Annotated in this window: 106 protein-coding genes and 1 pseudogene (2 of these 107 only partly in view); 71 read left to right on the forward strand and 36 right to left on the reverse strand. The window is 72.1% G+C overall.

The window, feature by feature from the left end:
- From AB0B02_RS09140 to AB0B02_RS09180, 9 genes are all read left to right on the forward strand, one after another.
- Positions 1–521 carry the 3' portion of a sulfotransferase domain-containing protein gene (locus AB0B02_RS09140; RefSeq protein WP_281934116.1) on the forward strand. Its footprint begins 343 nt before the window's first position, so only the last 521 of its 864 coding nucleotides appear in the window; its start codon lies off the left edge, out of view; it ends in the stop codon at positions 519–521.
- On the forward strand, positions 488–2,107 hold the full coding sequence (locus AB0B02_RS09145) for a polysaccharide biosynthesis C-terminal domain-containing protein (RefSeq protein WP_357298521.1): 1,620 nt from the start codon (positions 488–490) through the stop codon (positions 2,105–2,107). The genes AB0B02_RS09140 and AB0B02_RS09145 overlap by 34 nt, the downstream gene beginning before the upstream one ends.
- 28 nt (positions 2,108–2,135) lie before the next feature.
- On the forward strand, positions 2,136–3,068 hold the full coding sequence (locus AB0B02_RS09150; protein ID WP_281934112.1) for a sulfotransferase: 933 nt from the start codon (positions 2,136–2,138) through the stop codon (positions 3,066–3,068).
- 145 nt (positions 3,069–3,213) lie between these two features.
- Positions 3,214–4,260, forward strand: a complete 1,047-nt coding sequence (locus AB0B02_RS09155; protein ID WP_281934111.1) for a glycosyl hydrolase — start codon at positions 3,214–3,216, stop codon at positions 4,258–4,260.
- Positions 4,261–4,476: 216 nt separating this feature from the next.
- Entirely contained in the window at positions 4,477–7,533 is a 3,057-nt protein-coding gene (locus tag AB0B02_RS09160) for a malectin domain-containing carbohydrate-binding protein (RefSeq protein WP_281934110.1), read from the forward strand.
- Positions 7,534–7,683: 150 nt separating this feature from the next.
- Entirely contained in the window at positions 7,684–8,133 is a 450-nt protein-coding gene (locus AB0B02_RS09165; RefSeq protein ID WP_281934108.1) for an NUDIX domain-containing protein, read from the forward strand.
- 86 nt (positions 8,134–8,219) lie between these two features.
- Entirely contained in the window at positions 8,220–8,951 is a 732-nt protein-coding gene (locus tag AB0B02_RS09170) for a phosphocholine cytidylyltransferase family protein (protein ID WP_281934106.1), read from the forward strand.
- Complete coding sequence (locus AB0B02_RS09175; RefSeq protein WP_281934104.1) at positions 8,939–10,006, forward strand: iron-containing alcohol dehydrogenase family protein; 1,068 nt, start codon at positions 8,939–8,941, stop codon at positions 10,004–10,006. Before AB0B02_RS09170 ends, AB0B02_RS09175 begins: the two co-directional genes overlap by 13 nt.
- Complete coding sequence (locus tag AB0B02_RS09180; protein ID WP_357298532.1) at positions 9,981–10,700, forward strand: CDP-alcohol phosphatidyltransferase family protein; 720 nt, start codon at positions 9,981–9,983, stop codon at positions 10,698–10,700. Before AB0B02_RS09175 ends, AB0B02_RS09180 begins: the two co-directional genes overlap by 26 nt.
- 273 nt (positions 10,701–10,973) lie before the next feature.
- On the opposite strand, the gene AB0B02_RS09185 is transcribed toward AB0B02_RS09180, so the two are convergent.
- Complete coding sequence (locus AB0B02_RS09185) at positions 10,974–11,228, reverse strand: hypothetical protein (RefSeq protein ID WP_357298537.1); 255 nt, start codon at positions 11,226–11,228, stop codon at positions 10,974–10,976.
- Between the two features lie 622 nt (positions 11,229–11,850).
- On the opposite strand from AB0B02_RS09185, the gene AB0B02_RS09190 reads away from it, so the two are divergent.
- Positions 11,851–12,639: a helix-turn-helix domain-containing protein gene (locus AB0B02_RS09190; RefSeq protein WP_357298540.1), complete on the forward strand. Its 789-nt coding sequence runs from the start codon at positions 11,851–11,853 to the stop codon at positions 12,637–12,639.
- A gap of 392 nt (positions 12,640–13,031) precedes the next feature.
- Here the strand turns inward: AB0B02_RS09190 and AB0B02_RS09195 are convergent, their stop codons facing one another.
- Positions 13,032–15,446, reverse strand: a complete 2,415-nt coding sequence (locus tag AB0B02_RS09195; protein ID WP_357298545.1) for a hypothetical protein — start codon at positions 15,444–15,446, stop codon at positions 13,032–13,034.
- 298 nt (positions 15,447–15,744) lie between these two features.
- Between AB0B02_RS09195 and AB0B02_RS09200 the strand changes: the two genes are divergently transcribed.
- Both AB0B02_RS09200 and AB0B02_RS09205 read left to right on the forward strand, forming a co-directional pair.
- Positions 15,745–17,043, forward strand: a complete 1,299-nt coding sequence (locus AB0B02_RS09200; protein WP_357298548.1) for a RelA/SpoT domain-containing protein — start codon at positions 15,745–15,747, stop codon at positions 17,041–17,043.
- Positions 17,044–17,253: 210 nt separating this feature from the next.
- A complete protein-coding gene (locus AB0B02_RS09205; RefSeq protein WP_357298551.1) occupies positions 17,254–17,436 on the forward strand; it encodes a hypothetical protein in 183 nt (60 codons plus the stop codon).
- A gap of 2 nt (positions 17,437–17,438) precedes the next feature.
- Here the strand turns inward: AB0B02_RS09205 and AB0B02_RS09210 are convergent, their stop codons facing one another.
- Both AB0B02_RS09210 and AB0B02_RS09215 read right to left on the reverse strand, forming a co-directional pair.
- A complete protein-coding gene (locus AB0B02_RS09210; protein ID WP_357298555.1) occupies positions 17,439–17,633 on the reverse strand; it encodes a DUF397 domain-containing protein in 195 nt (64 codons plus the stop codon).
- An 8-nt stretch (positions 17,634–17,641) separates the two neighbouring features.
- A complete protein-coding gene (locus AB0B02_RS09215) occupies positions 17,642–18,469 on the reverse strand; it encodes a helix-turn-helix transcriptional regulator (protein WP_357298558.1) in 828 nt (275 codons plus the stop codon).
- A gap of 131 nt (positions 18,470–18,600) precedes the next feature.
- Between AB0B02_RS09215 and AB0B02_RS09220 the strand changes: the two genes are divergently transcribed.
- Both AB0B02_RS09220 and AB0B02_RS09225 read left to right on the forward strand, forming a co-directional pair.
- Positions 18,601–18,765 (forward strand): hypothetical protein, encoded by a 165-nt coding sequence (locus tag AB0B02_RS09220; protein ID WP_357298561.1) that lies wholly within the window; start codon positions 18,601–18,603, stop codon positions 18,763–18,765.
- Positions 18,752–19,939: a helix-turn-helix domain-containing protein gene (locus tag AB0B02_RS09225; RefSeq protein ID WP_357298564.1), complete on the forward strand. Its 1,188-nt coding sequence runs from the start codon at positions 18,752–18,754 to the stop codon at positions 19,937–19,939. Before AB0B02_RS09220 ends, AB0B02_RS09225 begins: the two co-directional genes overlap by 14 nt.
- A 57-nt stretch (positions 19,940–19,996) precedes the next feature.
- On the opposite strand, the gene AB0B02_RS09230 is transcribed toward AB0B02_RS09225, so the two are convergent.
- The 3 genes from AB0B02_RS09230 to AB0B02_RS09240 form a co-directional block, all read right to left on the reverse strand.
- A complete protein-coding gene (locus tag AB0B02_RS09230) occupies positions 19,997–20,824 on the reverse strand; it encodes a TrmH family RNA methyltransferase (protein WP_357298567.1) in 828 nt (275 codons plus the stop codon).
- Position 20,825: 1 nt separating this feature from the next.
- Positions 20,826–21,626, reverse strand: a complete 801-nt coding sequence (locus tag AB0B02_RS09235) for a phytanoyl-CoA dioxygenase family protein (RefSeq protein WP_357298571.1) — start codon at positions 21,624–21,626, stop codon at positions 20,826–20,828.
- Positions 21,627–21,798: 172 nt separating this feature from the next.
- A complete protein-coding gene (locus AB0B02_RS09240) occupies positions 21,799–23,049 on the reverse strand; it encodes a glycosyltransferase family 4 protein (protein ID WP_357298575.1) in 1,251 nt (416 codons plus the stop codon).
- Between the two features lie 24 nt (positions 23,050–23,073).
- On the opposite strand from AB0B02_RS09240, the gene AB0B02_RS09245 reads away from it, so the two are divergent.
- The 5 genes from AB0B02_RS09245 to AB0B02_RS09265 all read left to right on the forward strand — a co-directional run bounded on the left by AB0B02_RS09245 (position 23,074) and on the right by AB0B02_RS09265 (position 29,947).
- Positions 23,074–23,934 carry a DNA-formamidopyrimidine glycosylase family protein gene (locus tag AB0B02_RS09245; protein WP_281934086.1) on the forward strand — a complete coding sequence of 287 codons (861 nt, stop codon included), beginning with the start codon at positions 23,074–23,076 and terminating at the stop codon, positions 23,932–23,934.
- Between the two features lie 280 nt (positions 23,935–24,214).
- Positions 24,215–25,720, forward strand: coding sequence for a sugar transferase (locus AB0B02_RS09250; RefSeq protein WP_281934084.1), 1,506 nt, complete (start codon positions 24,215–24,217; stop codon positions 25,718–25,720).
- 10 nt (positions 25,721–25,730) lie between these two features.
- Positions 25,731–26,954: a histidine kinase gene (locus tag AB0B02_RS09255; protein WP_281934082.1), complete on the forward strand. Its 1,224-nt coding sequence runs from the start codon at positions 25,731–25,733 to the stop codon at positions 26,952–26,954.
- Positions 26,951–27,718, forward strand: coding sequence for a LytTR family DNA-binding domain-containing protein (locus AB0B02_RS09260; protein WP_281934080.1), 768 nt, complete (start codon positions 26,951–26,953; stop codon positions 27,716–27,718). Before AB0B02_RS09255 ends, AB0B02_RS09260 begins: the two co-directional genes overlap by 4 nt.
- A 147-nt stretch (positions 27,719–27,865) precedes the next feature.
- Complete coding sequence (locus AB0B02_RS09265; RefSeq protein WP_357298584.1) at positions 27,866–29,947, forward strand: carboxypeptidase-like regulatory domain-containing protein; 2,082 nt, start codon at positions 27,866–27,868, stop codon at positions 29,945–29,947.
- Between the two features lie 82 nt (positions 29,948–30,029).
- Here the strand turns inward: AB0B02_RS09265 and AB0B02_RS09270 are convergent, their stop codons facing one another.
- Positions 30,030–30,581: a Uma2 family endonuclease gene (locus AB0B02_RS09270; protein WP_357298588.1), complete on the reverse strand. Its 552-nt coding sequence runs from the start codon at positions 30,579–30,581 to the stop codon at positions 30,030–30,032.
- A gap of 170 nt (positions 30,582–30,751) precedes the next feature.
- Here AB0B02_RS09270 and AB0B02_RS09275 point away from each other — a divergent pair, with 170 nt between their 5' ends.
- The 5 genes from AB0B02_RS09275 (at position 30,752) to AB0B02_RS09295 (ending at position 35,839) form a co-directional block, all read left to right on the forward strand.
- On the forward strand, positions 30,752–31,189 hold the full coding sequence (locus AB0B02_RS09275; protein ID WP_357298591.1) for a hypothetical protein: 438 nt from the start codon (positions 30,752–30,754) through the stop codon (positions 31,187–31,189).
- The gene (locus tag AB0B02_RS09280; RefSeq protein WP_357298594.1) at positions 31,189–32,829 is read left to right on the forward strand and encodes a cation acetate symporter; all 1,641 of its coding nucleotides are present in this window, start codon (positions 31,189–31,191) and stop codon (positions 32,827–32,829) included. Before AB0B02_RS09275 ends, AB0B02_RS09280 begins: the two co-directional genes overlap by 1 nt.
- A 78-nt stretch (positions 32,830–32,907) precedes the next feature.
- Positions 32,908–33,672 (forward strand): ABC transporter ATP-binding protein, encoded by a 765-nt coding sequence (locus AB0B02_RS09285; RefSeq protein ID WP_107156465.1) that lies wholly within the window; start codon positions 32,908–32,910, stop codon positions 33,670–33,672.
- Positions 33,657–35,351, forward strand: a complete 1,695-nt coding sequence (locus AB0B02_RS09290) for an ABC transporter permease (protein ID WP_357298597.1) — start codon at positions 33,657–33,659, stop codon at positions 35,349–35,351. Before AB0B02_RS09285 ends, AB0B02_RS09290 begins: the two co-directional genes overlap by 16 nt.
- Entirely contained in the window at positions 35,351–35,839 is a 489-nt protein-coding gene (locus AB0B02_RS09295; protein ID WP_281934069.1) for an SRPBCC family protein, read from the forward strand. Before AB0B02_RS09290 ends, AB0B02_RS09295 begins: the two co-directional genes overlap by 1 nt.
- 150 nt (positions 35,840–35,989) lie before the next feature.
- On the opposite strand, the gene AB0B02_RS09300 is transcribed toward AB0B02_RS09295, so the two are convergent.
- Complete coding sequence (locus AB0B02_RS09300; protein ID WP_357298601.1) at positions 35,990–36,247, reverse strand: hypothetical protein; 258 nt, start codon at positions 36,245–36,247, stop codon at positions 35,990–35,992.
- Between the two features lie 129 nt (positions 36,248–36,376).
- Between AB0B02_RS09300 and AB0B02_RS09305 the strand changes: the two are divergent.
- A pseudogene (locus tag AB0B02_RS09305) lies at positions 36,377–36,948 on the forward strand (flavin reductase family protein); the annotation flags it as partial.
- A 44-nt stretch (positions 36,949–36,992) separates the two neighbouring features.
- Here AB0B02_RS09305 and AB0B02_RS09310 read toward each other — a convergent pair.
- A complete protein-coding gene (locus AB0B02_RS09310; protein WP_357298604.1) occupies positions 36,993–37,976 on the reverse strand; it encodes a hypothetical protein in 984 nt (327 codons plus the stop codon).
- Positions 37,977–38,200: 224 nt separating this feature from the next.
- Between AB0B02_RS09310 and AB0B02_RS09315 the strand changes: the two genes are divergently transcribed.
- From AB0B02_RS09315 to AB0B02_RS09365, 11 genes are all read left to right on the forward strand, one after another.
- Positions 38,201–38,569 carry a DUF485 domain-containing protein gene (locus AB0B02_RS09315; RefSeq protein ID WP_091061706.1) on the forward strand — a complete coding sequence of 123 codons (369 nt, stop codon included), beginning with the start codon at positions 38,201–38,203 and terminating at the stop codon, positions 38,567–38,569.
- Complete coding sequence (locus tag AB0B02_RS09320) at positions 38,547–40,220, forward strand: cation acetate symporter (RefSeq protein WP_281934061.1); 1,674 nt, start codon at positions 38,547–38,549, stop codon at positions 40,218–40,220. Before AB0B02_RS09315 ends, AB0B02_RS09320 begins: the two co-directional genes overlap by 23 nt.
- A 69-nt stretch (positions 40,221–40,289) precedes the next feature.
- The gene (locus AB0B02_RS09325; protein ID WP_357298612.1) at positions 40,290–41,270 is read left to right on the forward strand and encodes an NAD-dependent epimerase/dehydratase family protein; all 981 of its coding nucleotides are present in this window, start codon (positions 40,290–40,292) and stop codon (positions 41,268–41,270) included.
- 74 nt (positions 41,271–41,344) lie between these two features.
- Positions 41,345–42,589 carry an LCP family protein gene (locus AB0B02_RS09330; RefSeq protein WP_357298617.1) on the forward strand — a complete coding sequence of 415 codons (1,245 nt, stop codon included), beginning with the start codon at positions 41,345–41,347 and terminating at the stop codon, positions 42,587–42,589.
- Positions 42,590–42,729: 140 nt separating this feature from the next.
- Positions 42,730–43,950, forward strand: coding sequence for an LCP family protein (locus AB0B02_RS09335; protein WP_281934056.1), 1,221 nt, complete (start codon positions 42,730–42,732; stop codon positions 43,948–43,950).
- 184 nt (positions 43,951–44,134) lie between these two features.
- A complete protein-coding gene (locus AB0B02_RS09340) occupies positions 44,135–45,052 on the forward strand; it encodes an LCP family protein (protein ID WP_281934054.1) in 918 nt (305 codons plus the stop codon).
- 28 nt (positions 45,053–45,080) lie between these two features.
- On the forward strand, positions 45,081–45,416 hold the full coding sequence (locus AB0B02_RS09345) for a rhodanese-like domain-containing protein (protein WP_281934052.1): 336 nt from the start codon (positions 45,081–45,083) through the stop codon (positions 45,414–45,416).
- Between the two features lie 13 nt (positions 45,417–45,429).
- Entirely contained in the window at positions 45,430–46,221 is a 792-nt protein-coding gene (locus AB0B02_RS09350) for a glycerophosphodiester phosphodiesterase family protein (protein WP_281934051.1), read from the forward strand.
- 75 nt (positions 46,222–46,296) lie between these two features.
- A complete protein-coding gene (locus AB0B02_RS09355; protein ID WP_281934050.1) occupies positions 46,297–47,751 on the forward strand; it encodes an ATP-binding protein in 1,455 nt (484 codons plus the stop codon).
- Between the two features lie 64 nt (positions 47,752–47,815).
- Entirely contained in the window at positions 47,816–48,232 is a 417-nt protein-coding gene (locus AB0B02_RS09360; protein ID WP_281934642.1) for an ATP-binding protein, read from the forward strand.
- A 48-nt stretch (positions 48,233–48,280) separates the two neighbouring features.
- On the forward strand, positions 48,281–49,165 hold the full coding sequence (locus tag AB0B02_RS09365; RefSeq protein WP_357298624.1) for a DUF5926 family protein: 885 nt from the start codon (positions 48,281–48,283) through the stop codon (positions 49,163–49,165).
- Positions 49,166–49,237: 72 nt separating this feature from the next.
- On the opposite strand, the gene AB0B02_RS09370 is transcribed toward AB0B02_RS09365, so the two are convergent.
- A complete protein-coding gene (locus tag AB0B02_RS09370; RefSeq protein ID WP_357298628.1) occupies positions 49,238–50,452 on the reverse strand; it encodes an arginine deiminase in 1,215 nt (404 codons plus the stop codon).
- Between the two features lie 162 nt (positions 50,453–50,614).
- Here AB0B02_RS09370 and AB0B02_RS09375 point away from each other — a divergent pair, with 162 nt between their 5' ends.
- From AB0B02_RS09375 to pheA, 4 genes are all read left to right on the forward strand, one after another.
- Entirely contained in the window at positions 50,615–51,349 is a 735-nt protein-coding gene (locus AB0B02_RS09375) for a hypothetical protein (protein WP_281934043.1), read from the forward strand.
- A 231-nt stretch (positions 51,350–51,580) separates the two neighbouring features.
- Positions 51,581–52,036 (forward strand): hypothetical protein, encoded by a 456-nt coding sequence (locus tag AB0B02_RS09380; protein WP_107156449.1) that lies wholly within the window; start codon positions 51,581–51,583, stop codon positions 52,034–52,036.
- A 66-nt stretch (positions 52,037–52,102) separates the two neighbouring features.
- Complete coding sequence (locus AB0B02_RS09385) at positions 52,103–52,594, forward strand: hypothetical protein (RefSeq protein WP_357298632.1); 492 nt, start codon at positions 52,103–52,105, stop codon at positions 52,592–52,594.
- A 10-nt stretch (positions 52,595–52,604) separates the two neighbouring features.
- Complete coding sequence (gene pheA, locus AB0B02_RS09390) at positions 52,605–53,561, forward strand: prephenate dehydratase (protein ID WP_107156447.1); 957 nt, start codon at positions 52,605–52,607, stop codon at positions 53,559–53,561.
- A gap of 44 nt (positions 53,562–53,605) precedes the next feature.
- Here pheA and AB0B02_RS09395 read toward each other — a convergent pair whose 3' ends face one another.
- The 3 genes from AB0B02_RS09395 to AB0B02_RS09405 all read right to left on the reverse strand — a co-directional run bounded on the left by AB0B02_RS09395 (position 53,606) and on the right by AB0B02_RS09405 (position 55,282).
- Positions 53,606–54,328, reverse strand: a complete 723-nt coding sequence (locus tag AB0B02_RS09395; RefSeq protein ID WP_357298634.1) for an AIM24 family protein — start codon at positions 54,326–54,328, stop codon at positions 53,606–53,608.
- A 95-nt stretch (positions 54,329–54,423) separates the two neighbouring features.
- Positions 54,424–54,768, reverse strand: a complete 345-nt coding sequence (locus AB0B02_RS09400) for a metallopeptidase family protein (protein ID WP_199199675.1) — start codon at positions 54,766–54,768, stop codon at positions 54,424–54,426.
- Between the two features lie 85 nt (positions 54,769–54,853).
- Positions 54,854–55,282, reverse strand: coding sequence for an OsmC family protein (locus tag AB0B02_RS09405; protein WP_281934034.1), 429 nt, complete (start codon positions 55,280–55,282; stop codon positions 54,854–54,856).
- Positions 55,283–55,408: 126 nt separating this feature from the next.
- Between AB0B02_RS09405 and AB0B02_RS09410 the strand changes: the two genes are divergently transcribed.
- The 3 genes from AB0B02_RS09410 (at position 55,409) to AB0B02_RS09420 (ending at position 58,012) form a co-directional block, all read left to right on the forward strand.
- Entirely contained in the window at positions 55,409–56,143 is a 735-nt protein-coding gene (locus tag AB0B02_RS09410) for a hypothetical protein (RefSeq protein ID WP_281934033.1), read from the forward strand.
- A 235-nt stretch (positions 56,144–56,378) separates the two neighbouring features.
- Positions 56,379–57,200 carry an HAD family hydrolase gene (locus tag AB0B02_RS09415; RefSeq protein ID WP_107156443.1) on the forward strand — a complete coding sequence of 274 codons (822 nt, stop codon included), beginning with the start codon at positions 56,379–56,381 and terminating at the stop codon, positions 57,198–57,200.
- A complete protein-coding gene (locus tag AB0B02_RS09420; RefSeq protein ID WP_357298642.1) occupies positions 57,200–58,012 on the forward strand; it encodes an HAD family hydrolase in 813 nt (270 codons plus the stop codon). The genes AB0B02_RS09415 and AB0B02_RS09420 overlap by 1 nt, the downstream gene beginning before the upstream one ends.
- A 37-nt stretch (positions 58,013–58,049) precedes the next feature.
- On the opposite strand, the gene AB0B02_RS09425 is transcribed toward AB0B02_RS09420, so the two are convergent.
- Positions 58,050–58,640 (reverse strand): bacterial proteasome activator family protein, encoded by a 591-nt coding sequence (locus AB0B02_RS09425; protein ID WP_281934029.1) that lies wholly within the window; start codon positions 58,638–58,640, stop codon positions 58,050–58,052.
- 55 nt (positions 58,641–58,695) lie between these two features.
- Between AB0B02_RS09425 and AB0B02_RS09430 the strand changes: the two genes are divergently transcribed.
- Both AB0B02_RS09430 and AB0B02_RS09435 read left to right on the forward strand, forming a co-directional pair.
- Entirely contained in the window at positions 58,696–59,523 is an 828-nt protein-coding gene (locus AB0B02_RS09430) for a prolyl oligopeptidase family serine peptidase (protein ID WP_357298647.1), read from the forward strand.
- Positions 59,524–59,570: 47 nt separating this feature from the next.
- Complete coding sequence (locus AB0B02_RS09435; RefSeq protein WP_281934026.1) at positions 59,571–60,791, forward strand: ABC transporter substrate-binding protein; 1,221 nt, start codon at positions 59,571–59,573, stop codon at positions 60,789–60,791.
- A 72-nt stretch (positions 60,792–60,863) separates the two neighbouring features.
- On the opposite strand, the gene ddaH is transcribed toward AB0B02_RS09435, so the two are convergent.
- On the reverse strand, positions 60,864–61,697 hold the full coding sequence (ddaH, locus tag AB0B02_RS09440; protein WP_281934025.1) for a dimethylargininase: 834 nt from the start codon (positions 61,695–61,697) through the stop codon (positions 60,864–60,866).
- A gap of 59 nt (positions 61,698–61,756) precedes the next feature.
- Between ddaH and AB0B02_RS09445 the strand changes: the two genes are divergently transcribed.
- Entirely contained in the window at positions 61,757–62,215 is a 459-nt protein-coding gene (locus AB0B02_RS09445) for an Lrp/AsnC family transcriptional regulator (RefSeq protein WP_107156437.1), read from the forward strand.
- 55 nt (positions 62,216–62,270) lie between these two features.
- Positions 62,271–63,227, forward strand: coding sequence for a zinc-binding dehydrogenase (locus AB0B02_RS09450; RefSeq protein WP_357298654.1), 957 nt, complete (start codon positions 62,271–62,273; stop codon positions 63,225–63,227).
- A 13-nt stretch (positions 63,228–63,240) separates the two neighbouring features.
- Here the strand turns inward: AB0B02_RS09450 and AB0B02_RS09455 are convergent, their stop codons facing one another.
- From AB0B02_RS09455 to AB0B02_RS09465, 3 genes are all read right to left on the reverse strand, one after another.
- Positions 63,241–64,338 carry a hypothetical protein gene (locus tag AB0B02_RS09455; protein ID WP_357298657.1) on the reverse strand — a complete coding sequence of 366 codons (1,098 nt, stop codon included), beginning with the start codon at positions 64,336–64,338 and terminating at the stop codon, positions 63,241–63,243.
- A gap of 79 nt (positions 64,339–64,417) precedes the next feature.
- Entirely contained in the window at positions 64,418–64,675 is a 258-nt protein-coding gene (locus AB0B02_RS09460; protein WP_281934018.1) for a DUF6457 domain-containing protein, read from the reverse strand.
- Positions 64,672–65,271 carry an NTP transferase domain-containing protein gene (locus AB0B02_RS09465; RefSeq protein ID WP_357298661.1) on the reverse strand — a complete coding sequence of 200 codons (600 nt, stop codon included), beginning with the start codon at positions 65,269–65,271 and terminating at the stop codon, positions 64,672–64,674. Before AB0B02_RS09465 ends, AB0B02_RS09460 begins: the two co-directional genes overlap by 4 nt.
- A gap of 117 nt (positions 65,272–65,388) precedes the next feature.
- On the opposite strand from AB0B02_RS09465, the gene fdhD reads away from it, so the two are divergent.
- A complete protein-coding gene (gene fdhD, locus AB0B02_RS09470) occupies positions 65,389–66,243 on the forward strand; it encodes a formate dehydrogenase accessory sulfurtransferase FdhD (RefSeq protein WP_357298664.1) in 855 nt (284 codons plus the stop codon).
- A 90-nt stretch (positions 66,244–66,333) separates the two neighbouring features.
- On the opposite strand, the gene AB0B02_RS09475 is transcribed toward fdhD, so the two are convergent.
- Positions 66,334–67,518, reverse strand: a complete 1,185-nt coding sequence (locus AB0B02_RS09475) for a DUF4192 domain-containing protein (RefSeq protein ID WP_357298667.1) — start codon at positions 67,516–67,518, stop codon at positions 66,334–66,336.
- Between the two features lie 161 nt (positions 67,519–67,679).
- Here AB0B02_RS09475 and AB0B02_RS09480 point away from each other — a divergent pair, with 161 nt between their 5' ends.
- From AB0B02_RS09480 to AB0B02_RS09500, 5 genes are all read left to right on the forward strand, one after another.
- Positions 67,680–68,594, forward strand: coding sequence for a fructosamine kinase family protein (locus AB0B02_RS09480; protein ID WP_357298670.1), 915 nt, complete (start codon positions 67,680–67,682; stop codon positions 68,592–68,594).
- Positions 68,591–69,607 (forward strand): GTP 3',8-cyclase MoaA, encoded by a 1,017-nt coding sequence (moaA, locus tag AB0B02_RS09485; protein ID WP_357298673.1) that lies wholly within the window; start codon positions 68,591–68,593, stop codon positions 69,605–69,607. The genes AB0B02_RS09480 and moaA overlap by 4 nt, the downstream gene beginning before the upstream one ends.
- A gap of 2 nt (positions 69,608–69,609) precedes the next feature.
- Positions 69,610–69,855 (forward strand): MoaD/ThiS family protein, encoded by a 246-nt coding sequence (locus AB0B02_RS09490; protein WP_281934008.1) that lies wholly within the window; start codon positions 69,610–69,612, stop codon positions 69,853–69,855.
- An 11-nt stretch (positions 69,856–69,866) separates the two neighbouring features.
- Entirely contained in the window at positions 69,867–71,201 is a 1,335-nt protein-coding gene (locus AB0B02_RS09495; protein WP_357298678.1) for a metallophosphoesterase, read from the forward strand.
- A gap of 94 nt (positions 71,202–71,295) precedes the next feature.
- Positions 71,296–74,478 (forward strand): UvrD-helicase domain-containing protein, encoded by a 3,183-nt coding sequence (locus AB0B02_RS09500; protein ID WP_357298683.1) that lies wholly within the window; start codon positions 71,296–71,298, stop codon positions 74,476–74,478.
- A 62-nt stretch (positions 74,479–74,540) separates the two neighbouring features.
- Here AB0B02_RS09500 and AB0B02_RS09505 read toward each other — a convergent pair whose 3' ends face one another.
- Together AB0B02_RS09505 and AB0B02_RS09510 are read right to left on the reverse strand one after the other, a co-directional pair.
- Positions 74,541–75,221 (reverse strand): A24 family peptidase, encoded by a 681-nt coding sequence (locus tag AB0B02_RS09505; protein ID WP_357298687.1) that lies wholly within the window; start codon positions 75,219–75,221, stop codon positions 74,541–74,543.
- An 11-nt stretch (positions 75,222–75,232) separates the two neighbouring features.
- On the reverse strand, positions 75,233–76,348 hold the full coding sequence (locus AB0B02_RS09510) for an EamA family transporter (protein WP_357298690.1): 1,116 nt from the start codon (positions 76,346–76,348) through the stop codon (positions 75,233–75,235).
- Between the two features lie 84 nt (positions 76,349–76,432).
- Here AB0B02_RS09510 and AB0B02_RS09515 point away from each other — a divergent pair, with 84 nt between their 5' ends.
- Together AB0B02_RS09515 and AB0B02_RS09520 are read left to right on the forward strand one after the other, a co-directional pair.
- Positions 76,433–77,353 carry a flagellar basal body protein FliL gene (locus tag AB0B02_RS09515; protein WP_357298693.1) on the forward strand — a complete coding sequence of 307 codons (921 nt, stop codon included), beginning with the start codon at positions 76,433–76,435 and terminating at the stop codon, positions 77,351–77,353.
- Positions 77,354–77,482: 129 nt separating this feature from the next.
- Positions 77,483–78,718: an ATP-binding protein gene (locus AB0B02_RS09520; protein WP_281933998.1), complete on the forward strand. Its 1,236-nt coding sequence runs from the start codon at positions 77,483–77,485 to the stop codon at positions 78,716–78,718.
- Between the two features lie 82 nt (positions 78,719–78,800).
- Here the strand turns inward: AB0B02_RS09520 and AB0B02_RS09525 are convergent, their stop codons facing one another.
- Positions 78,801–79,346, reverse strand: coding sequence for an N-acetyltransferase (locus tag AB0B02_RS09525; RefSeq protein WP_281933997.1), 546 nt, complete (start codon positions 79,344–79,346; stop codon positions 78,801–78,803).
- A 125-nt stretch (positions 79,347–79,471) separates the two neighbouring features.
- Between AB0B02_RS09525 and AB0B02_RS09530 the strand changes: the two genes are divergently transcribed.
- Together AB0B02_RS09530 and AB0B02_RS09535 are read left to right on the forward strand one after the other, a co-directional pair.
- On the forward strand, positions 79,472–80,017 hold the full coding sequence (locus AB0B02_RS09530) for a DoxX family protein (protein WP_281933995.1): 546 nt from the start codon (positions 79,472–79,474) through the stop codon (positions 80,015–80,017).
- Positions 80,018–80,220: 203 nt separating this feature from the next.
- On the forward strand, positions 80,221–81,657 hold the full coding sequence (locus AB0B02_RS09535; protein WP_357298703.1) for a glycosyltransferase 87 family protein: 1,437 nt from the start codon (positions 80,221–80,223) through the stop codon (positions 81,655–81,657).
- 9 nt (positions 81,658–81,666) lie between these two features.
- Here the strand turns inward: AB0B02_RS09535 and AB0B02_RS09540 are convergent, their stop codons facing one another.
- From AB0B02_RS09540 to moaC, 4 genes are read right to left on the reverse strand one after another with little or no spacing between them, the layout of a single operon-like run.
- Positions 81,667–82,098, reverse strand: coding sequence for a molybdenum cofactor biosynthesis protein MoaE (locus tag AB0B02_RS09540; protein WP_281933990.1), 432 nt, complete (start codon positions 82,096–82,098; stop codon positions 81,667–81,669).
- Complete coding sequence (locus tag AB0B02_RS09545; protein ID WP_357298709.1) at positions 82,095–83,351, reverse strand: molybdopterin molybdotransferase MoeA; 1,257 nt, start codon at positions 83,349–83,351, stop codon at positions 82,095–82,097. Before AB0B02_RS09545 ends, AB0B02_RS09540 begins: the two co-directional genes overlap by 4 nt.
- 37 nt (positions 83,352–83,388) lie before the next feature.
- Positions 83,389–83,859 (reverse strand): MogA/MoaB family molybdenum cofactor biosynthesis protein, encoded by a 471-nt coding sequence (locus tag AB0B02_RS09550; protein WP_281933987.1) that lies wholly within the window; start codon positions 83,857–83,859, stop codon positions 83,389–83,391.
- The gene (gene moaC, locus AB0B02_RS09555; RefSeq protein WP_357298716.1) at positions 83,856–84,347 is read right to left on the reverse strand and encodes a cyclic pyranopterin monophosphate synthase MoaC; all 492 of its coding nucleotides are present in this window, start codon (positions 84,345–84,347) and stop codon (positions 83,856–83,858) included. The genes AB0B02_RS09550 and moaC overlap by 4 nt, the downstream gene beginning before the upstream one ends.
- Before the next feature lie 816 nt (positions 84,348–85,163).
- Here moaC and AB0B02_RS09560 point away from each other — a divergent pair.
- The 5 genes from AB0B02_RS09560 (at position 85,164) to AB0B02_RS09580 (ending at position 90,862) form a co-directional block, all read left to right on the forward strand.
- On the forward strand, positions 85,164–87,629 hold the full coding sequence (locus AB0B02_RS09560; protein ID WP_357299056.1) for a bifunctional diguanylate cyclase/phosphodiesterase: 2,466 nt from the start codon (positions 85,164–85,166) through the stop codon (positions 87,627–87,629).
- Between the two features lie 53 nt (positions 87,630–87,682).
- Positions 87,683–89,038 (forward strand): glycosyltransferase 87 family protein, encoded by a 1,356-nt coding sequence (locus AB0B02_RS09565; protein WP_357298719.1) that lies wholly within the window; start codon positions 87,683–87,685, stop codon positions 89,036–89,038.
- The gene (locus AB0B02_RS09570; protein ID WP_281933981.1) at positions 89,035–89,667 is read left to right on the forward strand and encodes a phosphoribosyltransferase family protein; all 633 of its coding nucleotides are present in this window, start codon (positions 89,035–89,037) and stop codon (positions 89,665–89,667) included. The genes AB0B02_RS09565 and AB0B02_RS09570 overlap by 4 nt, the downstream gene beginning before the upstream one ends.
- 23 nt (positions 89,668–89,690) lie before the next feature.
- Positions 89,691–90,080 carry a zf-TFIIB domain-containing protein gene (locus tag AB0B02_RS09575; RefSeq protein ID WP_281933979.1) on the forward strand — a complete coding sequence of 130 codons (390 nt, stop codon included), beginning with the start codon at positions 89,691–89,693 and terminating at the stop codon, positions 90,078–90,080.
- A gap of 98 nt (positions 90,081–90,178) precedes the next feature.
- Positions 90,179–90,862 (forward strand): maleylpyruvate isomerase N-terminal domain-containing protein, encoded by a 684-nt coding sequence (locus AB0B02_RS09580; RefSeq protein ID WP_281933977.1) that lies wholly within the window; start codon positions 90,179–90,181, stop codon positions 90,860–90,862.
- A gap of 6 nt (positions 90,863–90,868) precedes the next feature.
- On the opposite strand, the gene AB0B02_RS09585 is transcribed toward AB0B02_RS09580, so the two are convergent.
- Positions 90,869–94,966, reverse strand: coding sequence for a replicative DNA helicase (locus AB0B02_RS09585; RefSeq protein ID WP_357298726.1), 4,098 nt, complete (start codon positions 94,964–94,966; stop codon positions 90,869–90,871).
- Between the two features lie 483 nt (positions 94,967–95,449).
- Here AB0B02_RS09585 and AB0B02_RS09590 point away from each other — a divergent pair, with 483 nt between their 5' ends.
- Positions 95,450–96,868 (forward strand): hypothetical protein, encoded by a 1,419-nt coding sequence (locus AB0B02_RS09590; RefSeq protein ID WP_357298729.1) that lies wholly within the window; start codon positions 95,450–95,452, stop codon positions 96,866–96,868.
- Positions 96,869–96,948: 80 nt separating this feature from the next.
- Here AB0B02_RS09590 and rplI read toward each other — a convergent pair whose 3' ends face one another.
- The 4 genes from rplI to rpsF all read right to left on the reverse strand — a co-directional run bounded on the left by rplI (position 96,949) and on the right by rpsF (position 98,598).
- A complete protein-coding gene (gene rplI / locus AB0B02_RS09595; protein ID WP_281933971.1) occupies positions 96,949–97,395 on the reverse strand; it encodes a 50S ribosomal protein L9 in 447 nt (148 codons plus the stop codon).
- A 14-nt stretch (positions 97,396–97,409) separates the two neighbouring features.
- The gene (gene rpsR, locus AB0B02_RS09600; RefSeq protein ID WP_007073789.1) at positions 97,410–97,649 is read right to left on the reverse strand and encodes a 30S ribosomal protein S18; all 240 of its coding nucleotides are present in this window, start codon (positions 97,647–97,649) and stop codon (positions 97,410–97,412) included.
- Positions 97,650–97,690: 41 nt separating this feature from the next.
- Complete coding sequence (locus AB0B02_RS09605; protein WP_175441301.1) at positions 97,691–98,227, reverse strand: single-stranded DNA-binding protein; 537 nt, start codon at positions 98,225–98,227, stop codon at positions 97,691–97,693.
- An 80-nt stretch (positions 98,228–98,307) separates the two neighbouring features.
- Entirely contained in the window at positions 98,308–98,598 is a 291-nt protein-coding gene (gene rpsF, locus AB0B02_RS09610; RefSeq protein WP_088643630.1) for a 30S ribosomal protein S6, read from the reverse strand.
- A gap of 645 nt (positions 98,599–99,243) precedes the next feature.
- Here rpsF and AB0B02_RS09615 point away from each other — a divergent pair.
- Together AB0B02_RS09615 and AB0B02_RS09620 are read left to right on the forward strand one after the other, a co-directional pair.
- Entirely contained in the window at positions 99,244–100,026 is a 783-nt protein-coding gene (locus tag AB0B02_RS09615) for a deoxyribonuclease IV (RefSeq protein ID WP_357298735.1), read from the forward strand.
- Entirely contained in the window at positions 100,023–102,299 is a 2,277-nt protein-coding gene (locus AB0B02_RS09620) for a hypothetical protein (protein WP_357298739.1), read from the forward strand. The genes AB0B02_RS09615 and AB0B02_RS09620 overlap by 4 nt, the downstream gene beginning before the upstream one ends.
- Before the next feature lie 16 nt (positions 102,300–102,315).
- On the opposite strand, the gene AB0B02_RS09625 is transcribed toward AB0B02_RS09620, so the two are convergent.
- The 3 genes from AB0B02_RS09625 to AB0B02_RS09635 form a co-directional block, all read right to left on the reverse strand.
- A complete protein-coding gene (locus tag AB0B02_RS09625) occupies positions 102,316–103,881 on the reverse strand; it encodes a glycosyltransferase 87 family protein (RefSeq protein ID WP_357298742.1) in 1,566 nt (521 codons plus the stop codon).
- A 122-nt stretch (positions 103,882–104,003) separates the two neighbouring features.
- A complete protein-coding gene (locus tag AB0B02_RS09630) occupies positions 104,004–106,853 on the reverse strand; it encodes a transglycosylase domain-containing protein (RefSeq protein WP_357298747.1) in 2,850 nt (949 codons plus the stop codon).
- Positions 106,854–107,047: 194 nt separating this feature from the next.
- The gene (locus AB0B02_RS09635; protein ID WP_107162012.1) at positions 107,048–107,494 is read right to left on the reverse strand and encodes a DUF5318 domain-containing protein; all 447 of its coding nucleotides are present in this window, start codon (positions 107,492–107,494) and stop codon (positions 107,048–107,050) included.
- Positions 107,495–107,670: 176 nt separating this feature from the next.
- On the opposite strand from AB0B02_RS09635, the gene AB0B02_RS09640 reads away from it, so the two are divergent.
- Together AB0B02_RS09640 and AB0B02_RS09645 are read left to right on the forward strand one after the other, a co-directional pair.
- A complete protein-coding gene (locus AB0B02_RS09640; RefSeq protein WP_281934636.1) occupies positions 107,671–108,309 on the forward strand; it encodes a PadR family transcriptional regulator in 639 nt (212 codons plus the stop codon).
- A 23-nt stretch (positions 108,310–108,332) separates the two neighbouring features.
- Positions 108,333–109,412 carry an inositol-3-phosphate synthase gene (locus AB0B02_RS09645; RefSeq protein WP_107162010.1) on the forward strand — a complete coding sequence of 360 codons (1,080 nt, stop codon included), beginning with the start codon at positions 108,333–108,335 and terminating at the stop codon, positions 109,410–109,412.
- An 89-nt stretch (positions 109,413–109,501) separates the two neighbouring features.
- Here the strand turns inward: AB0B02_RS09645 and AB0B02_RS09650 are convergent, their stop codons facing one another.
- Positions 109,502–109,981: a methylated-DNA--[protein]-cysteine S-methyltransferase gene (locus AB0B02_RS09650; RefSeq protein WP_281933957.1), complete on the reverse strand. Its 480-nt coding sequence runs from the start codon at positions 109,979–109,981 to the stop codon at positions 109,502–109,504.
- Positions 109,982–110,048: 67 nt separating this feature from the next.
- On the opposite strand from AB0B02_RS09650, the gene AB0B02_RS09655 reads away from it, so the two are divergent.
- The 4 genes in view from AB0B02_RS09655 to AB0B02_RS09670 are tightly spaced (at most 41 nt apart) and all read left to right on the forward strand, a layout consistent with a single transcriptional unit that may run on beyond the window.
- The gene (locus AB0B02_RS09655) at positions 110,049–110,558 is read left to right on the forward strand and encodes a SigE family RNA polymerase sigma factor (protein WP_107162006.1); all 510 of its coding nucleotides are present in this window, start codon (positions 110,049–110,051) and stop codon (positions 110,556–110,558) included.
- Complete coding sequence (locus AB0B02_RS09660; protein ID WP_357298757.1) at positions 110,555–111,646, forward strand: hypothetical protein; 1,092 nt, start codon at positions 110,555–110,557, stop codon at positions 111,644–111,646. Before AB0B02_RS09655 ends, AB0B02_RS09660 begins: the two co-directional genes overlap by 4 nt.
- A gap of 41 nt (positions 111,647–111,687) precedes the next feature.
- A complete protein-coding gene (locus AB0B02_RS09665; protein ID WP_281933951.1) occupies positions 111,688–112,209 on the forward strand; it encodes an NfeD family protein in 522 nt (173 codons plus the stop codon).
- A 25-nt stretch (positions 112,210–112,234) separates the two neighbouring features.
- A protein-coding gene (locus tag AB0B02_RS09670) for an SPFH domain-containing protein (RefSeq protein WP_357298760.1) crosses the window boundary here: on the forward strand, positions 112,235–113,000 show its 5' portion. It continues 740 nt past the right edge of the window; the window shows 766 of its 1,506 coding nt (coding positions 1–766); its start codon is at positions 112,235–112,237; its stop codon lies beyond the right edge, outside the window.

Here is a 113,000-nt window from a genome sequence, read left to right on the forward strand (position 1 = left end):
GGCAGCGGATCGCCAAGGACCTGCCGTCGGTCAAGCTGCTGGTGCTGCTGCGCGACCCGGTGGAGCGGGCCTACTCGGCGCACTCCCACGAGCTGGCCCGCGGCTACGAGACCGAGGCGGACTTCGAACGCGCGCTGGCGCTGGAGGAGCAGCGGACCGCCGGTGAGCGGGAGCGGATGACCGCCGACCCGACGTACGCCAGCGAGCACTTCCAGCACAACTCCTACCTGGCCCGGGGCCGCTACATCGAGCAGGTGGAGCGGCTGGAGGCGCTGGTCGGCCGGGACCGGCTGCACGTGATCGACAGCGATGACTTCTTCGCCGACCCGCGACCGTCCTTCGACGCGGTCTGCGACTTCCTGGAGCTGCCCCGCTGGGCGGACATCGCGTTCGGCAAGCACAACTCGCGGTCCCGTGCACCGATGTCGGCAGAGCTGCGGGCCCGGCTGGAGGACCACTTCGCCCCGTACGACGAGCGGCTGGCCACGTGGTGGGGACGCGTGCCGTCGTGGCGGCGGTGACCCGGCAGGACGCCGACGCCACGGTCGTCCTGCCGGCGGTCGGGCCGGGTCCGGGCGCGGGCGCGGGCCTGGGCGGCGCGGCCCGGCAGGGCTTCGCCAACCTGCTCGGGGTGGGGCTGGCCGCAGTGGCCGGCTTCGGTCTCAACATCGTCATCGCCCGGGGCTGGTCGGTCCGCGAGGCCGGCATGTTCTTCGCCGCCACCAGCGCCTTCATGATCGCCGCGTCGACGGCCCGGCTCGGCACCGACGTGGGCACCGTCTACTTCGTCAGCCGGCAGCGCACGCTGGACCGGCGGGACCAGATCCGCGGCACGATCCTGGCCGGTCTGCTGCCGGTGCTGGTGGTCGGCGCACTGCTGGGCGTGGCCGGCTGGCTGGCCGCCCCGGCGCTGGCCCGGGCGACCATGCCGGAGGCCGGTCCGGGCGCGGTGACCGCGCTGCGCATCCTGCTGGCGTTCGTGCCGCTGGCCGCGCTCAACGACTACGCGCTGGCCGCCTGCCGCGGCTTCGGTCAGATGCGCCCGCTGCTGACCGTGGAGCGGCTCGGCCGCACGCTTGTGCAGTTCCTGGCCGTGGCGGTGGCCGCCTGGCTCGGGCTCTCCGCCACCGTCGCGTTGCCGCTGGCCTGGGTGGTGCCCTACCTGCTCGCCGCCGTGGTCGCGCTGGTCTGGCTGGGCCGGCTGGTCGGCCGGGCCGGCCGGCAGGTGACCCGGCCGGTCCCGGTCGGCGAGATGGTCGGGCCGTTCTGGCGGTTCACCGGCCCCCGCGCGATCAGCAGCGTGGCCGCGATCGTGGTGCAGCGGATGGACATCGTGCTGCTCAGCGCGCTGCGCGGGCCGGCGGACGCGGCGATCTACACGGCGGCGACCCGGTTCCTGGCGTTGGGTCAGCTCTCCAGCGTCGCGCTCTCCAGCTCGGTGCAGCACCGGCTGGCCGCCGCGTTCGCCCGGGACGACCGGGCCGACGCCCGGCAGCTCTACCAGGCCGCCACCGGCTGGCTGGTGCTGCTCTCCTGGCCGGCGTACCTCGTCTTCGCGGCGTTCGCCGCGCCCATGCTGTCGCTGTTCGGCGCCGGCTACGACGACGGTCGCCGGGTGGTCGTGCTGCTCGCGCTGACCATGCTGGTGGCGACCGGGTGCGGCATGGTCGACATGGTGCTCAACATGGCCGGCCGGACCGCGTGGACGTTCTACAACGCGATGGGCGGCACGGTGCTCAACGTGGTCGCCAACCTGCTGCTCATCCCGCGCTACGGCATCCTCGGCGCGGCCCTGGCCTGGACCCTCTCCATCCTGGTCACCAACCTGGTGCCGCTGACCCAGCTCTGGTGGTCGATGCGGCTGCACCCGTTCGGCGCCGGCACCCGGGCCGCGATGGCGTTGGCCGTCGCCGCGCTGGGCCTGCCGCTCGGCGTGGCCACCCTGCTCGGCGCGACGCCGCCGGTGCTCGCGCTGGTGGCGGTCGCCGGGGTGGCGGCGTACCTGGCGGGGGCGTGGCGCTGGCGGCGCACGCTGCACCTCGACGCGCTCCGGTCGCTGCGCCGGGGCCGCAACCGCGCCGGGGCGGACCCGGCGACCCGGTCCTGACCGTTCCTGCTCACCGATGGGATCTTCGATGACCAGCGACTCCCCCCTCGCCCCGCACGCCGGGCTGTCCACGGTGAAGGCCGCGAAGCTCGCCGCGGTCGGCCTGCTGGCGGACCGCAAGGAACGCCGGGACCTGGAGCGGCCGGTGGAGGCCGGCAAGCGGAAGCTCACGCTGAAGGTGGAGCGACCGATCTTCATCCTCGGCGCCCCGCGCTCCGGCACCACGTTCCTGGGTAGCTGTGTGGGGGCGCTGCCGGACGTGTCTTACCACTACGAACCGCGGCTGACCAAGGCGGTCGCCCGCTGCGTCTACGAGGGAAGCTGGACCCGGCAACGCGCCGCGCGCTACTTCCGTGGCTACTACGGCGCGCTGCTCGCCGCCGCCGGCCACGGTGGGCTGCGGTTCGCCGAGAAGGACCCGGAGAACTGTTTCATCGTGCCGTTCCTGGCCGAGGTCTTCCCGGACGCGGTCTTCCTGCACGTCTACCGGGACGGCCGGGACGTGGCCGTGTCGCACGCGGAGCAGCCCTGGTTGAACGCCGCCTCGACGGGCAGCGGGCGCAGCGGTCGCGGCGGTACGCCGTGGGGCGCCGCGCCGCGGTTCTGGGTGGAGCCGGAGCGGCGCGAGGAGTTCACCCGCGTCTCCGACCTGGGGCGGTCTGCCTGGATGTGGCGGCGCTTCACCAGCAGCGCGTTGGCCCAGCTCGCCGCGCTGCCGGCGGACCGGGTCCGGCACCTGCGTTACGAGGACGTGGTCACCCGGCCGGCCGAGGCGGCCGAGGTGGTCGCCGATTTCCTGGAGGTCGGCGACCCGGCCGGCCGGCAGGCGCTGCACGCCCGGTTCGGGCAGGCCCGGCCCGGCTCGGTGGGGCGCTGGCGGAAGCGACTGACCGAAGAGGATCTGACCGACGTGCTGGCCCAGGCCGGACCGCTGTTGACGGAACTCGGCTACCACCCGTGAGGGCGCTGGCACGGGTAGAGTGCCAGGGGTCGCCCGCCCGGCCCGGCGTGCCGTCCCGCTGACGCGGGCCCGCCCGGCAGACATGACAGTGGACCGGCGACCATCCTGGGGAGAGGTTGCGGTGGTACGACGGTTACGACGGACGATGGCGACCGTGTTCGCGTTGGCTCTCCTGGCTCCGGCGGTCGCGGCGTGCGACTCCGGGTCGGGCGACCGGGCCGGGGAGACCGCGTCGGCGGTGCCGCCGCCACCCACGGTGACGCCCCGCAAGGGCGCGGTCCAGACCACCGGGCGCGGGCCGGAGCTGCCGGACAAGGGCGCCTGGGTGGGCGCCTGGGTGAAGCCGCAGTTCCACAACGCCACCGGCCGGGCGGCGGCGTGGGACGACTTCAACCGGGCGGCGGGCGGTCAGCTCGCCATCGCGCACATGTTCCACGAGTGGAACGAGCCGTTCCCGGGTGGCACCGAGCGGGCGTTCCAGGCCCAGGGCAAGCTCCAGATGATCTCCTGGCAGGGCACCGACACCCGGTCGACGGTCAGCGGCGTCTACGACAACCTGATCCGGCAGCGGGCGCAGGACGTCAAGGCGTTCGGGGTGCCGGTGCTGCTGCGCTACCGGTGGGAGATGGACCGGCCGAACCTGGCCGCCAGCATGCACTCCCCGGAGGACTACGTCGCCGCCTGGAAGCACGTGCGCGCCATCTTCACCGAGGTCGGCGCCACGAACGCGGCCTGGACGTGGTGCCCGCACGCGGACGGGTTCGCCGAGCCGGAACGCCGGGCCGCCGACTACTACCCCGGTGACGACCAGGTCGACTGGCTCTGCACCGACGTCTACCCGAGCCCGGAGTGGAACAGCTTCAGCAACCGGATGGACCACTTCATGGCGTTCGCCAAGAAGCATCCGCGGCCGGTGGTGATCGGCGAGTTCGGGCTGACCCAGGACGGCCGGCCGGGCCAGCGGGCCGGGTGGATGCGCGAGGTCGGTCCGTACCTGAAGAAGCACCCGCAGATCAAGGCCGTGATCTATTTCGCGGCCAAGCAGACCGAGAAGCCGCTGTACGACAGCACGTTCGGCAACGACCCGGAGAGCGCGGCGGTGTTCCGCGAGCTGGCCACCGATCCGTACTTCAATCCGCCGATGCCGGATCTCAGCGCCTCCGGTGCGCCATCTCCCGCACGCACAGAGTGATCTTCACTCGTCTTTTCGTTCGGCTCGGGTCGATTGTTGTGTCAAAAAGGCCGGTCCCGGGTGGACGGGCGGCAGGCGAATGCGAGAAGGTATTGCTCTCACGTCTGCGGTCGGCCGTGCGACGCCACACCTCGCGTCGGCACCGGCCACGATCGCAGCGCCTCCGACGTTCCCCCGGAGCAGCCTGTGCCTTCCTCGATCCTGAGACACCGATCGGTGTCCGCCTTCGGTGCTGCCGTGCTCGGCATCGCCACCCTGTTCACACCGGTGCCGGCACTCGCCGCACCGGCGGCCACGGTCGCGCCCGACCACAGCACGCTGGTCGGCGAGGTGCCCTCGGACAAGACGCCGAACATCAACGACGGCAACGTCGTGGCCATCCACGACGCCGGCACGAAGGTGATCGTGGGTGGCTCGTTCACCAACGCGCAGAACCGCGGCTCCTCACCCACCCCGGTCGACCGCCGGGGCCTGCTCGCCTTCGACAAGGCGACCGGCAAGATCGACAACGCGTTCGCGCCGGTGCTCGACGGTGACGTCACCGCGATCATCGCCGGCCCGACCGCGGGCACGGTCTACGTCGCCGGCACGTTCAACAAGGTCGGCGACAAGAACTTCCGCAAGCTCGCGCTGCTGAACGTCGCGGACGGCACCCCGGTCGACGGCTTCAAGGGCCCGGCGTTCAACGGCACGGTCAACGACATCGCGCTGATCGACGGCCACCTGCTGGTCGGCGGCATCTTCAGCACGGTCACCGCGACCACCAACCGGAACGGGCTCGCCTCGCTGAACCCGACCACCGGCGCGGTGGACGACTACCTGACCGTGTCGCTGACCGAGCACCACAACTGGACGCCGACGAACGGTGGCGCCTCGGCCGGCGTCGGCGTCGAGAAGCTGACCGTCTCGCCGGACGGCAAGCACCTCGTGGTGATCGGCAACTTCAAGAAGGCCGACGGCGCGGTGCACGACCAGATCGTGCGGATCAACCTGGGCACCGGCTCGGCCACCGTCGCCGACTGGAACACCGACGACTACTCGGGCGCCTGCAAGTACAGCGCGTTCGACTCGTGGGTCCGGGACGCGCAGTTCTCCCCCGACGGCAAGTACTTCGTGGTGGTCACCACCGGCGCGTCGTACCCGGGCACGCTCTGCGACTCGGCGGCCCGCTGGGAGACCGACGCCACCGGCGCCGGCCAGAAGCCCACCTGGACGAACTTCAGCGGCGGCGACACGTTCCTCTCCGTCGGCATCAGCGAGAAGGCCATCTACGTCGGCGGCCACTTCCGCTGGTCGAACAACCCGCTCGCCCGCGACAAGGCCGGCCCGGGCGCGGTGCCGCGGGCCAGCATCGCGGCCCTCGACCCGGCCAGCGGGCTGCCGCTGGCCTGGAACCCGGGCCGCAACCCGCGCGGCTACGGCGTCACCGAGATGCTGGTCACCCCGCAGGGCCTCTGGCTCGGCAGCGACCAGGACTACATCGGCAACTTCGAGTACCAGCGGAAGAAGATCGCCTTCTTCCCGCTGGACGGTGGCAGCACCCCGCACTCGACCAGCACCAAGGGCCTGCCGGGCGACGTCTACCAGGCCGGCCGCGCGGCGCAGACCGAGGTCCTCTACCGGGTCAACGCGGGTGGCCCGGCCATCCCGGCGACCGACGGCGGGCCGGACTGGGCCGCCGACACCGACACCGCGCCCAGCCCGTACCACAACAGCGGCAACAGCGCGAAGGCGTACCCGACCAACGCGACGTTCGACGCCACGGTGCCGGCCAGCACCCCGGCGACGCTGTTCAACACCGAGCGGTGGGACCAGTCGACCGCGCCGGACATGCAGTGGGACATCCCGGTCGCGGCCGGCACCCGGGTGGACGTCCGGCTCTACCTGGCCAACCGTTACGCCGGCACCGCCACGGCGGGCAAGCGCAAGTTCGACGTCAGCGTCGACGGCGTGCTCAAGCTGAACGACTTCGACCCGGTGGCGGCCGCCGGCGGCACCGACCGCGGCACCATGCAGTCCGTCTCCGTGGTCAGCGACGGCGTGGTCGACATCGACTTCGGTCGGGTCCTGGAGAACCCGCTGGTCCAGGGCATCGAGGTCGTCAAGACCGCGCCGACGCCCGACGCGTCGGACGTGCTCTACCGGGTCAACGCCGGTGGCGACCAGCTCGCCGCGCCGAGCGGCCCGGCCTGGGCCGCCGACACGCTGGCCGCGCCGAGCGCCCTGCACAACGCGGGCAACACGGTGACGACGTACACCACCGACGCGACGGTCGACGGCACCGTGCCGGCCGGCACGCCGGCCCAGCTCTTCAGCAGCGAGCGGTGGGACGAGTCGCCCGCGCCGGACATGCAGTGGGACTTCCCGGTCCCGGCCGGCACGCCGGTGCAGGTGCGGCTCTACCTCGCCAACCGCTGGTCGGGCACCGCCACCGCCGGCAAGCGCAAGTTCAACGTCAGCATCGACGGCGTGCAGAAGCTGAGCAACTTCGACCCGATCGCCGCGATCGGCGCCACCAACAAGGGCACCATGCGGGCGTTCGCGGTCACCAGCGACGGCAACATCGACGTCGACTTCGGTCGGGTCCTGGAGAACCCGCTGGTGCAGGGCATCGAGGTCGTCAAGCTGCCGCCGGTGCCGCCGGCCACCACCGTCGACAGCATCACCAAGCGGTCGTACGACGGCGCGACCGGCGTCGGCAACGCGATGTCGGTGCCGAACCCGGACAACACCCGCTGGTCGACCGTCAAGGGCGCGTTCTGGGTCGGCGGTGACCTGTTCTACGGCGTCGGCGGCGACCTCTACAAGCGCTCGTTCGACGGCACCGAGTTCGGCACCCCGAAGAAGCTCGACCCGTACCACGACGAGAAGTGGGACCAGGTCGTCACCGGCTCCGCGCCGGAGGGCCAGACGTACGCGGGCATGACCACCAACTTCGCCGCCGAACTGCCCAACGTGACCGCGATGTTCTACAAGAGCGGTCGGATCTACTACGCGCTGGCCGGCCAGGCCACGCTGTTCTCGCGGCAGTTCACGCCGGACACCGGCACGGTCGGCGCGGAGCGGACCACGATCACCGGGACCACCGCGTTCGCGGACGCGGGCGGCCTGTTCCTGGACGGCGACAAGCTCTACGTCGTCTCCCGGAGCACCGGCACCCTGTCCTCGATGGACTGGGCGGACGGCGTGCCGACCGGTTCCGCCACCACCCGCAGCGGTCCCGCCGTCGACGACGTGGACTGGCGGGGCACGGCGGTCTTCGTCGGTCCCTGACGTTCACCTCGCACGACGCGATGGCCCGGCCGGTATCGGCCGGGCCATCGCCCGTGTAAGGCGGGGCCCCCGCTTAACGCCTGCGGTAGAGGAAGGCGCCCCGCTTGACACCACATCGCCGGGAGCGGCGCGGATGGCTACTGTCGGAGCGTGCCCACCGACCCCCTCCGCCGTGCCGGCGCGCTGATCGTCGACGACGACGGCCGCATCTTCGTCCAGCGTCGCTCGCCCCAGCGGCGTCTCTTCCCCAACTGCTGGGACATCGCCGGCGGCCACCTCGAGCCGGGCGAGGAGATCGACGACGCGCTGCGCCGGGAGGTCGCCGAGGAGACCGGCTGGGCGGTGTCGCACGTGCTCGGCCTGGTCGGCGAGTACCGCTACACCGGCGACGACGGGCTGGACCGGGTGGAGACCGACTTCCTGGTCCGGGTGGACGGCGACCTGAGCCGGCCGCGCCTGGAGCCGACCGAGCACACCGAGTTCCGCTGGCTGGCGGAGCGGGACATCGCCCTGCTGGACGAGCACCGGGACGTCAACGACGGGCTGCTCCGGCGGATCGTGGCGGACGGCTTCGCGGCGCTGCGGTCGATCGGGCTGTAAGGCGATCATGGCCTGAACCACGGCCGCCGGGCCGCCGACGATATCCTCACCTCGTGGAATCCGGTCGAGAAGAGGAGCGTGTCGGCATGATCGGGATGGTGCTCGCCGCGGGTGCGGGGCGCCGGCTGCGGCCGTACACGGACACCCTGCCCAAGGCCCTGGTGCCGGTCGACGGGGAGGTCACCATCCTCGACATCGCGCTGCGCAACCTCGCCGCGGTGGGGCTGACCGAGGTCGTCATCGTGGTCGGCTACGCGGCCGACGCGGTCCGGCAGCGGCAGGCCGAGCTGGCCGGGAAGTACGGCGTCACGATCACACTCGTCGACAACGACAAGGCCGAGGAGTGGAACAACGCGTACTCGCTCTGGCTGGCCCGGGAGCACTTCTCCCGGGGGGTGCTGCTGGTCAACGGCGACACCGTGCACCCGGTGAGCGTGGAGAAGACGCTGCTGGCCGAGCGCGGCCCGGGCATCCTGCTGGCCGTCGACACGCTCAAGCCGCTGGCCGAGGAGGAGATGAAGACCACCTTCGACGCGGCCGGCCAGCTCACCCGGATCACCAAGCTGATGGACCCGGGCGAGGCGTACGGCGAGTACATCGGCGCGACGCTTATCGAGCCGCAGGTGGCCGACGCGCTCGCCGACGCGCTGGAGGCGACCTGGCGGCGCGACCCGAACCTCTACTACGAGGACGGCTACCAGGAGTTCGCCGACCGGGGCGGCGAGGTGCGGGCGGCGCCGATCGGTGACGTCTCCTGGGTCGAGGTCGACAACCACGAGGATCTGGCCCGGGCGCGGGAGATCGCGTGCCGCTACTAGCCCGTAGCGTCCTCACCCCGCTGCACATCGACGTGCGGCGGGGCGCGGTGGCGGACCTGGCGGCGATCCTCTCCGACGGCCGGATCTCGGCCGGCGGCGACGTCGCCGTGGTGGTCGGGCCGGGGCAGGGCGAGAAGATCGCCGAGCTGATCCGGCCGTCGCTGCGGTCGGCGGACGTGTTCACCGTGGCCGGGGGCACCCTCGACGCCGCCGACGAGCTGGGCGGCAAGCTGCGCGCCCGGTCGTACGACGCGGTGGTCGGCATCGGCGGCGGCAAGACCATCGACGTGGCGAAGTACGCGGCCACCCGGCGTGGGCTGCCGATGGTGACGGTGGCGACCGCGCTCGCAAACGACGGCATCGCCTCCCCGGTGGCCAGCCTGATCACCGAGGGTTTGAAGGGCTCCTACGGGGTGCACATCCCGATCGCGGTGATCGTCGACCTCGACTTCGTGGAGGCCGGGCCGGAGCGGCACAACCGCGCCGGCATCGGCGACGTGGTCAGCAACATCAGCGCGCTGGCCGACTGGGAGCTGGCCCGGCGGGTACGCGGCGAGCCGGTCGACGGGCTGGCCGCCTCGCTGGCCCGCGCCGGCGCGGAGGCGGTGCTGAACCATCCGGGCGACATGACCGACGACGCGTTCGTCACGGTGCTGGCCGAGGCGTTGATCTCCAGCGGCCTGGCGATGGCGGTCTGCGGCACCAGTCGCCCGTCCAGTGGCGGCTGCCACGAGATCATGCACGCGATCGACGCGCTCTTCCCGGGCACCGCCTCGCACGGTGAGCTGGCCGGGCTCGGCGCGTTGTTCTGCACGTTCCTGCGTGGCGACGAGCGCCGGTTCGCGGAGATGTCCGCCTGCCTGGCCCGGCACGGGCTGCCCCGGCTGCCGTCCGAGGTGGGGTTGACCGACCACCAGTTCGTCGAGGCGGTGCAGTTCGCGCCGGCGACCCGGCCGGACCGCTACACCATCCTCGAACACCTGACGATGTCCGCTTCCGAGACCCGGGAGCGGCTGGCAGACTACGCCGGTGCCCTCCGCGACCACCTTGGCTGAGCCCCGTCCCACCGTTGCCGACTTCCACCGGGTCAACCGGGGAGGCGGCCTGTTCAGCGAGTCGATCAGCCAGTGGATCGGGGCGGCGTTCGCGCTCGTCGCCCAGCGGCTGGGGCTGCGCCCGACCGCGCTGACGCTGGCCAACCTGGTGCTGGGGCTGGCCGCCTCGGTGACAGTGGTCGCGCTCGCCGACGACGTGGCCGCCGGCACCGTTCCCGCCTGGGTGGTCGGCCTGGTCGCGCTGGTCGGCTGGCAGATCGCGTACGCGTTGGACTGCGCCGACGGGCAGCTCGCGAGGGTGACCGGTCAGGGCAGCGCGGCCGGCGCCCGGGTCGACGTGCTCTGCGACGTGGCCGCCCAGATCGCGCTGGTGGCCGCGTTGTCCGCCACGGCCGTGGCGCAGCGCCCGGCCACGCCGGTCTGGCTGGTGGCGGTGTTCGCCGGCACCTGGATGGTCAACCTGGTGACCTCGGTGATGCAGTCCGGCCCGAACGCGGCCAGCATGGTCACCTCGACCTCGTTCCCGGTGCGCGTGGTGAAGCTGGTCCGCGACTACGGCGCGGTGATCTTCCTGGCCGGACTGGTGCTGGTGTTCGCGCCCGCGCTGGCGTTCTGGGTGGTGGTGGCGTTCACCGTGGTCAACGGCGGTTTCCTGCTCTCCAGCATCGCCTTCTCCGCCCGCGCCGCGTGGTAAGGAAGGGCCCCTGTCAATACTGCAACGGCCGGTCGTGGCTTCGGCTGGTGATCGTTCGTTAGCTGGTTGTGGTGAATGCGCAGTTGGTCGGGTCGTGGGATGCCAAGTTGGAGGAGCAATACCACGCCAAAGGTCTGAACACTAGCCGAGGACGGACCTCGATATGCCCGCCGAAATTCGACGTACTGGCACCATCCGGGATCTCGCCCGTGGGGCATGACGAACGGGGTGGCTGGCGCAACGACTACACGCCAGCCACCCTGTCACCTTGGACTACTCGGACCAGTCCGCGTAGGCCAACCCGCAGCCCAGGCACTGAGGCTCGTCCTCGTCCAGCGGTGGCCAGTTGTGCTCACAGCACTCCGGGTCACGTTGATAGAAGTCAGCCCAGCACTCGTTCTCCTCGGCAGCGACCCGACCCCAGAGAAGCATCGGGTCGGCAGCGGTGTTCAGATCAAGTTCACGGCGCACGGGCGGCGGGAGCAGCAGCAGCGGATCCTGCCGCTCTTCGGTTGGGTCGGTTGACATCGGACGGATTCCTTCCCGCCCGCTCACCTGGGAACCCACAGCGGTACGTACGACCCCCGGTCGGCCGCCTGAAGGTGGCACCGGACGTGCGTACTGTTGTACCGTGTTGCACGTATGCAACTGGGTGCGCTGCGGCGCACAGATGTGAGCCACAGCCACCGAGTGCATGCGCGCCCGGGTTGAACGGGCTGTCTGGACCCGCAGGACCGCTCCTGAGAAAAGTTGATCCTGTCGGGTTTAGATTTTGTTGGCGATGGCGTAGCGGTGAGCAAGCTTACTGCTGCGCCATCGCGTTTTTTCTTGGGCCCAGCCTTAGCATTAGCCCGTTGATCACACACTGGCGACCGCCGAGACGGGGTGACGGACCACATGTCGGTCACGCACCCGCCGCAACGGTCACCGATCCCTGAGCAAGTCAGCCCCAGGGTGCTGCTGGCGAAAGTATCGGTCGCGTCACCTCCCTCCCCAACCTGGCATTCGGACCCCCCGGGCCAGATTGCTCAATCCTCCCATCCAGCGCCGATGATCTGCAACTCTCATCGCGTAACTACGGAGCGAGATTCGCCGGCTCCTACGCGCTGCTTGCGTTGATCTCCTACATCCAGGCGGTTACTGTGTCAAGGTGACACACGAACCCCATGTATCGGCCGGATACGATACGGACAGCTACGCAGAGATAGCTCCCCGTAGTCGCAACCTCCACAAGGACCGAGTTGACTCTTGGGGCGCAGAGACAAACCAAACCATCGCAACGCAAATCCGCAACTGGCGGAACGCGCGCGGTCTTAGTGCTCAACAGCTATCCGCGCGCTGCGCGTCCCTCGGGCATCCGATCCCCCGAAACATCATCGCGAACATCGAGACTGGGCGGCGAGGCAGCGTTACGGTACCCGAAGCAATAATCCTAGCCATGGCACTTAACGTACCGCCCATCCTCTTGATCTATCCAGTCGGCAAAGAACTTGCAGTAAGATCCTCGCCTCGTCAAGACTGCGGCACCTTCTACGCCGCTAAATGGTTCATGGGAGAGACACGGCCCACACCCGACATGGTCGGACTTGACGAATCCGAGAACTACAAGAGCGCAATGCTCGAGTGGGAATCCGCTCGCGATATTGTCCAGACGTACCGACGGCATGGCACACTCGTGCGGCGCTATAGATTTGTTCGGGAAGACGTCATAGCACAGCTGAAGCGAATGTCAGACCCGGTATCGGCCGATGAAGAGCCAGAGGTTCGCAAGATACACAAACGTCGAACAGACGTGCTTGTTAGCAACTTATCACGGATAGGGACAGAGCTAAGGAACCACCGTGCTTTTATGAAAAAGCTGGACCTTGCCCTTCCAAGCCTGCCACCGGATATTGATCTCACGGACGATCAAACAGTCTACGATGAAGGTTCTCCTTGATGCCCCAATTCGCCCGATAACTCTTGGATAATCTGCGCCCAGTAATCCAACTGCGACGCCGGAAGGCGCATACTCGACCTCCGAGCATGCAACAGATCGCACAGCTGCTTGTATACAGCGGCCGCACGCCAAACAACCAGCACCCGCCGACGTCGCCTATCATCGTCAAGGTCAGGTTCCCCGATGGACAGAAAAAGGCGACGGGACACGCTGGTTACATCGGGCTTGCCCGCGATGACCGTGGACGGCAGGGCAGCCACGATCTGCTCAATCTGCACTCGGAGCACAAGTGCCCTAAGTAGGCACTTGTCATGAATCGGGGCAGGCCAAGCCTCGTAGGCCAAGGTAAGGTCTGCCACTGCCGCCACAGGCCATCGCGGGCTCGTCACCGCTCAGCCCTCAACACGCGCGATGAGCTGCAGCATCCGCCTGGTCTGCCTGATCCACTGCTTGCGCTTGCCGCTGCCTGCGTCTTCCGGCGTTCTGCCGTGAGCAGCTGAACTCAGTGTGTCGATTATCGAATTGAACGCTTGCAGATTCAATTGCTCCTCACCCAACTCAGCGAGAATGCCGTTGAGAAGATCCAGTTGCTTGCGCGTGTCGGCCGCTTTATCACGAGCAGCTGCAATCCTGTCTCCCGACCAACCCGCCCGCCGCCCCAAGATTTCCACTCGTTCCCCAATTTCGGTGTCGAGCGCCTGTCGGCACATCGTCAACGCGAGGATCGTTCGCGCCGACTCCGTACCCAGTGGGTGGCTCACTTCAACGCCGAACACCCTATCCAATTCTTCGATGAAGCCCATTCCCGGCGAGGTGACATCTACCACTTGCACGGTCGACGTCCCATCGGGTAGCCGGGTGAGTCGAAGGTGTCGTGTGTGCTTTCCAAGCGCCCGCAACTCACGCCACAAGCGCTCATCATGTGTCAAGACAACTATCTGAAAGATCTCGGAAAGCTCGACAAGCGCCCGTGCGAGATGCTGCACGCGGTCGCTATCGAATGAGTGGATTGGGTCATCTAGAACCAAGAACCGGAAGGGGCTTTCCAACTGAGTCGCTCGCGGCAGATACGTCGCAAGCGCCAGCGCGTTGCGTTGTCCGGTGCTCAATACCTTTGGCGCGTCAGGGCCCGGAGAAACGCTCGTGCCGCCCACAGCGAGAGAGATACTGACCTTGCCAGCCTGGCGCGTGCCACCAGCGAGCTTCAAGCCAGTAACATCGAGGTCGCTATCCCGGTTCAACTCCTTCCAATATCCAGTAACTTTCTCGGCAATTGGCTCGAAGAGGCTTGCGCGAGTGTCCTTGATCCACAACTCAACTGCCTTGCCCAACTTGTCCGCAGAAGCACCGCGCACATATGCACGGCGCTCCCGTTGCACACAATCAAGCCACTGTTTAATCTGCTGTCCCCCCAGGGCGGTGCCGCTGATCGCGTTCTCGTAATCCGCGACAACCTTGGCGCGCACGCCCGCATACCACCTCCCGACCTGCTCTGACTCCTCAACAAGTTCGGTGATGATTTCTACCGGCGCCGTATGCACCTGCAGCCCTGTCAATCGCCTCGACAGTCGCTCCCAACGATCGATGAATTCGCCGTCTCCTGGAAATTTGCCTTGCAGGATTTCACGAGTCTCTACCGGGAGTGGTTCCGGAAGGGCAGCGCGGCGGAGTCGTTCCCACAGCTCGCCAGCTGTGAGCTCGGCCGCGTTCAGCGTCTTCAACTCGACGGTCAGACGATCCGTTGCAGTACGGGCTGCTACGAGCCACTCCGCTCCGATCGTCCCGCATACGGGGCAGACATCGCTAGCCCGGAGGTGTTCAAGGTGCTCCCCCTTGCCTCGGATGAGGCCCTCTAAGGACGTACGAAGGGCGTCCGCCCCTGGCACCACTGCCACTCGCGCCTCATGCACCGCCTTGACCGCCTCCTTGAGCTGTTCGACAGCTTCTGCGTCGACCACCCAGTTGCGGACCAAATTCGGCCGGCGCACGGCCCGTGGCAGGGTTGTGGCAAGCGCTTTGAACTCGGCCACTTGCTCTGTAGAGGGCAGATGTCCACTCGACTCCACCAGCGTTGCCAGGGCTTCAGCACCCGTAACTTTGGCGATGACCGCGAGAGCCGCACTGTGGGCGCGCTCAACCGCCGCCTTGGCAGCGCGGCCTTCTCTCCTGACGCCATCAACGAGGTCCTGGAGCTTCGCCAAGACAACAAGCGGCAAGCCACCCTTCAGGAAGTCGTGCAGCTTGTCAGGCTTCTCGATGAGCGGTGCAATCTCCGGATACAGCAAGACAGGGGTGTACTGCTCAAAGGCTGACTTCCAGCCTTCCGGGAGCGGTCCATAGGTGCCGTCCGGCTGCTGCCAGCGTGCCGGACCATTCCCCCTACATCCGATCTTGGCGTCGTCCTGCCCGTTCGTGAGCACTGCCTGGATCGACCGATCCACATAGTGGAGGTTCACCTCGGCAAGCTCGTAACCGCGGGCAACTCCGTCACTTAGCAGGTGACGGAGCCCATCCGCAGCGCTGGTCTTGCCAGTGCCGTTCGACGCGGATATCACTACAATCCCGGGCTTAGGCGGAAGCGTCAGGACAAGCGGGACCTTCCCAATCCCGACGTGCCCTTGCACCTCAAGACTGCGAAGAAACCAGGATCCAGGCAGCTCACCTGGACCTTTGGCCTCCTTGCCCGAGGTGTAGTCCTCGGCCAGCTCCCGCAAAAGAGCCTGCGGCCCTTCGTCAAGATCCCCCGCTGCCGCCTCGACATCACGCCACGACAGCACAACCCGAGGTTGCTTCTTCTTCGCCGCCACGATTCTCCTCCCGCCGGCTAATCACCCCATGGCCGTGACTCGGCAATCAAGATCAACAACTGCTTCTGCCGATCGAATCAGGCTGTAATGGTGCGGATACGCTACCGGACAGCCGCCTGGGGCCGAACTCGGGGAGATCCATCGGCGAGTCGTCCTCGTGTTCCTGCCTCCACGGCCGCCCCGCCTCCCAGAAGGTTCAGCGACTCTCAACGACTTGAGGGGTTCCCGGCCGTCGCAGCAGCGACTACCCTGGTCGCCATCAAATTGATCACGTGTCGCATACACGAGTGGACCACCTGTGGACCTGATAGACGAGTTCATTGCTCGATACACGAAGGAATACGACTTCTACGAGCAGGCAGGACGCCTTGCCGCAAGGGAGCTTCAAGGCACGCTCCAGGTTGAAGGCATACGGTCGATTGTCACGTATCGCGCCAAATCCAGAGATGGCCTTAAAGGCAAATGCCGCAAGCGCGAGCAAAAAAACGGCCCCTACAGCACGGTGGAAGAGATTTTCGAAGACATCCCTGACTTGGTGGGAGTTCGGGTAGCCCTCTATTTTCCGGGCGAGCATAAGCAAGTAGACGGAATCGTTCGGAGGCTTTTCGATATTCAACTGACCAGGCACTTTCCAGAGAACAGAAAGCAGCCCCCTGGCAAGCGGTTCAGTGGATATGGCGCTACTCATTATCGAGTCCAGCTGAACGAACAAGATTTAGGCGAGACGGAAAAGCGTTACGCCATCGCGAGAATTGAGATTCAAGTCGCTTCGGTACTGATGCACGCATGGTCCGAGGTGGAGCACGACCTGTTATACAAGCCGCTCACTGGCCACTTGTCAGAGGATGAATTCGCCATCCTTGATGAGCTGAACGGACTGGTGCTTGCAGGCGAGATCGCCCTAGAAAGACTCCAAAGAGCCAGCGAACGCAGAGTATCAATTAGCGGTCGGCGTTTTGAGAACCACTTTGACCTCGCTGTACACCTGCTAAGTCTAGTGCCTGCACGCTTGAACCAGCCAGTCAACGAGGCAGGCCTAGGCCGTGTCGACCTGCTCTTCGACCTGGCAACGCGGCTAGAACTAAACACGCCAGATGAGCTTTCTCCATATCTCGGAGCGCTACATAATGATCTAGAGACTCGTCCGCTTGCGGAGCAGATCATTGACGCGCTACTCGCCGAAAACCCATATTACTACGAGATATATCGCGAGATTCGCGAACGGCGGCTACTAACTCGTTACGCCTCGAATGCCGACAGGGGCGATGCCGCAACACAAATAGGAAATTTCTTGATGCATTGGATCGAACTTGAACACCTCGCCAAAAACTTCATTCCAATGCCCGAACGGCGCAAGCACATAATGCCCAACAGCCACACACTACGGCATTTCGGCCTGCTGCCCCCCGAGATGATCATGGAGTTTGAATGGGTGCGCCAACTACGAAACCGACTCGTCCACGGAATTGAGCCACCATCGGGTCCAGAGCTTGACGAAGCTTCGCAGGCGATTCAAAGGCTCATTGCTGAGATGAGTAAGAGATTCGAACAACACAACGATGGCGATCCCGACCAAGATGAAGAACCCGACGAATAGGCTACCTTGTTAATGCCACTGATGACAGCGTGCAGCGCTTGCCGGATCAGCTCCCCCGCAGCGTCGCCGTACGCTGCCTCATTGGCCAACCCTTGGAGCGCCTTGGCATATAGCGCGATCTCGCAGGGCTGAGTCCCGGCCAGCTCGGCGGTGACAACCTCGACGTGCACCAGGCGACTATCAACAAGATGAACTGATTGCTCGCCACCCTTGGGCGGGCTGCTGGGCATCGACCGCGAGGCCGTCGAGGCCGAGGCCAACCTGGACAGCAAGTTCCTGCTGCGCTGCTCCGAGCCGAAGCTGTCGGCCGAGGACATCGCCCTGGGCTACAAGAAAGCCCCGGCTCCGAGGCGGAAGCGGGGAGTGGCGCTGTCTCAGCAGTACGCGCGGTAGCGCTAGTTGCTCTTGAGGGAGCCGATGAACGCGCGCCAACCCTGGGCACCGAAGGCCAACGCAGGGCCGGCCTTGTCCTTGCTGTCTCGGACGGCCACCCCGTCGCGAAGATCGGCCACCTCGACGCACGCGCCGCCGTTGGAGTCGCTGCGGGTGGACTTCCGCCACACCGCGCCGGTGAGGTCCGGGTTCGACATGTCAGCCTCTACTTCATCTCGTCCGCGATCCGCAGAATGAGTCGGCGGGACTCCGCCGGCCCCAGGGCCGCAGCTTGAAGGCGTCCCCACAGCCGATTGTAGGACCGGAGCGACTCAGGGCTGTCGAGGTAATCCGCGTCCGTGAACGTCTCCAGGTAGACGACGTCCGAGGCGACTTCCTCGCCGAACCGCAGGATGATGAAGTTGTACGAGGCTGTCACGTAGGTCTCGGCATCGAGTGGAAAGACCTGGATCGTCACGTTCGGACGGTTGGCCAGAGCGGCGATATGGGATAGCTGCTCCCGCATCGCTTCCCGGTCGCCGAGGTCACGGCGCAGTGCTGACTCGCTGAGGATGAAGCTCAACTCCGGTCCGTCGGGGCGATCGATCACCTTTTGTCGTTCGAGGCGCACTGCGGTCTGCTGTTCCACATCCTCGCCTTCGATGATCGCTCGGATGTAGGGCTCGATCTGGAGGATGCCCGGGATGACCTCGGACTGGTACCAGCGGATCTCGGCCGCGTCCGCCTCCAGGTCGAGGTACTGCCGGAACCAGTCCGGCACGACGTTCCGGTATCCACTCCACCGTCCCCGCTGCCGTCCGGCGCGGGCGAGGTCCCGTAGCGGCTCGGCGTCCTCACCGGTCACCCCGTAGAAGTCGAGCAGCAGCTTCAAGTCCGTCAGCCGGATGCCCGACTGTCCCAACTCCAGCCGACTGACCTTGCTCGATGCCGAGTCGATGACCTCCGCAGCCTCTTCCTGGGTCTTGCCCGCCGCCTCACGGGCTCGCTTGAGAGCGTTGCCGAGGCGACGCCTCTGGATCGTCGGCGTGACCATGCGGCGAGTATCCCGCCGTTCCGGCCAGCCGCCCGGCGACACGCCGTGAGTTCCCAAATCAGGAGCAGGTCGCTAGCCTTCTGGTCTGGACTCCTATTTTAAGGAACTAAAATTATCTTCCGGGAGGACTCATGGGACGAAAGTCCGAGCGCGAGGACCGGGGCGAGCAGATCCAGGCGGCGGAACGCGAGGCTGCGCGGCAGCGGCTTCTCGCCCAGGCCAAGGCGGAGCGGATACTCGCCGAGGAAACCACCCGGGCGGTGCCGGACCGGCGGCGGCAGCGTGGACAGCAGTGAGCTGCTGCCGGTCGGCCGGCGGGTGGCGTACTGGCGGGGGCGGCGGAAGTTGTCGCAGCAGGTGTTCGCCGATCGGCTCGGCCGGTCGAAGTCCTGGGTCGACAAGGTCGAGCGGGGTGTCCGATCCCTCGACAAGGTGTCGACGCTGCGGGACATCGCCGCCGTCCTGCGGATCGACACCGCCGTGCTGCTCGGCCGGGACACCCGACCCGCTGCGGTGACCGAGCGTGCCGGGGGCGTGGACGGGATCCGGGCGGCGCTGTCGGCGTACGAGATGGCTCTGGCAAGGCCGACCGCCCACGGCACGGTGCTGCCGGCGGACCGGTTGGCCCGGGATGTCGAGCACGCCTGGATGACGTTTCAGCACGCCCGGTATCCGCAGGTGGTTGCCGCCATGCCGGGTCTGCTGGCCGGTGTGCAGCGCGTCGCCGCCGACGGGTGGGGGCGCCCGCTGCTGGTGGAGGCGTACCGGCTCACCGCGTCGCTGCTGGTCAAGCTCGGCGAGGTCGAGCTGGGCTGGCTGGCCGCGGACCGGGCCATGACTGGCGCGACCGGCGATCCGGTGTTGGTGGCCGCCGCCACGGTGCAGCTCGGCCAGGTATTCCGCGCGGCGGGGCGGGCGCGGGAGGCACAGTCGGTGACCTTGGCCGCCGCGTACCGGATCGCCCCTCAGGACGGCTCTTCCGGCGGGTTGTCGTTGTGCGGGACGTTGCTGGTGCAGGCCGCGCTGGCAGCGGCCCGCCGAGGTGACGCCCGCGTCGCCGCCGAACTCATCGACGAGGCCGCCGGCATGGCCACCCGGGTGGGTGACGGCCACGACCATCACCGGACCGCCTTCGGGCCGACGGCGGTCGACCTGGCCCGCGCCGCCGCCACGCTCGACCTGGGCGACGCGAGTGAGGCGGTCGCCTGGCACGAGAAGACGACCGCGCGGGACGCCTGGCGGTGGCTACCGGTGGAACACCGGGCGGCACACCTGATCGACGCGGCCCGCGCCTACCTTCAGGCCGACGACCCGGCCGGCGCCGGCCGCGTACTGGTCGACACCGATCGGATGGCACCCGCCGAGGTACGCCAGCGGCCGGTCGCGCGGCAGGTGCTCGCCCAGGTGGCCCGCGATCTGCGCGCTCCCGCCACGATCATCCAACTCGCCGCTGCTCTCGGGGTGAGCTGAGCATGACCGGGCCGGCTCGGACGGCCGTAGCCGGCAGGAGATCGCCTCGGCAGCAGATCAGGGGGAGACACATCGGGCAGCGGTGCGGCGCTGGCGTGCCGACTCGTAGAGGAGGATGGTCGCGGCGGCCGCCGCGTTCAGGGAGCTGGCGGCTCCGGACATCGGGATCCGGACGAGCTGGTCGCAGGCCGCCCGCCAGCCGACGCTGAGACCGGTGGTCTCGTTGCCGATGACGGTCAGCGTGGGTCGCGTGAAGTCGTGCTCGGCGGCATCCAGTGCGCCGTGCTCGTCGGCACCCACGAGGCCGATGCCGACACCGGCGGCGCGCACGTCGGCCACCCAGGACAGCACGGCCTGGTGTGCGGGCACCCGGACCACGGGCAGCGCGAACAGCGAGCCGGTGCTCGCCCGCACCGCCTTCGGGTCGTACACGTCGGCGGCATGGCCGGTGACGATGACTCCGGACGCGCCGAGGGCGTCCGCGGACCGGATGACCGTTCCGATGTTGCCGGGGCTGGTGGGCCGGTCGAACACGACGACGTTCATGGTCGGCCCGGCCGGGATACGGCACAGGTCGTCCTCGCGTGTCGCGACCACGGCCAGCAGCTCCGGTGCCGTGTCCGCCTTGCCGCCCAGCTCGTGCATCAGTTCCCGGGAGACGGCGAACCGCTCGGCCCGGACGGTGTCCAGGGTCCTGCGGGCCCAGCCGGACATCTGGGTGTCGACGTCGTAGAGCAGCTCCCGGACCTGCCAGCCGTGTTCGACGGCCATGGCGATCGGGCGTACGCCCTGCACGAGGAACTCGCCGCGACGCTGCCGCTTGGCCCGGTTGCGGAGCAGCGCCTCCCACTGCTGGAACCGGGCGTTGCGGCCACTTACCCGCACCTCAGCGACTCCCTCGCGGGGCGAGGTCCGGGGTGTCCCGCCCGAGTCCCCGGCGAATCGCGATCTCCACGGCCGAGTACGCGCCGTCGGCCCGGTCCAGTTCGTACGGCGCGGCCGGCATCAGCGGCGGCTGGGCCATGAAGCGCGGTCGCGTCCCGTGGTGCGGTTGTGCCGCGTGCACCAGGAAAGGATGGCACAGGAAGACGTCGCCCGGGGACCCGGTGGCCAGGGCGAGTGGCCGGTGGTCGGAGGCCGCCACCAACTCGGGCGCGAGGTCCAGCCCGCTCGCCCCGTCCTCCCCGTACTTCTCCAGCACCTTCGGCACGTCGAGGTGTGAGCCGACCCGGATCCGGGTCGGGGCGTCCCCCGCACCGACCTCGCTGAACAGGAACAACATCAGCAGCGCCCGGTCCCGGGAGCGAACGTTCGTGAAGTACCAGTTTGCGCCCTCCGGCAGATAGCTGCCCTCGATGTGCCAGCCCGCGTCGTCCGGCTCGTCCGCGTGCGGGAAGCGCAACGGGAACGTGCCCAGCGAGTAACGCGGCTCCCACCGTCCCGCGCCGACGAGCAGGTCGTACGCGTGGTGGAGGAACGGCGAATTGGGCGCGGCGGCGAACGGCCCCTGCGCCATGCCGGGCACCCAGTGCACGGGCTGCGTCCAGGTGGCCGGGTCGTCCGGGTCGCAGCCCGTCTGCCGCCACAGCAGCCGCGCGCAGTCCGCGGCCACGCGCGGTGCGACGGCCCCCGCCAGCTTCACGAAGCCGTCGCGAAGGAACCGGGATACCAGTGTCTCGTCGTCCATGCCTCCCATCGTGTGGTGGCACCGGTCCCGGTCACCCGACACTTCCCGCGCCGCGTCGGTCGGGTGGGCCAGCCCCGGTGATCAAGAAGTTAGCGTCGGAAGCCCGCTGATTCCTGACGCAAACTCCTTGATCAACGCGAGAAAAGAAAGGGGGGGCGGGGCGGGGCGGGGGTCAGGAGAGGGAGGCGTAGACGTCGATCAGGCGCTTGGTGATCACGTCGGGGTGGAACGTGCGCTCGTAGCGGGTGCGGGCCGCGCCGGCCAGGGCGCTCGCCTCTGCGGCGGCCAGCGGCAGCGCGGTGGCCAGCGCGGCGGCCTCGGGCGCCACCACCCAGCCGGCCTCGCCACGCTGCACCCCGACCGGCAACGGGACGTGCCCTTCGCCGGGCGCGGCGGTCGCCACCTCGGCCGGGCCGGTGCCGGCCGGCTCGCGGGGGGTGTCCGCGCCGACCAGGTACGGGATGCCGCCGAGCGCGGTGCCGAGCACCGGCCGACCGGCTGCCAGCGCCTCGATGATCACGGTGGGCAGCACGTCGTGCCAGGTCGAGGTGGCCAGCACCACGGCGCTGTCGGCCAGCGCGGCGCGTACTCCCTGGCGGTCGAGCTGGCCCAGGTAGCGCACGTCGGGCCGCTCGGCGGCGGCCGCCTCGGCCAACGGGCGCAACTCGCCGTCACCGGCGATGCGCAGCGGGCCGAGCGCGCCCACCGGGTGTCGCCGCCACGCCGCGAGCAGCAGGTCCAGGCCCTTCTCCGGGCTGAGCCGGCCCATGAACAGGAAGCCGTCCCCCACCGGCGCCGGCGTGCCCGGGTCGGGCACCGCGTTGGGCTTGACCACGATCCGCTCGTCCGGGATGCCGTAGTCCCGCAGGTGGTCGGCGACCGCCGTGGTCAGCGCGATGAAGCGGTCCACCGACCGCCAGGTCGGGCGGTGCACGGCCAGCGTGGTGGCCATCAGCGCGCTCTGCGCCCGGGAGTCGCGGTAGCAGCGGTGCACGATCGCCGGCACGCCCAGCGCGCGACCGCGGCAGTCCTGGCAGATCACGCCGTCGCGGAAGTAGAGACCGGAGGAGCAGACCTGCCGGTAGTTGTGCACCGTCTGCACCACCGGCACGCCGCGCCTGTGCGCGGTCCGCACCACCCAGGGCGAGAGCAGCGGGTACGGGTTGTGCAGGTGCAGCACGTCCGGCCGGTGCTCGACGAGCAGGCGGTCCAGGTCGTGCTGGGCCTTCGGGGCCCAGATCGGCGAGATCGGCAGCAGCGCCTTGGCCGGCTTCGACATCGACGGGATCTCGTCGGAGCTGCGCAGGAACGGCAGCACCTCCACGCCGGCAGCGGTGAGCTGGGCGATCTCCGCGTCGACGATGGTGTTCTCGCCGGACGGCTGAGCTTCCCGGTACCGGTTGTGCGCCACCACGATTCTCACGGGAAAGAAGGCTACCGTTGTCCCGTGCCTGAACTACCGGAGGTGGAAGCGCTCGCCGGATACCTGCGTGAGCGGGCGGTGGGCCGGCGTGTCGAGCGGTTCGAGGTGGCCTCGATCAACGCGCTGAAGACGTACGATCCGCCGCCCAGCGCGGTCGCCGGTCGGACGGTGACCGGCGCGGGCCGGCACGGGAAGTTCCTGGACGTCCGGTTCGACGAGGATCTGCACCTGGTGGTCCACCTGGCCCGGGCGGGCTGGTTGCACTACCGGGAGGCGTTCCCGTCAGCGACCCCGCTGCGGCCCGGCAAGGGCCCGATCGCGGTGCGGGTACGCCTCGACGACGGCTCCGGCTTCGACCTGACCGAGGCCGGCACCCAGAAGAAGCTGGCCGCCTACCTGGTCACCGACCCGGCCCAGGTGCCCGGCGTGGCGAAGCTGGGGCCGGACGCGCTGGCGGCCGACCTGCCCACGTTCGTCGAGCGGCTGCGCAGCCGCCGGGGGCAGGTCAAGGGCGTGCTGACCGACCAGTCGGTGCTGGCCGGCGTGGGCAACGCGTACTCGGACGAGATCCTGCACACGGCGCGGCTCTCCCCGTTCGCGATCACCGACCGGCTCACCGACGACCAGCTCGCCGGCCTGCACGCGGCGACCCGGACGGTGCTGGGCGACGCGGTCCGGCGGTCGATGGGCCAGCGGGCCGCGGAGCTGAAGGGGGAGAAGCGCTCCGGCCTCAAGGTGCACGCCCGGAAGGGGCTGCCCTGTCCGGTGTGTGGTGACACGGTGCGTGAGGTCTCGTTCGCCGACTCCAGCCTCCAGTACTGCCCCACCTGTCAGACCGGCGGCAAGCCGTTGGCTGACCGAAGGTTGTCGCGACTCGTACGGTGAGTAACCACACCCGGTGGTTACTGAGCGGAATCGACCGGGGATCGCGGAAGGTCCCGGTCGGTGGCTCTACCCGACTCGTCATCCATCGGTATAGTGGCTCGGTCCCCGGCTTCACAACTGACTCGGAGCCGGCCAGATCGCCACGGTCAACGTGGGAGACTGGAACGGTGAGCGACCCGCGTCCTCACGGCGAGTGAGGTTCGGGTCATGCGGGAGGACATGGGTTGAGGTGACGACAAGCCTCCAGCGCCCGGTAACCGACACAGGCCGGAGCAAGAGCGTGCGGCACGTCGACAGCTTTGAGATCCAGCCGCCGACACCGCCGTCGCACAACGGCGTACCCCGGTCGGGGTGGGCCCGCGCCCGCCGCCGGGTCTCCCGCTGGCACCGTCCCTACATCGCGGTCCTGCTGCTGGCCGACTTCGGCGCGGCGGCGCTGGCCAGCTTCCTGGCCGTGCAGATCTTCGAGCAGGCCGACTCCGGCTTCAAGAACTCCCCTCAGGTGTGGTTCTACACCGTCGCGTTCCTGCTGCTGCCGCTCGGCTGGCTGCTCATCCTGTGGGGAAACCGGGCGTACGACCGGCGCTACCTGGGCCTCGGTCCGGACGAGTTCAAGCGCGTCATCCGCTCCGGTGTGGCCGTTGCCGCCACCGTTTCGTTCCTGGCCTTCGCCACGGTGACGTCACTGTCCCGCTGGACGGTCGGCTTCGCGCTGCTCGGCGCGCTGCTGCTGATCCTGCTCGGCCGGATGATCGCCCGGGCCGGTCTGCACGCGTTGCGCCGCCGGGTCGGTCAGGCCGGGCACCGGATGGTGCTGGTCGGCACGCTGCCGGAGTGCCTGGAGGTCTACACCACGGTCACCCGCAACCCCGGCGTCGGCCTGGTGCCGGTCGCCATCCACCTCACCGACGGGTACGCCGCCGCCCGGGGCCTGGAGACGCCGGTGCCGGTGTACGCCGGCCGCGACGTGCTGGCCCTGGTGCGGGAGGTCGGCGGCGACACCATCGCGGTCTGCGGCTCGGCCACCGCCGAGCCGGGTGAGCTGCGCCGGCTGGCCTGGCAGTTGGAGGGCTCCGGCGTCGACCTGGTGGTCGCGCCCCAGCTCACCGACATCGCCGGCCCCCGGGTGCACATCCGCCCGATCGAGGGCCTGCCGCTGCTGCACGTCGAGGAGCCGACGCTCTCCGGCCCGGCGCTGCTGCTCAAGAGCCTGATGGACCGGGTCGCGTCCGGGCTGGGCCTGCTGGTGCTCGCCCCGCTCTTCGCCGCGGTCGCGCTCGCCATCCGCATCTCCGACCCCGGCCCGGTGTTCTTCCGGCAGCCCCGGGTGGGGCACGAGGGGCGCACCTTCCGGGTGTGGAAGTTCCGCACCATGTACGTGGACGCGGAGGAGCGACTGGCCGGCCTGGTCGACCAGAACGAGACCGACGGCATGCTGTTCAAGATGAAGCAGGATCCTCGGGTCTTCCCGGTGGGCCGCTTCCTGCGGGCCTCGTCGCTTGACGAGCTGCCCCAGTTGATCAATGTGCTCTGGGGCGAGATGTCCCTGGTCGGCCCGCGTCCGCTGCCCGCCGACGACGGCGACTTCCTGGGCGACGTGCGACGCCGGCTGCTGGTCCGGCCGGGCATGACCGGGCTGTGGCAGGTGTCCGGCCGCTCCGACCTGTCCTGGGACGAGGCGGTCCGGCTCGACCTCTACTACGTCGACAACTGGTCGCTGGCGTACGACCTGAGCATCCTGTGGCGGACCGTCGGGGTGGTGCTGGCGCGCAAGGGCGCGTACTAACGTTCCCGGGGTGGGTGGCAACCTCTCGGCCGTCTTCGCCGTCGTCTCGCTGGTCACCGCGTTGGCCGCGGCGCTCTGGGCGGTGCTGCGGTTGCGCGCCCGGCGAGGCATCGCCACCGCGACCCAGCGGGCCACGTACGAGGTGCTGCACACCGCCGGCCTGGCCGCCGAGCCGCTGCGCGCCGGCCTGAGCGCGGCGGGCGCGGCGAAGGCCGTACGCCATCTGCGCGCCCTGGTGGGCGCCGCCGGCCTGGCGCTTACCGACCGGGACGCGTTGCTGGCCGTCGACGGGCGCGGCGCGCACCACGGCGACCAACTGGTCGCGGCGGCCCGGCGGGTGGTCGACAGCGGGCGCTCCACCGTGCTGCGCGAGTCGGAGCTGCACTGCGACCTGGTCGACTGCCCGGTACGCGGCGCGGTGGTGGCGCCGCTGAGCGCGGACGGCCGGGTGGTCGGCGCGCTGGTGGCGGTGGCCGACGAGCGGCCGGCGCCGGGCCTGGTGCAGGCCACGCTGGAGACCGCGCACTGGGCCGGCGACCAGCTAGCCCTGGCCGAGCTGGACTCGTCGCGGGAACGGCTGGCCCGGGCCGAGGTACGCGCGCTGCGCGCCCAGATCAGCCCGCACTTCATCTACAACGCGCTCACCGCGATCGGCTCGTTCGTGCGGACCGACCCGGACCGGGCCCGGGAGCTGATCCTGGAGTTCGCCGAGTTCACCAGGTACTCGTTCCGCTCGCACGGCGAGTTCACCACGCTGGCCGAGGAGCTGCGTTCGATCGATCGCTACCTGACCATCGAGCGGGCCCGGTTCGGCGAACGGCTCCAGGTGCGGCTCCAGATCGCCCCGGAGGTGCTGCCGGTGACGCTGCCGTTCCTCTGCCTCCAGCCGCTGGTCGAGAACGCGGTGCGCCACGGCTTGTCCCGCAAGCCGGGCACCGGCATGGTGAGCATCGAGGCCCGGGACGCGGGCGCCGAATGTCACATCACGGTGGAGGACGACGGAGTGGGGATGGATCCGACCACGCTGACGGCGGGCATCGCCGAGGTGTCCGGCGGCGGCAGCGACCCGGCCGACGACCCGGGGCAGCACGTCGGCCTCTCCAACGTCGACGAGCGACTGCGGTCGGCCTTCGGGGACCGCTTCGGCTTGGTCGTCGAGACCGGCCTGGGCTCGGGTACGAAGGTCAGCATGCGGGTGCCGAAGTTCCACCCCGGCGTCCGGGTCTCGTCATGACCGCGACCGGCACCGGGTTCCTCCGCGTGCTGGCCGTGGACGACGAGCCGCCGGCCCTCGACGAGCTGGCCTACCATCTGCGCACCGATCCCCGGGTGGCCCGGCTGCACACCGCCGGCGACGCCACCGAGGCGCTGCGGGTGCTCCGCGACGACGACGTGGACGTGGTGTTCCTCGACATCCGGATGCCGGGGCTGGACGGCATGGAGCTGGCCCGGGTGCTGCGCCGGTTCGCCCGGCCGCCGGCGATCGTCTTCGTCACCGCGTACGACGACGGCGCGGTGGACGCGTTCGACCTGGGCGCCACCGACTACGTACGCAAGCCGGTCCGGGCCGAGCGGCTGGCCGAGTCGTTGCGCCGGGTGATCGGCTCGCGGGTGGTGCCGTCGCATCCCGCGGCGCTGGCCCGGGCGGAGGAGGACCCGACGATTCCGGTCGAGTTGGCCGGCACCACCCGGATGCTGCCCCGCTCGGCGGTGCGCTGGGTGGAGGCGCAGGGCGACTACGCCCGGCTGCACACCGCGGAGGGGTCGCACCTGGTCCGGGTGTCGCTGGCCACGCTGGCGGAGCGCTGGGCCGACGCGGGGTTCGTCCGCGTCCACCGGTCGTACCTGGTGCAGTTGCGGCTCATCGCCGAGCTGCGCCTGGTCAACTCCGGTTACGTGGTGGTGGTCGACGGGACGGAGCTGCCGGTGAGCCGCCGGCACACCCGGGAGCTGAAGGACAAGCTGGTCCGCGCCGCCAAGCAGGACTGGAACCGCTGACTCCACAGTCGATTCCGCCGGTACGGCTGATCGACGCGTGTCGCACCGGGTACCTATCCTGGCCGGGCCGATCCCGGACGGGGCGCGGGGGGCGGTGTGGGCGGAGCCTGCGCGGGGTCGCCCCACCATCCTCATGTTGGGACGCAGATGCGTTTTTCCTTCGCACGTCGTGCCGCCACCGCGGCCGTCGTCGCCGGTTTCCTCGTCCTGCCCGGGTCAGCCCCGGCGCAGGCCGCGGAGACCAGCACGGTCAGCGGACGGCTGACCACCAGCTCCGGCGCCGGCGCGGCCGACGCCCAGGTCGAGGTGTTCGACGCCGACAGCTACGCCACGGCCGGCTGGACCACCACCGACAGCGACGGCCGCTGGTCGGTCGGCGGGCTGGACGCCGGGCGCTACCTCGTCGGCTTCCACCCGGTCGACCAGCCGGCGCAGTACTACCGGCAGCAGGCCGTGATCTGGGACGCGGACCCGGTGACGGTCGGCAGCGGCGAGACCGCCACCGCCGACGACCAGCTCCGGGCCACCGGCCTGCTCACCGGGCGGATCACCGATGCCGGTGGCGCACCCGTCGCCTGGCTCAACATCTACGCCGACCGGCCCGACAACTCCGGGAACGCCTACGGGTCGACCGACGAGGACGGGCGCTTCCGGATCGCCGCGACGCCCGGCGACTACACGCTCTCCTTCCGGCCGATCGAGGGCTCCTACCAGACCCAGTACGTCCCCGGGAAGCTCGACGAGGTCGACGCCGGCCGCTACCGGGTGACCGCCGACCAGGAGACCGTGGTCAACGAGACGGTGCTGCCCACCGGCAGCCTCACCGGCACGTTCACCACCGCGACCGGCGCGCCGCTCGCCTCCGCCCGGGTCGCGGTCAACACCGCCAACATGTACGGCGGGGTCGACGCCGAGACCGCCGCCGACGGCACCTTCACCGTCCCGGCGCTGCTGGCCGGCTCCTACAAGGTGCGTTTCGAGACCGACGACCGGACGCAGTACTACCGGGGCAAGCTCGACTACACCGACGCGAACCTCGTGGTGGTACGCGGCGGCCAGCGGACCCGGATCGCCGACGCGCTGCTCGGCACCGGCTCCGTGCGGGTCCGCGCCGTCGACTCGGTCACCGGCGCCCCGGTGACCGACTTCTGCGTCGAGTCGGCGGAGACGTGCAGCCGGGGCACCGGGTCCGTCACCCTCACCGGCCTGCCGCAGGGCCGGCACGAGATCTACGTCTACACGGCGGACCGCCTGCACTTCGACCGCCGCCTCACCGTGCGGGTGGTGGCCGGCCAGACCACCGAGGTCGCCCCGAAGCTGCGCCCGGGCGCGCTCATCACCAGCACCGTCGTCGACCGGGCCACCGGGCGGCCGGTGGCCGACGTCTGCCTCGACGCGTTCCTGCCCAAGCAGGCCGGGCTGGTGGACGGGCACGGGAACTGCAGCGACCAGGCCGGACGGATCCGGGTGGGTCCGCTGGCCGGTGGCACCTACCGGCTCTTCGCCGACCCGGGCGACGCCCCCTACGGTCGGCAGTGGGTCGGCGCCGACGGCGGCACCGGTGACGAGCGGCAGGCCGCCACCGTCACCGCGACGGTCGGCACGGTGACCGCCGGGCCGCAGGTCCGGCTCGACCCGGCCGGCCGGATCACCGGCACGGTCACCGACGCGGCCACCGGCAAGCCGGCGAACTCGGTCGACGTCTCGGTGCTGACCGGTCACCCCGGCGTCGGCGTCAACGACGCCAGCACCGACGAGCAGGGCCGCTACACGCTCGACCGGCTCGGCCCGTACGCCTGGCCGGTGGTGTTCAGCGGCCACCCGTACGCCGTCCACTGGTCCGGTGACGCGGCCAGCCGCTACACCGCCACGCCGGTGCCGGTGACCGCCGGAGGCACCGCGACCCTCGACACCGCCATGCGGGCGGGCAGCACGGTGACCGGCACGTTCACCAACCAGGACGGCGCGGCGTTCACCAGCGGCTGGGTGGTCGCCCGCAGCGCCGACACCGGTGACGTCGCCGGCTCCGGCTGGATGTCCGACGGCCGCTACACGCTCCAGGTCACCGGCCGGCAGCGCGTCTACGTCACCTATGACGTGTCGTTCGCCGGCCAGGACTACTCCGGCCGCTACCTGGTGACGGGGCCGGACGGCACCCGCAAGCTCGGCTTGTTCGTGGTGCCGGCGACCGGCTCGCTCGCCCTGGACCTGGTGGTTCCGACCGCCTGACCCGACAGGAGGGAGGGGCCGGTCCCGTCGGGACCGGCCCCTCCCGTCGGAACCGGGCTGGGAGGAAGGACCGGGGTTCTGGTCAGAACAGCTCGGAGACCGGCAGGACCAGCGGGAACGGGTGGTCGGCGCGGTAGACGTCGGCGGCGGCGAGGACGGCTGACTCGCGGTAGCCGTTGCCGAACTGCTCCAGCACGGTCACCGTCTGCTTCCGCGGCTCCACGAGCCAGTAGTGGGGAATGCCGGCCAGACCGTACTCGTGCCGCTTGAGCACCAGGTCACGGCCCGCGTTGCCCGGCGAGACGACCTCGACCACGAGCAGCACGTCGGCCGGGGCGAGTGCGGGGCCACCCCGATCGAGGGCCTCCTCGTGGGCGACGAACACGTCGGGCACGAAGTAGGAGGACCGGTTGGCGCTGACCCCCACGTCCTGCCCGACGAGCAGGCCGGTTGGCGCCTGCCGGTCGAGGAGCCGGCGGAGGCGGTTGGCGATCGCTCCGTGGCGGACGTCCGCGTGTGGGGACACGAGCAGGCTCCCGTCGAAGATCTCGTAGTCCTGGCCGTCCTCGGGGAGGTCCTGGAGGTCGTCCACCGTCCAGGCGTCGCCGCTGCCGGGCCGTGCCGGGCTGGTCACTGTCACACCTCCTCTCTACCGGCTCACCCTGACATCCCGCTCGGTCGTCCACAACGACTCGGCGCTCATCCACCGGGTTGTCCACAGGTGTGCGGTGTTATCCACAGGTTGTGCACAGGGCCGTCCACGCGGCGCTTGACATTCGCGCTGAGCGGGCGAGACTGCCGGGGATGACCGCAGCCGACGACCAGCAGCCGGCGGGGCAGCCCGTCGCGGCGGCCCCGGTCCCCGGCCCGCGCGCGCCGCAGCGGACCCGGGTCGTGCTGGCCGAGGTGTCCCGGACCGGCAGCCGCGCCGACCGCACCCGCTCCGAGCTGACCCAGCAGACCCGGGTCGGCGAGACCCTGGTGCAGGGCCTGATGCGCGCCCAGCTCTCGCTGGCGCTGCGGCTCAGCCTGCTGGTGGTGATCGGGCTGGGCGGCCTGCCGTGGCTGTTCGCCATCGCGCCGTCGGTCGGGCGGGTCACCGTGCTCGGCGTGAACCTGCCGTGGGTGCTGCTCGGGGTGGCCGCGTTCCCGTTCCTGATCGTGGTCGGCTGGGCGTACGTGCGGCTGGCGGAACGCAACGAGCAGGACTTCGTCGACCTGGTCCAGCGGCCGGAGCGCTGATGGCCAACGGGTACGTGGTCCCCGCGATCGTGGCGGTCACCCTGGTCACCGTCGGTATCGGCTTCTACGGCCTGCGGCTGGCCCGCACCACATCCGACTTCCTGGTGGCGTCCCGGGCGGTCAGCCCGACCTGGAACGCCGCCGCGATCGGCGGGGAGTACCTGTCGGCGGCCAGCTTCCTGGGCGTGGCCGGGCTGATCCTCAAGTACGGCGTGGACGTGCTCTGGTACCCGGTCGGTTTCGCCGCCGGCTACCTGGCGTTGCTGCTGTTCGTGGCCGCCCCGCTGCGCCGCTCCGGCGCGTTCACGCTGCCGGACTTCTGCGAGGTGCGGCTCGGGTCGCGTCGGCTCCGCACGATCGCCACCGTCTTCGTGATCTTCATCGGTTGGCTCTACCTGGTCCCGCAGTTGCAGGGCGCCGGGCTGACGTTGGCCACGCTGACCGGTTCGCCGTACCCGGTCGGGGCGCTGCTGGTGGCCGTGGTGGTGACCGCGAACGTCGCGCTGGGCGGCATGCGGGCGATCACGTTCGTGCAGGCCTTTCAATACTGGCTCAAGTTGACCGCGCTCGCCGTACCGGCGATCTTCCTCGCGTTGCAGTGGCAGGCCGACGCCCGCCCGGCGGTGACGCCACCCGACGGGCCGGCGTTCCGGACCGCGACCACCGTGGTGGTCGAGCACCGGGCGACGCTCACCCTGCCCGACGGCGACGTGCGGGAGGTACGCCCCGGCGACCGTCTCGACTTCGCCGCCGGTGACCCGGTGCCGGAGGTGTCCGGCGCGGCGATCGCCGCCACCGACTGGCTGCTGCCGGACACCGCCGGCGACGACGACCGCAGCCTGTTCGCGACGTACTCGCTGATCCTGGCCACGTTCCTGGGCACCATGGGGCTGCCGCACGTGCTGGTGCGCTTCTACACCAACCCGGACGGCGCCGCCGCCCGGCGCACCACACTCGTGGTGCTGGCCCTGGTCGGCGTCTTCTACCTGCTGCCCACGATCTACGGCGTGCTGGGCCGGATCTACACGCCACAACTGCTGGTCAGCGGCCAGACCGACGCGGTGGTGGTGCTGCTGCCCGGCGCGGCGCTCGGCGACGGCGTCACCGGTCGGCTGCTCGCCGCGCTGGTCGCCGCCGGCGCGTTCGCGGCGTTCCTCTCCACCTCGTCCGGGCTGCTCACCAGCGTGGCCGGGGTGATCTCCACGGACGTGCTGGGCCGCGGCTCGGTACGCGGTTTCCGGCTCGCCACGGTGATCGCCGGCGCGGTGCCGGCGGTGCTCGCGTTGAACGTCTCCGGGCTGGACGTCTCGCAGGTGGTGGGGCTGGCGTTCGCGGTCGCCGCGTCGAGCTTCTGCCCGCTGTTGGTGCTCGGCATCTGGTGGCGCGGCCTGACCGACCTGGGCGCCGCCGCCGGGGTGCTGGTGGGCGGCGGCGCGGCGATCGGCGCGGTGCTGGTCACCGTGCTGGGCCCGCCGCTGACCGGCTGGCCGGCGACGCTCACCACCCAGCCGGCGGCGTGGACGGTGCCGTTGGCGTTCACGGTGATGGTGGTGGTCTCCATGGCCAGCCGGCGACGCCTGCCCCGCGACGTCGGCACCACCATGCTCCGCCTGCACACGCCGGAGTCGCTGCGCCTGTAGGCGCGTACCTCTCAGGTATGACGGAAGATCGTCCTTCGGCCCGAGCGGGCGCTGGCCGGGGCGGGCTACCGTCGGACCATGACCGATCAGCACCCGGCCCTGCACCTCCGTGGCCTGGCCAAGCGCTTCGACACGAAGGTCGCGGTGGCCGGAGTCGACCTGGCCGTGCCGACCGGCTCGTTCTACGGCCTGCTCGGCCCGAACGGGGCCGGCAAGACCACCACCCTCTCCATGGCCGTCGGCCTGCTGCGGCCCGACGCCGGCGAGGCCCGCGTCCTCGGGTACGACGTCTGGGCCGACCCGGTCCGCGCGAAGAGCCTGCTCGGCGTGATGCCGGACGGCGTACGCCTCTTCGACCGGCTGAGCGGGGCGGAGCTGCTGGCGTACCACGGTCTGCTGCGCGGCATGGACCCGGCGGTGGTCGACCAGCGGGCGGCGGAGCTGCTCGACGTGCTGGCGCTCGGCGACGCCGGCCGCACGCTGGTGGTCGACTACTCGGCCGGCATGAAGAAGAAGATCGGCCTGGCCTGCGCGCTGCTGCACGGCCCGCGCCTGCTGGTCCTCGACGAGCCGTTCGAGGCGGTCGACCCGGTCTCGGCGGCGCTGATCCGGGACATCCTGCACCGGTACGTGACCGGTGGCGGCACGGTGGTCTTCTCCAGCCACGTGATGGAGGTGGTCGAGCGGCTCTGCTCGCACGTGGCGATCCTGGCCGACGGCACGATCAAGCGGGTCGGCACGCTGACCGAGGTGCGCGGCGACCGGTCGCTGGAGGACGTCTTCGTCGAGGTCGTCGGCGGCCGGACCGCGACCGGCGAGGAGCTGTCGTGGCTGTCCCGGTGACCGCCGTCGAGCCCCCGGCGCGGGCCGTCTCGCCCCGGCACTTCGTCCGGCTGAAGCTGCGGGTGCTCGGCAACAACTTCCGCGGCCAGGCGTGGCGGATCGCGCTGTTCGTGCTGGGTGTGCTGTTCGCGCTCTGGTTCGCCGCGACCGGGTTCTTCCTGCTGGCCGCGCCCGGCCTGGCCGACGAACCCCGGTACGCGTTGCTGGCCGCCGCGTTCGGCGGCGGCGTGCTGACGCTCGGCTGGCTGCTGCTGCCGCTGGTCTTCTTCGGCGTGGACGAGACGCTGGACCCGGCCCGGTTCGCGCTGCTGCCGCTCTCCCGCCGGACCCTGGTCACCGGCCTGCTCGCCGCCGCGCTGGTCAGCGTGCCGGCGCTGGCCACCCTGATCACGGTGGCCGGGCTGGTGATCACCGCGGGCGCGCTGGGCGGCTGGTCGGCCGCGCTGGTGGAGGCCGTCGGCGTGGTCGCCGGGCTGCTGGTCTGCGTCGCCGGGGCCCGTGCGGTGACCAGCGCGTTCGCCACCATGCTGCGGTCCCGCCGGGTCCGTGACCTGGCCGCCGTGCTGCTCGCGGTGCTGGCCGCGCTGCTCGGGCCGTTGCAGTTGCTGGTGCTCGCCGCGGTGCGCAGCGCCGACTGGGACCGGCTGACCGGGGTGGCCCGGGTGGTCGGCTGGACGCCGTTCGGCGCGCCCTGGACGGCCGGCATCGACGTGGCCGAGGGTCGGGCCGGGGCGGCCGTGGTGAAACTGCTGATCACCGCCGCGACGGTCGGCGTACTCCTGCTCTGGTGGTCGCGGTCGTTGGAGTCGGCGATGGTCGGCGCGGCGAGCGCCGGGCCGGCGCGGGCCCCGCGCGGCGTGGTCGGCGGCGCGGTCGCGCAGATCTTCCCGCGCGCGGTCGGCTGGGCCCGGCGGGACCGGTTCGGCGCGCTGGTGGCCCGGGAGTGCCGCTACTGGTGGCGGGACGCCCGACGACGGGCCAACCTGATCACGGTCGCCGTGGTGGGCGTGTTCGTGCCGGTGATGGTCAACCTGGGTGGCTCGTCGCTCGCGGTCGAGGGCGGGGCCGCGTTCGGCGAGGCCAGCGCCAACTCCTCCCCGGTGCTGGTCAGCATCTCCATGGTCTTCGTCGGGGTGCTCGCCTCGGTGACGCTGGCCAACCAGTTCGGTTTCGACGGCAGCGCGTACGCGGCGAACGTGGTCGCCGGCGTGCCGGGGCGGGTGGAGCTGCGCGCCCGGATGACGGCGTTCTCGCTCTACGTGGTGCCGATCCTGCTGGTGGTCGCGGTGGTGCTGGGCGTCGTGCTCGGGCGGCCGGAATGGCTCGGGGTGATGGCCGGCGGGTTGTTCGCCGCGTACGGCTGCGGGCTGGCGATCAACGGGTTCATCTCGGTGCTCGGCGCGTACTCGCTGCCGGAGACCAGCAACCCGTTCGCCATGAACACCGGCGCGGGCATCGCGAAGAGCCTGTTCACGCTGCTGTCCATGGTGTCCTCGGCGGCGGCGGCGATCCCGTTCGTGGTGGCCGCCGGGCTGCTCGGCGACGTCTGGCTCTGGCTGGCGCTGCCGGCCGGCCTGGCGTACGGGGCGGGCGCGGCGCTGCTCGGCGCGTACCTGGCCGGGGACGCGTTGGACCGTCGGCAGCCGGAGCTGCTGGCCTCGGTCACGCCGAGGCGCTGATGCCGGTCGTCGAGGCGGTCGTCACCGTGCCGGTCCCGCCGGAGCTGGCGTTCGCGGTCTCCCAGACCGTCGCCCCGGTGCGTTACCGGTGGGACCCGTTCGTCCGCGAGCAGCACTTCGTCGACGGCGCGACCCGCCCCGGCCGGGGCGTGCGCACATTCACCCGCTCCCGGCACGGGTTCACCATGGTCAGCGAGTACGTCTCCTGGGCGCCGCCGACCAACGTGGGCATGAAAATGGTCCGTGGCCCGTGGTTCTTCGAACGCTTCGGCGGCGGCTGGCGCTTCGCGCCCGGGCCGGAGCCGGGCACCACGGTCGCTACCTGGCGGTACAACTTCCGGTGTCGGCCGGCGTTCCTGCGCCCGGTGGCCGAGCGGCTCGGCGGGTGGCTGCTCGGCCGGGACATCCGCCGCCGGATCGCCGGGTACGCGGCCGGCTGCGCCGACCCCGAGGTGCTGGCCGCCGCCCGCCGCACGCTGCCGTCCTAGCTCGGCGCTCGGCGCTCGGCGCTCGGCGCTCGGCGCTCGGCGGCAATCTACTTTTTCGCACTATGACCGTGAGTCATAATTATGACTCAGAGTTATGACGAAAAAATCCGGTGCATTGTTCCGGCCGTGGACCGTCGCCGAAAGGAGGCGCTACACGGTGCGGCGCATCGCGGCGTAGACGTGGTGACCGTCGCCGACGCTGAGCACGTTGACCAACTCCCAGCCGTAGTTCGACAGGTGCTCGACCGCCTCCATCAGCGGCGGGAAGCCGCTGCTGCCCCACTTGTGCCGGGCGATGACCATCAGGTGCCGGTGCGGGTAGGCGCGCAGGTCGACCTGACCGCCGAGGATGGCCTCGGCGGTGATGACGCGGTCCTGGGCGAGCTTCTGCGGGGGTACGAGAGCCATGCCCCGGAGGGTAGGCGGCTCAGTCGAGCGGCGCCCGGTGGAGGTGGGCGAGCAGGGACCGCCAGGCGTCCGGCGGGCTCCTCGCCCGAGGCGAACGAGCAGCTCAGCGACGCCACGGACCGGTACGGGCGCTTCCTCGGCTGGGCGCGGGCCCGGGCGGCACAATGTTTCACGTGAATCATGAGCAGCCGGGTGCCGAGATCCACCACACCGACCCGTTCGCCGTGCCGGCCGGGCAGCGCTCGCCGGTACGCCGGCTGCGTGGCCGGCTGGCCGCCCCGGTGACGCTCTGGACCGCGCCCGGCCCGGCCGGGCTCACCGTCTCCTCCACGCTGGTCGCGGAAGGGGAACCGGACCGGCTGCTCGGCCTGGTCGACGCGGAGTCGGAGCTGTGGGCGGCGGTCGAGGACACCGGACGGTTCGCGGTGGCGCCGCTGGGCCCGCGCCACCGGCAGCTCGCGGACCGCTTCGCCGGGCTCTTCCCGTCGCCCGGCGGGCTGTTCGCGCTGGACGCCTGGACCGAGACGCCGTACGGGCCGGTGCCGGCGGACGCCGGTGGCTGGGCCGGCTGCCGGCTCGACGCGGCCCGCGAGTACGGCTGGGGTCTGCTGGTCGAGGCCACCATCGAGGCGGTCGACCTCCCCGGCGAGAGTGCTCCCCTGCTGCACTACCGGGGCCGCTACCGGGAGCTGACCGACTAGGTCGGGAACCTCCGGCACGAGCGGCCCGGAGGTTCCCGACCGGGCTACTTGGCGAGCCCGCCGCCGCGCTGCTGGCCGTTGGACGGGCCGGACGCGCCACCGCTCGGCGGACGGACGCTCGGGGGACCGGCCCGGCCCGCGTCACCGGTGGAGGTCATCCGGGCGATCGCGGCCCTGTCCCCGTTCTGGACCTGCGCGATCCGTTCCGTCGGGCTCTCGCTGCCCCGCAGGTAGGCACGCTGGACGTCCTGGTTCGTGTACCCACCGTCGCGTACCGCGTCGCGGACGGTCCGGGTCTCCTCCCGATAGGTGAAGCCGCGCTCTCCCGGCGGGCCCGCCGTCCGGAAGTCCAGCCCGGTCGCGGACTGCGTCATGTATTCCGTCATCCCTTCCACGGTGGAGTCGGTGAGACGACTGCCCGGCGCCTGGAGGCTGGGGTGCTCGATGCGGTGGAAGTTCTCGTGGGCCTGTGCGAACACGGTGTGGTTGTTCGGGTTGAGGTAGGTGTCGCGTTCCCCGACCGGCCCCCGGGTGGTGATGCCCTCCACGTGCGCGGCCCGCCCGAACGCCTGCCCGGGCGCGCCGGCGTCGTTGGCCGCCACCTGCGACACGAACTCGCTGTAGCCGGGGTGGTGCACCCGGCTGTCGTCCGCCAGCACCGACCGGTGCTCGTCGGTGTACATGTCGCTGCCGGTCAGATAGTTGCCGACGATGTTCCGGGCGCGGTCGTTGTTCTGCTCCGGGGTGGGGCGCACCACCTGATCCGGTTCCGGGGAGGGGGTCGACTCGGTCGGCTGCCGGCCGACGTACCTGACCTCGCCGGTCGCCGCGTTGCTGATCTGGATGTCCGTGCGCTCGGGGTGATTCGCCCGGACCGCCTCCTCGATCCGCGCGCGCCAGGCGTCGTCCACCGCGAACGGCACCAGCACGGTCGTCCGGCTGGCGTTCTGGCCACTGTGCACGTAGTCGACCTGGATGCTGCTGTCGTCGCCATAGGGCAGGTAGAGGTGCCCTCTCGTCGCTGGCATGGCACTCCTTCCGAAGGTGCCCCCCACGACGGGCCGGATTCCGTCCGGGTTCACGGTCGACCCGGATCCGACCGGTTAGCGGAGTGATCTGGGTCACTGGGCGCAGCGGGGGCGCCGTTCGGCGCAGCCGTCGCCCGGGGCCAGGCTGAGCCTTTCGCGCCGGGAGGCGCGCTCTCTAGCGTGCCCGGAAAATCCCCCACGCCTGCGAAGGTGGTGATCCACAGATGTCCACGGACACACCCGCGTCCGCACCCTCCGAGTCGACGGCGGAACGGTACCTAGCCGTCCAACGGTCGGACGAGTTCGCCGGGTTGCGGCGCGCGCTGCGCGGCTTCGTCTTCCCGATGACCGTCGCGTTCTTCCTGTGGTACGCGCTCTACGTCATCCTCTCCGCGTACGCGCGGGGATTCATGGGCACGAAGCTGGTCGGCAACATCAACGTCGCCCTGGTCTTCGGCCTGCTCCAGTTCGTCTCCACGTTCGTCATCGCCTGGCTCTACTCGCGGTTCGCCAACCGGCGGATCGACCCGGTCGCCGACCGGATCCGCGCCGAGATGGGGGAGGTGAACCATGAACACGGTCCTCGCGGCTGAGGCGGGCAGCACCACCGCCCGGAACCTCACCATCACGCTGTTCCTGATCTTCGTGGCGATCACGTTGGCGATCACGGTGTGGGCCAGCCGGCAGACCAAGACCGCCACCGACTTCTACGCCGGCGGGCGCTCCTTCTCCGGCTTCCAGAACGGCATGGCGATCGGCGGCGACTACATGTCCGCCGCGTCCTTCCTGGGCATCGCCGGCATCATCGCGCTCTACGGTTACGACGGTTTCCTGTACTCGATCGGCTTCCTGGTCGCCTGGCTGGTGGCGCTGCTGCTCGTCGCCGAACTGCTGCGCAACTCCGGCCGGTACACGATGGCGGACGTGCTGGCGTTCCGGATGCGGCAACGGCCGGTCCGGACCGCGGCGGCGGTCTCCACCATCACCGTCTCGATCTTCTATCTGCTGGCCCAGATGGTCGGCGCGGGCGCGCTGGTGGCGCTGTTGCTCGGCATCAAGCCGGGCACCACGTTCCTCGGCATGGACGCGGACACCGCCAAGGTGGCCACCATCGTGCTGGTCGGCGCGCTGATGATCATCTACGTCACGGTCGGCGGCATGAAGGGCACCACGTACGTCCAGATCGTCAAGGCGTTCCTGCTGATGACCGGCGCGCTGGTGATGACGCTGCTGGTGCTCGCGAAGTACAAGTTCAACCTGTCCTCGCTGCTGGGTGACGCGGCCGACGCCTCCGGCAAGGGCGCGGCGTTCCTGGAACCCGGGCTGCGGTACGGCGTGGAGACGCCCGGCGACGCGCTGAAGACGTTCTACAGCAAGATGGACCTGCTCTCGCTGGGCATCGCGCTGGTGCTCGGCACGGCCGGCCTGCCGCACATCCTGATCCGTTTCTACACCGTGCCGACCGCGCGGGCGGCCCGCAAGAGCGTGCTCTGGGCGATCGGCATCATCGGCGCGTTCTACCTGCTCACCCTGGCGCTCGGCTTCGGTGCGGCGGCGATCGTCGGCGGGCAGGCGATCACCGCGCAGGACAAGGCCGGAAACACCGCAGCACCGCAGCTCGCCGAGGCGCTCGGCGCGGACTTCTTCGGCGGGAACCTGGGCGGCGCGACACTACTGGCGATCATCGCGGCGGTCGCGTTCGCCACGATCCTCGCGGTGGTGGCCGGGCTGACGCTGGCGTCGTCGTCCAGCCTGGCGCACGACTTCTACGCCAACGTCATCAAGAGGGGGCAGACGTCGGAGCGGCAGGAGGTGAACGTCGCCCGGATCTCCGCGCTGGTGATCGGCGCGGTCTCGATCGTACTGTCGATCTTCGCGCAGAACCTCAACGTGGCGTTCCTGGTCGCGTTGGCGTTCGCGGTGGCCGCCTCCGGCAACCTGCCGGCGATCCTCTACAGCCTGTTCTGGAAGCGGTTCAACACCTCGGGCGCGGTGTGGTCGATCTACGGCGGCCTGCTCGCCGCCGTGCTGCTGGTCTTCTTCTCCCCGGTCGTCTCCGGCGCGCCGACGGCGATGTTCCCCGACCACGACTGGCACTGGTTCCCGCTGTCGAACCCGGGCATCCTCTCCATCCCGTTCGGCTTCCTGTGCGGCTGGCTCGGCACGGTCCTGTCCAAGGAGCGCGACGACGACAAGTACGCGGAGCTGGAGGTGCGCTCGCTCACCGGCGCGGGCGCGCACTGACCGACACGGTGCGAGGCGGGGTCCCGGCCACGGGCGGGGGCCCCGCCTCACGTGTATAGGGTGGCGGGCATGAAGGTTGCCCCGCGGTTTGGTGCCGGACACCGCATTCTCGTCACCGGCGGCGCCGGCTTCGTCCCGTCCCACCTGGTCGACCGGCTCGTCGAGCGCGGTTGCACGGTGGTGGTGCTGGACAACTTCGTCACCGGCTCCAAGGACAACGTGTCCCACCTGCTGGAGAAGCCGACGTTCACGCTTGTCGAGGCGGACATCTCCGACGGCCTGCCGACCGACCACCCGGCGATGACCGAGCGGTTCGACGCGATCCTGCACATGGCGTCCCCGGCCAGCCCGACCGACTTCGAGAAGCTCCCGGTGGAGATCCTCCGGGTGGGCTCGGTCGCCACGCTGGCGCTGCTGGAGCGCGCCACCGCCGACGGCGCGCGGTTCCTGATGGCCTCCACCTCCGAGGCGTACGGGGACCCGAAGGAGCACCCGCAGCGCGAGACGTACTGGGGCAACGTCAACCCGATCGGCATCCGGAGCGTCTACGACGAGGCGAAGCGCTTCTCCGAGGCGGCCACCATGGCGTACCACCGCAGCCGGGGCACGGACACCGCGATCGTCCGGATCTTCAACACGTACGGCCCGCGGATGCGGCCGGACGACGGCCGGGCCATCCCGACGTTCATCTCCCAGGCGCTGCGCGGCGAGCCGATCACGGTGCACGGAACCGGCAACCAGACGCGCTCGATCTGTTACGTCGACGATCTGGTGCGGGGCATCCTGCTGCTGCTCGACTCGACGCAGACCGGCCCGATCAACTGCGGCACCGAGCACGAGATGTCGATGCGACAACTGGCTGAGACGATCGTGTCACTCACCGGCAGCACCTCCGAGGTGAGCTACATCACGCGCGCCTCGGACGACCCGGAGATGCGCCGCCCGGACCTGACGCTCGCCCGTGAGCTGCTCGGATACGAGCCGAGCGTGACGCCCGAAGACGGCCTCGGACGCACCATCGCGTACTTCCGCGAGCGGCTAGGGTACTGAGCCCGGCTGTCAGCCGGCTGAGCGCCGCGCGCGCCTGAGGGCGGTGGTGGAACGGCCGACCTACCCTCGGTTACATGTCAGCGACCTCGTCTGCCGGCGCACCTCTTCCCCGCCCCCTGAACCGGGGTGCGGGCCGCGCCTCGGTCCCCGGCTCCGGCCGGGACGCCACCGCGCGCGCCCGCGCCACGGAAACCCGCTGGTACCCCTCACACGACGAGGCGCCCCGCTCGGGCGGCCCGGCTGGTCCGGGTGGGCCGGGCGGGCCCGGTGGCACGGGCGGCGGCGGCTTCGGTGGGCCGGGGCGTCGGCCCCGCCCGCGCTGGGGGCGCATCGGCCTGGTGGCCGGCGTCGCGGTGCTGGTGCTGGCGCTGCTCGGCGGGATCGGGGCCTGGTTCTACGCCCACAACCTCGACGACGACCTGGCCCGCACCGATCCGTTCTCGGAGATCACCGGCGGCCGGCCGGCCAAGAAGGTCGACGGCGCGTTCAACATCCTGCTGGTGGGCAGCGACTCGCGGGACCCGGACGCCCCGGTCGACGGCGCCGGCAAGTGGCGGGCGGACACCGTGATCGTCATGCACATCCCGGCCGACCACAAGCGCGCCTACCTGGTCTCCGTCCCGCGTGACCTGTACGTGCCGATCCCGGAGAACGCCGGCGCGTCCTGCGACTCCGGCTCGCGCAACAAGATCAACGCGGCGTTCGCGTTCGGCGGCCTGCCGCTCGCGGTGAAGACCGTGGAGTGCTTCACCGACGTACGCATCGACCACGTCATGGCCATCGACTTCGCCGGGTTCAAGGACGTCACCGACGCGCTGGGCGGTGTCGACCTGAAGGTGGAGCGCACCGTCACCTCGATCCACAAGCCGTACCGGACGTTCACCAAGGGCGTGAACCACATGAACGGCGCCGAGGCGCTGGACTGGGTGCGGCAGCGCAAGCAGTTCCCGGACGGCGACTTCGCCCGGATGCGCCACCAGCAGGAGTTCCTGAAGGCGCTGATGGACAAGGCGGCGAGCACCGGCACGCTCACCAACCCGAAGAAGCTGAACGACTTCCTCAAGTCGGTCACCGCCGCCGTCACGGTCGACCAGGGATTCTCGTTGACCGACATGGCGGTGCAGTTCCGCAGCCTGCGGGGCGAGAACCTGACGTTCGTCACCAGCCCGAACCTGGGGGGCCAGACCGTCGACGGCCAGTCGGTGGTGGTCTCCGACCGGGAGAAGGCGCTGGCGATGTACCAGGCCATCGCCGGGGACAAGATGGCCGACTGGGTCGCGGCCAACCAGAAGAATTCGGGCGACAGCGCCGGCGGCTGACCGGGCGCGCAGCCTCGCCCGTTCGGCCACATCTCGGCACCATCGGCCGGGATTGACGGGAATACCCGCCTCAGGAGGTCGCGAGAACGGGAACGGATACGTAAAGTGGTCCCGCCCCCGATCACCGAGCTGGAGCACGCATGTCGGTCCAGACCAGTCGTCGCCCGCAGTCACCGGCACCCGGATCATCCGGGCGGGTTCCCCCGGTCATCCCCACGCAGCCCGGTCCCGGCGGCCGTGGTCCCGGCGGCGGTGGCGGGAAGAAGAAGCGCACCAAGCGCAAGGACCCGCTCTGGGCGAAGCTCACCCTGGTGCTCGGCGCGGTGCTGATGGTGACCAGCGGCGTCGCGATCGTCGGCAGCAAGGCCGTGATCGGTCAGGCCACCAACAACATCGCCCAGCGCAACCTGCTCGGCGAGGCGGGCAAGAGCGAGGCCGAGGGCGGCAACAGCCTGGACGGCCCGATCGACATGCTGCTGCTCGGCGTGGACGCCCGGGCCCGCTGGGCCGCCGACGACGTCCGGTCGGACACGATCATCGTGCTGCACATCCCGGCCAGCCACGACCAGGCCTACCTGATCTCGATCCCCCGGGACACCGAGGCCCGCATCCCGGCGTTCAAGGACAGTGGCTACAAGGGCGGCACCGACAAGATCAACGCTGCGTTCTTCCACGGCGCGCAGAACGGCGGCGGCTGGGAGGGCGGCGCCCAGTTGATGGCCAAGACGATCAAGGGGATGACCGGCATCAGCTTCGACGGTGCCGCGATCATCAACTTCGGCGGCTTCAAGAACGTCATCGACGCGCTCGGCACGGTGCGGATCTGCGTCAGCCACGAGGTCCCGTCGCACCACATGTCGATGGTCGAGGGCAAGCCGATGTGGAACGCGGACGCGAAGAAGACCGGCAAGCCCTACAAGCCGGTGGTGCACAAGAAGGGCTGCAAGGAGATGGAGGGCTGGGAGGCGCTCGACTACTCCCGCCAGCGTTACGGCCTGCCCAACAGCGACTACGACCGGCAGCAGAACCAGCAGCAGCTCATCAAGGCGATGGCCAAGAAGGCCACCGACGGCGGCATGCTGACCAACCCGATCAAGCTGAACTCGCTGATGAAGGCCGCCGGGAAGGCGTTCGTGCTGGACACCGGCGGCGTGCCGATCGCCGACTTCATCTTCACACTCAAGAACCTCAGCGGGAACGACCTGGTCACGCTGCGCACCAACGGCGGGACGTTCGCCGGCAACAGCAACGGCCGGGAGACGTTCAACGAGACGACCATGGACATGTTCCAGGCGGTCAAGAACGACAAGCTGGCCGACTTCATCGTGGCCAACCCGACCGTCCTCTCCACCCGGAAGTGACGAAAGCCGGCACCGGCCGGCCCGTCCCCCCGTAGCCTGACCTGAGCGGGTCTCAGGTCGGCGCCACGGGGGGATCGTCACGTCCAGACCAGCACGGAACCGACGCGGGCGGCCACGACCGGCCCGCTGGCCCCGGTTCCTGCTCGGCGGCGGCCTCGCCCTGGTCCTGCTCGCCACGCTCGGCGTGGCCGGGCTGCACTGGCTCACCCACCGGTACGACCGCACGGTGGCCAAGGAGCAACTGCTCGACCCGGCCGCCCGGAAGAAGCGGACGGACCTGGGCGGCGCCCTCAACTACCTGCTGATCGGCTCCGACCACCGGCCCGGCGCGGACGCCGCCGACCAGCGCTCGGACACCATCCTGATCGTGCACGTGCCGGCCGGCATGCGGCAGGCGTACCTGATCTCCGTCCCGCGCGACCTGCTGGTCGCCGTCCCGGCGGCGCCCGGCTGGCCCGGCGGCCAGGACAAGGTCAACGCCGCGTACGAGCACGGCGGCGGGGGCTCCGGTGGCGCGCGGCTGCTCAGCGCCACCCTGACCCGACTCACCGGCGTCCGCTTCGACGGCGCCGCGCTCGTCGACTTCTCCGGCTTCACCCGGGTCATCGACCAGCTCGGCGGCATCCGCATGTGCGTGGACACGCCGGTCCGGTCGATCCACACCGGCACCCGGTTCGAACCCGGCTGCCAACAGATGGACGGGGCCCGGACGCTCGACTACGTGCGGCAGCGCTACGACCTGCCGAACGGCGACTACGACCGGCAGCGGCACCAGCAGCAGATGCTGCGGGCGGTGCTCGACCGGGCCGGCGAGACGCACCTGCGTGGCGACCCGGTGAAGCTGGACCGGGTGCTGCGCGCGGTCGGCGGGGCGCTGACCGTCGACACCAACGGCGTACCCCTGGACGAACTGGTGTTCGCGCTCCGCGCGCTGCCGGCGGACGCGCTGCGCGGCGTCCGGCTGCCCTCCCACCCGCAGACCATCGACCAGGTGTCGTACGTGGTGCTGGACCCCGACGGCGGTGATCTGTTCACCGCGTTGCAGGACACCCGCGTGCCGGAGTGGGCCGGCGCCAACCCGCGCTGGGTCAACCGGCTCTGAACGCCGCCGGGCGACTAGGCTCTGATCCGTGTTCGGAGCCCAACTTCCCAGCGTGCCCGCGTCGGCCGTGCCCGACGACGTCTACCTGCTCGACGTCCGGGAGGACGACGAGTGGGCCGCCGGCCACGCGCCGGCCGCCCACCACCTGCCGATGACCGAGCTGCCGGCCCGGCTCGCCGAGATCCCCGACGACCGCGAGGTGGCGGTGATCTGCCGGTCCGGCGGCCGCTCCGGGCAGGTCGTCGGCTACCTGCTGCGTAACGGGTGGGACCAGGTCCGCAACGTCGAGGGCGGGATGGGCGACTGGGCCGCCGCCGGCCGTCCCGTGGTCACCGACGACGGGCAGCCGGGTCGGGTCGTCTGAGGCACGTCCGGCCATGACCGACCCGCTGGTCTTCGCCCACCGCGGCTCCTCGTACGACCTGCCGGAGCACACGCTCGCCGCCTACCTGCGCGCGCTGGACGAGGGCGCGGACGGGCTGGAGTGCGACGTCCGGCTGACCCGCGACGGGCACCTGGTCTGCGTGCACGACCGTCGACTCGACCGGACCAGCAACGGTCACGGCCTGGTCAGCGCGCGTACGCTCGCCGAACTGGAGGCGCTCGACTTCGGCTCCTGGCACCCCGCCGCGGCGGAGGCGGTCGCGGCGGCCCGGCTCGACGAGTCGCACATCCGGCTGCTCACGCTGGAACGGCTCCTCGACGCGGTGCTGGCCGCCGGACGGCCGGTCCGGCTGCTGATCGAGACGAAGCACCCCTCGCGCTACCGGGGCGACGTCGAGCGCCGGCTGGTCGAGCTACTGCGCCGGCACGGCCTGGCCGAGCCCGGCCCGGACGATCCGGTCCAGGTGACAGTGATGTCCTTCTCGCCGCTGGCCGTACGCCGGATCCGTGAGCTGGCGCCGGCGCTGCCCACCGTGCTGCTGCTGGAGGTGCTGCCGCGCTGGCTGCGGCTGGGCCGGCTGCCCTTCGGCAGTCGCATCGCCGGCCCGGGGGTGGAGCTGGTCCGGGCCCGCCCGCAGCTCGTCCCGGCGCTGCGGGCCGCCGGCAACGCGGTCTACGTCTGGACCGTGAACGAACCGGAGGACCTGGAACTCGTGCTGGCCGCCGGGGTGGACGGCGTGATCACCGACCGGCCGGCCCGCGCGTTGGCCCGGTTGGGCCGGTGAGCCCCGTCGATCCGCCCGGGCCGGTCGCCCGGTGAGGGGGTGTCCCCGGCGCGGCCGGCGCGGCACACTCGGGGCATGCCGGAGCGAACCGACTACCCCACCCTCATCGCCGGCCACACGAGCGCGATCCACATGATCAATTCTGGCGAGTCCGGCCTCTCCGTGCTCACCCGCCTGCTCCGGGAGGTCGAACCAGCGCTCGGCGCGGCGGGCCTGGTCTTCGTGGAGTTCACCCCGGCCGGCGGGCGGGTGATCGCGGCGACCGGCAGCGCCGAGTTCGTCATCGGCCGCCCGCTGCCGGCCACCGACCCGGCCACCGTCTGCCTGCTGGCCGGCCCGCCGATCCGGGAGGTCCGGGTCGACGCGATCCCGGGCGCGCTCGCCGACGAGGTGGTCGGCCGAGGGCTGCACCGGATGATCGTGGCCCGCGCCGAGATCGCCGGGCTGACCGTCGGCAGCCTGCACGCCCTCTACCGGACCGGCGAGCCGCTGGACGCCTCGCAGCGCGCCGTCGTCGGGTACGTCGCCGCCTGCATCGCGCACATGTACGGCGACCAGACCGGCCTGCCGGTGCACGGCGACGGCCCGGTCGTGGCGGCGCTCGCCGACGGCCTGGCCGTGGTCGACCGCGACCAGCGGGTCCGGCTCTGGAACCCGGCCGCCGCCCAGGTGACCGGCCGGTCGGCGGACGAGGCGCTGAGCCGGCCGCTGCCGTTCCCGCTGCCCCCGCCCGGGCAGGTGCTGGACCATCGGCTGCCGGACGGCCGCTGGCTGCGGATCACCTCCGGTGAGCTGCCCGGCCCCACCGCGCTGCGGGTGGTCACCTTCCGGGACATCACCGACCAGCAGCGGCGCGACCACGACCGGGACCTCTTCGTGGCGGTGACCAGCCACGAACTGCGCACCCCGGTGACCGTGATCAAGGGGTACGCGGACACGCTCACCGACCACTGGGAGTCGCTCACCGACACCGACCGGAGGCAGGCCGCCCGGGTCATCGGCCAGCGCGCCAACGAGCTGGCCCGGCTGGTCGACCGACTGCTCACCGCCGCCACCGAGAACCGCCCCGGTGGCGAACCGGCCGCCCCGTTCGACCTGGTCGACGCGCTGCGGGCGGCGGTCGTCGACCTGCCCGCCGACCTGCGCCACCGGATCGTGCTCGACCTGCCCGCCGACCTGCCCAAGGCGCTCGGCGACCGGCACAGCCTGACCACCGTCCTCACCGAGCTGGGCACCAACGCGGGGAAGTACTCACTGCCGGACACGCCGATCGAGATCGGCGCCGACGCGAACGAGCGGACGGTCTCGTTCCGGGTCGCCGACCGGGGCATCGGCATCCGGCCGGAGCACGTGGAACGGGCCTTCGACCGGTTCTGGCAGGGCGAGTCCGGTGACCGCCGGCGCTACCCCGGCGCGGGCCTGGGCCTCTATCTCGTCCGGCAGATCGTGGAACAGCAGAACGGCTGGGTGTCCCTCCGACCGAGGGCCGGCGGAGGTACGGTCGCGGAGGTGCGGCTGCCCCGGGGCTGATCCGGGGCGTCCCCGGGTGGAGAGGAACGGCGTGTCGACGGGACCGGCGGAACGGTCGTGGTGCGTGGTGGTGCCCCACCACGCGACCGGCGCGCGCGTGGCCCGGCACCGGCTCGCCGACGAGCTGACCGGCGTCGTACCCCCGGCGCTGCTGGCGGATCTGGTGGCGGTCCTGGCCGAGCTGGTCGGCAACGCGGTCCGGCACGCCGAGGCGCTGCCCGGCGGCGTGGTCCGGGTGGCCTGGCGGTTGCGGGCCACCGACCGGGGGCCGGCCGTCCTGCTCCGGGTGACCGACGGGGGTGCCGGCGCCGGCCCGCGGATGCGCGTCGCGCCCCCCGACGCGATCGACGGGCGCGGGCTGCACATCGTCGCCGGGATGGCCAGCCGCTGGGGTGTCGAGCGGGACGGCCTGGGCCAGAGCGTGTGGGCGGAGTTCGACCCGACCGGGTCGCACCGGGCGGACCTGGTCGCCACCGGCTGATCGGGTCCGGCCCACGGGCGGGACCTGAGCCATCTAGGCTGTCTGGCCGTGAGCAAGCGTCGAAAGAGCCAACGGGCCACCGAAGCCACCCCGAAGCGGGAGAAGGTGCGCGACATCTTCGTGCCCCGACCGTTCGAGGGCCTGGTCGACGAGCCGGAGTGGATCGCCCTGCGGGAGCTGGTGCCGGCCGCGTCCGCGCCGCTGCGGTTGACCTCCGAGCTGGTCGAGGAGTACGGCGACCGGCCGGTCGTCCTGGCCACCGTGCTGCCGATGGCCGCCCCGGCGGTGGCCAAGGCGGACGGCCGGGTCCTGATCGGCCTCCAGCGGCACCAGCAGTCCGGCGACGTCTCCCGGGACCTGGCCGACGCGCTGCTCTGCGCGCTGCGGACCGAGCCGGGCGGTCAGGTGAGCGTGCCGCCGCTGCCCGGCCCCGGCCCCCGCCTCCAGGACATCCTGGTGGACGGGCCGCTGGAGATCAGCATGCACGACGGGTTCGAGTTCTGGCTCGACCCGGGCGCCACCGACGACCCGACCGTGCAGGCGTCCCTGGAGCGGGCCAACGCGGCGGTCTACCCGACGGTCAAGCTGGACGCGGCCCGGGCGGCGTACTGGTGCCAGGTGCCGGAGAAGGCCCACGTGCGCTGGGTGCTGCCGGACGACGAGGACGCGGCGCTGGACGCCCTGTCCCGGCTGGGCGCGACCGGCACGCTGACGCTCGGCGACGACACCCGGTTCGCCGGCATGTTCCGGGCGCACGGCCGCCTGGCGCCGGTCTGGGACCTGCCGGAGGATACCCCGGCCGCCGCGTGGGAGGGTCCGGTCGCCGAGTTCGCCAAGCGCTACGCCGAGGCGCTGGCCGAGCGGGAGCCGCTGGACGCCGCCGGTCGCCGGGCCCGGCAGGGCCTGCTCGGCCGCCAGCTCACCCTCCGCTGACCGCCCCGGCGCAAGGACGGGCCCCTTCTTGACACTCACGCGCGAGAAGGGGTCCCTTCTCTACCGGAGGCGTTAAGCGGGGGCCCCGCCTTTCTCGCGGACCAGGGGGCAGGACATGCAGCGGGGGCCGCCCCGGCCGGAGCCCAGCTCCGAGCCGGCGATGGCGATCACCTCGATGCCGGCCCGCTCCAGTTGCGCGTTGGTCTCCACGTTGCGTTCGTAGCCCACGCACAGGCGTGGCGCGAGCGCGAGCGTGTTGTTGCCGTCGTCCCACTGCTCGCGTTCGGCGGTCACCGGGTCGAGGCCGGTGTCGATCACCCGGAGCTGGTCGAGGTCCATCGCGTCGGCGGCGGCCCGCAGGAACGGCGCCGGGCCGTCGACCCGTGGCTCGCCGTCCGCGCCGGCGACGACGGTGTACGCGGACAGCTCACTGGCGATGTTCGGGTACATCAGCACGGCGTCCACGTCGACCATGGTGCAGACCGTGTCCAGGTGCATGGTGGCGCGTTCCTGGGCGATCGGCACCACCAGGATGGTGTGCGCCAGCCCGGCGGCGAAGACCTGCCGGGCCAGCCGCTCCGCGCCGGCCGGGGTGGTGCGCTCGCCGACGCCGACGGCGAGCACGCCCGGGGCGAGCAGCAGCACGTCGCCGCCCTCCAGGTGCTCCAGCCCGGGGTGGTAGACCAACTCGGTGCCGACGAAGCGCGGGTGGTGGCGGTAGATCGCGTCGGTGAGCGTGGTCTCCCGCCGCCGGGCCGGCATGGCCAGGCTGGTCACGCCCACCCGGTCGCCGATCCACACCGACGAGTCGCGGGTGAAGAGCAGGTTGGGCAGCGGGTCGATGACGAAGTCGTGCCGGTCCATCAGCGTCCAGACCAGACCGCCCGGTCGTTCCGCGCCGATCCGCAGTTCCTCGTGGGCGAGCCCGGCCATGAACACGTCGGCGAGAGCGGCCGGGTCGAGGTAGGCCAGGTGGTCGGCGACCCGGGTGCGCAGGGTGTCGCCGAGTCGGGGGGACCGGAGCACCTGCTCGGTCAGTTCGGCCCGGGCGTCCGCCACGGCGAGCGTCTCGGCCAGCAGGTCGGCCAGGTAGAGCACCTCCACGCCGCGCGAGCGCAGGGCCGCCGCGAACGCGTCGTGCTCCTCCTGCGCCCGTCCCACCCATGGGATAGCGTCGAAGAGGAGGGAGTCGTTGTTGCGTGGGGTGAGGCGGGCGAGTTCCGGCCCCGGGCGGTGCAGCAGTACCGTCCCGAGTCGAGCCACTTCGCTGTCCACGTAGTGCGTCACCCCCGCAGCCTAGGGCAGGCTTCCGCACCATCCGGAAAAGAAGTGTGAATGAATATGGCATTCATCCGCACTCACTCCGGCGGTCCAACTTGCCGAACCCCCGGGTGTGCAACGTAGGGTAGTGGAGACATAACTTCGAGAGACCTTTTGCCGGAGGTCGCGATGACTGTCTTTCCCGCTCGCCGGGCCGTGCCGACCCGGGCCCTGCCGCCTCCCGCGGCACATCCCCGGGTCGATAACGCCTCGGCGCTCGAGCCGGCTCGACCGACTCCCCTGGAGTGGGCCCGCCGCCGCCGTGCCGAGCGGGGTGCCCGCCGGCTGGAGGCCGCCGGGGCCCGCGCCCTGGGGCAGCTCGACCACCTCGGTCCCGCCTGGCACGTCATCGAGTGGCCCCGGACGGACCCGGCCGACGCGCTGTTCGACCAGGGCGATTCCGACCGGGCCGGGTTCCTCGCGATCGGGCCGAGCGGCCTCTTCGCGGTCACCGTCGCCGACCACGGCCGGGCCCGGGTCCTGGTCGCCGGCGATGTCGTGCAGATCAACGGCAAGCGTCCGCCCTATGTGGCCGAAGCGCGCCGGGACGCCAAGCGGGCCAGCAAGGCGCTCTCCGACGCGGTCGGGCTGCCGATCCCGGTGACGCCGGTGCTGACGTTCGTCGGTTCCGGCGTGATCAGCGTCTACGGCCTCCCGAAGGACTGCCTCATGGCCACCCACCGGGAGTTGGACCGGCTGCTCGTGGCCGCCGGCAACCGGATCAGCCCGGCCACCGCCGAGAAATTGTCGCGGGTCGCCCAGGCGCCCTCGACGTGGCTGAACGGCACGTACCGTCCATCCGCCGACTACCGGTGGTATGACGAGGGCCGAACGGCCGCTGACAAGCGGGCCGCCCGCCGGTAACGTCTCCGGCGACGCCACGCGGTCCGCGGCACCGCCCCGACCGGTTCGTCGGTCCGCGTCGTCGCCGGCCGCCCACCCCCCGGGGCTCCCGCCGCACCGACGCATGTCCCCGGCACCTGAGCCATCCCGGCCCCACGGGCGGCACCGGCGGCCGGAGAGCGCAGCGCGGCCGGAAGGTCGTCGTGCCGACCGGCTAGCGTGGACGGACCGTCGGTGTACATAGGAGGCGCGGTGGCCCACGTCGAGCTCTCACTCTCGGAAGTGTTCACGTCCCCGGCGGAGGCATGCACCGAGCAGGAGTCCGACAACTTCGCGCAGTGGTGCGGGACGGTCTCCCGGGCCGCCGAGCCATGCCTGTTGATCGACGTCGACACGACCGTGGTGGCGATCTCCTCCTCCGGCTGCGACCTGCTCTGCCTGGGCGCCCCGGCGGACGTGGTCGGCCGGCCGCTGCTCGAAGGCGGCCTGCGCCTGGTCGACTTCACCGCCAGCCCGAGTGAGCTGACCGAGCAGGAGACCGACAAGATCCCGCCGCTGCTCGCGCTGCTCTCCGGCCGGCTCGCCCGTGGCCTGCTCCGGGTCCAGGGGCCCGGCTCCGACGCCGGGACGACAGTGGACGCCATCTCCACGCCGGTGCTCACCGGTGCCGCGGTGGCCGGCTCGCTCACGTTCTTCTCCGTGCTCTGACCGCTCGCCCGAGGTCGAGGACCATCCCCCGTGCCCGCTACCCCGTCCGCCCGTCGGCATGCCCCGGTGACGTTGCTCGTGCTGCTCGCGCTGACCGCCTGCGGCACGCCGCCCGAACTGCGTGACCCGCCGCCCAGCCCGACCGGCGCTCCCCGCGCCTCGGCGGCGGCCACGCCTACTCCCACGCCGAGCGCGACCCCGATCGTGCCGGCCGTCCCGTCCCTGCCGGCGCGCACGCCACCGGCCCTCGATCCGGTCGCCGTGCCCTGCCGGGGCACGCCGTCCGGCGACCGGATCGTGGCGATGCTGCGCGGCTCCGCCGGGGTGCTGCCCCGCAACGTCCGGATCACCGTACGGACCGGGCCGCTGTGCGCGGAGGGCTGGCAGTACACCGTGCTGGCGGTCTCCGGGCACGAGGAGCTCCAGGTGGTCACGCGCGGCCGGTCCGGCACGCCCAGGCTGGTGACCGCCGGGACGGACGTGTGCGGCGTCGAGGTACGCGCCACCGCGCCCACGGGCATCCGCACCCTGGCCTGTGACAGTCCCCCGGGTGCGTAGGCTGGTCGCCATGCCCGGAACACCGCCGACCCGTTTCGTCTACCTCGGTCCCGAGGGCACCTTCGCCGAACAGGCGCTGCGCACCGTGCCCGCCGCCGAGCGGGGGAGCCGCACGCCGGCCCGCAGCGTGGGCGAGGCGCTGGACGCCGTACGGGCCGGGGAGGCGGATGCCGCCCTGGTGCCGCTGGAGAACTCCATCGGCGGCGCGGTCGGGGTGACGCTCGACGAGTTGGCCGAGGGCGACCCGTTGGTGATCACCCGGGAGGTGGTGCTGCCGGTCGAGTTCGTGCTCGCCGGCCGGCCCGGGGTGACGCCGGCCGGGGTGCGCAGCGTGGCGGCCCATCCGCAGGCGTCCACCCAGTGCCGGGGCTGGCTCCGGGACCACCTGCCCGACGCCACCGTGGTCGACGTGCTCTCCAACGGCGCCGCCGCGGCCGGCGCGGCGACCGGTGAGTACGACGCCGCGATCTGCGCCCCGATCGGCGCCGCCCGGCACCGGCTGACCGTGCTCGCCGACAAGATCGCCGACCATCCCGACGCGGTGACCCGGTTCGCGCTGCTGTCCCGCCCCGGGACGCCCCCGCCGCCGACCGGTGACGACCTCACCTCACTGGCGGTCTACATCGCGCACGACCGGGTGGGCGCGCTGCTGTCCGTGCTCATGGAGCTGGCCGTCCGCGGCGTGAACCTGACCCGCATCGAGTCCCGCCCGACCGGCGAGGCGCTCGGGCGGTACGTGTTCTTCCTGGACTGCACCGGGCACGTCGCCGACGTCCGCCTCGGCGAGGCGTTGCAGGGGCTGCACCGGGTCTGCGCCGGCGTGCGCTTCCTCGGGTCGTACCCCCGGCACCGCTGGAGCACGGCGGCGGGCGACCGGCCGACGCCCGCGCCGGCCGGTCTCTCCGACGCCGACTACGCCGACGCGGCGGCCTGGTTGGCCCGGCTGCGTGCCGGCGAGCTGAGCTGACCGGGCCGGGTGCGCCCCCCAGGGTCGCACCCGGCCCGGAGACTTCACTGCAACAGGCCGCCGAGCAGGCCGCCCTGCTGCTGCTGGGCGCCGCTGCCGGCCACCGGCGGCTCCTCCGACGGCTGGACCACGACGAAGCCGTGACCGGCGAAGCTCATCGTGAACGCCTCGCCGGTGCTGCGGCCGAGCAGCGTGCCCAGGCCGAGCTGCTCGGCCCGGTGGTAGCCGGTCTGGAGGTTGGCCGACCAGCAGACCGCCGCCTGCGGGTCGACGTACGTCGGCGCGTCCACGTTCAGCACCACCGGGGTGCCCTTGGTGGTGATGGCGATCCGGCCGTGCCCGGTGAAGACGCAGTTGAACAGGCCGGCCGAGGACGCCATGCCCATGCCGCTGACCATCTTGATGTCGTACTGGAGGCTGGAGTCGAACGCCAGCACGCTGGAGCCGTTGATGGAGAGCGCGTCGCCCGGCTCCAGGTCGATGATGTGCACGTCCTTGGCGGCCTCGGCGAGGAAGACGTCGCCGCGACCGGAGAGCTTCATCAGCGGGACGCCCTCGCCGGTGAGCCGCTGCTTGATGAACTTGCCGATGCCGCCGGAGCCGAGCGCCTGGAACTGCACCTGGCCCTGGTACGCGACCATGGACCCGACCCGGGCCATCGCCTCGCCGTTCAGCTCGATCTTGAGCATCTTGGAGTTCTGCAGCCGCATGCCCGGCTGCTGGGACTCCTTCTCCAGGTTCTCCGCGGAGAACAGCTCGCTGCGCATCGGGTTTCCTCCTGCATCGGGATGTGCCTGATCCGCAGGTTAGGGGACGGGCGCAACCGCGGGGATCGGCCGAGCGGGGGTCGGGCGGGACCCGGTCAGCCCCAGCCGAGGGCGTGCAGGCGCTCGTCGTCGATGCCGAAGTGGTGGGCGATCTCGTGCACCACGGTCACCGCGACCTCGTCGACGACGTCGTCGTCGGTGTCGCAGATCGCCAGGATCGGGTTCCGGTAGATCAGGATGCGGTCCGGCAGCACGCCGGAGTAGTCCCAGCCGCGCGCGGTGAGCGCGTGCCCCTCGTAGAGCCCGAGCAGGTTCTCGCCGGGCGGTGGGTCGTCCTCCACCAGGATGACCACGTTGCTCATCAGCCCGAGCAGCTCCTCGGGCACCTCGTCGAGCGCCTCGCCGACCAGTTCCTCGAACCGGTCCCGGCTCATCTCCACGGCCACGCGGCCGGTCCCTCCCTCACGGTCGGCACGCGGCACGGCGAGGGCGCCCCCCGGGGGCGCCCTCACCGCGTCGGACGGGTCAGGCCAGGCGGGCGGTCAGGGTGATCTCGGCGCCCGGGGAGAGCAGCCGGGAGATCGGGCAGCCCTCCTTGGCGGCCTCGGCCAGCTTGGTGAAGCCGGCCTCGTCGAGGCCCGGAGCCTGGCCGACGGTCTCCAGGTCGATGCGGGTCACGGTCATGCCGGCGTCGGTCTTGTCGAAGTGCACCTTGGCGGTGGTCTCCACCGACGTGTCGGTGACGCCCGAGTCGGCGAGCTGCTTGGAGAGCGCCATCGAGAAGCAGCTCGCGTGCGCGGCGCCGATCAGCTCCTCGGGGTTCGTGCCCTCACCCTCCTCGAACCGGGACTTGAAGGAGTAGTTGCCGGACAGGCCGCCCTTGCCGGTGCGGACGGTGCCGGACCCCTCGGCGAGGTTGCCCTGCCAACGAGCGGAAGCGGTACGGATAGGCATGGCACCGACGCTAACCGAAAGCGGGCCGTCCCGCACCGCCTGTCCTGCTCCCCTCGCGCTCCGGGTGACCGGGGGCCGGCTGTGCCATGATTCGACGCAGACCCGCGTACCGGAGAAGGGTGACCGATGTCGCAGGATCCCCCGGTTCCCAGGCAGGACAACCGCGCCGACGGCACCACGGTGGTCGAGTGGGGCGACGTCGACACCGGGGCGGCTCCGTCCGGCCGGTTCGGTCGGGCGCTCGCCGGTCTGGGCCGGGACCATCGCCTGCCGCCGGTGCTCGCCGGGCTCGGCGCGGTCGCCGCGCTCGCCTCGCTGATCGGCGAGTGGCTGGTGATCACGGTGCCCGACGAAGGGGAGGACGGGAACACGACGTTCCGGCTGCCCAGTGGCGTCGCCGAGATCGGCGGCTTCGGGGCGGCGTACCTCGTGGGGCTGCTCGGGCTGTCGGTCGCGGTGGCGCTGGCGCTGCGCGGCGCCCCGGCGGTTCGGCAACACGCCCGGATCGCCGGGCTGGGCCTCGCGGCGACGCTGCTCGGCGTGCTGGTCGCGACCGCTTCCTCGCTCCAGCCGCTCGCCCGTCGCATCCTCTTCTTCCCGGTGGAACGGGACATCCAGGTGGAGCACGGGCGCGGCCTGGTCACCGCGTTCCTCGCGGTGGTGTTGCTGGCGGTCGCGCTGCATCTGGCCGGGCGGGCCACCGACCGGGCGAGTGTCGAGGTGGCGCCGGGCGACGAGACGCCGGACGACCGGCCGTTCCGGCGACGTCGCCGGGCCCGGGACGACGAGGCGCCGCCGGCGCCGGCCGACCTCACGGTGGAGCCGACCGTGCCGTTCGCCGGCCCCGAACGCTCCCGCTGAGCGGGGCGACCCCTCGGCCCGCCGGTCCGCCGATCTCGGCGACGCTCCCGGCCCGCCGGCCTGCCGATCCGTCGGTGCGGCGGCCATCGGATCGCCGCCGTGGATTCGCGGCGGATTCGCCGGAACGCCATGGTCGCCCCTGCCGCGCGAGATACGGTTGCTGCCCGCCGTTCGACGGTCTCGGCACGAGCACCGGGCCGGCCGGCGTGACGGCGGCGGGGCCGAAGGAGGAGCCATGACCCGCCCGGGCCTGCCCAAGCTGATCGCCACCGACCTCGACGGCACGCTCGTCCGCAGCGACGACACCGTCTCCGCGTACACCCACGGGGTGCTGGACCGGGTGCGGGCCGCCGGGATCCCGGTGGTCGGCGCCACCGGACGTGGACCCCGGCTGGCCGAACTGAGCCGCAACGACATCCGCGCCGCGGACTTCCTGGTGATGGCCGGCGGCGGGTGGGTGGTCGACCAGAGCGACCCGGCCGGCCCGCTGGTGCTGCGCGACGAGCGCCTCCGGGGCGAGGTGCTCGCCCGGCTGATCGCCGACCTGGAGGCCGCGGTCGGCCCGCTCACCGTGATGGTGGAGGCGTCCGGCGAGGACGACACGCCGCTGTGGGGCGACTACCACCCGAGCTGGCCCTACCCGGACCGGTTCGAGGCGCGCAGCCGGGCGGAATGCCTCTCCTGCGACGTGGTCAAGGCGTTCGCGCGGACCGAGGACCACCACGTCGACGAGCTGCTGGCGGTGGCCCGCCGGATCGTGCCGGCGGAGGTCGCCTCGCTCACCCAGGCCGGGCTCGGCTTCGTCGAGATCTGCCCGCCCGGGGTGGACAAGGCCTCCGGGCTGAGCGTGGTCGCCGAGCGGCTCGGGGTGGATCCGGCGGACGTGCTGGTCTTCGGCGACCAGCCCAACGACCTGCCGATGTTCGGCTGGGCCGGCTGGGCCCGGGTGGCGGTGGCGAACGCCCACCCGGAGGTGCGCGCCGCCGCGGACGAGGTCACCCTGCGCAACGACGACGACGGCGTCGCGGTCTACCTGGACCGACTACTCTCCCGGTGATGGGAGAACCACCCCGCCTCGTCGCCAGCGACATCGACGGCACACTGCTCACCGACGACCGCACGCTCAGCCCGCGTACCGCGCGGGTGCTGGCCCGGATCGCCGCCGCGGGCACGCCGGTCGTGCTGGTCACCGGCCGTCCGATCCGCTGGCTCAAACTCGTGTACGACCAGCTCGCCGCACCGCTGCCGGCCATCTGCGCCAACGGCGCGGTGGTGTACGACCCGGCCGCCGACGAGGTGCTGCGCGCCGACCCGCTCGCCCCGGAGCTGCTCGCCGAGGTGGCCCGGCGGTTGCGGGCCGAGGTGCCCGGGGTGAGCTTCGCGGTGGAGATCGTGGACAGCCGGCAGATGCGGCACGAGTCGCACTACCCGCTGCGCTGGGACGCCGACGCGGACGCGATCCGCGCCGTCGAGTCGCCGGAGGAGCTGCTCGCCGTGCCGGCGGTGAAGCTGCTGGTCCGGGCCGGGGAGCAGGACCCGGACGTGTTCGTCCGGGTGGTCGCCGGTGCGCTCGAAGGGCTGGCCGAGGCGACGCACTCGTCGTACAGCGGCCTGATCGAGGTCTCCGCCGCCGGGGTGACCAAGGCCGCCGGCCTGGCCTGGTACGCGGCCCGGCTGGGCATCGACGAGCGGGACGTGCTGGCGTTCGGCGACATGCCGAACGACGTGCCGATGCTGACCTGGGCCGGTCGGTCGGTGGCGGTGGCGAACGCCCACCCGGCCGTCCGGGAGATCGCGGACGAGGTGACCGGGGCGAACACCGAGGACGGCGTGGCCGCGTACCTGGAGAAGGTCTTCGGGGTGGACTGACCGGCCGGGGCGCGTCAGGCGCCCCGGCCGGTGTCGGTCAGAGGTACTGGCCGGGCGCGTGGCCCTCGGCCCCGCCGGGCATGCCGGGCATGCCCGGGACCATCCCGCCGGGACCGCTGGGCAGCGCCTGCCGGCCGGAGCGCATCTGCTCCAACTGGACGCGGGCGGCCATCTGCTGGGCGACCAGCGCGGCCTGGATGCCGTGGAACAGCCCTTCCAGCCAGCCGACGAGCTGGGCGTGGGCGATGCGCAGCTCGCCCTCGCTGGGCGCCTGCTGCTCGGTGAACGGCAGCGAGATCCGCTCCAGCTCCTCGCGGAGCTCGGGGGCGAGGCCCTCCTTCAGCTCGACGATCGAGCGTTCGTGGATCTCGCGCATCCGGTGCCGGCTGGCGTCGTCGAGCGGGGCGGCCTTCACCTCCTCCAGCAGCTGCTTGATCATGCTGCCGATCCGCATCACCTTGGCCGGCTGCTCCACCAGGCGGGTCGGGTCCTCGCCCTTGCCCTCCTCGGTCTGCACCGTGCCGACCGGTCGACCGTCCGGGCCGACCACCACCACGGTGCCGGGGATGCCGTCGTTGGCCTGTTCGTCGTCGTGTCCGCCGGAGTGTGCTTCGGTCATGGCAACCATCTTTACCCACCCCGGCCACGCGCACGCGCCCGGACCGGCAGGCTACCGTCCCGGCATGACCGGCGACCCGCGTGAGGTGCTGACCCGGCCGGCGCCGCCGCCGGACGCCACCGTCGCCTACGGCGACCATCCGGACCAGTGCGCCGACCTGCGCGGCCCGGCCGGTGAGGGCCCCGCCCGGCCGCTGGTGATCGTGGTGCACGGCGGCTTCTGGCGGGCGGAGTACGACCGGACCCACACCGGCCCGATGGCGGCGGCGCTGGCCGCGCTCGGTCATCCGGTGGCCCAGCTCGAATACCGCCGGACCGGTCGGCCGGACAGCGGCTGGCCGGACCCGCTCACCGACGTGCTCGCCGGCGTCGCCGCGCTGCCGGGGCTGTCCGCCGCCGCATGGCCCGGCCGGGTGGCGTCGGCGCCGCCGATCCTGGTCGGCCACTCCGCCGGTGGGCATCTGGCGCTGTACGTGGCGGCCCACGCCCCGGAAACGACCGGCGGCGTGCTCGCGTTGGCCCCGGTCGCGGACCTCGCCGAGGCGTACCGGCTGGACCTGGACTCCGGGGCGGTGGCCGCGCTGGTCGGCGGCGGGCCGGCCGACGTGCCGGAGCGGTACTCCGCAACCGATCCATCGGCATTGGTGCCGATGCGAACACGCACGGTAGTCATGCACGGCGTTCTCGACCGGCAGGTTCCGGTGTCGATGAGCCGCTCATGGGTGGCCGCCGACCGGGCCGCCGGAGGCTCCGCCACGCTCATTGAGCTGCCAGAATGCGAGCATTTCGGGCTGATCGCACCGGGCTCGGCCGCGTGGCCGCGGGTGGTGGCGGCGTTGCGGTCCCTGCACGGTGATCCACCCGGCATTGACGCAGCGTCGCCGACCAGGTAGAACGCCGGAGGGGTGTGCACCTTGGCCACCCCGGCGGAAGGAAGTCGGTGGCACAGATGAACCGCAGGCGAGCCCTGCAACTGCTGGCCGCACTGGGCACCACCGGGCTCGCCGCGGGCTGCGGCCCCGGCGACGACGGTACGGACCAGGCCGCCCCGGGCAGCCCGGTCAAGATCGGGCTGATCGTGCCCGGCAGCGGCCCGAACAAGGTCATCGGGGACGAGATCGCCAACGGCTTCCAGCTCTTCCTCGCCACGCACGGGCAGCAGCTCGGCGGGCACCCGGTCACCGTGGTGCCGGCCGAGGAGGGCGACAGCGTCGCGACCGGCAAGGCCGCCGTCGACCGGCTGCTCAAGGAGGGCGTGCTGGCGCTCACCGGCGTGGTCAACCCGGCCGTCATGACCGGCATCCGGGACACCGTGGAGGACGCCCGGGTGCCGCTGATCGGCTCCAACGCCTCCCCCGCCACGCTCCAGGGCGTCGTCTTCATCTGGCGCACCTCGTACGTGCTGGACGAGCCGGGCGTGGCACTCGGCGAGTACCTGCGGCAGAACCTGGACCCGTCCAGCCGGATCGCCATCTTCGGCACCCAGGGCGCCGGCAGCCGGGACGTCGTCACCGGGCTGCGACGCGGCTACGAGCAGGGCCGCCGGCTCACCGAGGACCCGATCTACACGCCCGACTACGCCAACCCCAGCAAGGGCGCGTACGCCGGGCCGATCCGCAAGGCGCTGGGGCGCCGGCCGGACGCGGTCTTCTGCCACTACACCGGCGTGCAGGCGGTGCAGTTCGTCAAGCAGCTCTACGACGAGGGCTACCGGGGGCCGATCTACGCGCCCGGGTTCCTCACCGAGGGCACCGTCCTCGACCAGCTCGACGACGGCGAGAAGGGCCGGGACCGGGCGCTGATCGAGAAGTACGGCATCGAGACCGCGCTGAACTACTCGGCCGACCTGAACAACACCGCGAACCGGGTGTTCGCCTCGGCGTACCGTAAGACGTTCAACACGTCCCCGACCACGTACGCGATGGCCTCGTACGACGCCGCGCTGGTGCTGGACAAGGCGATCCGGCTGACCGGCGGGAACGTGTCGCCGCAGCAGGTCAACCTCGCCCTCGGCACGATCGGCCAGGTCGACAGCCCACGGGGTCCCTGGCAGTTCAACCAGCCGCGTACCCCGCAGCAGAAGTGGTACCTGCGCAAGGTGCAGCTCGACGGCCGGATGCTCTCCAACGTGGTGACCAACGAGCTGGCCACGCTCGGCTGACGCGACGACGAGGGCGGCCTCCCCGGGGGGAGACCGCCCTCGCGCGTGTCCTGCTCGGGGCCGCAGCCCGGCTCAGTGCCGCAGCTCGGCGATGCAGCACTTCACGCTGCCGCCGCCCTTCTTCAGCTCGGCCAGCTCCACCGGCACGGGGTGGTAGCCGGCCGCCTTCAGCTTGCCGGCCAGCCGGGTGGCGTCGCTGTTCAACACCACGTTGAGCCCGTCGCTGACCAGGTTCAGGCCGAACGCCAGGGCGTCCTCGTCGTCCGCGACGACCGCGTCCGGGAACAGCTGGGCCAGGACCTTCTGGCTGGCCGCGGAGAACGCGCCCGGGTAGTAGACGACGTTCCCGTCGTCGATCGAGGCGAGCGCCACGTCGAGGTGGTAGAAGCGCGGGTCGACCAGGCGCAGCGAGATCACCGGCCGACCGAGCGCCTCCTGCGCCTCGGCGTGCGCGGCCAGCTCGGTACGGAAGCCGTGGCCGGCCAGGACCAGGCCGCCGTGCGCGTCCGGCAGGTAAGCGAAGTCGCCCTCACCCTCGTTGGTCTCGCTCGGCGCGATGAAGTGCCAGCCCTGCGCCTCGTAGAACGCCCGGTGGGCGGCGGCCTCGGCGGCACGCTGCTCGTGCTTGAACCGGGCGCCGTAGACGGTGCCGTCCACCACGAACGCCCCGTTCGCGGCGAAGACCATGTCCGGCAGGCCGGCCTCGGGGGTGAGCAGGTGCACGTCGTGGCCGAGCCCGAGCAACGTCTCGCGCAGCCGGTCCCACTGCTTGACCGCCAGGTCGGCGTCGACCGGCGTGGCCAGGTCCATCCACGGGTTGATCGCGTACTCGACCGCGAAGTGCTCCGGCGAGCACATGAGATATGTCCGCTTTCGCGAGACTCGCTGCTGGTTCACGGTCACCAAGAGTAGGTAGGCTGGAACTTTGGTAACAGCCACAACCATTGCTTCCCGGGGGCGGAACGTTGCAGATAGACGCGGTTGACCAACGAATCATTGCGTTGCTCGTGGCGGACGCCCGCGCCTCGTACGCCGACATCGGCGCCCGGGTGTCACTCTCCGCCCCCGCGGTCAAGCGACGGGTCGACCGGCTGCGCGCCACCGGCGTGATCCGCGGCTTCACCGCGGTCGTCGACCCGGCCGCCGTGGGATGGACCACCGAGGCGTTCGTCGAGCTGTTCTGCGCCGGCCGGACCACGCCCGCGCAGATCGGCGTCGCCGCCCGCCGGCACCCCGAGGTGGTCGGCGCCTACACCGTCTCCGGCGAGGCGGACGCGCTGGTGCACCTGCGCGCCGCCGACATCGCCCACCTGGAGGAGGCCCTGGAACGGCTGCGCGCCGAGTCGTTCGTCACCTCGTCCCGCAGCACCATCGTGCTGTCCCGACTCGTCGAGTCCCCCGGCGTCGGACCCTCCACGAGTTGACCTCAAGCCCGCTTCACGTCGTTGACTGGAACCGGCGAACGTTCCGGGAGGCGTGATGCGTGCGGTGTGGCTGCGAGAATTCGGTGGACCCGAGGTGCTGGTGCCCGGTCCGGCGCCCGACCCGGAGCCCGGTCCGGGTCAGGTGCTCGTCGAGGTGGCGCACGCGAACCTGACCTTCGTCGAGACGATGTTCCGGGCCACCGGGTTCGGCCCGTTCACCGGCGAACCGCCGCTGATCCCCGGCAACGGGGTCGGCGGCACGATCGGCGCGGTCGGCCCCGGAGTCGATCCGGCGCTGGTCGGCCGACTCGTCGTCACCGGCACCGGCGGCACCGGCGGGTACGCCGAGCGCGTCGTGGTCGACCAGCACGCGCCCATCCCCGTACCCCCCGGGTTGCCGCTGGACACGGCCGTGGCGCTGCTCGCCGACGGCCGGACCGCGCTGATGCTGGCTCGGGCGGCCGGGCTGCGGGCCGGCGACCGGGTACTGGTGGAGGCCGCGGCCGGCGGGGTCGGCACCCTGCTGGTGCAGCTCGTCGCGCGGGCCGGCGCGACGGTGGTGGCCGCCGCCGGCGGCCCCACCAAGGTCAACCTGCTCCGCGCCGCCCCGATAGAGGTGGTGGTCGACTACCGGCAGCCGGGCTGGGCCGGGCGGGTACGGGCCGCCGTCGACGCGCTCGACGTGGTCTTCGACGGCGTCGGCGGCACCATCGCCCGGGAGGCGTTCGACCTGCTCGACCCGGGCGGACGGATGCTCAGCTTCGGGCTCGCCGGCGGTGCCTGGGCGGACGTCCCGGCCGACGTCGCCGCCGCCCGCGGCGTGACGCTGCTGCGCCCCCGGCCCCGACCGGACGAACTGCGCGCGCTCACCGAGGAAGCCCTCGCCATGGCCGCCGCCGGACGGCTCCGGCCACTGATCGCCCAGCGCTTCCCGCTGGAGCGCGCCGCCGAGGCACACGCCGCGATCCAGTCCCGGTCCACCGTCGGCAAGACACTGCTCGACGTACGCTGACCGGGGCTCCCGCTCAGAGGTACATGCCGGTGCGGTGCTCCTGCGGCCGGGCCGGCTTGTCACCCTCACCGAAGAAACGCTTGCCGCCGAACTCGCCGTGCAGCCGGTCGTCCAACTCATCGGCGAGACCGGTCATCACCTGCACGGCCAGCATCAGGTGGGTGGCCTGGAAGTTGCGGCCGAAGACCGGGATGGACGCCCAGACCGTGTCGTCGGCGCAGTAGAGCCGGCCGATCGGCATCCGGTTGGTCAGCTCGGAGAGCTTCACGTAGAGGCGCTCGGTCGGCTCGACCTCGGTCAGCACCGGGGAGAAGACGTCGACCAGCGGCGGATTGTCGCGGACCCGCACGAAGACCATCGCCGAGCCGGCCCGGATGTTGATGTCACCGTCGGAGTCGACCTGCACCTGGTCGGAGTTCGACTTCAACATCGTCGAGACGACCGTGCGGACCCGCTCCTCCAGGGCCAGCACGTCGTTCTCACCCGCCTGGGCGGCCGCCGCGGCGGCCAGCGCCTCCTCCAGGTCGGCCTCCACGTCCCGGTCCGGGCCGAACTCGCTGCGGGCGGTGCCGAGCGGCTCCACCGGCAGCGGCTCACCCTCGGCGTCGTGCACCAGATAGACCAGGAACGCGGGATGCGGGGCGCCGTAGACGTCCCGCAGCGTCCGGGAGAGCACCGCGGACAACCGGGTCGCCTCGTCGACGCCGCAGTCCAGGCCGAACTGCTCGCCGGAACCCGCCACCACGCCGGGCGGCGACCAGCCCAGCGCCACCATGTCGGCCACCGCCGCCCGGTCCAGCCGGTAACCCGACGGCAGCGTGGCGTTGCCGACCGCCCGAGCCGACAGCGCGCCGTCCTCGCCGGCGTCCGCGCTGACCGAGTAGACGGCGTCCCCGGTGCCCGAGGCGGTCGGGTCGAGCGTGACCTCCAGGTGACCACCGGCCGGCAACCCGCGCAGCCGCTCGGCCAGCGCCCGGGCGAACTCCCGCCAGGCCTCGGTCACCTTGGCCCGCAGGTCAGCCGTGGTCGGCTCGTCGAGCAGGATCGAATCGTGCTGCTCCGGCGTACCGCCGGAAGGCTTGTCGACCGGCGAGGGGTGGTCTGCCGTCATGATCGCCTCCGTCCGTTCCCGCCACCCTACCCACGGGCGGCGGGGGCCGAATCACAGCCGACCGGGATCGGACAAGTCGCTACGCCACCGGCGTCGTCCCGTCCAGCTCCACCGGCCACGACCCCGCCAGCGCGCTGAGCCGGGCCGCCACCGCGGCCGGATCCGCGCCGCGCCCCACCGCCACCCCCAGGAGGTACGCGCTGACCGGCGCACCCGGCCGCACCACCTGATGCGCCACGTCCCGGGCCACGTCCAGCACGGCCGACACCGGCACCTCGGCCGGATCCAGCTCCAACTCGGCGCAGGCCGCGGTGACCCAGTCGTCCAACACGGTCATGTCGTCCACTCCTCGGCCCGGCGTACGTCCTCGTCAGTGTCGCAGTCGAACCAGGGCGGCGGCCCGGCACCGGACCAGGCCACCTCCCGAACCGTGGCACCGGCCAGCAGGCCCCGCACCGCCGCGCCGTCGACCGTGCCGCCCCGCTCCGCCGCCAGCCGGTCCACCGCCGCGCGCAGCGCCGGCAGCCGCCAGACGCCGCAGAGCTGCTGCCGGCGACCGTCGCCGTCCACGTAGCAGGCCAGACCGGCGGTCGACCCGTCGAGCGCACGCCGCAGCTCCGCCATCGCGGCGACGCTGAGCAGCGGCAGGTCGGCGGCGAGCAGGGCGACCGTGGTCGTACCGGGTCGCAGCAGGGCCAGCCCGGCCGCGGTCGCCGCCACCGGACCACCGCCGGCGGGCTCCTCGCGGGTCACCCGTACCCCCGCGGGCACCGGACCGGACGGACCGACCACGATCCGCTCGTCCGCGTCGGCCACCGCGGCCAGCACCCGGTGCAACATCGGCCGGCCACCGACCGGACGGGCCGGCTTGTCCACCCCACCCATCCGGCGGGCCGCACCGCCGGCGAGCAGTACCGCCGCGTACCCGGTCACCGCCTCACCCTACCCACGGCCCGCGCCGGAACCCCGGGCCAGACGGGCGCTTCGGAGGAGAGCGGCGGGCGGGGTGCTGAGGTGCGGGTGGGGCCGGGTGCGGGAGAGGATGGCGGCATGGGACGGGCGACAGACCGGCGTGGCGTGCTGCGGATCGACCTCGGGGCGGCGGACGACCGCCGGGACCGGGTGCGCCGGCAGGACACGCTGGCCGTGGAGGAGCCGCTGGAGATCCGGGTCGGACCGGCCGGCCCCGGCCGTCGCCGGCCGCTCGCGGTGACCATGCGCACGCCCGGCGACGACCTGGACCTGGCCATCGGCTTCCTGTTGACCGAGGGGCTGATCCGGTCGGCGGAGGATGTGCACACCGCGCAGCTCTGCTCCGGAGCGGAGACCCCCAACACCTACAACGTGGTCGACGTGGTGCTCTCCCCCGGCGTGCCGGAACCGGCCACCGACCCGACGCGCAACTTCTACACCACCAGTTCCTGCGGGGTGTGCGGCAAGGCGAGCATCGAGTCGGTACGCACCCGCTCCCGGTTCGCCGTGCGGGAGGACCCGCTGGAGGTCACCGCCGCACTGCTGGCCGGGCTGCCCGACCGGCTGCGTGCCGCGCAACGCGCCTTCGACCGCACCGGCGGCCTGCACGCGGCCGGGCTCTTCACCGCGGACGGCGAACTGCTGGCGCTCCGCGAGGACGTGGGCCGGCACAACGCGGTGGACAAGGTGATCGGCTGGGCCGCCCGGTCGGACCGGCTGCCGCTGGCCGGTCACGTCCTGCTGGTCTCCGGCCGGGCCAGCTTCGAGCTCACCCAGAAGGCGTGGATGGCGGGGGTGCCGCTGCTCGCGGCGGTCTCCGCGCCCAGCACGCTCGCCGCCGAACTGGCCGAGGAGGCCGGGATGACGCTTGTCGGATTCCTCCGCGGCCCGACCATGAACGTCTACACCGGGGCGCAGCGCGTGCCTCGCTGAGGCGGCGGCACAGCGACCCGGCCGCGCGTCGGCGCGGAGGGCACCGCTGCCTCCGATTCAGCGGCGCGGACGGGCACCGCTGCCTCCGGTTCAGCGGCGCGGACGACGCCGGCGGCGGCGGAGGACCGCCGGGCCGGCGACACCCGGCCAGCCGTCCAGCTCGGACGGGGCCACGCCACGGCGGAGCGCGTCGTCGAGGAGCACCGCGAGGGAGTAGGCGGGATCCGCCGCGAGCACCCGCTCCAGGGCGACGGCGGCCAGCGCGCCGTCCCCGGACCGCCAGGCGGCGAACGCGAGCAGCGTGCCGGGGGCCGCGGTCAGTTCGGGTTCGGCCCGTCGGAGCACGTCGGTCCACAGGCTGATGTCGGTGTCCCGGCCGTCGGTGCGGGACCAGGCGTGGTCGCGCACCACGAGGTGGGTGAGGAGCACGGTCAGCCAGGCCACCTCGTCGTCGGTGAGTCGCTCACCGTGCCGCTGCCGGCGAAACGCGGCCCGTACCGCCGCCGTGCCGGCCGCCCGCACGGCCCGCGTCGCCCCGCCCCGGCAGGCCGGTCCGTCGGCGGTCCGGTCGCCCGCCGGAACGTCTGGGGGCGGGGCGGCGCCGGCCCGCGTCCCGCCGGACCGGAGACCACCGGACTCCGCACCGCCGGGCGAGGGATCACCGGACTCCGCACCGCCCGGTAAGTGGCCGTCGGGCGGCTCCCCGGTGAGCGCGGCCAGCCGGCGGCGGGCCCGCACGGTGGCCTGGCGCATGGCGAGCCGGACCGGGCCGCCGAACGGCGACACCTGGGCGGCCAGGGCGGCGCGGTCGGGCAGGGCGACCTGACCGGCGAAGACGGCCGCCGCGCTGACCCGACTCGCGGCCGGGTCGTACGGCGTGCCCTCCACCGGGCAGCAGGTGGGCTCGTCGCAGAGGTACGACCACCAGCGACCGTCCGTCACCCGGAGCGCGTCGAGGACGATCAGCCCCACGTCGTCCAGCGCCGCGCCCACCGCGTCCACCACGCCGGTGACGCGGGTGGCCGGGCCGAAGCCGATGACCGTCGCGGCGTCGGCGTCCTGCCGGGCCACCACCTGCGCCAGGTGCCGGGCCGCCGGACCGGGCTCGACACCCGGCTCGGGGAGGTCGCCGCGGGCCGCGAACACCACCCGCCGGCCCCGCACCGCGACCACCACCACGCTGTCCTCCGGGTGGAAGCCGAGCAGGTAGGGCACGGCGGCGACGAGGTCGGCCGGGGAGCGGACGGAGAGACGGGGGCGCTCGGTGGAGTTCATGCCGGGAGCGTGCGGGGGGCGCCGCCGCCGCGACAGGCCCTGTAGACGACACGCCGTTCATCCACAACTACTGACCGTATCGGCCCAGGTGGGCCGCGTCCGCCACCAGTCTCGGTACGACAGGGCCGACGCCTGTCCCAGGTACCGGCTACCTTGCGCTCATGGACCTGGCGTACCTGCGGGCACACCCGGAGCACCTGCCGACCTTCCTGACCCACCAGCGGATCCGGGAGACGCCGGTCGCCGGCGGTGACATCTGTGCCGCCTCGCGACTCACGCTCGACGACGGCCACTCCGTCTTCGCGAAGACCTGGCCGGAGCGGGCGACACGGCCGGTGCCGGAGGGCTTCTTCGCCACCGAGGCGGCCGGTCTGCGGTGGCTGCGCGAGGCCGACGCGGTTCCGGTGCCGGAGGTGCTGGTCGCGCTGCCGGGGCTGCTGGCGCTGGACTGGGTGGAGCCGGGCGAGCCGGCCCCGGAGGCGGCGGAGGCGTTCGGCCACGGGCTGGCCGGGCTGCACCGGGCCGGCGCGCCCGCGTTCGGCGCGGAGTGGACCGGCTTCATCGGCGCGCTGCCGCAGGACAACACGCCCGACCGGGGGCCGTGGCCGGAGTGGTTCGCCCGGTGCCGGCTGCTGCCGTACCTTCGAACGTCGGTCGACGGGGGCGCGCTCACCGGCGCCGCGACGGCGCTTGTCGAGCAGGTCGTCGACCGGGTCGGCGAGTGGGGCGGTGACGAGCCGCCGGCCCGCCTGCACGGCGACCTCTGGCCCGGCAACCTGCTCTGGGGCGCCGACGGCCGGGTCTGGCTGGTCGACCCGGCCGCGCACGGCGGCCACCGCGAGACGGACCTGGCGCAGCTCGCGCTCTTCGGTGGTCCGCCGCAGTTCGAGCGGATCCTGTCCGCCTACCAGGAGTCCTGGCCGTTGGCCGACGGCTGGCGGGAGCGGGTGCCGCTGCACCAACTACACCTGCTGCTGGTGCACACCGCGCTGTTCGGGGCGGCGTACGCGGAGGCGGTGGTCTCCGCCGCCCGTGCCGCGCTCGGCGGCGTCCGACGCGCTACGGTCGACGGATGACCGCCCCCCGGACGACGGCAGACGGGGTCCTCACCGACCGGTTCGGCCGGGTCGCCCGGGACCTGCGGGTCTCGCTGACCGACAAGTGCAACCTGCGCTGCACCTACTGCATGCCGGCCGAGGGGCTGCCCTGGCTGGCCGGCCCGCAACTGCTCACCGACGACGAGATCGTCCGGCTGGTCGGAGTCGCGGTGCGCCGGCTCGGCGTCACCGAGGTGCGCTTCACCGGCGGTGAGCCGCTCATCCGGCCCGGCCTTCCCGGCATCGTGGCGGCCGTGGCCGCGCTGTCGCCCCGGCCGCGCATCTCGCTGACCACCAACGGCATCGGTCTGGCCCGACTCGCGCCGGCGCTGCGCGCGGCCGGGCTGGACCGGGTCAACGTCTCGCTCGACACGCTCGACCCGGCCCGGTTCGCCGCGTTGACCCGCCGCGACCGGCACGCCGACGTGCTCGCCGGGTTGGCCGGCGCGGCGGAGGCCGGGCTGACCCCCGTCAAGATCAACGCGGTGTTGATGCGCGGCGTCAACGACGACGAGGCCCCGGCACTGCTCCGGTTCGCCCTGGCGCACGGCTACGAGCTGCGGTTCATCGAGCAGATGCCGCTGGATGCCCAGCACGGCTGGGACCGGTCGACCATGGTCACCGCCGACGAGATCCTGGCCGCCCTGCGCGCCGAGTCCGCGTTGCGGCCCGACCCGACCGAGCGGGGCGCCGCGCCGGCCGAGACCTGGCTGGTGGACGACGGTCCGGCCAAGGTCGGGGTGATCGCCAGCGTGACGCGGCCGTTCTGCGGCGACTGCGACCGCACCCGGCTCACCGCCGACGGTCAGGTGCGCAACTGCCTCTTCGCCACCGACGAGTCGGATCTGCGGGCCGCGCTGCGGGCCGGCGTCGACGACGAGGAGTTGGCCCGGCGCTGGCGGGCCGCGATGTGGGGCAAGCGGGCCGGGCACGGCATCGACGATCCGACCTTCCTCCAGCCGGTCCGGCCGATGTCCGCGATCGGAGGTTGACCGTGGAGTTGACCGTCCGTTATTTCGCCGGCGCACGGGCCGCCGCCGGCCGGGCCGAGGAGACCGCATCCGCCGGCCGGTCGCTGGACGAACTCCTCGACGACCTCTCCGCCCGCCACGGTGACCGACTGGCCGTGGTGCTCAAGGCGGCGAGTTTCCTGGTCGACGGCGTCGCCTGTCATGATCGTCAGGAACCGTTGCCGGCCGGGGTCACGGTGGACGTGCTGCCACCCTTCGCGGGCGGCTGAGGGAGGCCGACGTGCTGGCGATGGCGACATTCGTGGGTTTCGTCGTGCTCGTGATCGGGCTGATCCACTACTACCTGTGGCGGCGGCTGGTCCGGGACACCACCCGTCCGGGGCGGGCCCGCCGGGTCGGGGCGGCGGTGGCGGTCCTGCTCGCGCTGCTCGTGCCGGCGACCATGGCCGGCACCCAGAGCGGCTTCTACTGGCTGGCCTGGCCGGGCTACGTGTGGCTGGCCCTGATGTTCTACCTGCTGGTGCTGCTGCTGGTACTGGAGGTGCCGACCGCGGTGACGCGGCTCGTCCTGCGCCGCCGGGCCCGGTCGGTCACGTCCCCGGGGCCGGCGGCCGAACCGGCGCTGGTCGGCGCCGGCACCTCCGCCGCGGCACCCACCGAGGCCGGCGACCCGCCGCCGACCAGCGACGCCGGTGACACCCCGCCCGGCCATCCCGGTGACACTCCGCCCGGGACGACCGGCCGACCGGTCGCCGGCGGCGCACCGGCGGACCACGACGCGTCCCGCCGGCTGCTGCTCGCGCGTGGCGCGGCGATCTTCGCCGGGCTCACCGCCGCCGGCGTCACCGGGTACGGCGTCCGCACCGCGATGGGGCCGCCCCGGCTCGACCGGGTACGCATCCCGCTGGCGAAGCTGCCGCGGAGCATGGACGGGCTGCGGATCGCCACCGTCTCCGACATCCACCTCGGGCCGCTGCGCGGCCGGGCGCACACCGAGCGCATCGTCGCCATGATCAACCGACTCGACGCCGACCTGGTGGCCGTGGTCGGCGACCTGGTCGACGGCTCGGTGGCCGAGCTGGGCCGAGCCGCCGAGCCGCTGCGTGACCTGCGCTCCCGTTACGGCAGCTTCTTCGTGACCGGCAACCACGAGTACTACTCCGGCGTGGAGGAGTGGGTCCGCGAGGTGGACCGGCTCGGCCTGCGGGTGCTGCAGAACGAACGGCAGGAGATCCGGGCCCGGGGTGGCGTGCTGGACCTGGCCGGCGTCAACGACGTGACCGCCGACGGCACCGGGCTGGCCGCGCCCGCCGACTACGCCGCCGCGCTCGGCGACCGTGACCCGAGCCGCCCGGTGGTGCTGCTGGCCCACCAGCCGGTGGCCGCGCACGAGGCGGCGAAGTTCGGCGTCGACCTCCAGCTCTCCGGGCACACCCACGGCGGTCAGATGGTGCCGTTCAACCTGGCGGTGAAGCTCCAGCAGCCGGTGGTCTCCGGTCTGGGCGAGGTGGACGGCACCAAGGTCTACGTCACCAACGGGGCGGGCTTCTGGGGGCCGCCGGTGCGGGTCGGCGCCCCGCCGCAGGTGACGCTCGTCGAGCTGCGTGCTCCCTAGCGGGTCGGGGGCGCGTCGTCCAGCACCGCATTGCTCAGGTCACGCGTACGCGTGGCGGCGGGCGGGTAGGCAAGCGGACGTGACAGGATGCGGCGTGCCTCCGTTCAGTGCCGCACCCCCCGGTGGCCTCCCGCCCTACGTCGCGGATCTGCACATCCACTCGAAGTACTCCCGCGCGTGCAGCCGTGACCTCACCCTGCCCAACCTCGGTTGGTGGGCCCGGCGCAAGGGCATCGGGGTGCTCGGCACCGGTGACTTCACCCACCCCGCCTGGTACGACCACCTGCGCGAGACGCTGCACCCGGCCGAGCCCGGCCTCTACCGGCTGTCGCCGGAGGCGGAGCGGGACATCGCCCGGCGGCTGCCACCCCGGCTGGCCAGCGAGGCGGAGGCGGACCCCGTCCGGTTCATGCTGAGCGTGGAGATCTCCACGATCTACAAGCGGGACGACCGGACCCGGAAGGTGCACCACCTGATCTACCTGCCGGACCTGGACGCGGTGGGCCGGTTCAACACCGCGCTGGGCCGGATCGGCAACCTCGGCTCGGACGGCCGGCCGATCCTCGGGCTGGACTCCCGCGACCTGCTGGAGATCACGCTGGAGGCCAGCGGAGACGGCTTCCTGGTGCCGGCGCACATCTGGACGCCCTGGTTCTCCGCGCTCGGCTCGAAGTCCGGCTTCGACGCGATCGCCGACTGCTACGCCGACCTGGCCGAGCACATCTTCGCGGTGGAGACCGGGCTGTCGTCCGACCCGGAGATGAACTGGCGGGTCGGCAGCCTGGACCGCTACCAGTTGGTGTCCAACTCGGACGCCCACTCGCCGCCGGCGCTGGCCCGGGAGGCCACCGTCCTGACCGCGGACCGCGACTACTTCGCGATCCGGGAGGCGCTGCGCACCGGGGACGGGCTGGCCGGCACCGTCGAGTTCTTTCCGGAGGAGGGCAAGTACCACGCCGACGGGCACCGGCTCTGCGGCGTGAACTGGTCGCCGGAGCGGACCCGCGAGGCGGGCGGACGCTGCCCGGAGTGCGGCAAGCCGCTGACCGTGGGTGTGCTCAGCCGCGTCGAGGCGTTGGCCGACCGGCCGGCGGGGCACCGGCCGGCGCACGCCCGCGAGGTGGCCCACCTGGTGCCGCTGGCCGAGATCCTGGGCGAGATCAACAAGGTGGGCGCCCGGTCGAAGAAGGTCGAGGGCAAGCTCAACGAGCTGGTCGCGGCGCTCGGCCCGGAGTTGGAGATCCTGACGCGTACCCCGGTGGAGGAGATCGGCCGGGTCGGCGGCGAACTGCTCGCGGAGGGCATCGGCCGGCTGCGTCGCGGCGAGGTGCGCCGGGTGCCGGGCTACGACGGCGAGTACGGCGTGATCACGCTCTTCGACCCGGCGGAGCTGGGCGCTCCGGGCGGCGGGGCCGGGCAGGAGACGCTCTTCGACGTACCCGTGCCCGCGCAGCGGCGGCCCGCGGAGCCGGCGCCGAAGCCGAAGGCCAAGCGCCCGACGGCGGCCCGGCCGGAGCCGAAGCGCAAACCGCCCGCGCCGCCGCTGGCGCCGCCGCCCTCCCCGCACGAGCCGTTCGAGCCGATGCTCGCCGGCATGGAGGAGGTCGGCACCGGCCTGCTGGACCGGCTGGACGCGATGCAGCGGGTGGCCGCCTCCGCGCCGGGTGGCCCGCTGCTGATCGTGGCCGGTCCGGGCACCGGCAAGACGCGCACGCTGACCCACCGGATCGCCTACCTCTGCGCGGAGCTGAACGTCTTCCCGGACCAGTGTCTGGCGATCACGTTCACCCGCCGGGCGGCCGAGGAGCTGCGGCACCGCCTCGACGCGCTGCTCGGGCCGGTCGCCGAGGACGTCACGGTGGGCACGTTCCACGCGCTCGGCCTGACCGTCCTGCGGGAGAACGCGGCGGCGGCCGGCCTGCCGGCGGAGTTCCGGATCGCCGACGACGCGGACCGAACGGCGGCCCGGGCGGAGGCCGGCGAGGACGACGAGCGGTACGTCGCGCTGCTGCGCAAGCGGGACCTGGTCGACCTGGACGAGCTGCTCACGTTGCCGGTGGCGATGCTGAAGGGTGACCGGAAGCTGGTCCGGGAGTACCGCGAGCGGTGGAAGTGGATCTTCGTTGACGAGTACCAGGACGTCGACGCGGTGCAGTACGAGCTGTTGCGGCTGCTCAGCCCGGCGGACGGCAACCTGTGCGCGATCGGCGACCCGGACCAGGCGATCTACTCGTTCCGGGGCGCCGACGTGGGCTACTTCCTGCGCTTCTCGCAGGACTTCACCGACGCCCGGCTGGTGCGGCTGAACCGCAACTACCGGTCCTCCGCCCCGATCCTGGCCGCCGCCGTGCAGGCCATCGCACCGTCGTCGCTGGTCCGGGGCCGACGGCTCGACCCGGCCCGGCTCGACCCGGAGGCGCCGCTGGTCGGCCGGTACGCCGCGAGCTCGGTGGCCGACGAGGCCGACTTCGTGGCCCGCACCGTCGACGAGCTGGTCGGCGGCCTGTCCCACCGGTCGCTCGACTCGGGGCGGATCGACGGGCGGGCGACCACGCTCTCCTTCTCCGACATCGCCGTGCTGTACCGCACCGACTCCCAGGCGGCGCCGATCGTGGACGCGTTGACCCGGGCGAACATCCCGGTGCAGAAGCGCTCGCACAACCGGCTGCGGGACCGTCCGGGCGTGGCGGCCATCGCCCGCGAGCTGCGGCACGCCGGCCCGGACGGCTCCCTGACCGCCCGGGTACGCGCGGCCGGCCGGCTGGTGGTCGAGCGCTTCGCGGTGCCCACGCTCGACGGTTCCGGCGCGGTACGCCCCGACGACGTCCGCAGCGCCGTGGACCTGCTCACGCCGCTGGCCCGCCGCTGCGGCGACGACCTCGGGCTCTTCCTCAGCCAGCTCGCCACCGGCGCGGAGGTGGACGCGCTCGACCCGCGCGCCGAGGCGGTCACGCTGCTCACGCTGCACGCGGCCAAGGGCCTGGAGTTCCCGGTGGTGTTCCTGGTCGGCGCCGAGGACCGCCTGCTGCCACTGCGTTGGCCGGGCACCGAGCCGGACGACGACGCGGTCGCCGAGGAACGCCGGCTCTTCTTCGTCGGCCTGACCCGGGCGCAGGACCGGCTCTACGTGAGTCACGCCGCCCGGCGTACCCGGCACGGTGCGGAGCGGGACACCCGCCCGACCCCGTTCCTCGACCCGATCGACCCGGCCCTGTTCGACCGTCTCGGCGCGGCGGAGCCGCGCCGCCCCAAGGACCACCAACTCCGCCTGATCTGAAAGGCCGGGCCCCTTCTTAACGCCTACGGTAGAGAAGGGGCCCCTTCTCAACGACCGAGGGCTCAGGTGAGCACGGCGGCGAGCCAGGCGCCGGCCAGGATCGCCGGGCCGAACGGCAGCGGTGTGTCCCGGCGGATCCGGCCGGCGGCGAGCAGGACGAGGACGGTCACGCCGGCGAGCAGGTGTGGGAGGAGCAGCCCGAGCCGGAGCGCCGGCCAGCCGAGCCAGCCCAGGGGGAACCCGAGCGCGGCGGCCAGCTTCACGTCGCCGAAGCCGAGCCGGGCACCGGGCAGCAGGGCGAGCAGCAGATAGCCGCCCAGGGAGAGACCGACCCCGACCAGGGCGGTCGTCAGGCGCCCCGGCTCGCCGGCCACCAGCGCGGTCGCCGGCAGGCCGAGCCCACCGCCGAGCGCCACCGCGCCGACCAGCGGGTCGGGCAGCCGCAACGCGCTCAGGTCGGTCACCGCGAGCACCAGCCCGACGGCGGCGACCAGCAGCAGCGTCGGCAACGTGCGCTCGCCCCCGCGCGCGACGGCCAGGGCGCCGTACACCACCGCCCCGACCACGGCCACGGTGCACCGCCGTGGCCCGACGGCCGGACCGCCGCACCCCACCGCCCCGACCTCGGTGAACCGGCGTGGCGCGGCGCGGCCGACACCGACGGCGCGGCGGCCGATCGGCACCGCGGCCAGACCGGCCAACGCGCCGAGCACCGCCGTTCCCGCCACCGTCACCGCCGACACGGGCCGGGACGCTACCGGCCGGCGCGTCTCCGGGCCGTCCCGTCGCCGGCAGCCGGCGGGGTCCGGACCGCCCCGTCGTCGCCGGCAGCCGGCGGGGTCCGAGCCGTCCCGTCGCCGTCGGCAGCCGGCGGGGTCCGGGCCGTCCCGTCGTCGCCGGCAGTCGGCGGGGTGCGGCTCGGCCGCTCGGTGCTCACCACCACGGCGACGCCGGCCACGAGCACCGCGCCGCCGAGCAGCACCTGCGTGGTGACCGGCTCGGCGGCGAGCAGCGCGCCGAGCGCCACCGCGACCGCCGGGTTCACGTACGCGTAGGTGGAGACCAGCGAGATCGGCGCGTGGGCGAGCAACCAGACGTACGCGGTGAAGGCGACCAGCGAGCCGGCCACCATCAGGTACGCCAGCGCCGCCCAGGACCGCCCGGTCACCTCGGCGGGGTCGAAGTCGGCCAGCTCGCCGCGTACGGCCCCGATCAGCAGGAGCGCCAGCGCGCCGGCCACCATCTCGTAGACGGTCGCCACGAACGGGTCGGCCGGCATCCGGATCCGCCCGGACAGATAGGAACCGATCGACCAGCTCGCGGCGGCGGCGACCACGGTCAGCGCGCCCGCCAGCGGCACCCCGTCCACGCCGTCGCGGGGCAGGACGAGCAGGACGAGCCCGACGAAGCCCAGCGCGACACCGGCGAACGTCCACGGGCGGGGCCGGTCCCCGCCGGCCGTACGCAGCACCACCACCAGCAGCGGCACGGTGGCGATCAGCAGGGCGGCGACCCCGGAGGGCACCGCGTCGCCGGGCGGGCCGGACTCGGCGAGCACCACCAGCCCGTTGCCGCCGGCCAGCAGCAGCACCCCGACCAGCGCGGCCGCGCCGAGGCGACGCGGTGGCACGCGCAGCGCCCCGGGCCCGCGACGGAGCCGCAGCACGAACGCGAGCACCACGGCGGCGGCGGCGAACCGCATCGCGGCGGAGGTGAGTGGCGGCAGGGATTCGACGGCGATCCGGATGCCCAGGTAGGTCGAGCCCCACAGCAGGTAGACCAGCGCCAATGCGGTCCAGACCAGGGCGGCGCGGACAGGCGGCGCCGGGGAGCCGGCGACGTCCGTCGTACTCGGGGGGCGTGAGCTCATCGTGGGACCACGCTACGGTGACCACGGCGTCGGCGTCCCGTGTTGGTGGCCGGCCTCTCAGCACCGGCTACACAGGAGGCGTTCATGTCGAACTTCGGACCACCGGGCGGCGGCGCATCCGAGCCGTGGCGGGGACGACGCCCGGACGACGGCTACGCCCACGATCCGCACCACGACCCGGTGCCCGGCGGCCCGCAGTACGGCCCGCCCACCCCGCAGTACGGCCCGCCGCAGGAGCAGTACGGCCCGCCCCAGCAGTACGGGCCACCGCCCGAGCAGTACGGCCCGCCCGCCGAGCAGTACGGTCCGCCCTCGCAGTACGGGCCGCCCGACCAGCGCTTCGAGCCGGCCCCGGGTTGGCCGGACGGCCCGGGCGCCGCGCCCCGGCCCGGCTATCCGGCCGGCCCCGGCTACCCCGGCCAGGTGCCCTATCCCGGGCAGCAGCCCTACGCCGGTGGGCAGCCGTCGTACGGCGCGGGGCAGCCCTACGCCGGCGGGCCACCGCCGTACGGCGCGGGACAACAGCCCTACGACGAGCCGACGCCACCGAAGCGGGGCAGGGGCCCGTTGCTGGTGGTGGTGATCGTGCTGGCGGTGCTGCTGCTGGGCGGCGGCGGGGCGTACTGGCTGCTCGGCCGGGACGGGGACGAGCCGACGGCCGGGACGACGGCCACCACCGCGCCGGCGCCGGCGCCGACCTCGGCGGCGCCGAGCGATCCGGCGGAGGCGGCGCCCACCACGGCGGCCCCGGCCTCCTCGACCGACCCGCGGTTCGTGAAGGCGGGTCAGTGCGTCGCCAACCAGGGCGGCGGCGCCCAGCCGAAGCTGGTGATCGCCGACTGCGCCCCGAAGACGTACGAGGTGCTGCGCCGGATCGACGGCGCGACCAGCGGAAAGAAGGACGCCGAGGCCAAGTGCGGCAAGGTGGCCGGCTACACCGACTGGTACTTCTTCGACAGCGAGCTGGACACGCTCGACTTCGTGCTCTGCCTGAAGCGTCGATAGGCGCTAACCGACTCTATGGCTGTCTGGGGTGGACGCTAGACAGACCTAGATTCGACTCGACGCCGACACGCGGTAGCCGCCTCTACGCGCGTCTAGCCTGGTCACTAGACGACCGGATACTGTGCGAGCGTGGATCCGGTCCGCAACCCGTACGCTCCCGGCGCCGGTCAGCGCCCGCCCGAACTCGCCGGGCGGGGGCGGGAGCTGGACGTCTTCGACGTGGTGCTGGAACGCATCGCCCGGGGCCGGCCGGAACGCAGCCTGATGCTCACCGGCCTGCGCGGGGTCGGCAAGACGGTGCTGCTCAACACGCTCCGGTCGGAGGCGATCAACCACCTCTGGGGCACCGGCAAGATCGAGGCCCGGCCGGACCAGTCGCTGCGCCGGCCGATCGCCGCCGCGCTGCACATGGCGGTCCGCGAGCTGGCCCCCCGACACCGCGCGCCGGACCGGATCGACGGCTTCCTCGGCGTGCTCAAGGCGTTCGCGCAACGGTCCGCGCCGGCCGGGCGGGCCGGTGCGGCCCCGAAGCTGCGCGACAGGTGGCAACCGGGCATCGACGTGCCGGCCAGCAGCGGCCGGGCCGACTCGGGCGACATCGAGATCGACCTGGTCGAGCTGCTCAGCGACGCGGCAGCGGTCGCCACCGACGTGGGCACCGGCATCGCGATCTTCATCGACGAGATGCAGGACGTGGGCGCCGAGGACGTCTCCGCGCTCTGCGCCGCCTGCCACGAGCTGTCCCAGCTCGGCGCGCCGCTCATCGTGGTGGGCGCCGGGCTGCCGCACCTGCCGGCCGTGCTCAGCGCCGCCAAGTCGTACTCCGAACGGCTCTACCGCTACCAGCGGATCGACCGGCTGGACCGGATCGCCGCCGACCAGGCGCTCTGCGCGCCGGCCGAGCGGGAGGAGGTCGAGTACGAGCAGAAGGCGCTCGACCTGCTCTACGAGAAGTCCGGCGGCTACCCCTACTTCGTCCAGGCGTACGGGAAGGCGACCTGGGACCACGCGCCCCGCTCGCCGATCACCGCCGCCGACGTGCGGGTCGCCGCGCCCGAGGCGGAGGCGGAACTGGCGGTGGGCTTCTTCGGCTCCCGGTTCGAGCGGGCCACCCCGGCCGAACGGGAGTACATGCGGGCCATGGCCACGCTGGCGCTGGTGGACGGCGAGGACGGCGCCCGGGATGACATGGACGCCGCGGTGCCCACCGCGGAGATCGCCCGGTCGCTGGGCCGCAAGCCGGCCAGTCTCTCCCCGGCCCGGGACGCACTGATCAAGAAGGGGCTCATCTACTCCGGCGAGCGGGGAACGGTCGCGTTCACCGTCCCGCACTTCGGCCGCTACCTGCGCACCCAGCCGGCCTGAGCGGCGGCCGGGCCGGGCGGGTGAGCGGTGCCCACCTTGGCCACGACTGCGGGGCTCGCAAGCTCACTCCTCGCGTGGCCGGTCAGACCCGCGACCAGGGCGACGGGAAGACCACCTCACCGGCCGGCGGTGGCGGCTCCTCGCCGGTGGACGGCGGCAGCACCAGCGCCTGCCACGGCTCCCCCAGCCCGGACCACGGGCTGGTCAACCCCAACCGGTCCGCCGGGCCGAACCCGAAGCGCCGGTAGTACGCCGGGTCGCCCAGCACCACCACGAGCCGTTCCCCCAGCTCGGTGGCGGCGTCGAGCGCCGCCTGCACCACCGCCGTGCCGTGCCCGACGCGCTGCCGGTGCGGGGCCACCGCCACCGGACCGAGCGCCAGCGCCGGCCAGCCGCCGCCGTCGGCGCGTACCCGCACGCGGGTGAGCAGCGCGAAGCCCACCACCTCGCCGCCGTACTCGGCGACCATGGCCAGTTCCGGGATCCACGCGGCGCTGTGCCGCAACTCCTCGACCAGGCCGACCTCGGGCGGGGTGGTCACGTCGGGTCGGGCGAACGCGCCGGCGAGCACCCGGGCCACCGGCGCTTCGTCGGCCGGGTCCTCCGGGCGCAGTCGCAGCGTCGTCACCCGCGCGACCTTACCGAACGCAACCGGTCCATCCGCGACGGTCGCTGAAATCGATACCGGACGGACGTCGATACCTTTCGTGTGTTGCAGGGGTGACCGGCCCCCGGACGGGGTAAGACTGAACCATGAAGCCCGTGCGCTCCCTCGCCCGAGTCATGTTGAGCGGCATCTTCGTGGTCAGCGGCGCCCGCAACCTGCGCAACGCGGAACGGCTGGTGCCCGCCGCGAAGCCGGTCACCGACCGGGTCGCACCGCTGATCCAGAGCCTGCACCCGCGCATCCCGACCGACACCGAGACGCTGATCCGGGCCAACGCCGCCACCCAACTGGTCGGCGGTCTGATGCTGGCCACCGGCCGGTTCACCCGCCCGGCCGCGCTCGTCCTGGCCGGCACGCTGCTCCCGACGACCGCCGCCGGTCATCCCTTCTGGAACAACGACGACCCGGAGGCGCGCAACAACAACCAGGTCCACTTCCTGAAGAACCTCGGGCTGCTCGGTGGGCTCCTGCTCGCCGCCGCGGACACCGAGGGCAGGCCGGGCCTGCGCTGGCGCGCCGGCCACCGGATCGACCACTCACGCCGGTCGGTGAAGCGCGCGGTCCGCACCGCCCGCCGGGAGGCGAAGATCGCCGTACGCTCCGCGGCGACCGCTCGCCGGATGCCCGGCTGACCTGCATCCCCACGGCCCCCACCCCCGCAAGGCCACCAATCACCTGAACCGTCCGACACCCGTTAACGCGGTGGAAATGTCGCAAACACGTGTGGGATCGGACACGGTCGCGTAACGCGGGAGGCAACATCGTGAGGCACCGTTCTAGGCTCCGTTCTGGACCTGGACGGGCACGACGACCTTGGTACGGGGGTGGCCACGCCATGCCGACGACAGTCGGTAGACGGACCAACCGCCTCCCACCGGCGCCCCGCGTCGTCCTCGGGGTCGACCAGCGGCTCGTGGTGCGCATCGGCATCGTGGCCGCCGTCTCGTACGCGGCCTGGCTCGCGATCGGGGCCTTCGGCCGGCCGTACAACTTCTTCGACATGAAGATCTACCACGGCGCGGTGCTGTGGTGGGCCAACGGCAACGAGCTGTACGACTTCGTCGCCCCCTCGACGACTCTCGGCTTCACCTATCCACCCTTCGCCGGCCTGGTCATGCTGCCGATGTCCTGGCTGCCGGTGGACGCCGCCGGGTTCGTCAACGCGCTGGCCAGCATCGCTGCGCTCGCGGTCGTGCTGGCGGCGTTGCTGCGTCCCATCGTGGACCGGCTCGGCTGGTCCCTCTGGTTCACCGTCGGCATCGCCACCCCGCTCGCCGTGGCGATCGAGCCGTCCCGCGAGACGCTCGGCTACGGCCAGGTCAACCTGCTGCTCTTCGCGCTGATCATGGCGGATCTGGTGGGCCTGCGGTGGCGCGCCAAGCGGGGCACCCACCACGAGACCGCCGAGTCGCCACTGGCCCGCTTCCTCTACAGCGGCGCCTGGGCCGGCGTCGGCATCGGGCTCGCCACCGCCGTCAAGCTCACCCCGGCGCTGTTCATCGGCTACCTGATGCTCACCCGGCAGTGGCGGGCCGCCTGGATCGCGGTCGGCACCACGATCGGGGTGACGCTCGCGACGTTCGGTGCGGTCGGCGAGGAGTCCCGCGCGTACTTCACCAGCGTGCTGTGGCAGACCGAGCGGGTGGGCGCGGCCGACATGACCGCCAACCAGTCCCTCGCCGGGCTGTTGGCCCGGCTCTACGACTCGATCGAGACGCCCGGGCTGCTCTGGCTCGCGTTCTCGGTGCTGGTGCTGGCGCTGGGGCTGTCCCGGGCGATCAGCGCCCGCACCGACGGCGACGAGCTGACCGCGTTCACGCTGGTCGGGCTCACCGCCAACGTGATCAGCCCGATCTCCTGGTCGCACCACCTGGTCTGGGTCATCCCGGCGATCGTGGTGCTGGCCGACGCCGCGGTACGCCGCCGCGAGGCCAGCCGCGGGCTGCCGCTGCGGAACAGCGGGCCGACCCCGGCGACCGGCGTGCCCGCGCTGCGCCCGCCGATCTGGTACCCGACGCTGACCGGGTTCCGGCACGCGGCCGGTGCGCTCGGCCTCTATCTCCTCTTCCTGATCTCACCGATCTGGCCGTACGAGCACCAGCTCCCCGAGGTCTCCCACTACCAGGACGGCCTGTTCGGCGCGCTGATGGAGAACTCGCTGGCCATCGCGTTGATCGTGCTGGTCGCAGCACTGCCCTGGCGTCCCGGTGCCGAGCCGGCGTTCTACCACGACCGGTGGGGCCGTACGGCCCCGCTCACCGCCCGGCGCTGACCGGCCGGCTCAGGGGCAGTTCACCCACTCCTCGGTGCCGTCGTCGAAGACCTGCCGCTTCCAGATCGGCAGCCGCGCCTTCACCTCGTCGACAAGCCGGGCGCACGCCGCGAACGCCGCCGCGCGGTGCGCGGTGCTGACGGCGGCGACCAGCGCGACGTCACCGATCTCCAGTGGGCCGATCCGGTGCGAGACCGCCACCGCGTGCACCGCCGGGTCGGCGGCGATGTCGGCCGCCACCTCGCGCAGCACCGCCTCGGCGGTGGGGTGACCCTCGTACTCCAGCCGGGTGACCGTCCGCCCGTGGTCGTGGTCACGGACCACGCCCTGGAAGGAGACCACCGCCCCGGCCCGCCGATCGGCGACCGCCGCCTCGTGCGCGGCCCGGTCGAGCGGCTGGTCCGTCACCGCACCCAGCACCACCCGCGTCTCCACAGTCATGAGCGTTCTCCCGGAGTCAGGGGCAGCGGCACCAGGGGAACCCGGTCGCCGGCGGCGCCGCTGGTGCCGGGTCGGATCACCGCGAAGCCGTCCGCGCCGGCCAGCCCGCGCAGCATCGCCGAGCCGACGTGCCGCACCGGGTGCGCGGTGCCGGCGACCCGGTCCCAGCGGGCCAGCGCCAGGTGGGTGTGGTCCCCGCGCCCGGGCACCGGCTCGGCGAGGGTGACCTGCGGCAGCACCGGCATCGGCCGGCCGGTGAGACCGGCGAGCAGGGGAGCGACGAGCGAGACCAGCGCCACCACCGCGGACTGCGGATTGCCCGGCAGGCCGGCCACGAAGCGCACCCGGCCGTCGCCGTCGACCAGCCGGGCGAGCAGCATCGGGAAGCCGGGACGCACCGCCACGGTGTTGACCACGTAGTCGGCGCCGAGCGCCTCCAGCGTCGGGTGCAGGTGGTCCACCGGGCCGTGCATGGTGCCACCGGTGGTGCAGACCAGATCGGCGTTGGCGAGCGCACCGCGCAGGGCCGCGACGTGCGCGGGCAGCGTGTCGGCGACCGGCCCGACGACGTCGCCGCCCCGCACCTGGCAGCCGTAGCGGCGCAGCCAGGCCGGCACCGAGGGGCCGAGCGCGTCCCGCACCCGGCCGGCGCCGGGCGGGCCGGAGGTGAGCAGCTCGTCGCCGAAGACCAGCAGCGCGGCCCGGGGCGCGCGGCGGACCCGCAGTGTGTCGTGCCCGCAGGAGGCGGCCAGACCGATCACCGCCGGGTCCACCGGCGTGCCGGCGGGCAGCAACTCCTCCCCACGGTGCGCCTCCTCGCCCGGCTCGCGCCACTCCGGCTGCGGCCGGGGCGTGCCGGTCACCCGACCGTCCACCGTCCGGGTGGAATCCTCGATCCGGAGGATCTCGGTGGTGCCCGCCGGCACCATCGCGCCGGTGGCGATCTCCACGGTGGTGCCGTCGGCGTCCAGCGGCGACGCGGTGTGCCCGGCCAGCAGCCGGCCCACCACCCGCCACGGCCCCGGTCCACGCACCGCCCAGCCGTCCACGCTGGAAGTGGGGAACGCCGGCAGGTCGGTGCGGGTGGTCAGCGGCTCGGCCAGGGTGTGCCCGTCGGTGTCGGCCAGCGGCCGGTTGACCGCGGGGAGCGCGGCAGAGAGCCCGACCGCGTACACCCGGGAGCGGGCCTCCTCCCACCCGGCCGGCGGAGGCGTGCCCACCTCGACGGCGGCGGCTTCGGTTTCCGTGCTCATCCGGCGAGCCTAGCGCCGGTGTGCGCGGCCCGCGGGCTCAGTGGTCGCCGCCGCGGAGCTGGTCGACCGCGTGCCGCAGGATCGGCCCGAGCACGGCCAGGCCGTCCCGCGCGCCGCCGCGCGAGCCCGGCAGGTTCACCACCAGCGTCCGGCCGGTGACGCCGGCCCGGCCCCGGGACAGCGCGGCCGTGGGCACCGCGTCGCGGCTGTGCGCGCGGATCGCCTCGGCGATGCCGGGGATCTCGTAGTCGAGCAGCGCGCCGGTCACCTCGGGCGTGCGGTCGGTCGGGGTGATGCCGGTGCCGCCACTGGTCAGCACCACGTCGACGCCCTCGTCGCGGGCGGCACGCAGCGCGTCGCCGACCGGGTCGCCGTCGGGCACCACCACCGGCGCGTCGACCGTGCAGCCCAGCTCCCGCAGGCCGGCGACGAGCAACGGGCCGCTGGTGTCGGCGTAGACCCCGGCGGCGGCCCGGTTGGAGGCCACGATCACCCGGGCCCGGATCACGACCGGTCCTCCGGCCGGACCCACTCGCCGGTCTTCCCGCCCTCTTTCCGGAGCACCCGGACGGCGTCCACCGACGCGGCCGGGTCGACCGCCTTCACCATGTCGACCAGGGCGAGCCCGGCGACCGCCACCGCGGTGAGCGCCTCCATCTCCACGCCGGTGCGGTCGGCCGTCCGCGCGGTGGCGGTGATCTCCACGGTGTCGGCGGTGAGGCGCAGGTCGACGGTGACGCCGTGCAGGGCGATCGGGTGGCAGAGCGGGATCAGGTCGGGGGTCCGCTTGGCCCCCATGATCCCGGCGAGCCGGCCGACCGCGAGCGCGTCGCCCTTGGGCAGGCCGTCGCGGCGGAGCAGCTCCACCACCTCGGCGGTGGTGCGGAGCCGGCCGGCGGCCACCGCGAGCCGGCCGGAGACCGGCTTGGCGGAGACGTCGACCATCCGGGCGACGCCAGCCGGATCGACGTGGGTGAGCTGCGCGGGTTCGGTCACCGCCCGACCCTATCGGCCGGGTACGACGACCCGCACGAATCAGGTCGCCGCACGAACGGCGAGTAACCGCGAGGAGCAACTGCTGCTTTGGCGTTCCCAGCGGGAGATCGGCCTTTCCCCGCCGGACCGCAAGACCCCGACAACTCGGATTTCCGCGCTGCTGTTCCAGCCCCAGTTGGTGCCGTCCAAGTCGAAACGCCAGCTTAATCCAGTTATCACAAAATCGTTGTCCCGGCGGTGTCCGGCAGCGCTGGCCGTCCATCCGAGCGGTCCGACCCGACTGGTCAATCCGGCCGAGTCCGGTTGTAATGTTCCTCGGCCGAGACGACGCTACAGATGTCGCTCGCGCCGAAACATTCTGGATGGCACTGAGCGACCACGTGAGTACGCGAGGCAGAAGGTCGGCTCCGCTCCGCACATAACTTGTGGACAGAACGTCATTTAAGCGACGAGAGTTGCTTATATTGCGCATACCGACATTAATTCTTCCTTACCGCCCCTTCCTCCCTCTAGCCTTCCTTCCAGTCAACAAGGCGCGGATACACGCACAGGCGATGTCTGCGGCGGGTCGTGCCAATGCGCCACAACCGATTGCGGGTGACGACTCCGATCGGCGGCGATTCCGGCCCGACGGGATATTGGAGGAGGGACGAACAATGCGTAGCACCGAATGGGGATGAGAGTTTCCCGCACCGGAACGAAGCGGTAGGCTGCCGCTCATCGCGTACCGACGGTGAGCGGCGGGTGACTCGGGTGAGCCGGACGACGGAGAGCCGCACGGGTGTCGACCCCGGCCTGCGCGGCCTCGTCTACACCCTGGTGGCCGGCGCATCGCTCGTCGCGCTCATCGCGGTCTCCGCCACGCGCAGGCAACACCCCGAATCGGTACGCGACTTCGTCACCGTGGCGACCCTCGTGGTGACCGTCACGCTGGCCACCGTCATCAAGACGCGGCTACGGATCAGGTCGACCACCTTCTACTTCGCATGGGTGGAAACCGCAATCGTCATCGGCCTGGCCGTCGCGCCGGCCTCCTGGGTCGTCCTGGCCACCGGCCTCGGGGTGGCCGCCGGATCGGTGACCCGCCTGGCACCCATCAAGGTGGCGTTCGCCATCGCGAAGCACACCCTCGTGGCCGGAGGCGCCACCGTCGCCACACTGCTGCTCGGCGGCGCCTGGCCACCTCGAGAGCCACTCCGCATCGTCGTACTGCTGGGAATCGTCTATCTGGTCGCCGCGATCCTCGACGACGTACTTGCGATTCCGGTCATCGCGCTCGCGTCCCGAACGCCGATCCTGCGCCAGTTCCGCAACAACCTCGACCTACGGATCGCCGGCTTCGGCGTGCGATTCGTCGTGGCCGCCTCCACCGTGCTGATCCTCCGGGTCGACCCCCGGCTGTTGCTCGCCGTGCCGCCGCTGGTGCTCAGCCTGCACCTGGCCTACTCCGCCAGGATCCGCGCCCGCACCGAGCAGCAGGCCTGGCAGCGACTCGCCCGCACCACCGACGCGCTCAACGTGGTCGACCTCGACCAGGTCCTCACCACCGCCGTCACCGAGGCCGCCGAACTCTTCTCCGCCGACGAGGTCGAGATCGAACTACGCGAGGGCGGGCGCACGGTCCGCGGCGGCGCGGCCGGCATCGCGTACGACGGGACCGCACCACGCCCCAGCGCCACGGACGGCCGGATCATGCCGGTCACGCTGGAAGGACACGACCGGGCGGAGAACATCGGCGAGCTGCGGCTCCGCTTCGTCGGGCCGGTCGAGCTCTCCGAGCGGGAGCAGTACACCCTGCGTACCTTCGCCTCCGCGCTGTGCACCGCGGTCCGCAACGCCCAGGCGTACGCCGAACTGGCCCGCGTCGCCGCCGACCACGCCTACGCCGCCACCCACGACGCCCTCACCGGCCTGTCCAACCGCCGGCACCTGCTGGACGAGGGCACCGCCCAGCTCACCACCCGGCACGCCGACGGCGTCACCGCCCTGGTGCTGATCGACCTCAACCACTTCAAGGAGGTCAACGACACGCTCGGGCACGGCGCCGGGGACCGGGTGCTGATCCAGGTCGCCGAGCGGCTCCGCGACGCGGCACGCGCCGACGACCTGGTCGCCCGGCTCGGCGGCGACGAGTTCGCCGTGCTGCTACGCGGCCTGCCCGCCCCGGCGGTCGCCGCGCACCGCGCCGAAGCCCTGCTCGCCGCGCTGCACGACCCGATCGACCTCGACGGCATGCGAATCAGCGTGGAAGCCAGCGGCGGCATCGCCGTCGCCCCCGCCACCGGCGGGATGCCCGAGCTGCTGCGCCGCGCCGACGTGGCGATGTACCAGGCCAAGCGTGCCGGCCAGCGGATCGCCACGTACGCGGCGACCCGCGACACCGCCGACCTCAGCCGGCTCACACTCGGCGGCGAACTGCCCCGGGCCGTCGCCGACCACGAGTTCACCGTCAACTTCCAACCCATCGTCGACCTGGGCAGCGGCCAGGTCACCGGCGCGGAGGCGCTGGCCCGCTGGCACCACCCCACCCACGGCCTGATCGACCCGCTGCGCTTCCTGGAGGCGGTGGAACGGTCCGGGCTGCTGCCCGCGTTCGCCGAGGCCATCCTCGACCAGGCGCTGATCGCGGCCGGCTCGTGGCACGACGCCGGCTTCGACCTGCCCGTCTCGGTGAACGTGTCACCACGCAGCCTCCTCGACGCCCGCTTCCCCGGCGCCGTGCTCGCCCGACTGCGCGCCCACGACCTCCCACCCGACCGGCTCGTCCTGGAACTCACCGAGACGCTCACCCTCAGCCAGCTCGACGTGGTCGACCGGGTGCTCAGCCGGCTCCGCGACTCCGGCGTCCGGCTGGCCCTCGACGACTTCGGCACCGGCTACTCGTCGCTCTCCCTGCTCTCCCGCATCCCGGTCCACGAACTCAAGATCGACCGCAGCTTCGTCACCGCCATGGAAACCGCACCCGAGGCCGCCGCCGTGATCCGCTCCACCCTCGACCTGGGCCGCAGCCTCGACCTCACCGTGGTCGCCGAGGGCGTGGAGAGCGAACCACAACGCCGCACGCTCTGGGAGCTGGGCTGCACAGCCGGCCAGGGCCACCTGTTCGCCCGGCCGCTGCCGGCCGGCGCGCTGCTCGCCGCCCTCCAACGCGGCGCCGGCGGCCGGCCCGGCGCGCTCGCCGCACCGCTGCACGACACCGGCGCCGTCATCCGGCTGCCCGGCCGCCGCGCCGCCGGCACCCGGACCCGCCCGGCCCCCGCCACCGACGTCCGGCACCCCTGACCAACCAGCCCGACCCGGCCGGACCGCACCCCCGGTCTGCCAGACTGGCCCGCGTGACCGCCCACGCCGACCCGGCCACCGCCACTTCCCGCCGCTGGTCGGCGCTCGACACCGCCGCCGGCGGCCTCGCCCTCGACCTGGGCCTCTACGCCGCCGCCACGATCTTCGCCGCGGTCACCGCCGCCACCTCCACCCTGCCCCCGCACCGCGCGTGGGGCACCGTCGCCACCATCGGGTACGCGGTCGCCGCGCTCGCCGCGACCACCCAGCTCCTCGCCCGCCGCCGACACCCCGGCACCCCCCTGGCCGGCCTGCCCGCCCGCTGGACGGTCACCGGCCTCACCTGGGCCACCACCGCCCTGCTCCCGGTCGTCGTCCAGAGCATCCAACGGGCCGGCGGACGCACCGACCGGGCCCAGGAGGAGGTGCTCGTGGTGGAACACGCCGGCACCCGCCTCGCCGAGCACGGCACCCCCTACCTCGGCCCCGACGCCATCGCCGCCCTGCCCCCCGGCGAACAACTCCTCGGATACACCCCCTACCAACCCGGAATGGCGCTGTTCGGGCTGCCCCGGGCCGCCACCGACGCCTGGTGGACCGACGCCCGCGTCTGGTTCGCGGTCGGCACCGCGCTCGCGCTCGCCGCCCTGGTCACCACGCTGCGCACCAGCACCGGCCCCACCTCGCCCCGCCGCTCCGCCGCGCTGCTGCGCGCCGCCCAGGCCGCCACCGTCCTGCCCGTCTCCGCGCTCACGCTCGCCACCGGCGGCGACGACCTCCCCGTACTCGCGCTCTGCCTGCTCGCCCTCGCGCTGGCCGCCGCCGACCGGCCCGGCCGCGCCGGCCTCGCGGTCGGCGTCGCCGGCGCGCTGAAGCTCTTCGCCTGGCCGGTGGCGGTCGTGCTGGTCTGCTGGGCCGCGACCCGCCGGGCCGCGCCGCGCACCGCCCTGGGCGCCCTCGGCCTGCCCGTCCTCGCGCTGCTGCCGGTCCTGCTCGTCGACCGCGACGCCCTCGTCGAGAACGTGCTCCGGTTCCCGCTCGGCCACGGCCTGGTGACCAGCCCCGCCCAGTCCCCGTTCCCCGGCCACCTGATCGCCGAGACGCTCCCCGCCGGCCGGGTGGTCGCCGCCGCGCTGCTCGTCGCGGTCGGCCTGGCGATCGCCGTCCGGCTGCTGCGTCACCCGCCGCGCACCGCCGCCGCCACGGCCCTCATCTGCGGGTACGGGCTGCTCGCCGCGATCCTGCTAATGCCCTCCACCCGCTTCGGTTACCTGCTCTACCCGGCCGCCCTGCTCGTCCTCGCCCCCGCGCTGGCACTCGCCGAGGCGCCCGCCCGGCAACCCGGCCGGCCGGCATTCCCGGCAACCGCCCGGCGCGACCCGGCCGGAAGGCGTACACCTGAGGCATGACCACCTACCGTGACCGGACCGAAGCGGGACAGGACCTCGCCGAGCGACTCACCGACCTCGCCGACCGGCCCGACGTCGTCGTGCTCGCCCTGGTCCGCGGCGGCGTCCCCGTCGCCCGGGTGATCGCCGACCGGCTCCACGCCCCCCTCGACGTGCTGGTCGTCCGCAAACTCGGCGTGCCCTGGGCGCCCGAGGTCGCCTTCGGGGCGCTCGGCCCCGGCGGCGTGCAGGTCCTCAACGACATGGTCGCCGGCCGGATCAGCGAGAACGACCGGGCCCAGGTCCGCCGCCGCGAACAGGCCGAACTGGACCGCCGCGAGCAGCGCTACCGCGCCGGCCGGCCACCGCTGGACCTGACCGGCCGCACCGCCCTGATCGTCGACGACGGGCTCGCCACCGGCGCCACCGCCCGCGCCGCCGTCCAGGTCGCCCGCCAGCTCGGCGCCGCCCGGGTGGTCGTCGCCGTCCCGGTCGGCTCCCCGCCGGCGTACGAGATGCTCGCCGCCACGGCCGACACGGTCGTGAGCAGCCAACTCCCATCCGGCTTCGCCGCCGTCGGCGCCTACTACGACGACTTCCACGAGGTCTCCGACGACGAGGTGACGCACGCGCTGACCGCCACCGCGTGAAAACACCCGGTACCGTCGGTGTCATGCAGCTCACCTGTCCCAAATGCCGTGGAGAGATGCGCCAGTACGAGCGCAGCGGAGTAGTCATCGACCAGTGCGGCGAGTGCCGCGGAATCTTCCTCGACCGAGGCGAGCTCGAAAAGCTGTTCGAGGCCGAGGCCAACTGGAACCGGCAGCAGGGCGGTGCCCCGCAGGCCGCGCCCGCCGGGGCCGGCTACCCGCCGCCTCCGCCGCCCCCGCCCGCCGCCCCGCACCAGCAGGGCTACGGCGCCGTCCCCCCGCCCCCTCCGCCGCCGCCCGGCCACGGCTACCCGCAGCCCGCGTACGGCCACGGTCAGCAGCAGCACTACGGCTACCACGGCCACTACCGCCGCAAGAAGAAGCACGGCTTCCTCGGCGAGCTGTTCGACTGACCAGCGTGTAAGGCGGGGCCCCTTCTTAACGCCTGGGCGATAGGAAGGGGCCCCGCCTAACCGTGCCGGTGGCCGCGCGCCGTGGCAGGCTGCACCCCATGAGCCCGATCCGGCCGCACGAGGCGCTGGCCCAGGCGTACGACGGCATCACCGCCGCCGTCGCCCCGCTCGACGACGCCGGCCTGCAACGACCCACCCGCTGCCGGGGCTGGCTCGTCGCCGACCTGCTCTTCCACGTGCTCTGCGACGCCCAACGCGCGCTCGTCGCGCTGGCCAGCCCGGTGCCCGGCCCGGCCGACGTGGACGACATCAGCTACTGGCGCGCGTTCGGCGCCGACGGGGACGACGGGGCCGGGGCGCGGCACGCCTGGTGGGCCCGCCGCTCGGCCGCCGCGTTCGACCGGCCCACCGGCGTGGTCCGGATCTGGTCCGACACCGCTCCCGCCGCCGCCCGCGCGGCTGCCGCCGCGGACGCCACCGGGCACGTCACCACCCAGGGGCACGTGCTGCGCGTACCGGATCTGCTCGCCACCCTGACCACCGAGGCGGTCGTGCACCACCTCGACCTGGTGGTGGACCTGCCGGACGCGCCACCGCCGGCGACCGGCCCGACCCGGGTGGCGGTGACCACGATGGACGGCCTGCTGTGCGACGACGCGGTACGCCCGGCCGCCTGGGACGACCACGAGTATCTGCTCAAGGCCACCGGGCGGGTGCCGTTGACCGACCGGGACCGGTTCGAGCTGGGCGAGGCGGCGGGCTGGTTCCCGCTGCTCGGCTGAGAGCCGTCAGACGATGGCCATGTCCACGAAGCGCGACAGGTGCAACTGGGCGGCGACCGTCACCGTGTCAGTGGGGCCATTCCGGTGTTTGGCAACAATAAAGTCCGCTTCGCCCGCTCTGGGCGATTCCTTATCGTAATAGTCATCGCGGTGTAAAAGGATGACAACGTCAGCATCCTGCTCGATCGAGTTGTGAGCGGCGATCCCGTTGGCGATGAAGTTGTGCGTACCGAGCACGGTTGCGTCGTAGACGTCCTTCTCACCAACCGGCTCGATCAAGACGATCTCGTCCCAGAGAACATCGTTAGTAGCGTGCAGGTCGAGATCGGCCGAGTCCAACACAGTGGCGATCTTGGCAAGACGAGACCTACTGGGGGCGTGCTTCCACATCGTGCTGCCGCAGAACTTGGTACCGACAGCAGCCGCGAACTCCCGATGGCTCATCTTCCGCTCAGCTAGAACCTCTCGCACCCGCGTCCACACCTCGCTGGGGACGGTGTCCACGTTCGGGTTGCTCACCATGGCCTCAAGGCTCCCCAGCAACGCCGAACAGCCGCCCGCGCGCTCGCCGTGCACACCGATCTCACGGAGGAAGCGGAGCTGGTCGTCGCGACCGGAGACGTCGAGCGTGTACTGCGGTCGGTGCCGGACAACCGGAACCTGCCTGAGTCGCGCCGAAATGCCGTAGCGGAGCAACAGCCGCGAGATGTCCTCCAGCATTCGCTGCGAGGTGGAGGAGAAGTAGACGCGTCCACCTCGACCCGACTTGTTCACGGTCACCGACCCGTCGGTGGCCCACAGGTGTCGCAGGAAGAGCGTGATCTGCTCTTTCGGCAGACCGAACACCGGTGCGGGCACGAACTTCTCATGGGACCGGAGCCCGAACAACCCGAGCCCGTCCAACCACTCCGCGATCGGGTTCCGCCGCCCTCGGGCGAGTCGGAAGGGTGCCGGTAGGCGGAGGGTGGTCACTCGAGCAGCCGCGTAGTCATCGCGCACCGCCGTGATCCCGAAATGCCGGGCAGCCTCTGCCACGGCGCCCAGGTTGGCCTCGTCGCAACTGGCGTAGCGAATCGGCTGACGTCGGACGAACGAGCCGTCCCCGAGCAGGTGCGCCAGCATGACCACCTCGGACTCAGCCCACGGCTGAACGTCCAGCGGTGGTGGGATGTGCCGGGGAGAAGCAATCCTCGCCCCCGGCGCGAGTTCGGCCAACGGCATCCAGCCGCCGAACGTGAGGAATGGGTGATTCGCGGTGGCCTCGATCTGCTTCCCGGAAGCGAGGGTCATCCGGAACACCTCCCGCGTTCCACTGGGAAAGGCGTGGGTGAGCGTCCGGGCGGTGTAACGGAGGCTCTCATCCAAGGCCCACACCGGGATGTCCTTCGCCTTGGTGGCGAGCAGTTCGCCGAGCGTCACCTCCGAATTGTCGTCGGCCCTGATGAGTCTGGTATCCGCGGTAAGGCAGCCTGACTCTCGCAAATCGGACAACTGCGGTCGCTTGTCCGTACGCTGTTCCGGGCCACGGTTCAGCTGACTCACCGCGATGACCGGGCACTCGACCTCCTTGGCCAGCAGCTTCAGGCCACGGGACAGGTCCGCGACCTCCTGCTGCCGGCTCTCGGTGCGCTTCGGCGAGGTCATGAGCTGGAGATAGTCGACCACGATCAACTTCAGGTCGTGCTTCTGCTTGAGCCGTCGTGCCTTTGCCCGGATCTCCATCAGGTTCATGCTCGGGGTGTCGTCGACGAAGAGCGGCGCCTCGCTGATCTCCCCCATGCAGCGGGCCAGCTTGGTCCAGTCGTCGTCGGAAAGTTGCCCGCTGCGCAGCACGTGCAGCGGCACGCGCGCCTCGGCCGAGAGCAGTCGCATGACGATCTCGACCTTGCTCATCTCCAGCGAGAAGATGGCTGCGGCCTGGTTGGCGCGAATCGCAGCATTCCGGGCGAAGTCCATGCTGGCTGTGCTGTTGTGGGTCGGGATCATCGACCGACCCGCCAGGTACAGGTGGTCGGCGTTGTCCACGGTCACGCAGCGCACCGGAACGCTGGCCACGGGCCGGACGTCCACGACGAAGCGGGAGTGGGAACGCACGTCCGAGGACGTCCGCCGCCGGGCCAGGTGCGCGGCCCGCTTCCGTTCCAGGCGGAAGACCGGATCAGGGGTGGAGAAGTTCGCCGTGTAGGCGACCGATGAGTCCTCGGTGCGTCCGCGCACCCTCCGCTCGGTGATCGAGCATCGGTAGCCCAGGCTGACCACGAGTTCCCGAACACCCTCGATCAACCGCTTCGACGTGGAGGTGTACTGGAGGTTCCCGGCCGGCGCCACCGTACCGTCGGTGTCCATCAGCCCGGCGAGCAGCGCCCGGCGCTGGGCCTCCGAGGCTCGCAGATAGTCCTGTGGGATGTGCTTGTCGGAAGCCACCCCGATCCGGCGGATCAGCGCCAGGAACGAGCCGCCTCGCTCGTGACACTCGGCGCATCGGCGGACCGCCTGGTTCTCGCGCAGTGCTCGGGTGGAGCCTCCGCAGTCGACACAGGTGCGGTCCGTTGTCCGCCCCACGGTGGGCAGCAGGATGGTGAACACCATTGGGCCGCTGGGTCGCACGAGGAAGCCGTCCCGGGCCACCAGGTCGACCATCTCGGCGTCCGCGGTGGTGAATCGGCTGGCTCCGGTGTGACCGTCGCCGAGCCACACCCCGAGGGTGTACGGAGGGACGACCAGTTCACGTTCCGGGAGCCGGAGCGGCGCGCAGTTCTCCACCGCGTGGTTGAGGCGCCGGTCGGCGGTGTCCGTGCGAAGCGTCGCCGCGATCTGTGCGGTGGTCACGACTCCGTCGTGCCGAACGGGAGCGCCGTCGTCGACGTGTCGCTCGGCCCGCTGGCGAAGGCCGGAGACGAGAGCGCCCGCCGGGTAGCCGGGAGCGGTCCAGTTGCGTGACTTGCCGGCCCGGGTCACCGGACGGGCGACCCGTCCGTTCGCGCCGACCTGGCGCGCCACCGTGTGCAGCACGTTGCGGAACTCGGGGCCGACCTGCTCGAGCGTGTCCGCCAAGGTGACCAGGCGATGCGGCTCGGCGGACGCCGCCGCTTCGGCCGCCCGTACCCTCGACAGCGCCGCCTCGGGCCAGTAGTGCCGGGGACGTGCCTCGGACTGCCGACGGCTGGCCCGGGTGGTCGTCTTCCAGAGGTGTTCGGCGTCCGCCACGATGACCGAGCCATCGGAGAACTCGACCTCGTAGCAGGTTCGATCGTGCATCACGTCGAAGACGTTGGTGATGGTGGTCGGGTTGCCGTCGGCCGCGAGCAACTGGTCGCCGACGCGTACCGCACCCATTGTGGTCCAACCCTCCGGGGTGGGCAGGGGCGTGTCGAGCGCCAGCGCCTTTCCCAGACCCGGTCGACCCGCCACGATGATCAACTGCCCGGCGTGCAGGCCGTTGAGCAGGCGGTCGAGGTCGGTGAAGCCGGTCGGGACGCCGGTCATCACGCCGCCCTGGGCGCCGACCGCCTCGATCTCGTCCAGCGTGGGCTGGAGCATGTCGGCCAGGATCGCGAAGTCCTCGCTGACCCGCTTCTCGGTGATCTCGTAGACGGCCTGCTGGGCGAGGTCGACGATGTCGTCCACGTCCCGGCTGCCGCTCGGGCCGGTGCCGTAGCCGAGCTGCACGATCCGGGTGCCGGCCTCGACCAGTCGGCGGAGCACGGCCCGCTCGCCGACGATGCGGGCGTAGTAGGCGGCGTTGGCGGCGGTGGGCACGCTGGCGATCAGCGTGTGCAGGTAGGGCGCGCCGCCGATGCGGGCGAGGTCGCCGGAGTCGGCCAGCGCCGCGGCCACGGTGATCGGGTCGGCCGGTTCGCCCCGACCGTAGATGTCCAGGATCGCGTCGAAGATGGTGGCGTGCACCGGGCGGTAGAAGTCGTTGGTCTTGAGGATCTCCACGACGTCCGCGATGGCGTCCTTGGAGAGCAGCATGCCGCCGAGGACGCACTGTTCGGCGGCCACGTCCTGGGGTGGTGTCTTCTCGAAGGACGCGTCCCGCGGCGGCGGCTCGGACGCTTGCCCCCCGGTCCGTCCCGCGCGCGTCTCGTCGGTGACCGACACGGGTTCCCCCCTTGCTGCGTCGGATCGAGTCCAGCTCTATCGCCGGGGTGTGACAACTTCCGCCGACCCTCCGGTCGATCGGGGGTCATCGCCCGGCGGTCGCTGGCCACGATACGGAACCCGAGGTCAGCCACCAACAGGGCCGGTGGACGAGCCTCGGGACAACCTGTGGACGCAGGGGGCCAGCATGTGCGCAGGGTGTGCACAGGGGTGTGGAAAAGTGATGGCGTTTTCCGGGCGTGTTGCTCCTGACCTGGGCTTCTGCCGTCCCCACCCTGTGGACGGAAGATTTCTGGTCGAGCCTTGGCGTCGTTCGTCCCGTACTATCGCTGCGAACGGCTGCACCTTGACAGCGGATTGCACTTTCGGGTTGAGAAGGGTCACGCTCCCGCCGTGAGACACCGGGACTGGGCAAGCGGGGAGGACAGCCCGCGCGAGCGCCGGCCGAGCGCTTCCTGGGACGCTTCCGCTGGTCCGCGGCGCGTGGACCCGTACGCGCCGGAGCGTCAGCGCACGCCGAGCCGGCGCCGGGCGATCGAGCGCGGTCAGGACGAGCCGGTGGACGCCTACCTTCCGCGGTGGGCGGTGGAGTCGGGGATCAGTCGGGCGGACGGCGGTGGGCGGCATGCCGCGCCGGACGACGACGAGGCGGAGGCCGGGTCGCCCGCTTCCGACGGTGGTTGGCGGCCCGAGGCCGGCCGGCGTCGGGATGACGGCCGGCGCGGGCTGCGGGCTGTCGGGGCCGGGCCGGTGTCCGAGCACACCGCCGAGTGGACCATGGACGCCCCGCAGGAACAGGGCTACGTCGGGAGCCGGCGGGCCGAGTCCGGGGAGAACGGGCCGGTGTCCGGGACGGCGCCCCGCAGCCGTCCGCGACGTGCGGCGACCCGACGGCCGGAGGTGATCTGGTCGGGGCTGCCGGAGGAGGCGGGCCCGGGTGGTGACACCGACGGGTGGGAGGCCGAGCGGCCGGCCCGGCGGAGTCCGCGGGCGGCGACCGGTTCCTCCTGGCCGCCGCCGGCGGTGGATCCCTGGGAGCGGGGTCGGGCGGCCGAGCCGGCTCCGGCGGAGCAGCCGGCGGTCGACCCGTGGGACGCGTCGGGCGTGCACGCGTGGGGTCGGGCGGACGCCGGGAGCCGGTGGGAGCCGGCCGGGAGCCGGTGGGACCGCACCGAGCACACCGGTGAGTGGGACCGGTTCACCGACACCGGCCACCTCGACCGGGTGCGCGACGCCGGTCCGCGGTATCCGGCGGCCGACCCGTGGGACCGTACGGCACCGCCGGTCCGGGAGGGTTGGGCGTCGCCGGAGCAGGTCGAGGAGTTCTGGTCGGGGACCCGGTTGGCGGGTGACGATCCGCGGTGGATGGAGACGCCGACGTCGGCGCCGCAGTCGCCGGTGGTCGCGTACACCGCGCCGCGTCCCCGGGCCGCGCCCCGGCGCCGGGCGGTGCAGCCGGTCGGGCCGGGTGGGTCCGCGGTGCGGCGACGGGTGGACCCGATCGGCGGCGGTTCGTGGAGCCGGCGGTTGGAGGACGACCTGCTGGACCCGGATCCGGGTGGGCCGTTGCGACCGCTCGTCTACACGGCCGCCTGCTATCTGGTGCCGGCGGTGCTGCTCTTTCTCGGTCTGATCCTCCTGGACGGGCAGGCCCCGGCGGGGTGTGTCACCGACATCAGTGGTGGAGGTTGTGACTCGCCGCGGGCGCACGCGTTCGCGTCGTTGTCGGCGGCGGCGCCGAGGTTCGGGCTGGCACTGGTGAGCAGCCTCGTGGTGGCGGTGCTGCTGCGTCAGGTCGGTACGACGTGGCGGTCGGCGACGGTGGCGTTGGCGGCGGCCGTGGTGGGCGGTGGGCTGTCCACCGTGGTGATCAGCGCGGTGACCGGTCAGCCGATCGGCTGACGTGCCGGCGGCGGGTCGCCGGGAGATGGGGAAAGGCCCGCACCGGAGAACCGGTGCGGGCCTTTCGTGGTGCGGTGGGGTCAGCCCTTGACCACGTTCAGGTCGAACTTGGCGGTCACCTCGGGGTGCAGCCGGATGCTGACCGGGTAGGCGCCGAGCGACTTGATGTGGCCGGGCGTCTCCAGCCGGCGGCGGTCCAGGCTCGGACCGCCGGCCGCCCTGACGGCGTCGACGATCTCGGCCGGGGTGACCGAACCGAAGAGCCGCCCGCCGTCGCCGGCGCGGGCCTTCAGGTTGACCTTCAGGCCCTCGAGCTGGCCCTTGATCTCGTTGGCGTGGTCGAGGTCGCGGACCTCGCGGGCCGAGCGGGCCCGCTTGATGACCGTGACCTGCTTCTCGGCACCCTTGGTCCAGGCGATCGCGAAGCCCTGCGGCAGCAGGTAGTTACGGCCGAAGCCGTCCTTGACCTCGACGATGTCGCCCGGAGAGCCGAGGCCGGACACCTCCTGAGTGAGGATGATCTTCATGTCCGTGCCTCCCCTCAGCGGGCCGTGGCCGTGTAGGGCAGGAGCGCCATCTCACGGGCGTTCTTGACCGCACGGGCGATCTGCCGCTGCTGCTGCGAGGTCACGCCGGTCACCCGTCGAGCGCGGATCTTGCCGCGGTCGGAGATGAACTTGCGCAGCAGCGCGGTGTCCTTGTAATCGATATAGGTGATCCCGTCCTTGTCGAGCGGGTTCACCTTCTTCTTCGGCTTGCGCAGTGCCGCAGCCTTCGCCATTGCTCTTGCTCCTGGTTTGCGATCGCGGGCGCTCGGCGCCATCAGAACGGGGGCTCCTCGTCGAAGTTTCCGCCGCCCGAACCAGCGCGGGAGGGGGCCGGGGCAGCCGAGGCCCAGGGGTCGTCGAAGTTGCCTCCGCCGCCACCCTGGCCACCACCGCCACCACCGCCGAAGCCGCCGCCTCCGCCACCGGAGCGGGACATCTTCTGCACCTTCGCCGTGGCGTAGCGCAGGGACGGGCCGATCTCGTCGACCTCCAGCTCGATGACGGTGCGCTTCTCACCCTCGCGGGTCTCGTACGACCGCTGACGCAGCCGGCCGGACACGATCACCCGGGCGCCGCGCTGCAGCGACTCGGCGACGTTCTCGGCGGCCTGGCGCCAAACTGTGCACGAGAGGAACAGCGGCTCGCCGTCCTTCCACTCGCCGGACGCCTTGTCCATGAACCGGGGTGTCGAAGCGACCCGGAACTTGGCCACCGCCGCACCGGAGGGGGTGAACCGCAACTCGGGGTCATCGGTCAGGTTGCCGATGACCGTGATGGTGGTGTCTCCTGCCATGACCATCTCCTCGCGCACTCATCGTTGTGCCGTACAGGCTCTCAGAGCCCTCCGACAGCGCGGATGAGGCTTGATCCGGACGTGCCGGGTCTAGATGCTCAGCGCATCTCCGGGCGAATGACCTTGGTGCGCAGCACCGACTCGTTGAGTCGGAGCTGACGGTCCAGCTCAGCCACGGCCTCCGGCGTCGCCTGGAGGTCGACGACGGCGTAGATGCCCTCGGCCTTCTTGTTGATCTCGTACGCGAGGCGCCGGCGGCCCCACACGTCGGTCTTCTCCACCGAGCCACCCGCGGTCCGGATCACGTTCAGGTACGTGTCGAGCGACGGGGCGACGGTGCGCTCCTCGAGGCTGGGATCGAGGATCACCATGACTTCATAGTGACGCAAGACGTGCTCACCTCCTGTGGGCTAGGCGGCCACGGTCCTTCCGTGGCAGGAGGTCGTGCGTCGTGGCCCGCCCGATGCCGGGGGAACCCGGCCGGACGCGGACAACCGGACCAGGATAGCCGGTCCGGACGATCATGCCGGGGCCGGTGGCCCCGGACGGCTCCGGGACGGCTCCGGACGCGGCGACAGGGGCCCACCTCCGGCGTCGGGCGCCGGAAAGGTGGACCCCTGTCCACGGGGCCGCGGGGCGTCCCGTCCGCATTCCTTGGGTGGGACCTGGGGAGGAACGACCACACCGATGAGGTTGGATCGGGAACGCCCCGCGGAGCTTTATCATGTTGTCACCTGGTCTGACCATACAGCGGCTGTCGTCACCACTTGGGGTAAATGCTGGAATTAATCCATCTGACCGGTTGCCGTGTGGGTGACGAGTGGGACCCGCCCCGTCGTGCCGGGCCGCACGGCGGGGCGATCCGTCGCCGGAGGCCGACGCTCGCCGTCCGTGCTGTGGACCACGTCGGGCGGAGCGTCGACCATCGATCCCACCTCGGACAACGACCGCCGGGCCGGGCGGTGACGCGCCCGCCCGCCGGAACCCGCGCGCGTGCGCACCACGCGTCGCAGGCGCGACGTAGGCTGCCCTGCATGCGAATCGGAGCCCACGTCGACGCGACCGACCCACTGGCTGAGGCGGCCACCCGGGAGGCCGAGGCGGTGCAGTTCTTCCTCGCCGACCCGCAGGGTTGGAAGGCACCGAAGCCGCGGGAGGACGCCGAGCGCCTGCGCGCCGCCGACATCGACCTCTACGTCCACGCGCCCTACGTGATCAACGTGGCCACGCTCAACAACCGGATCCGCATCCCGAGCCGCAAGCTGCTGCTGGCCCACGCCACCGCCGCGGCGGCCGTGGGGGCCCGCGGGCTGATCGTGCACGGCGGCCACGTCAACGCCGGGGGCGACCTCGCCGCCGGCTTCGACAACTGGCGCAAGACCTTCGCGTACGCGGCGGACTCCGGCGGCTTCCCGCTGCCGGTGCTGATCGAGAACACCGCCGGCGGTGACAACGCCTGCGCCCGGCACCTGGACGCGCTGGCCCGGCTCTGGGACGCGCTCGGCGACCACGAGGTCGGCTTCTGCCTCGACACCTGTCACGCCCACGCCGGCGGCGAGGAGCTGCTGGGTCTGGTCGACCGGGTCAAGGCGATCACCGGCCGGATCGACCTGATCCACGCGAACAACTCGAAGGGCGCCTTCAACTCCGGCCAGGACCGCCACGACAACCTCACCGGCGGCACCATCGAGCCGGAGCTGCTGGTGGCGGTGATCCGGGCGGCCGGAGCACCGGTGATCGTCGAGACCCCGGGCGGCGTCGAGGGGCAGGCCGCCGACATCGCGTTCCTGCGCGCCCAGTTGGGCGCCACGGCATGACCACGGAGCAGTCCGGTGCGACCGGTCGTTCCGGCACCGACCCGCGACCGGCCCCGGAGGGCTCCCCGGCCGACGGGGCAGAGCCCGCACCGGGCCGATCCACCGGCGAGGTGGAGGGCGGCACGAGCGCGGCAGCCGGCACGAGCGGGTCCCGGGCCGACAGCGACGAGTCCGCCGACGCGGCGGGCGGCGACGGCACGGACAAGGCCGGCGACGGCGGCCAGAGCCGGCGCAGGTCCGGCCGGAGCAGGCGCGACGGCAGGCGCAAGACCGCCGACGCCGGCAAGAACGGGCGCGGCGCCACGCGCCCGGACCAGACCACCGGGACGGACCAGACCGGCGCCGCGGGGTCGGCCCAGACCACCGGGACGGACCAGACCGGCGGCGCGGGGTCGGACCAGACCACCGGCACGAGCAAGACCACCGACACGGCCCCGACCGGCAGCGCCGGCACGGACAAGACCTCGAACACGGACCAGACCACCGGTACGGACGGTGCGGAGCCGGCGGATCCCTGGACCGCGTTCGGGCCGGCACCCGAGCCGGTTCTCGGCCGGGCCCGCCGGACGGTCCGCGCGGTGGGCCGGTTCCTGGTGCACGAGTGGACGCTCGCCGCCGTCGCCGCGCTGGCCCTGGCCGCCGCGATGACCTGGCCCACGCTGCGCTATCCGCGCTACACCCTGCCGCAGGACCACTGGGACCCGAGCCTCCAGGCGTGGCAGATGGCGTGGTCCGGCCACATCCTGCGCACCGACCCGGCGATGCTCTGGTACTCCAACACGTTCTTCCCGGAGAACTGGAGCTTCGCGTTCTCCGACACGCTGCTCGGGTACGCGCCGGCCGGCCTGATCGGCGTCGGTCCGGAGCACGCCGTGCTGCGCTACAACATCATGTTCGTGCTGGCCCACGCGCTCGCCGCGTTCGGGGCGTACGCGCTGGCCCGGCAGCTCGGCGCGGGCCGGATCGGCGGCGCGGTGGCCGGGGCGAGCTTCGCGTACGCGCCGTGGCTGCTGGCCCAGGCCGGGCACCTGCACATCATCTCCAACGGTGGCATCCCGTTGGCGCTGGCCATGCTCGCCCGCGGTCACGGCTGGTCGCTGCGGTACGGCTACCGTCCGCGCCGCCGACACGCGGGTTGGGCGCTCGCCGGTTGGCTGGTGGCCGCCTGGCAGCTCAGTCTCGGCTTCGGCATCGGGCTGCCGTTCGCGTACCTGCTGGCCGGGGTGGTGCTGGTCTCGGCGGTGCTGTGGTTCGTCCGGCGCCGCCGGGTGAAGCGCCCGTTCGGTCGCCGGCTGTTCCTGGCCGACCTGTTCGGCGGGCTGGTGTTCGCCGCGGTGGGTGGCCTGCTGGCGATTCCCTTCTTCAAGGTCGCCGAGCTGCACCCCAACGCGGCCCGCACGCTCGCCGAGATCCAGCTCTACTCGCCGCCGGCCAGCGGCCTGTTCACCGCGCCGGGCGAGTCCCGGGTCTGGGGCGAGTTGCACGAGGGGGCGCGGGCGGCGCTGCCCTGGCCCCCGGAGATGACGCTGCTGCCGGGTTTCGCGCTCTACGCGCTGGCCGCCGGTGGGTTGTTCTTCTCGGTCTGGCGGGTCCGCCACCGGCTCTTCCTGCTCGCCGGCGTGCTGATGACGACGGCGTTGGCGATGGGCACCCGGTTCCTCGACGGCCGGTTCACCTACGTGCCGCTCTTCGACTACCTGCCGGGCTGGAACGGGCTGCGTACGCCGGGCCGGATGATGCTCTGGGCCACGCTGCTGCTCGGCCTGCTCGCGGCCGGCGCGGTCACCGCGTTCTGCGCCCGGGTGCGGGAGCTCGCCGCCGAACGGGTGCCGCCGTGGCCCGGCCCGTGGCTGCGGCTGGCCACGCTGCTGCCGCTGGCGCTGGTGCTGGCCGAGGGGTTGAACGTCACCCCGCATCCGGTGGTGCCGCAGCAGCCGGCGGTGATGCGGACCGTCGACGGGCCGTTGCTGGTGCTGCCCAGCAGCCAGAACCTGGACCAGCCGGTGATGCTCTGGTCGACGGACCGGTTCCCGCAGATGGTCAACGGCGGCAGCGGCTTCACCCCGGCGTCCCAGGCCCGGACCCGCGAGGCCACGGTCAGCTTCCCCGACTACGCCAGCGTCGACTACCTGCGGCAGATCGGCGTCCGGAACGTGGTGGTGCTCCGGGACCAGTTGGGCGGCACCCCGTGGGAGGGGATGCTCGACCGGCCGGTCGAGGGGCTGGGGGTGACCCGGGAGCAGGTCGGCGACGCGGTCGTCTACCGCCTGTGACCTCTGCCACCGGGTCTCAGGCGGGCACGGGTTCGGCGGGTAGGTCGGTGGCGCCGGAGCGTGCGCGCCAACGCTGGTGCCAGGGCGCGTCCGGCGCGCCGTCGAGCACCCCGCCGTCGGGGTCGTCGGCGTAGGTCTGCCGCACCGCGTCCTGATCGGGCCGCACGATGTCCCGGATGACGAAACCGCAGAGCACCACCACGGTGATCAGGCGGAGGCTGGAGGCCAGCACGAACACGCCCTCCGGGAAGACCGGCCGGGAGGTGGCGGTGCCGAGCAGTTCGCCGTAGAACGCGACGAAGTAGCAGACCTCGGCGAACTGCCAGGCCAGGAACGCGCCCCACCGGGGCCGGGCGAGCACCGCGAGCGGCAGCAGCCAGAGCACGAACTGCTGCGACCAGACCTTGCTGAAGATCAGGAAGGCGGCCACCACCAGGAACGCGACCTGCGCGAGCCGGGGCCGGCGCGGGGCGAGCAGGGCGAGCGCGGCCACGCCGAGGCAGGCCAGCCCGAACAGCAGGTACGACACCCAGTTCAGGGTGGGGATGTTCGCGTTGAGCCATTCGAACGGGCCGAGTTCGCCGGGCGCGGACGGGCTGATCCGGCCGTCCAGGTAGCGGCCGATGTACCAGAGCGTGCCCCAGTCGATGGGACGGGTGGTGTTCAGGTCGAAGAACCGTCCCCAGCTCTCCCGGTAGGGGATCGCCACCGGAAGGTTGACCGCGACCAGCGTCACCAGCGCGGTGGCCGTGGCGACGAGCCCGGCGAGCAGCCGGCCGGCGCGCAGCGTGAGGATCAGGATCGGGCCGAGCAGGAACAGCGGCCACATCTTCGCCGCGCCGCCGAGCCCGAGCAGCAGGCCCGCCAGCGCGGGCATCAGCATGCCGTAGCGGTCGGGTCGGCTGCGCGCCCAGGCCAGCAGCCCGAACGCGGCGAGGCCGACGGCGAGCAGGTCCCAGTTGACGGTGGCGGTGAGCACCAGCGCCGGCGAGAGGGCGAACAGCGCCGCGTCCCAGGGTCGTCGGCGGCGCAGGCTGAGGATGACCGCGACGGTGGCGACCGCGAGCGCGCCGAGCACCAGCGCGTTGAGGTTGTAGAACCACTGCCCCTGGTTGATGGCGGGGTTGTCCACGCCGAGGGCGTGCACCGGGAGGCCGAGCGCGCCCATGAAGTAGCCGGTCAGCACCGGGTACTCCACCGGGTGGTCGGCGTAGGGCACCTTGCCCTCGTTGAGACCCTCGGCGTAGTAGAGCGCCAGCACGTCGGTGTAGCACATCCGGGTGTACTGGACGTTGTTCTGCCAGGCGCCGTCCTGACAGGGGGATTTCTGCACCCAGTGCAGCGCGAGTGTGAGGCAGATCAGGGCCAGCACGATCCGCGCCGCGCTCCAGAACCGGCTGTCGCGGCCGGCCGGCCGGTCCAGGGCGGCGGCGTGGTCACCGAGCGGTCCGCCGATCAGGCCGGACGTGCCGCGGACGAACCAGTCCGAGCGGGACGGGTGGTCCTCGGTCGCTCCGGGCCGGGGCGTCTGCTCCCCGGACGTGCCGGGTTCATCGATGCCTGCGGTCGACTCGGTCCTCATGGAGAGGCATCCTGCCGTACGTCGGGGCCGTCCGTCCCGCCGCGCGCGCAGAAATTCCGGTACGCGAAACGCAGCGGCGGCCGGACCGCTCGGGTCCGGCCGCCGCCGTCGGGTGGTGCGCGTCAGTTGGTCTGGCGGTTGGGTGGGGTGCTGGGCAGCACTCCGCCGCCTCGCCCGCCGCCGCCGGGGAGGCCGCCGCCGGGGTTACCGCCGCCCTGGTCGCCGCCGCCGGGGTTGCCGCCGCCGCCCGGGTTGCCACCACCCGGGTTGCCGCCGCCGGGGTTGTTGCCGCCGGGGCAGAACAGGCCGAGCGGGTCACAGGCCGGCCCGCCGGGCTCGTTCGGGGCCGGCGGCGGGGGTGCGGGCATCTCGCCGTTGCCGACGTCGTCCTTGCCGACGTTCGCGGCCGGCGGGAAGTCTTCCTTGTCCTTGCCCTTGAGCGCGTCGTTCATGAAGCGCTGGAAGATCTCGCCGGGCATCTTGGCGCCGCTGATGTCCGCGCCGCCCTTGTACTTGATCGCCTTGCGGGCCCCCTTGTTGCCGACCCAGACGGCGGTGGCGAGCTGCGGCGTGTAGCCGATCATCCAGGCGTCGCCGTTGCGGGTGCTGCCGTCGCCGAGCTCCCAGGTGCCGGTCTTCTCGGCGGCCTTGCGGCCGTCGTCGAGGCGGCGGTTCACCTGGCCCGGGTACTGCTCCAGCACGGAGGTGACGTCGGCGACGATGTCCTTGTCGATCCGCCGCTGCGGCTTGAGCTTCTCGCCGCCGACCGTGTCCCACTTGCCGGTGTTCGGGTTCTGCTTCTCGACCTTCCGGATGAAGTGCGCCTTGTTGTAGACGCCCTCGTTGGCGAAGGTGGCAACGCCGTTGGCGTGGTCGAGCACCGTGATCGGGTACTGGCCGTAGCCGATCACGTGGAAGAACGGATTCGGCGCGAGGTCCTTCGGGTCGGCCTTGGTCAGGTCGTGCGGCTTGGCCGGGTTGGTGTCGGTCTGCCACATGGTGGTGACGCCGGCCTGCTTGGCCATGTCGAGGACCTTGTCCGGGCCGATCTTCTCGGTGATGTAGTAGAACGGCACGTTCAGCGACTTGAGCGTGGACAGCTCCAGCGTGCAGGAGTCGCCACAGGAGACCTTGTCGGCGCCGGCGTTGCTGACCTTGAACTTCGTGTCCTTCGGCGTGAACGCCGAGCCCTTCCAGCGGGACTTGATGGAGATGCCCTCCTTCAGCGCCGCCGCCAGCGTGTAGATCTTGAAACTCGAACCCGGTGAGTGGCCGCCGCTGACCACGCCGTTCTCGACGTTCTTGCCGGCGTAGTCGGTGCCGGTGCCGTTGTCACCGCCGTAGTAGGCGAGCACCCGGCCGGTCTTCGGCTCGACGGACACCATGGCGGCCATCAGGTTCGACGGCTGCCCGGCGAGCGCGGAGCCCTTCTTGGCCCGCTGGGCGGCGTCGAGAGCCGCCTCCTGCATCTTGGCGTTGATGGTCGTGGTGATCTTGTAGCCACCACGGCTCAGCGCCTTCGAGCAGAGCGGCTTCGCGTCGGTCGCCTCGGCCTCGTTGTCGGTGCAGAGGTTCATCTCGCGCAGTTCCTGCGAGACGTAGTTGACGACGTTGCCGTACGGCGTGTCGATGCCGAAGCCGCCGGCGCTGTTCTTCGTCGGCTTCGCGATGTCCTTCGGGTATTCGGTGGGGTGCTGCGGCATGTTCGGCGCGTCCAGCCACTTCTCGGTGATCATGCCGTTGATGACGTAGTTCCACCGGTCCAGCGCGGCCTGCGGGTTGATCGCCGGGTCGTAGCCCTGGTGCGTGGAACTCGGCTCGGGCTGCTTGATCAGCGCGGCGAGCACCGCCGCCTCGGCCACGGTCAGCTTGTTGACGTCCTTGTTGAAGTACGTCCGTGCCGCCGACTGGATGCCGTACGCGCCCCGGCCGAAGTAGATGACGTTCAGGTAGTGCTGCATGATCGTCCGCTTGTCGTAGCGGTCGTTCAGCTTGGAGGCGAGGACCGCCTCCTTCACCTTGCGGCCGTACGTGTCCTGGTTCAGGTTGTCGAACGCGTTGCGGGCGTACTGCTGGGTGATCGTCGAGGCGCCCTGCTTGTCGCCGCCGCTGATGTTGTTCCAGGCGGCCCGCGCGATGCCCTTGTAGTCCACGCCGGAGTGACGGTAGAAGTTGCGGTCCTCCGCCGCCGCGACCGCGTGCTGGACGTGCTCCGGGATCTGGTCGATGGTGACCAGCTGCCGGTTCTGGTCGCCGATCCGGGCGATGGGGGTCTTGCCGGTGGAGTCGTAGATGGTGGTCGACAGCGGCGGGATGGTGTCCTCCGGGAGCACCACCTTGGTGGAGTACCAGGTGAAGCTGACCACGCCGATGCCGGCGAGCATGATGAACACGGCGAAGCCGGCGATCAGCATGTTGAGCCGGCGCCGCTTCTTCGCCCGGCCCGGATCCCCACCGCGGCCGGCGCGACCGGGGCCGGTCGGACCACCCGGGCCACCCGGACCGCCGGGGCCGCCGGGGCCGCCGCTGAAGCCGGGCACCCCGGCCCGGGCCACCGCGGCACGGCCGCCGACGGGTGCCGCGCCGACGCTCGCCCGCCCGGCGCCGCCCACGCTCGCCGCGCCGACCGAGGCACGCCCGGCCGGTCCGGCCGGGGAGACCGGGACGGACGCCCGACCCGCGCCCGCGCGCCCGGCGACACCGGGTGCCGGCGAGACCGGCACCGAGGCGCGTCCCGCGCCGGCGCGTCCGACCGAGGCCGAGCCCGAGGCCCCACGGGGCACCGGGGCGACGCCGCCGACCGGGGCCCGGCCGCCGACACCGCCCGGGGTGACCGAGGCACGCGCCGAGGCGCCACCCTCGGGGGCGCCGGACCAACCGTTCCCGCGCGAACTCCGCTCGGAGCCGGGGTCGCCGTTCGGGCCCGGGATCTGGGCCCGCCCACGCGAAGAACTGGAATCGCCGTAGTTCATTCCTCACACCCTGCCGGTCGCGGTGGGGCGCGGGGGCGCCACCACCGGGTTGCCGTGAGCTGGAACACGGAAGATTACCGGCCCGCCGTGCCGGCCCGTGTCCGTCAAATCCGACCTAATCGGACCAATTACGCTTACCGGCTGTCGCGCGTGCCGCCCGGGTAACGGGCCGGCAGTGGTCGGGACAGCCGAGTTCACCGTTGCGCCTCTCGCCTTCGCCGGGCGGTGGAGCCGTCGGCCGCGGCCGACGCGGTCGCATCCGTCGCCTCGCCCGCGAGACCGTCCCGGCCGAGCAGGAACTGCTCGACGAGGTGGTTCCAGTCACAGCCGGGGCAGACCTCCACCACGAACACCTGGAACTCACGCAGCGTCATGGCCAGCACGGGCAACTCGGCCCGGGTACGCGCCTGACCCGCCGACTGCTTGAGTTCGTCACCGTAAATGTAGTGGACGTGGGTGAGGTTCTCGCTGCGGCAGATGGGGCAGCGGTGATCGGTCGGCTCGCCGTGGAAACGGGCGGCGTTCTTCAGGTACGGCGAGGCGTCGCAGACGTCGTACGTGCCGATCCGCCCGGCGAGGAGTTCACGCAGCACCGCTCGCTTCTGGAGCGAGTAGTCGACGACCTGGCGCTGCGTACGCATGCGGCAAAGGGTACGCGCTCCGACGAACCGAGGCGACCATGGTCACGATCAGTGAGGATCGCGTCGCGTAACCAGAGGTTTGCCCTGGCCACCGGTCTCGGCTACCGTGCGATGTATCGGCCCGATACATCGCGGCGGTTAAGCCTCCACCCAGGGGGAAAGAAGGGATGGCGCCCGTGCTCGAGTTCGCCATCCTGGGCCTCCTGCAGGAGGCGCCGATGCACGGCTACGAGCTGCGCAAGGAGTTGACCGCCAAGCTCGGCGCCATCCGGGCGGCGATCAGCTACGGCTCGCTCTACCCGACCCTGCGACGGCTGCAGGCGGCGGGGTGGATCACCGAAGCCGCCGAGACACCCGCGACCGCCGAGGAGGTTCCCGCGCTGACCAGCCGACGCGGTCGGGTGGTCTACACCATTACCGCGGAGGGCAAGGAACGCTTCGCCCAGCTCATAGCGCAGGCTGGACCCGAGACGTACGACGACACGGGCTTCGGCGTGCACTTCGCGTTCTTCGCCCGGACCGACCAGGCCACCCGGCTCCGGATCCTGGAAGGTCGCCGTCGCAAGATCGAGGAACGCCGCGAAGGTCTTCGTGACGTGCTCGGCCGGGCAGCCGAGCGCCTCGACGCGTACACCCTGGAACTGCAGCGCCACGGGCTCGACGCCTGCGAGCGCGAGGTCCGCTGGCTGGAGGAGCTCATCGCCAACGAGCGCTCCGGCCGGGCCCCGACCGCCCCGGATTCCCGGACGGTCGGCGGCCGAGGAGACAACGACAGCCCGCCCACGCCTGGAAAGTCCAGGACAGAGCGGCCGTGATGAAAAAGAAGGAGGCAGACGCTATGGGCTCCGTCCGCGTCGCCATCGTCGGTGTGGGTAACTGCGCCTCGTCCCTCGTGCAGGGCGTGGAGTACTACCGGAACGCCGACCCGAACGACCGCGTCCCGGGTCTCATGCACGTCACCTTCGGCGACTACCACGTCTCGGACGTGGAGTTTGTCGCGGCGTTCGACGTGGACGCCAAGAAGGTGGGCATGGACCTCGCGGAGGCGATCGTCGCCAGCGAGAACAACACGATCAAGCTCTGCGACGTGCCGCCGACCGGCGTCAGCGTGCAGCGCGGCCCGACCTTCGACGGTCTGGGCCAGTACTACCGCGAGATCGTCGAGGAGTCGGACGCCACGCCGGTCGACGTGGCCCAGGCGCTGCGCGACGCGCAGGTCGACGTGGTGGTCTCCTACCTGCCGGTGGGCTCCGAGCAGGCCGACAAGTTCTACGCCCAGGCCGCGATCGACGCCGGTTGCGCGTTCGTCAACGCCCTTCCGGTCTTCATCGCCTCCGACCCGGAGTGGGCCAAGAAGTTCGAGGACGCGGGCCTGCCGATCGTCGGTGACGACATCAAGAGCCAGGTCGGCGCCACCATCGTGCACCGCGCGCTGGCGAAGCTGTTCGAGGACCGCGGGGTCGAGCTGCTGCGCACGTACCAGCTCAACTTCGGCGGCAACATGGACTTCATGAACATGCTGGAGCGCAACCGCCTGGTCTCGAAGAAGATCTCGAAGACCCAGTCGGTGACCTCCCAGATCCCGCACGAGATGCAGAAGAGCGACGTGCACATCGGCCCGTCCGACCACGTGCCGTGGCTGGACGACCGCAAGTGGGCGTACATCCGCCTGGAGGGCCGCTCCTTCGGCGACACCCCGCTCAACGCGGAGCTGAAGCTCGAGGTGTGGGACTCGCCGAACTCGGCCGGCGTCATCATCGACGCCGTCCGCGCCGCGAAGATCGCGCTGGACCGGAAGATCGGTGGCCCGATCCTCTCCGCCTCCTCGTACTTCATGAAGTCCCCGCCGCAGCAGTACGCCGACCACGACGCGCACGCCGCCGTCGAGTCCTTCATCAAGGGCGAGATCGAGCGCTGACGCGCTGACCTCAGCACATTCGCGAGGGCCGGGTCCGTTCGGGACCCGGCCCTCCGTGTTCGGGCCGGCCGGTCGGGCGGGCGCGAACGTCAGGACCAGGCGCGGCGCAGCGCGACGCCCGCCTCCAGCTCCAGCAGCGTCACCTTGCGCGGCAGCCCGCCGCCGAAGCCGACCAGCTTGCCGCCCGCGCCGACGATCCGGTGACAGGGCACGATCACCGGCACCGGGTTGCGGTTGCACGCCACTCCCACCGCCCGGGCCGCGCCCGGGTCACCGAGCGCGCGGGCCACCTCGCCGTAGGTGGTCGTCTCGCCGTAGGGGATGCCGGTCATCTCCCGCCAGACCGCGCGCTCGAACTCCGAGCCGCGCGGCGCCGACACCGGCACGCCGAACTCGGTCAGCTCGCCGGCGAAGTAGGCCCGTAACTCGGCCACCGCCCGCCGGGCCAGGTCGTCGCCGGGTTCGTCGGACGCCGACGCCACCCGGCCGAAGTGCGCGCCGCGTACGGCGTCGGCGTCGGTGCCGACGGAGAACTCCCCGATCGGCGAGTCGAGCACGGTCCAGCGCATGCCACCCATTGTCGCGCGGCGGGCAAAGTTTCCCCCACCCCGGGCGTCTGAGACACGGAGGTGGACGGTGGCGGAGGTCGACGGGGAGTTCACCGCGTTCGTCAACGAACGGGGGCCGGTCCTGCTGCGGGTCGCGTACGCGCTCGCCGGCAACCAGCACGCGGCCGAGGACCTGCTCCAGAACGCGCTGGCCAAGGCGTACGCCCGGTGGCCCCGGATCCGCGGCGACGCGGAGCCGTACGTGAAACGGATCCTCTACCACGACCAGGTCTCCGGCTGGCGGCGGCGGGCGCGGCGCGCGGAGGTGCCGGTGGCGGACGTGCCGGAGCGGCCGGCGGTCGGGGACGACAGTGACCTGCGGATGCTGCTGCGGGACGCGCTCCGGGCGCTGCCACCCCGGCAGCGCGCGGTGCTGACGCTGCGCTACCTGGAGGACCTGAGCGTCGAGCAGACGGCCGCGCTGCTCGGCTGCCGGCCGGGCACGGTGGCCAGCCAGAGCGCCAAGGCACTGGCTCGGCTGCGGCAACTGGTGCCGGCCCTCGACGAACTGACCACCCGGGCGGAGGTGACCCGATGAGCACGTCGCTGGAGGAGACGCTCCGGACGGCCGTACGCGATCTGGCCGACGGCGTCGCGCCCGCGCCGGAACTGGCGCTGCGGGCGCTCGGGCGGGGCCGTCGGCTGCGTCGCCGCCGACGGGTCGCCGCGACCGCCGCCGCGCTGGTCGCGGTGGTGGCGGTGACGCTGCCGTTCGTGTTGTTGCGTCCCCGTTCCGCCCCGCCGCCCACGACCCCACCGGTCACCGTCACCCCCTCGCCGGCGCTCCGGGCCGAACCCGGCGCGAACTGGGCGGACCGGCCACTGGTGCTGCCCGGTGAGTGGGTGGTCACCCGGGCCCAGGTGGTGGGCGGCTCCGGCAGCGGGTTCCTGCTCGACCGCGGGCGCGGGCGCTACTTCGCCACCGACAAGTACGACGGCATCTTTCCGGCGCCGACCGGCTCCCTCGTCGCGGTCCGCGACGACGGCCGTCCCCGGGACGTCGGCGTGTTCGATCTGGCCACCGGAAAGACCCGCTGGTACGAGGTGGGCCGGGCGCTCTCCACGCCGAACTGGTCCCCGGACGGACGGCGGCTGCTGTTCACCACCCGCCAGGTCGACCACTTCGGTTTCATCGTGCTGGATCTGAACGGGCAGAAGAAGACCCATCCGGTGGGACGGCTCGGCTGGCCCTGCGCCGACCGGTGCGAATTCACCTGGATGCCGGACGGCCGGTCGGTCGCGTTGACGTTGAGCAGGCAGAAGTCGGAGTCGTGGCCCCGGGACCTCGCCAAGGGGGTGCAACTCCTGTCGGTCGACGACGGCCGGCCCACCCGACTGGTCGAGCTGCCGGGCGGGCCGGTCGGCCCGGACGCCTGGTCGCCGGACGGCACGTTGGTGGTCGTCCAGGGGCATCAGGAGCCGCTGCTGGTGGAGACCGCGACCGGCCGGGTGGTGAACCCGCTGCCCAGCGCCGACGTCGCCTGGGTCACCGGCGACCGGTTGCTCTACCGCCGGCCGTTCGGCGCCGGGGACTTCGTGCTCGCCGACCGTACCGGCCGGGAACTGGTCCGTCAGCCGCTGCCGAAGCAACTTGTCGACCTGGCGGTGACGATCGCGCCGTACTGAGCGCCCGCTCAGGGTGGGGGACGTTGCACCGGGTCGATACCGTGCAGGTCGTGGCCACGGGGACGCTCATTTTCCTGATCATCGGCGGAGTGGGTGTCGGCGTGCTGACGCTGGCCCTGCTCGGCTCGGGAGTGCTGCACCTCGGTCACCCGGACGTCGACGGGCCGGTGTCGCTGGAGGCGGTCGCCGGGTTCATCGGCGCGTTCGGGTTCGGCGGCGCGATCGTCAACGAGATGCTCGGGGCGCGTACCCCCGGCATGATCGCGGCGGCGGTGGCCGGCGGCGCGCTCGCCGCCGTGCCCACCGGCTGGCTGGCGGCCCGGTTGAGCCGCGCGGCCCGCGACATGCGCACCGATCCGACCCCCACCCGGGACCACCTGGCCGGCGCGATCGGTCTGGTGGTGACCCCGATCCCCAGCGACGGCTACGGCGAGGTGCGGGTCCGCCTCGCCGGCCAGCCGGTCAAACTCAACGCCCGGTCCGACCGGCCGATCCCGGTCGGCGCCCGGATCTTCGTGGTCGAAGCGCTCAGCGAGACCAGCGTGCACGTCGAGACCTACTGATCCCTCCGCACAGACGGGAACCCCCATGCCCCTGCTCGTCGCCATCGGCGGCGCGGTCCTCCTCGCCGTCCTGCTCGTCTTCTTCGTGCTCTCCCGGATCAAGGTGGCCGGGCCCAACGAGGCGTTCATCGTCACCGGCCGCAAGGGCCGCACCACCCAGACCGCCGACGGCATCCGGTCCACCGACATGTCCGGGCAGAAGGTCGTGCTCGGCGCCTCGGTGTTCGTGCTGCCGGTGGTGCAGAAGCTCCAGTCGCTCGACCTGTCCAGCCGGCGCATCGACGTCGGCATCCGGGGCGCGGTGAGCAAGCAGGGCATCCGCGCCGACCTGCACGGCGTCGCGATCGTCAAGGTCGGCGGCACCGAGGACGCCATCCGGGCCGCCGCCCAGCGCTTCCTGCACCAGCAGGACGAGATCGACAACTTCACCCGTGAGGTGCTGGCCGGCGCGCTGCGCTCGATCGTCGGCCGGCTCACCGTCGAGGAGGTCATCCGGGACCGGGCCGCGTTCGCCAGCGCGGTGGCCGAGGAGGCCGAGCACTCGATGACCAACCAGGGCCTGGTGCTGGACACGTTCCAGCTCCAGGACATCCTGGCCGAGGGGTCCTACCTGGCCGACCTGGGCCGGCCCGAGGCCGCCCGGGTACTCAAGGACGCCGCCATCGCCGAGGCCCGCGCCCGGCAGGCCGCCGAGCAGGAGCGGCTGCTCGCCGAGGAGGCGATCGCCGAGGCGAACCGGAACCTGTCGCTCAAGCAGGCCGGCATCCAGGCCGAGATCGACGCGGCGAAGG

Origin of the sequence: Micromonospora sp. NPDC049240, from assembly GCF_040647835.1 — a bacterium.
GTDB lineage: Bacteria > Actinomycetota > Actinomycetes > Mycobacteriales > Micromonosporaceae > Micromonospora.

Bases quoted from the DNA above. Each gene is read 5' to 3' on its own strand.
- AB0B02_RS09540 (WP_281933990.1), bottom strand. From the start codon at position 82,098: ATGACTGTGGAGACGCGGGTGGTGCTGGGTGCGGTGACGGACCAGCCG.
- AB0B02_RS09235 (WP_357298571.1), bottom strand. From the start codon at position 21,626: ATGGACGACGAGACACTGGTATCCCGGTTCCTTCGCGACGGCTTCGTG.
- AB0B02_RS09625 (WP_357298742.1), bottom strand. From the start codon at position 103,881: ATGAGGACCGAGTCGACCGCAGGCATCGATGAACCCGGCACGTCCGGG.
- AB0B02_RS09570 (WP_281933981.1), top strand. From the start codon at position 89,035: ATGACCACCTACCGTGACCGGACCGAAGCGGGACAGGACCTCGCCGAG.
- AB0B02_RS09660 (WP_357298757.1), top strand. From the start codon at position 110,555: ATGAGCACGTCGCTGGAGGAGACGCTCCGGACGGCCGTACGCGATCTG.
- AB0B02_RS09480 (WP_357298670.1), top strand. From the start codon at position 67,680: ATGGACCTGGCGTACCTGCGGGCACACCCGGAGCACCTGCCGACCTTC.
- AB0B02_RS09280 (WP_357298594.1), top strand. From the start codon at position 31,189: ATGGCCAACGGGTACGTGGTCCCCGCGATCGTGGCGGTCACCCTGGTC.
- AB0B02_RS09580 (WP_281933977.1), top strand. From the start codon at position 90,179: ATGAGCCCGATCCGGCCGCACGAGGCGCTGGCCCAGGCGTACGACGGC.
- AB0B02_RS09545 (WP_357298709.1), bottom strand. From the start codon at position 83,351: ATGAGCACGGAAACCGAAGCCGCCGCCGTCGAGGTGGGCACGCCTCCG.
- AB0B02_RS09320 (WP_281934061.1), top strand. From the start codon at position 38,547: ATGAACACGGTCCTCGCGGCTGAGGCGGGCAGCACCACCGCCCGGAAC.
- AB0B02_RS09420 (WP_357298642.1), top strand. From the start codon at position 57,200: ATGGGAGAACCACCCCGCCTCGTCGCCAGCGACATCGACGGCACACTG.
- AB0B02_RS09275 (WP_357298591.1), top strand. From the start codon at position 30,752: ATGACCGCAGCCGACGACCAGCAGCCGGCGGGGCAGCCCGTCGCGGCG.
- AB0B02_RS09265 (WP_357298584.1), top strand. From the start codon at position 27,866: ATGCGTTTTTCCTTCGCACGTCGTGCCGCCACCGCGGCCGTCGTCGCC.
- AB0B02_RS09350 (WP_281934051.1), top strand. From the start codon at position 45,430: ATGACCGACCCGCTGGTCTTCGCCCACCGCGGCTCCTCGTACGACCTG.
- fdhD (WP_357298664.1), top strand. From the start codon at position 65,389: ATGGGACGGGCGACAGACCGGCGTGGCGTGCTGCGGATCGACCTCGGG.
- AB0B02_RS09620 (WP_357298739.1), top strand. From the start codon at position 100,023: ATGACCACGGAGCAGTCCGGTGCGACCGGTCGTTCCGGCACCGACCCG.
- AB0B02_RS09150 (WP_281934112.1), top strand. From the start codon at position 2,136: ATGACCAGCGACTCCCCCCTCGCCCCGCACGCCGGGCTGTCCACGGTG.
- AB0B02_RS09220 (WP_357298561.1), top strand. From the start codon at position 18,601: ATGGGACGAAAGTCCGAGCGCGAGGACCGGGGCGAGCAGATCCAGGCG.
- AB0B02_RS09330 (WP_357298617.1), top strand. From the start codon at position 41,345: ATGTCAGCGACCTCGTCTGCCGGCGCACCTCTTCCCCGCCCCCTGAAC.
- AB0B02_RS09300 (WP_357298601.1), bottom strand. From the start codon at position 36,247: ATGGCTCTCGTACCCCCGCAGAAGCTCGCCCAGGACCGCGTCATCACC.
- AB0B02_RS09295 (WP_281934069.1), top strand. From the start codon at position 35,351: ATGCCGGTCGTCGAGGCGGTCGTCACCGTGCCGGTCCCGCCGGAGCTG.
- AB0B02_RS09315 (WP_091061706.1), top strand. From the start codon at position 38,201: ATGTCCACGGACACACCCGCGTCCGCACCCTCCGAGTCGACGGCGGAA.
- AB0B02_RS09415 (WP_107156443.1), top strand. From the start codon at position 56,379: ATGACCCGCCCGGGCCTGCCCAAGCTGATCGCCACCGACCTCGACGGC.
- AB0B02_RS09410 (WP_281934033.1), top strand. From the start codon at position 55,409: ATGTCGCAGGATCCCCCGGTTCCCAGGCAGGACAACCGCGCCGACGGC.
- AB0B02_RS09210 (WP_357298555.1), bottom strand. From the start codon at position 17,633: ATGTCGAACCCGGACCTCACCGGCGCGGTGTGGCGGAAGTCCACCCGC.
- AB0B02_RS09185 (WP_357298537.1), bottom strand. From the start codon at position 11,228: ATGTCAACCGACCCAACCGAAGAGCGGCAGGATCCGCTGCTGCTGCTC.
- AB0B02_RS09335 (WP_281934056.1), top strand. From the start codon at position 42,730: ATGTCGGTCCAGACCAGTCGTCGCCCGCAGTCACCGGCACCCGGATCA.
- AB0B02_RS09535 (WP_357298703.1), top strand. From the start codon at position 80,221: ATGCCGACGACAGTCGGTAGACGGACCAACCGCCTCCCACCGGCGCCC.
- AB0B02_RS09630 (WP_357298747.1), bottom strand. From the start codon at position 106,853: ATGAACTACGGCGATTCCAGTTCTTCGCGTGGGCGGGCCCAGATCCCG.
- AB0B02_RS09215 (WP_357298558.1), bottom strand. From the start codon at position 18,469: ATGGTCACGCCGACGATCCAGAGGCGTCGCCTCGGCAACGCTCTCAAG.
- AB0B02_RS09510 (WP_357298690.1), bottom strand. From the start codon at position 76,348: ATGAGCTCACGCCCCCCGAGTACGACGGACGTCGCCGGCTCCCCGGCG.
- AB0B02_RS09425 (WP_281934029.1), bottom strand. From the start codon at position 58,640: ATGGTTGCCATGACCGAAGCACACTCCGGCGGACACGACGACGAACAG.
- AB0B02_RS09575 (WP_281933979.1), top strand. From the start codon at position 89,691: ATGCAGCTCACCTGTCCCAAATGCCGTGGAGAGATGCGCCAGTACGAG.
- AB0B02_RS09645 (WP_107162010.1), top strand. From the start codon at position 108,333: ATGGGCTCCGTCCGCGTCGCCATCGTCGGTGTGGGTAACTGCGCCTCG.
- AB0B02_RS09460 (WP_281934018.1), bottom strand. From the start codon at position 64,675: ATGACCGTGTTGGACGACTGGGTCACCGCGGCCTGCGCCGAGTTGGAG.
- AB0B02_RS09455 (WP_357298657.1), bottom strand. From the start codon at position 64,338: ATGACGGCAGACCACCCCTCGCCGGTCGACAAGCCTTCCGGCGGTACG.
- moaA (WP_357298673.1), top strand. From the start codon at position 68,591: ATGACCGCCCCCCGGACGACGGCAGACGGGGTCCTCACCGACCGGTTC.
- pheA (WP_107156447.1), top strand. From the start codon at position 52,605: ATGCCCGGAACACCGCCGACCCGTTTCGTCTACCTCGGTCCCGAGGGC.
- rpsR (WP_007073789.1), bottom strand. From the start codon at position 97,649: ATGGCGAAGGCTGCGGCACTGCGCAAGCCGAAGAAGAAGGTGAACCCG.
- AB0B02_RS09615 (WP_357298735.1), top strand. From the start codon at position 99,244: ATGCGAATCGGAGCCCACGTCGACGCGACCGACCCACTGGCTGAGGCG.
- AB0B02_RS09635 (WP_107162012.1), bottom strand. From the start codon at position 107,494: ATGCGTACGCAGCGCCAGGTCGTCGACTACTCGCTCCAGAAGCGAGCG.
- AB0B02_RS09395 (WP_357298634.1), bottom strand. From the start codon at position 54,328: ATGCGCAGCGAGCTGTTCTCCGCGGAGAACCTGGAGAAGGAGTCCCAG.
- AB0B02_RS09310 (WP_357298604.1), bottom strand. From the start codon at position 37,976: ATGCCAGCGACGAGAGGGCACCTCTACCTGCCCTATGGCGACGACAGC.
- AB0B02_RS09375 (WP_281934043.1), top strand. From the start codon at position 50,615: ATGACTGTCTTTCCCGCTCGCCGGGCCGTGCCGACCCGGGCCCTGCCG.
- AB0B02_RS09405 (WP_281934034.1), bottom strand. From the start codon at position 55,282: ATGCCTATCCGTACCGCTTCCGCTCGTTGGCAGGGCAACCTCGCCGAG.
- AB0B02_RS09325 (WP_357298612.1), top strand. From the start codon at position 40,290: ATGAAGGTTGCCCCGCGGTTTGGTGCCGGACACCGCATTCTCGTCACC.
- AB0B02_RS09530 (WP_281933995.1), top strand. From the start codon at position 79,472: ATGAAGCCCGTGCGCTCCCTCGCCCGAGTCATGTTGAGCGGCATCTTC.
- AB0B02_RS09650 (WP_281933957.1), bottom strand. From the start codon at position 109,981: ATGCGCTGGACCGTGCTCGACTCGCCGATCGGGGAGTTCTCCGTCGGC.
- AB0B02_RS09430 (WP_357298647.1), top strand. From the start codon at position 58,696: ATGACCGGCGACCCGCGTGAGGTGCTGACCCGGCCGGCGCCGCCGCCG.
- AB0B02_RS09155 (WP_281934111.1), top strand. From the start codon at position 3,214: ATGGCGACCGTGTTCGCGTTGGCTCTCCTGGCTCCGGCGGTCGCGGCG.
- AB0B02_RS09170 (WP_281934106.1), top strand. From the start codon at position 8,220: ATGATCGGGATGGTGCTCGCCGCGGGTGCGGGGCGCCGGCTGCGGCCG.
- AB0B02_RS09515 (WP_357298693.1), top strand. From the start codon at position 76,433: ATGTCGAACTTCGGACCACCGGGCGGCGGCGCATCCGAGCCGTGGCGG.
- rplI (WP_281933971.1), bottom strand. From the start codon at position 97,395: ATGAAGATCATCCTCACTCAGGAGGTGTCCGGCCTCGGCTCTCCGGGC.
- AB0B02_RS09475 (WP_357298667.1), bottom strand. From the start codon at position 67,518: ATGAACTCCACCGAGCGCCCCCGTCTCTCCGTCCGCTCCCCGGCCGAC.
- AB0B02_RS09260 (WP_281934080.1), top strand. From the start codon at position 26,951: ATGACCGCGACCGGCACCGGGTTCCTCCGCGTGCTGGCCGTGGACGAC.
- AB0B02_RS09285 (WP_107156465.1), top strand. From the start codon at position 32,908: ATGACCGATCAGCACCCGGCCCTGCACCTCCGTGGCCTGGCCAAGCGC.
- AB0B02_RS09450 (WP_357298654.1), top strand. From the start codon at position 62,271: ATGCGTGCGGTGTGGCTGCGAGAATTCGGTGGACCCGAGGTGCTGGTG.
- AB0B02_RS09355 (WP_281934050.1), top strand. From the start codon at position 46,297: ATGCCGGAGCGAACCGACTACCCCACCCTCATCGCCGGCCACACGAGC.